This is a genomic window from Psychromonas arctica (genome assembly GCF_036697365.1).
In the GTDB taxonomy this organism is placed as follows: Bacteria; Pseudomonadota; Gammaproteobacteria; order Enterobacterales; family Psychromonadaceae; genus Psychromonas; species Psychromonas arctica_A.
Genome location: NZ_JBAHZA010000011.1, coordinates 1 through 115,343, shown reverse-complemented (window position 1 = coordinate 115,343; position 115,343 = coordinate 1). Strand labels below are relative to the sequence as shown.

The 115,343-nt window shown below is 37.6% G+C and carries 96 protein-coding genes, 2 rRNA genes and 1 pseudogene; 36 read left to right on the top strand and 63 right to left on the bottom strand.

All coding sequences use genetic code 11. The features are described from left to right. The first annotated feature begins 19 nt into the window (after positions 1-19). The gene (gene nfuA, locus V5290_RS13000) at positions 20-601 is read left to right on the top strand and encodes a Fe-S biogenesis protein NfuA (RefSeq protein WP_333386476.1); all 582 of its coding nucleotides are present in this window, start codon (positions 20-22) and stop codon (positions 599-601) included. Between the two features lie 5 nt (positions 602-606). Here the strand turns inward: nfuA and yjeH are convergent, their stop codons facing one another. After that, positions 607-1,878, bottom strand: a complete 1,272-nt coding sequence (yjeH, locus tag V5290_RS12995; RefSeq protein WP_333386473.1) for an L-methionine/branched-chain amino acid transporter — start codon at positions 1,876-1,878, stop codon at positions 607-609. Positions 1,879-2,283: 405 nt separating this feature from the next. On the opposite strand from yjeH, the gene V5290_RS12990 reads away from it, so the two are divergent. After that, positions 2,284-4,005 carry a DEAD/DEAH box helicase gene (locus V5290_RS12990; RefSeq protein ID WP_333386471.1) on the top strand — a complete coding sequence of 574 codons (1,722 nt, stop codon included), beginning with the start codon at positions 2,284-2,286 and terminating at the stop codon, positions 4,003-4,005. Positions 4,006-4,124: 119 nt separating this feature from the next. Here the strand turns inward: V5290_RS12990 and V5290_RS12985 are convergent, their stop codons facing one another. The 12 genes from V5290_RS12985 to V5290_RS12930 form a co-directional block, all read right to left on the bottom strand. Continuing rightward, the gene (locus V5290_RS12985) at positions 4,125-5,405 is read right to left on the bottom strand and encodes a TRAP transporter large permease (RefSeq protein WP_333386468.1); all 1,281 of its coding nucleotides are present in this window, start codon (positions 5,403-5,405) and stop codon (positions 4,125-4,127) included. Then, the gene (locus tag V5290_RS12980) at positions 5,402-5,914 is read right to left on the bottom strand and encodes a TRAP transporter small permease (RefSeq protein WP_333386465.1); all 513 of its coding nucleotides are present in this window, start codon (positions 5,912-5,914) and stop codon (positions 5,402-5,404) included. The genes V5290_RS12985 and V5290_RS12980 overlap by 4 nt, the downstream gene beginning before the upstream one ends. Positions 5,915-6,037: 123 nt before the next feature. Beyond that, complete coding sequence (locus tag V5290_RS12975) at positions 6,038-7,069, bottom strand: TRAP transporter substrate-binding protein (protein WP_333386462.1); 1,032 nt, start codon at positions 7,067-7,069, stop codon at positions 6,038-6,040. An 81-nt stretch (positions 7,070-7,150) separates the two neighbouring features. Beyond that, positions 7,151-9,343: an ethanolamine ammonia-lyase subunit EutB gene (gene eutB, locus V5290_RS12970; RefSeq protein WP_333386459.1), complete on the bottom strand. Its 2,193-nt coding sequence runs from the start codon at positions 9,341-9,343 to the stop codon at positions 7,151-7,153. A 17-nt stretch (positions 9,344-9,360) separates the two neighbouring features. Next, positions 9,361-10,800, bottom strand: a complete 1,440-nt coding sequence (locus V5290_RS12965; RefSeq protein ID WP_333386457.1) for an ethanolamine ammonia-lyase reactivating factor EutA — start codon at positions 10,798-10,800, stop codon at positions 9,361-9,363. A gap of 543 nt (positions 10,801-11,343) precedes the next feature. Next, positions 11,344-12,705: a bifunctional UDP-N-acetylglucosamine diphosphorylase/glucosamine-1-phosphate N-acetyltransferase GlmU gene (glmU, locus tag V5290_RS12960; RefSeq protein WP_333386454.1), complete on the bottom strand. Its 1,362-nt coding sequence runs from the start codon at positions 12,703-12,705 to the stop codon at positions 11,344-11,346. Positions 12,706-12,836: 131 nt separating this feature from the next. After that, positions 12,837-13,688 carry a dimethylarginine dimethylaminohydrolase family protein gene (locus tag V5290_RS12955; protein WP_333386451.1) on the bottom strand — a complete coding sequence of 284 codons (852 nt, stop codon included), beginning with the start codon at positions 13,686-13,688 and terminating at the stop codon, positions 12,837-12,839. A gap of 22 nt (positions 13,689-13,710) precedes the next feature. Then, a complete protein-coding gene (ctlX, locus tag V5290_RS12950) occupies positions 13,711-14,643 on the bottom strand; it encodes a citrulline utilization hydrolase CtlX (RefSeq protein ID WP_333386448.1) in 933 nt (310 codons plus the stop codon). 35 nt (positions 14,644-14,678) lie between these two features. After that, positions 14,679-15,407 (bottom strand): amino acid ABC transporter ATP-binding protein, encoded by a 729-nt coding sequence (locus V5290_RS12945; RefSeq protein ID WP_333386506.1) that lies wholly within the window; start codon positions 15,405-15,407, stop codon positions 14,679-14,681. Positions 15,408-15,426: 19 nt separating this feature from the next. Further along, positions 15,427-16,371: an amino acid ABC transporter permease gene (locus V5290_RS12940; RefSeq protein ID WP_333386445.1), complete on the bottom strand. Its 945-nt coding sequence runs from the start codon at positions 16,369-16,371 to the stop codon at positions 15,427-15,429. A gap of 150 nt (positions 16,372-16,521) precedes the next feature. Then, positions 16,522-17,319: a transporter substrate-binding domain-containing protein gene (locus tag V5290_RS12935; protein ID WP_333386442.1), complete on the bottom strand. Its 798-nt coding sequence runs from the start codon at positions 17,317-17,319 to the stop codon at positions 16,522-16,524. A gap of 406 nt (positions 17,320-17,725) precedes the next feature. After that, complete coding sequence (locus tag V5290_RS12930) at positions 17,726-18,751, bottom strand: ornithine cyclodeaminase (RefSeq protein ID WP_333386440.1); 1,026 nt, start codon at positions 18,749-18,751, stop codon at positions 17,726-17,728. Positions 18,752-18,908: 157 nt separating this feature from the next. Here V5290_RS12930 and V5290_RS12925 point away from each other — a divergent pair, with 157 nt between their 5' ends. From V5290_RS12925 to asd, 3 genes are all read left to right on the top strand, one after another. Beyond that, complete coding sequence (locus V5290_RS12925) at positions 18,909-19,337, top strand: Lrp/AsnC family transcriptional regulator (protein WP_333386437.1); 429 nt, start codon at positions 18,909-18,911, stop codon at positions 19,335-19,337. Between the two features lie 147 nt (positions 19,338-19,484). Further along, a complete protein-coding gene (gene nadE / locus V5290_RS12920; protein ID WP_333386434.1) occupies positions 19,485-20,315 on the top strand; it encodes an ammonia-dependent NAD(+) synthetase in 831 nt (276 codons plus the stop codon). Positions 20,316-20,538: 223 nt separating this feature from the next. Continuing rightward, the gene (gene asd / locus V5290_RS12915; RefSeq protein ID WP_333386431.1) at positions 20,539-21,651 is read left to right on the top strand and encodes an aspartate-semialdehyde dehydrogenase; all 1,113 of its coding nucleotides are present in this window, start codon (positions 20,539-20,541) and stop codon (positions 21,649-21,651) included. Between the two features lie 91 nt (positions 21,652-21,742). Here the strand turns inward: asd and gpsA are convergent, their stop codons facing one another. The 4 genes from gpsA to V5290_RS12895 are packed head-to-tail and all read right to left on the bottom strand — an operon-like array spanning position 21,743 to position 23,968. Continuing rightward, on the bottom strand, positions 21,743-22,747 hold the full coding sequence (gene gpsA / locus V5290_RS12910; RefSeq protein WP_333386429.1) for an NAD(P)H-dependent glycerol-3-phosphate dehydrogenase: 1,005 nt from the start codon (positions 22,745-22,747) through the stop codon (positions 21,743-21,745). A 33-nt stretch (positions 22,748-22,780) separates the two neighbouring features. After that, a complete protein-coding gene (gene secB / locus V5290_RS12905; protein ID WP_333386425.1) occupies positions 22,781-23,242 on the bottom strand; it encodes a protein-export chaperone SecB in 462 nt (153 codons plus the stop codon). A gap of 40 nt (positions 23,243-23,282) precedes the next feature. Beyond that, positions 23,283-23,531 carry a glutaredoxin 3 gene (gene grxC / locus V5290_RS12900; RefSeq protein ID WP_333386422.1) on the bottom strand — a complete coding sequence of 83 codons (249 nt, stop codon included), beginning with the start codon at positions 23,529-23,531 and terminating at the stop codon, positions 23,283-23,285. Between the two features lie 8 nt (positions 23,532-23,539). Continuing rightward, complete coding sequence (locus V5290_RS12895; protein WP_333386420.1) at positions 23,540-23,968, bottom strand: rhodanese-like domain-containing protein; 429 nt, start codon at positions 23,966-23,968, stop codon at positions 23,540-23,542. 227 nt (positions 23,969-24,195) lie between these two features. Between V5290_RS12895 and gpmM the strand changes: the two genes are divergently transcribed. The 4 genes from gpmM (at position 24,196) to panM (ending at position 28,496) form a co-directional block, all read left to right on the top strand. Then, the gene (gpmM, locus tag V5290_RS12890) at positions 24,196-25,725 is read left to right on the top strand and encodes a 2,3-bisphosphoglycerate-independent phosphoglycerate mutase (protein ID WP_333386417.1); all 1,530 of its coding nucleotides are present in this window, start codon (positions 24,196-24,198) and stop codon (positions 25,723-25,725) included. Between the two features lie 225 nt (positions 25,726-25,950). Continuing rightward, on the top strand, positions 25,951-27,228 hold the full coding sequence (locus tag V5290_RS12885) for a murein hydrolase activator EnvC family protein (protein ID WP_333386503.1): 1,278 nt from the start codon (positions 25,951-25,953) through the stop codon (positions 27,226-27,228). 4 nt (positions 27,229-27,232) lie between these two features. Further along, a complete protein-coding gene (locus tag V5290_RS12880; RefSeq protein WP_333386414.1) occupies positions 27,233-28,051 on the top strand; it encodes a divergent polysaccharide deacetylase family protein in 819 nt (272 codons plus the stop codon). A gap of 19 nt (positions 28,052-28,070) precedes the next feature. Further along, positions 28,071-28,496 carry an aspartate 1-decarboxylase autocleavage activator PanM gene (panM, locus tag V5290_RS12875; protein ID WP_333386412.1) on the top strand — a complete coding sequence of 142 codons (426 nt, stop codon included), beginning with the start codon at positions 28,071-28,073 and terminating at the stop codon, positions 28,494-28,496. Between the two features lie 75 nt (positions 28,497-28,571). Here panM and V5290_RS12870 read toward each other — a convergent pair whose 3' ends face one another. Next, positions 28,572-29,162 carry a DUF4136 domain-containing protein gene (locus V5290_RS12870; protein WP_333386409.1) on the bottom strand — a complete coding sequence of 197 codons (591 nt, stop codon included), beginning with the start codon at positions 29,160-29,162 and terminating at the stop codon, positions 28,572-28,574. Positions 29,163-29,171: 9 nt separating this feature from the next. Then, the gene (gene dusA, locus V5290_RS12865) at positions 29,172-30,146 is read right to left on the bottom strand and encodes a tRNA dihydrouridine(20/20a) synthase DusA (RefSeq protein WP_333386406.1); all 975 of its coding nucleotides are present in this window, start codon (positions 30,144-30,146) and stop codon (positions 29,172-29,174) included. A gap of 485 nt (positions 30,147-30,631) precedes the next feature. On the opposite strand from dusA, the gene V5290_RS12860 reads away from it, so the two are divergent. The 4 genes from V5290_RS12860 (at position 30,632) to V5290_RS12845 (ending at position 32,914) form a co-directional block, all read left to right on the top strand. Then, a complete protein-coding gene (locus tag V5290_RS12860) occupies positions 30,632-30,946 on the top strand; it encodes a hypothetical protein (protein ID WP_333386402.1) in 315 nt (104 codons plus the stop codon). A 24-nt stretch (positions 30,947-30,970) separates the two neighbouring features. Then, entirely contained in the window at positions 30,971-31,183 is a 213-nt protein-coding gene (locus V5290_RS12855; protein ID WP_333386399.1) for a hypothetical protein, read from the top strand. A gap of 332 nt (positions 31,184-31,515) precedes the next feature. Next, positions 31,516-32,427, top strand: coding sequence for a hypothetical protein (locus V5290_RS12850; RefSeq protein ID WP_333386396.1), 912 nt, complete (start codon positions 31,516-31,518; stop codon positions 32,425-32,427). A gap of 1 nt (position 32,428) precedes the next feature. Beyond that, positions 32,429-32,914, top strand: a complete 486-nt coding sequence (locus V5290_RS12845) for a hypothetical protein (RefSeq protein WP_333386393.1) — start codon at positions 32,429-32,431, stop codon at positions 32,912-32,914. Between the two features lie 137 nt (positions 32,915-33,051). On the opposite strand, the gene V5290_RS12840 is transcribed toward V5290_RS12845, so the two are convergent. From V5290_RS12840 to V5290_RS12830, 3 genes are all read right to left on the bottom strand, one after another. Next, complete coding sequence (locus tag V5290_RS12840; protein WP_333386390.1) at positions 33,052-33,336, bottom strand: zf-HC2 domain-containing protein; 285 nt, start codon at positions 33,334-33,336, stop codon at positions 33,052-33,054. A 6-nt stretch (positions 33,337-33,342) separates the two neighbouring features. Then, positions 33,343-33,921: an RNA polymerase sigma factor gene (locus tag V5290_RS12835; RefSeq protein ID WP_333386387.1), complete on the bottom strand. Its 579-nt coding sequence runs from the start codon at positions 33,919-33,921 to the stop codon at positions 33,343-33,345. Positions 33,922-34,244: 323 nt separating this feature from the next. Further along, a complete protein-coding gene (locus V5290_RS12830; RefSeq protein ID WP_333386383.1) occupies positions 34,245-34,646 on the bottom strand; it encodes a DM13 domain-containing protein in 402 nt (133 codons plus the stop codon). Positions 34,647-35,445: 799 nt separating this feature from the next. Here V5290_RS12830 and V5290_RS12825 point away from each other — a divergent pair. Next, the gene (locus V5290_RS12825) at positions 35,446-36,699 is read left to right on the top strand and encodes a polysaccharide lyase family 7 protein (protein ID WP_333386380.1); all 1,254 of its coding nucleotides are present in this window, start codon (positions 35,446-35,448) and stop codon (positions 36,697-36,699) included. Positions 36,700-36,805: 106 nt separating this feature from the next. Here the strand turns inward: V5290_RS12825 and V5290_RS12820 are convergent, their stop codons facing one another. From V5290_RS12820 to V5290_RS12805, 4 genes are all read right to left on the bottom strand, one after another. Further along, the gene (locus V5290_RS12820) at positions 36,806-38,392 is read right to left on the bottom strand and encodes a BCCT family transporter (protein WP_333386377.1); all 1,587 of its coding nucleotides are present in this window, start codon (positions 38,390-38,392) and stop codon (positions 36,806-36,808) included. A 263-nt stretch (positions 38,393-38,655) separates the two neighbouring features. Next, entirely contained in the window at positions 38,656-39,399 is a 744-nt protein-coding gene (locus V5290_RS12815; RefSeq protein WP_333386374.1) for an acetoacetate decarboxylase, read from the bottom strand. A 165-nt stretch (positions 39,400-39,564) separates the two neighbouring features. Beyond that, the gene (locus V5290_RS12810; RefSeq protein WP_333386371.1) at positions 39,565-42,402 is read right to left on the bottom strand and encodes a TRAP transporter permease; all 2,838 of its coding nucleotides are present in this window, start codon (positions 42,400-42,402) and stop codon (positions 39,565-39,567) included. A gap of 262 nt (positions 42,403-42,664) precedes the next feature. Then, positions 42,665-43,630, bottom strand: a complete 966-nt coding sequence (locus V5290_RS12805) for a TAXI family TRAP transporter solute-binding subunit (protein ID WP_333386368.1) — start codon at positions 43,628-43,630, stop codon at positions 42,665-42,667. Positions 43,631-44,022: 392 nt separating this feature from the next. Between V5290_RS12805 and V5290_RS12800 the strand changes: the two genes are divergently transcribed. Continuing rightward, positions 44,023-44,928: a LysR substrate-binding domain-containing protein gene (locus tag V5290_RS12800; RefSeq protein WP_333386365.1), complete on the top strand. Its 906-nt coding sequence runs from the start codon at positions 44,023-44,025 to the stop codon at positions 44,926-44,928. 13 nt (positions 44,929-44,941) lie between these two features. Here the strand turns inward: V5290_RS12800 and V5290_RS12795 are convergent, their stop codons facing one another. Further along, positions 44,942-45,778: a 3-keto-5-aminohexanoate cleavage protein gene (locus tag V5290_RS12795; RefSeq protein WP_333386363.1), complete on the bottom strand. Its 837-nt coding sequence runs from the start codon at positions 45,776-45,778 to the stop codon at positions 44,942-44,944. Next, a complete protein-coding gene (locus V5290_RS12790; RefSeq protein ID WP_333386361.1) occupies positions 45,775-47,109 on the bottom strand; it encodes an aspartate aminotransferase family protein in 1,335 nt (444 codons plus the stop codon). The genes V5290_RS12795 and V5290_RS12790 overlap by 4 nt, the downstream gene beginning before the upstream one ends. A 518-nt stretch (positions 47,110-47,627) precedes the next feature. Between V5290_RS12790 and V5290_RS12785 the strand changes: the two genes are divergently transcribed. After that, on the top strand, positions 47,628-49,694 hold the full coding sequence (locus V5290_RS12785; protein ID WP_333386358.1) for a bifunctional metallophosphatase/5'-nucleotidase: 2,067 nt from the start codon (positions 47,628-47,630) through the stop codon (positions 49,692-49,694). A 63-nt stretch (positions 49,695-49,757) separates the two neighbouring features. Here V5290_RS12785 and V5290_RS12780 read toward each other — a convergent pair whose 3' ends face one another. Beyond that, complete coding sequence (locus tag V5290_RS12780; RefSeq protein WP_333386355.1) at positions 49,758-51,089, bottom strand: D-serine ammonia-lyase; 1,332 nt, start codon at positions 51,087-51,089, stop codon at positions 49,758-49,760. A gap of 241 nt (positions 51,090-51,330) precedes the next feature. On the opposite strand from V5290_RS12780, the gene ushA reads away from it, so the two are divergent. Continuing rightward, entirely contained in the window at positions 51,331-53,061 is a 1,731-nt protein-coding gene (gene ushA, locus V5290_RS12775; RefSeq protein WP_333386352.1) for a bifunctional UDP-sugar hydrolase/5'-nucleotidase UshA, read from the top strand. 83 nt (positions 53,062-53,144) lie between these two features. Here the strand turns inward: ushA and V5290_RS12770 are convergent, their stop codons facing one another. The 5 genes from V5290_RS12770 to V5290_RS12750 all read right to left on the bottom strand — a co-directional run bounded on the left by V5290_RS12770 (position 53,145) and on the right by V5290_RS12750 (position 59,147). After that, positions 53,145-53,678, bottom strand: coding sequence for a DUF6436 domain-containing protein (locus V5290_RS12770; protein ID WP_333386349.1), 534 nt, complete (start codon positions 53,676-53,678; stop codon positions 53,145-53,147). Next, on the bottom strand, positions 53,662-55,137 hold the full coding sequence (locus V5290_RS12765; RefSeq protein ID WP_333386346.1) for a methyl-accepting chemotaxis protein: 1,476 nt from the start codon (positions 55,135-55,137) through the stop codon (positions 53,662-53,664). Before V5290_RS12765 ends, V5290_RS12770 begins: the two co-directional genes overlap by 17 nt. Before the next feature lie 299 nt (positions 55,138-55,436). Then, entirely contained in the window at positions 55,437-56,828 is a 1,392-nt protein-coding gene (eat, locus tag V5290_RS12760; protein WP_333386343.1) for an ethanolamine permease, read from the bottom strand. A 70-nt stretch (positions 56,829-56,898) separates the two neighbouring features. After that, positions 56,899-57,750, bottom strand: coding sequence for an ethanolamine ammonia-lyase subunit EutC (gene eutC, locus V5290_RS12755; RefSeq protein WP_333386340.1), 852 nt, complete (start codon positions 57,748-57,750; stop codon positions 56,899-56,901). Further along, a complete protein-coding gene (locus tag V5290_RS12750) occupies positions 57,747-59,147 on the bottom strand; it encodes an ethanolamine ammonia-lyase subunit EutB (RefSeq protein WP_333386337.1) in 1,401 nt (466 codons plus the stop codon). Before V5290_RS12750 ends, eutC begins: the two co-directional genes overlap by 4 nt. Before the next feature lie 172 nt (positions 59,148-59,319). Between V5290_RS12750 and V5290_RS12745 the strand changes: the two genes are divergently transcribed. Both V5290_RS12745 and V5290_RS12740 read left to right on the top strand, forming a co-directional pair. Next, the gene (locus V5290_RS12745; protein ID WP_333386334.1) at positions 59,320-60,369 is read left to right on the top strand and encodes a helix-turn-helix domain-containing protein; all 1,050 of its coding nucleotides are present in this window, start codon (positions 59,320-59,322) and stop codon (positions 60,367-60,369) included. A 110-nt stretch (positions 60,370-60,479) separates the two neighbouring features. After that, positions 60,480-60,911, top strand: coding sequence for a transcriptional repressor (locus V5290_RS12740; RefSeq protein WP_333386331.1), 432 nt, complete (start codon positions 60,480-60,482; stop codon positions 60,909-60,911). A 131-nt stretch (positions 60,912-61,042) separates the two neighbouring features. On the opposite strand, the gene polA is transcribed toward V5290_RS12740, so the two are convergent. The 6 genes from polA to trxA all read right to left on the bottom strand — a co-directional run bounded on the left by polA (position 61,043) and on the right by trxA (position 70,067). Further along, positions 61,043-63,841, bottom strand: coding sequence for a DNA polymerase I (gene polA, locus V5290_RS12735; protein ID WP_333386329.1), 2,799 nt, complete (start codon positions 63,839-63,841; stop codon positions 61,043-61,045). A 662-nt stretch (positions 63,842-64,503) separates the two neighbouring features. Further along, positions 64,504-65,613, bottom strand: coding sequence for a 1-acyl-sn-glycerol-3-phosphate acyltransferase (locus tag V5290_RS12730; RefSeq protein WP_333386327.1), 1,110 nt, complete (start codon positions 65,611-65,613; stop codon positions 64,504-64,506). Between the two features lie 211 nt (positions 65,614-65,824). Beyond that, a complete protein-coding gene (gene fre, locus V5290_RS12725) occupies positions 65,825-66,520 on the bottom strand; it encodes an NAD(P)H-flavin reductase (protein ID WP_333386324.1) in 696 nt (231 codons plus the stop codon). A gap of 62 nt (positions 66,521-66,582) precedes the next feature. Further along, complete coding sequence (gene ubiD, locus V5290_RS12720; protein ID WP_333386321.1) at positions 66,583-68,052, bottom strand: 4-hydroxy-3-polyprenylbenzoate decarboxylase; 1,470 nt, start codon at positions 68,050-68,052, stop codon at positions 66,583-66,585. 250 nt (positions 68,053-68,302) lie between these two features. Then, complete coding sequence (gene rho, locus V5290_RS12715; protein ID WP_333386318.1) at positions 68,303-69,571, bottom strand: transcription termination factor Rho; 1,269 nt, start codon at positions 69,569-69,571, stop codon at positions 68,303-68,305. A gap of 169 nt (positions 69,572-69,740) precedes the next feature. After that, a complete protein-coding gene (gene trxA, locus V5290_RS12710; RefSeq protein ID WP_333386316.1) occupies positions 69,741-70,067 on the bottom strand; it encodes a thioredoxin TrxA in 327 nt (108 codons plus the stop codon). A 125-nt stretch (positions 70,068-70,192) separates the two neighbouring features. On the opposite strand from trxA, the gene rhlB reads away from it, so the two are divergent. The 6 genes from rhlB to V5290_RS12680 all read left to right on the top strand — a co-directional run bounded on the left by rhlB (position 70,193) and on the right by V5290_RS12680 (position 77,082). Then, entirely contained in the window at positions 70,193-71,452 is a 1,260-nt protein-coding gene (gene rhlB, locus V5290_RS12705) for an ATP-dependent RNA helicase RhlB (RefSeq protein WP_333386313.1), read from the top strand. A 1-nt stretch (position 71,453) separates the two neighbouring features. Next, entirely contained in the window at positions 71,454-72,371 is a 918-nt protein-coding gene (locus V5290_RS12700; protein ID WP_333386310.1) for a guanosine pentaphosphatase, read from the top strand. A gap of 69 nt (positions 72,372-72,440) precedes the next feature. After that, complete coding sequence (locus V5290_RS12695; RefSeq protein ID WP_333386307.1) at positions 72,441-73,061, top strand: DUF4136 domain-containing protein; 621 nt, start codon at positions 72,441-72,443, stop codon at positions 73,059-73,061. Between the two features lie 631 nt (positions 73,062-73,692). Next, positions 73,693-74,511: an MIP/aquaporin family protein gene (locus tag V5290_RS12690; protein WP_333386305.1), complete on the top strand. Its 819-nt coding sequence runs from the start codon at positions 73,693-73,695 to the stop codon at positions 74,509-74,511. A 66-nt stretch (positions 74,512-74,577) separates the two neighbouring features. Next, positions 74,578-76,110: a glycerol kinase GlpK gene (glpK, locus tag V5290_RS12685; protein ID WP_333386302.1), complete on the top strand. Its 1,533-nt coding sequence runs from the start codon at positions 74,578-74,580 to the stop codon at positions 76,108-76,110. A gap of 183 nt (positions 76,111-76,293) precedes the next feature. Further along, positions 76,294-77,082, top strand: coding sequence for a DeoR/GlpR family transcriptional regulator (locus tag V5290_RS12680; protein ID WP_333386299.1), 789 nt, complete (start codon positions 76,294-76,296; stop codon positions 77,080-77,082). Positions 77,083-77,331: 249 nt separating this feature from the next. Here V5290_RS12680 and V5290_RS12675 read toward each other — a convergent pair whose 3' ends face one another. From V5290_RS12675 to V5290_RS12645, 7 genes are all read right to left on the bottom strand, one after another. After that, positions 77,332-77,856 (bottom strand): DUF6795 domain-containing protein, encoded by a 525-nt coding sequence (locus V5290_RS12675; RefSeq protein WP_333386297.1) that lies wholly within the window; start codon positions 77,854-77,856, stop codon positions 77,332-77,334. Positions 77,857-78,067: 211 nt separating this feature from the next. Further along, complete coding sequence (locus tag V5290_RS12670) at positions 78,068-79,240, bottom strand: divalent metal cation transporter (RefSeq protein ID WP_333386500.1); 1,173 nt, start codon at positions 79,238-79,240, stop codon at positions 78,068-78,070. Between the two features lie 233 nt (positions 79,241-79,473). Next, positions 79,474-80,493: a LacI family DNA-binding transcriptional regulator gene (locus tag V5290_RS12665; RefSeq protein ID WP_333386294.1), complete on the bottom strand. Its 1,020-nt coding sequence runs from the start codon at positions 80,491-80,493 to the stop codon at positions 79,474-79,476. Positions 80,494-80,506: 13 nt separating this feature from the next. After that, a complete protein-coding gene (locus V5290_RS12660; protein WP_333386292.1) occupies positions 80,507-81,604 on the bottom strand; it encodes a sn-glycerol-3-phosphate ABC transporter ATP-binding protein UgpC in 1,098 nt (365 codons plus the stop codon). Positions 81,605-81,606: 2 nt separating this feature from the next. After that, complete coding sequence (locus tag V5290_RS12655) at positions 81,607-82,569, bottom strand: carbohydrate ABC transporter permease (RefSeq protein ID WP_333386289.1); 963 nt, start codon at positions 82,567-82,569, stop codon at positions 81,607-81,609. Positions 82,570-82,574: 5 nt separating this feature from the next. After that, positions 82,575-83,438 (bottom strand): sugar ABC transporter permease, encoded by an 864-nt coding sequence (locus V5290_RS12650; RefSeq protein ID WP_333386286.1) that lies wholly within the window; start codon positions 83,436-83,438, stop codon positions 82,575-82,577. A gap of 82 nt (positions 83,439-83,520) precedes the next feature. Further along, entirely contained in the window at positions 83,521-84,870 is a 1,350-nt protein-coding gene (locus V5290_RS12645; RefSeq protein WP_333386283.1) for an ABC transporter substrate-binding protein, read from the bottom strand. 450 nt (positions 84,871-85,320) lie between these two features. Here V5290_RS12645 and V5290_RS17560 point away from each other — a divergent pair, with 450 nt between their 5' ends. Then, complete coding sequence (locus V5290_RS17560) at positions 85,321-85,713, top strand: GGDEF domain-containing protein (RefSeq protein ID WP_416351617.1); 393 nt, start codon at positions 85,321-85,323, stop codon at positions 85,711-85,713. 96 nt (positions 85,714-85,809) lie between these two features. Here the strand turns inward: V5290_RS17560 and V5290_RS12640 are convergent, their stop codons facing one another. The 7 genes from V5290_RS12640 to V5290_RS12610 form a co-directional block, all read right to left on the bottom strand. Next, positions 85,810-87,171 carry an MDR family MFS transporter gene (locus tag V5290_RS12640; RefSeq protein WP_333386497.1) on the bottom strand — a complete coding sequence of 454 codons (1,362 nt, stop codon included), beginning with the start codon at positions 87,169-87,171 and terminating at the stop codon, positions 85,810-85,812. Between the two features lie 287 nt (positions 87,172-87,458). Next, positions 87,459-88,535, bottom strand: coding sequence for a glycerophosphodiester phosphodiesterase (gene glpQ / locus V5290_RS12635; protein ID WP_333386279.1), 1,077 nt, complete (start codon positions 88,533-88,535; stop codon positions 87,459-87,461). 135 nt (positions 88,536-88,670) lie between these two features. Beyond that, positions 88,671-90,041, bottom strand: a complete 1,371-nt coding sequence (glpT, locus tag V5290_RS12630; protein ID WP_333386276.1) for a glycerol-3-phosphate transporter — start codon at positions 90,039-90,041, stop codon at positions 88,671-88,673. Positions 90,042-90,458: 417 nt separating this feature from the next. Then, the gene (locus V5290_RS12625; RefSeq protein ID WP_333386273.1) at positions 90,459-91,253 is read right to left on the bottom strand and encodes an HAD-IIB family hydrolase; all 795 of its coding nucleotides are present in this window, start codon (positions 91,251-91,253) and stop codon (positions 90,459-90,461) included. A 72-nt stretch (positions 91,254-91,325) separates the two neighbouring features. After that, positions 91,326-92,609 carry a TRAP transporter large permease gene (locus V5290_RS12620; RefSeq protein ID WP_333386269.1) on the bottom strand — a complete coding sequence of 428 codons (1,284 nt, stop codon included), beginning with the start codon at positions 92,607-92,609 and terminating at the stop codon, positions 91,326-91,328. Positions 92,610-92,617: 8 nt separating this feature from the next. After that, complete coding sequence (locus tag V5290_RS12615; protein WP_333386267.1) at positions 92,618-93,094, bottom strand: TRAP transporter small permease; 477 nt, start codon at positions 93,092-93,094, stop codon at positions 92,618-92,620. A 248-nt stretch (positions 93,095-93,342) separates the two neighbouring features. Then, the gene (locus tag V5290_RS12610; RefSeq protein ID WP_333386264.1) at positions 93,343-94,371 is read right to left on the bottom strand and encodes a C4-dicarboxylate TRAP transporter substrate-binding protein; all 1,029 of its coding nucleotides are present in this window, start codon (positions 94,369-94,371) and stop codon (positions 93,343-93,345) included. Between the two features lie 312 nt (positions 94,372-94,683). On the opposite strand from V5290_RS12610, the gene V5290_RS12605 reads away from it, so the two are divergent. After that, positions 94,684-95,397, top strand: coding sequence for a glycerophosphodiester phosphodiesterase family protein (locus V5290_RS12605; RefSeq protein ID WP_333386261.1), 714 nt, complete (start codon positions 94,684-94,686; stop codon positions 95,395-95,397). Continuing rightward, on the top strand, positions 95,394-96,128 hold the full coding sequence (locus V5290_RS12600; protein ID WP_333386258.1) for a DeoR/GlpR family DNA-binding transcription regulator: 735 nt from the start codon (positions 95,394-95,396) through the stop codon (positions 96,126-96,128). Before V5290_RS12605 ends, V5290_RS12600 begins: the two co-directional genes overlap by 4 nt. 175 nt (positions 96,129-96,303) lie before the next feature. On the opposite strand, the gene V5290_RS12595 is transcribed toward V5290_RS12600, so the two are convergent. Then, entirely contained in the window at positions 96,304-97,902 is a 1,599-nt protein-coding gene (locus V5290_RS12595) for a glycerol-3-phosphate dehydrogenase/oxidase (protein WP_333386255.1), read from the bottom strand. Between the two features lie 573 nt (positions 97,903-98,475). On the opposite strand from V5290_RS12595, the gene betI reads away from it, so the two are divergent. The 5 genes from betI (at position 98,476) to V5290_RS12570 (ending at position 104,500) form a co-directional block, all read left to right on the top strand. Continuing rightward, positions 98,476-99,072: a transcriptional regulator BetI gene (gene betI, locus V5290_RS12590; RefSeq protein WP_333386252.1), complete on the top strand. Its 597-nt coding sequence runs from the start codon at positions 98,476-98,478 to the stop codon at positions 99,070-99,072. Further along, entirely contained in the window at positions 99,072-100,538 is a 1,467-nt protein-coding gene (betB, locus tag V5290_RS12585; protein ID WP_333386249.1) for a betaine-aldehyde dehydrogenase, read from the top strand. Before betI ends, betB begins: the two co-directional genes overlap by 1 nt. An 8-nt stretch (positions 100,539-100,546) precedes the next feature. After that, on the top strand, positions 100,547-102,247 hold the full coding sequence (gene betA, locus V5290_RS12580) for a choline dehydrogenase (RefSeq protein WP_333386246.1): 1,701 nt from the start codon (positions 100,547-100,549) through the stop codon (positions 102,245-102,247). 256 nt (positions 102,248-102,503) lie between these two features. After that, positions 102,504-103,721 carry a BCCT family transporter gene (locus tag V5290_RS12575; protein ID WP_333386243.1) on the top strand — a complete coding sequence of 406 codons (1,218 nt, stop codon included), beginning with the start codon at positions 102,504-102,506 and terminating at the stop codon, positions 103,719-103,721. Between the two features lie 299 nt (positions 103,722-104,020). Next, positions 104,021-104,500: a MarR family winged helix-turn-helix transcriptional regulator gene (locus tag V5290_RS12570; RefSeq protein WP_333386240.1), complete on the top strand. Its 480-nt coding sequence runs from the start codon at positions 104,021-104,023 to the stop codon at positions 104,498-104,500. 634 nt (positions 104,501-105,134) lie between these two features. On the opposite strand, the gene V5290_RS12565 is transcribed toward V5290_RS12570, so the two are convergent. The 3 genes from V5290_RS12565 to V5290_RS12555 all read right to left on the bottom strand — a co-directional run bounded on the left by V5290_RS12565 (position 105,135) and on the right by V5290_RS12555 (position 107,175). Next, on the bottom strand, positions 105,135-105,758 hold the full coding sequence (locus tag V5290_RS12565; protein WP_333386237.1) for an isochorismatase family protein: 624 nt from the start codon (positions 105,756-105,758) through the stop codon (positions 105,135-105,137). A 97-nt stretch (positions 105,759-105,855) separates the two neighbouring features. After that, complete coding sequence (locus V5290_RS12560) at positions 105,856-106,395, bottom strand: NAD(P)H-dependent oxidoreductase (protein ID WP_333386234.1); 540 nt, start codon at positions 106,393-106,395, stop codon at positions 105,856-105,858. A gap of 102 nt (positions 106,396-106,497) precedes the next feature. After that, positions 106,498-107,175 carry a pirin family protein gene (locus tag V5290_RS12555; protein ID WP_333386231.1) on the bottom strand — a complete coding sequence of 226 codons (678 nt, stop codon included), beginning with the start codon at positions 107,173-107,175 and terminating at the stop codon, positions 106,498-106,500. Between the two features lie 160 nt (positions 107,176-107,335). Between V5290_RS12555 and V5290_RS12550 the strand changes: the two genes are divergently transcribed. Beyond that, on the top strand, positions 107,336-108,223 hold the full coding sequence (locus tag V5290_RS12550) for a LysR family transcriptional regulator (RefSeq protein WP_333386228.1): 888 nt from the start codon (positions 107,336-107,338) through the stop codon (positions 108,221-108,223). Positions 108,224-108,319: 96 nt separating this feature from the next. Here V5290_RS12550 and V5290_RS12545 read toward each other — a convergent pair whose 3' ends face one another. Genes V5290_RS12545 through V5290_RS12535 form a run of 3 tightly spaced genes read right to left on the bottom strand, consistent with a single transcriptional unit; the run spans position 108,320 to position 112,367 of the window. Further along, positions 108,320-109,363: an HlyD family secretion protein gene (locus V5290_RS12545; protein WP_333386225.1), complete on the bottom strand. Its 1,044-nt coding sequence runs from the start codon at positions 109,361-109,363 to the stop codon at positions 108,320-108,322. A 5-nt stretch (positions 109,364-109,368) separates the two neighbouring features. Then, on the bottom strand, positions 109,369-110,913 hold the full coding sequence (locus V5290_RS12540) for an MFS transporter (RefSeq protein WP_333386222.1): 1,545 nt from the start codon (positions 110,911-110,913) through the stop codon (positions 109,369-109,371). Further along, entirely contained in the window at positions 110,910-112,367 is a 1,458-nt protein-coding gene (locus V5290_RS12535) for an efflux transporter outer membrane subunit (protein ID WP_333386219.1), read from the bottom strand. The genes V5290_RS12540 and V5290_RS12535 overlap by 4 nt, the downstream gene beginning before the upstream one ends. Positions 112,368-112,562: 195 nt before the next feature. Here V5290_RS12535 and V5290_RS12530 point away from each other — a divergent pair, with 195 nt between their 5' ends. Beyond that, positions 112,563-113,207, top strand: coding sequence for a TetR/AcrR family transcriptional regulator (locus tag V5290_RS12530; RefSeq protein ID WP_333386216.1), 645 nt, complete (start codon positions 112,563-112,565; stop codon positions 113,205-113,207). A 498-nt stretch (positions 113,208-113,705) separates the two neighbouring features. Beyond that, positions 113,706-114,676, top strand: a pseudogene (locus V5290_RS12525) (IS630 family transposase). A gap of 277 nt (positions 114,677-114,953) precedes the next feature. Here V5290_RS12525 and rrf read toward each other — a convergent pair. Then, a 5S ribosomal RNA gene (rrf, locus tag V5290_RS12520) occupies positions 114,954-115,069 on the bottom strand. A gap of 148 nt (positions 115,070-115,217) precedes the next feature. After that, positions 115,218-115,343, bottom strand: a 23S ribosomal RNA gene (locus tag V5290_RS12515); the annotation flags it as partial.

Sequence of the window (115,343 nt, the reverse complement as noted above, 5' to 3'; positions counted from 1 at the left end):
TCAAGCATAAAGGTTTAACATGATCGAAATTACTCCAGTTGCACAAGCACATTTTGCAAAATTACTAGCGCCGCAAAAAGAAGGCACTAACATCCGCGTGTTTGTTATCAACCCGGGCACACCAAAAGCAGAATGTGGTGTTTCTTACTGCCCACCAGAAGCGGTTGAAGAGAGCGATACACGTTTAAGCTTTGAAGGTTTCGATGCTTTAGTCGACGAAGTAAGCCTACCTTTCTTAGAAGAGGCCTTTGTTGATCTAGTAGAAGAAGATACGGGTACACAATTAACGTTAAAAGCGCCAAATGCTAAAATGCGTAAAGTAAATGATGATGCGCCATTGATTGAGCGTGTTGAATACGTTATCCAGGTGCAAATCAACCCACAACTTGCTAGTCATGGTGGCTTCATTAAATTAATTGAAGTCACTGAAGATCAAGTTGCTGTGATTGAGTTTGGTGGCGGTTGTAATGGTTGTTCACAAGTTGATTTAACACTAAAAGAAGGTATCGAAAAAGAGCTATTAGAAGAGTTCTCGGGTGAGTTAAATGCAGTACGTGATGTAACTGAACATGCTCAAGGCGATCACTCTTTCTATAAATAGTCTGATTAGCTAATCTTAATACGGTTATCTGCAGAATAGATAGCCGTATAATAGACACTCAGCACAGCCACCAACAATACTGCAAATAACATCTCCTTCCCCAATGCAACAAATAATACTAAACACGTCACACTCGCTACAAATGCTAAATACTTAGCTTTACCTGTTAATAACTTTACACCAGCAATACCAGCCGCTAAATAAATTAAAATAAATAAACCATTCGCATAAGCAATTAAATTATCTATCGCTAATTGTATTGAATCTGCCACCAGTAACATACCTAGGCAAAGTAAAACGGCAAAACTTAATCCCCAATAAGCGACATTGTGCGAGTTGATACGTTGAAATGAGCCGTGAATCTGCTGCTGGATAGACATACTCTGTAATAACCGAGAAAACCCTACAAAATATAAACTAATTGAAATAAAGCAGGTGCAAAACCCTACTAAGTTAACTAACAGATATCCTTTACTGCCCAAACTAGCTTCAACGAGATGAACAACTGAATTTAGGTTTTTTTCTTGATCCCCATAAAACCCCATTTTCAATAAACTGATACTAATCAAGGCATACACCACTAACGCAATAGTAATGCCGATAAAAATCGTCAATGGGAAGTCGCGTTCAGGATGCCTAAAGTCATCAGCAATATGTGTGATTGCTTCTATCCCTAAAAAGCACCAAAGAATAAAGGTAGCTGTTAGTGCGACTTTACTTACACTAAATTCAGAAGTAGGTAAGGGTAAGTTTTGTTGTAACTGCACATCTACCGATGCAAATAATAAAGTACTAACAATCACCACACTTAATACGGATTGAATAATCGCAGCGGTCTTTAAGCCTAATAAATTAATTACAAATACTAAGCATAAAATACCAATCGCAATCATTAAGCGGTAATCAACAATCTCACTCAGTAATTTCATTTCAACTAAGGCATTTTGTAAGAAGTTTGCAGCGGTAATAGTAATGACAGGTGTACCTAATGCAACCACCCAGATAAACAACCAACTCACGAGTCGACCACTTCGCTCCCCAAAAGCTTGCTGTACATAATAAGCCGTTCCACCTGCATGTGGATAAAACTTACCAAGCTGTGCAAAGGTAAAAACAATAGGCGCGATTAATACCCCCATGATTGCCCAAGCTAATAACGACCAACTCCCTGATACTTGTGCAGCAATGGCAGGAATAATAAAAACACCAGATCCCAATAAAGCAGACACCAACATAGCAACACCTTGCATTACCGATAACTTTTCTGTTTTTGCCATTCTTTACTCATCTTGGTTGATCATTTAATTTTGCGCACCGTTATAACCTAAGTGATAGAAAAGTTAAATGAATAAAATATCAAAACATAAAGCACCTAACATCTGAGATAACAAAAAACCTGTGTACTTTCTTACGCCTAACACAATAAATTTTTAAAAAATGTGCTGTTTGTCAAAATAAAGCGAGCATTTAATGCACAAATACAGTAGAATGCGCCTCCCTCGCAAACTGATCCATCTAAAGCGAAGCAAAATATTCAGAGTAACACCTACTACGCGATTGATTTCGCGAAAAGTTAATGGACCACGTTTAACAATTTTAGTTGTTAGGCTGATGTAGGTATAGGCTGAATTTAACGCACATTCGAGTAATGTGCAGCATTTTATAAACTCAAGAGGCCACTTATGTCAGAGTCAGAAAACCAAGTAGCAGGACCAACTTTCCAAGATCTAAACTTACCAGAAGCACTCGTAAAAGTTGTTACTGAAATGGGTTACGAATCACCATCTCCAATTCAAGCGCAAACTATCCCGCACCTTTTAAATGGTGAAGACGTATTAGGTCTTGCACAAACAGGTACAGGTAAAACGGCTGCATTTGCATTACCACTATTAGCTAATATCGACGTATCTAAAAACCATCCACAAGTATTGGTGTTAGCACCAACACGTGAATTGGCAATCCAAGTAGCAGAAGCATTCCAGTCGTACTCACGTCATTTACGTGGTTTCCATGTAATGCCAATCTACGGCGGTCAAAGCTACAATATCCAGTTCAAACAATTAGCTCGTGGACCACAAGTAGTTGTGGGTACGCCTGGTCGTATCATGGACCACTTGAAACGTAAAACATTAGACCTTTCAAACCTGCAAGCATTAGTATTAGATGAAGCAGATGAAATGTTACGTATGGGTTTCATTGATGACGTTGAAACGATCATGAAAGAGATGCCAGAAAAACGTCAAACAGCGCTTTTCTCAGCAACCATGCCTGATCAAATTAAACGCATTACTAAGCGTTACATGAACAACCCAACAGAAGTTAAGATCAAAGCAAAAACATCAACGGTTTCAAACATTGAACAAAAATGTTGGATCGTACGTGGTGTAAACAAGCTAGATGCATTAACACGTATGTTAGAAACTGAAGAGTTTGATGGTGTCATCATCTTTGCTCGTACTAAAACAGCAACCGTTGAATTAGCAGAGCGTTTAGAAGCACGCGGTTACCGCAGTGCTGCACTAAACGGTGATATGAACCAACAAACACGTGAACGCGCAATTGCACGTCTTAAATCAGGTAGCCTAGACATTCTAGTAGCAACTGATGTTGCAGCACGTGGTCTAGACGTTGAGCGTATCAGCCTAGTAGTAAACTACGATATCCCAACAGATACTGAATCTTACGTTCACCGTATTGGTCGTACTGGTCGTGCTGGCCGTACAGGTAAAGCAATCTTATTTGCTGCACCACGTGAGCGTCGTTTATTACAAGCAATTGAACGTGCAACTCGCCAACCAATTACTATTATGGACTTACCAACACGTGATGAAGTAACACAAACACGTATTGATAACTTCCAAAAGCAATTGTTCTCTGTATGTGAAAGTGAAGACTTAACGTTCTTCCGTACATTATTCGAACAAATTCAAAATAACACTGAAATCGATGATTTAGATTTAGCTGCTGCATTATTATTAATGGCACAAAAAGAAAAACCATTACAACCAGTAGAAGAAAAATTTGTTGAGCCACGTAGCAATGACCGTGAATTCTCTCGTGGTGATCGCCCTCGTCGTGACCGTAATGATCGTTCACGTGGTGATCGTCCAGATCGCAACGACCGTTCTCGCAACGAAGACAAGCCACGTGGTCGTGGTCGTCCAACTGACGTTGAGCTAGAAATGTTCCGTTTAGATGTAGGTCGTGAGCACGGTGTTCAAGTTAAAAACATCGTAGGTGCTATCGCAAACGAAGCTAATATCAACAGCCGCTTCATTGGTGATATCCGTCTAAACAACGATCACTCTACAATTGAATTACCAAAAGGTATGCCAGCTGAAACACTAACGCATTTAAAAAATGTACAAGTGTGTAAACGCCCACTAAACCTTAAAAAATGCTAATTTAATATAGATTATATAATCTGCTGTTAGCGCTTTTAAAAACCGATGTAAATATATTTACATCGGTTTTTTTATATCTTTAAAATAAGGTAAGCTATTGATTATGATTAGTATTCTTACTAGCCCAATAACGATGGTAAGAATAACGTAATCCAAGGTACATAAGTTATTAACAACACTATAATCACATTCGCTAAAATAAACGGTAGTATTGCTTTACTTATTTTTTCCATTGATTCACCAGAAATAATTGAAGACGCAAATAAACAACAACCTACTGGTGGGGTTGCTAAACCCGTAATCAAGTTCACACACATAAAGATTCCTGCATGCAACGGGTCAATACCTAGCATATCAAAGACAGGTAACAATACAGGTGTCACAATCATCAATGCTGGAATAGAATCCATAAACATACCTAAGAAAAATAAAAGCACATTAATTAATAATAAAATTAACCAAGTAGCTTCGATATTTTCCACTAAATACTCAGCAAATATCATGGGTAACTGTTCGTTTGATAAAGCCCAACCAAAAATCCCAGCTGCAGCAATAATAATAGAGACACTACCAGTTTCGACCGTAGACTCACGAATCGCTCCCATTAACCTTTTCCAAGTTAAAGAACGATAAACAAAAATAGCAACAAAGATAGCGTAAAAAACAGCAATAACAGCGGCTTCTGTCGGGCTAACTACTCCCATTAAAATGCCACCTAAAATAATGACAGGTAACAACATCGCATAGAAAGCATTACCTACAATATTAAAACCTTCTTTACGGCTAATTTTTTCTTCTCTTCTAGGGAGATCATTTTTCTTCCCATAAAGCCAAACAACTAAAATTTGTGCAACACCTACCATTACGCCAGGTATTGCTCCTGCTAAAAACATATCTTTAATAGAAACTTGTGCAATAGAGCCATAAAGAATAAACATTAAACTAGGAGGGATAATTGGGCCCATTGTTGATGATGCAGCAGTTACCGCAGCACTAAAACTCTTCTTATAACCAGCTTTAGTCATTGCTGGAATCATGACCGAGCCAATCGCAGTCGTATCTGAAATAGCAGTTCCAGTAATACCTCCAAAAAACATACTGACGACAATATTAACGTAAGCCAAGTTACCCTTTACTCGACCTACTATCAAATCAGCCAATCGAATAATACGATCGCTAATACCTGACTCTGCCATCACTTTTCCAGCTAAAATAAAGAATGGGATAGCTAATAAAACAAAGGAATCGAAGGAGCGGAATAACCTAACCACCATAATGCTTAATGGAATATCAGCGCCAATAAAGTAAACGAATGTTGATGCAAGTAAGGCAAAAGGAATAGGAACACGAATAGCCATTAGTACAATAAAGCATAGAATCATTAAAAAAATAAAAGTCATGAAACACTCCGCTTATTAAAAATCGATATTATTTTGCTTAATAGATAAAAGAAAATAAGTAATGAAAAGACCGGAATAGCAAGGTATATGCTACCTACAGGAAGCCAAGGAATAATAGGGGGATTAACTGGCCACATGGTTGCCACATGCTCACCACCAACCACAAAGAAAATAATACAAAGTGCCATCATGATCACGCAATGTATAAGATCAAACACCTTACGAGTTGTGGGACCAACACGGTTATAAAGAATATCAATGCGGGCATGGCCTTGTTGAGTGTAAGCAATCGCACTTCCCACTAAAGCAATAATAATATAGATATATCTTGATATGGTATTAGACCAAGCAATAGGAGAATCAAAGAGATACCTTAGAAATATATTCACGCCAAGTAAGATGATTAAAAAACACATGGAAACTAATAAAATACGACCACATAAGTTACTCATTTTATTAGTTATCAATTCAATTTTATTATCTGATACAGCCTCTTTTATATTAGGCATCTTATTTACCTCACTGTTTATACAATACTGTTAACAGTGCAGTCTCACCATAAAGACTGCACCATTTAGTATTCGTTACATAAAACAGATGCTTAATACATAACGGATACAAAACTTATACGGTTATTTAAAGGCTTTAGGCAAACGAGCATTTGGATCAAGGTATTGAATTTCCTCATACCATTTTTTCCATTGCGGCTCTTTTGCAAACCATTTCGTATAAACAGACTCAGAGGCTGTTTTAAATTCATCAGTATCAGGATAAGTGATCGTTTGTTCTTTATCTTTTTTCACTTGTTCAATGAATTTTGCTTCACGAGCATATTGCCAAGCATCTGTAAGCTCAATTGCTTCATCAGCAATATCCGTTACAATAACTTTTTGCTCATCAGTTAATTTGTCCCATACTTTTGGCGACATAAATAAGATTTTCTGTGTCCACATTTGATTTAAAATTGCATAGCTATCAACCACTTCACTCATTTTAAATATGTCATTACAATAAACTCCTAAATCATCAGCCTCTACCATTCCAGTTTGTAAAGAAGTGTATAATTCCCCCCAATCTGTCGGAGTTACAGTGAAACCAAAGGCTTCATAAATATCTATAAACAGAGGATTTTGCATTGCGCGTAACTTAACGCCTTTTGCATCAGATAAACTATTGATTGGTTCCTTACTGGCAATTGCAAAGCCATTACAATCAGAATATACCCCTAAAGCTTTCATTCCTGTTGCTTTACTTGCTCCAGCCAAAATTTCTTTTACGACACTAGAACTTCTCGCCACTTTATAGTGCTCTAAGCTTTTAAATAAATAAGGTAATTGTAAAAATTGAATATCTTCGTAATAGCCAGCAATATGTCCAGCACTCGTTGCAGCCAAAGCAACAGTACCAGCCTTAGCAAATTCCAACGCTTCCTCTTCAGAGCCAGTTAGCGTTCCAGGATAGATTGAAATTTTTAAATCTCCACCGGTCTTTTCCTCTAATAACGTTTTAAAGGTTTCAGCTAATAACTGATCCGCATCATAAACGTTATTTTGATGGGCAAACTTAAGTCGCATAGAATCAGCCTGAACAACCGGCGATAGCAATAACATAACGCAAGTGGTTGCTAACGTTACTTTTTTAATCACTTTCTTTTTCAATCTCATTATTTATATCCTTATTTAATGTATGTAGATGCATGTTAAATATTCATAAAATATTATTGGCCATTACTTTGTTAAATTGGGTTATGCGATTTTGGCTTTCAGTAAATCCTCTAGTCGGTTACCTGCAGCTTGATTCTCAAGAATTTCCATTACTTTTTCTGCAACAACACTTCCTCCTTCAATAGGCGGTAAACCTCCTTCATAAATATTGGTAATTAATGTGTATTCATAACGAATTTTTTCATGTTCACTGTAAATAGCAGCGGCTTGTCTTGCAGTTTCATCTTTTAACTTTAAAACGAGATAAGCAGACATACTTTTTGAAGAAAGAGCGTCTCCACCAGGTCGCTCACCAGCTAATAAAATAGCGACATTACAATCCAATACATCCGCAATACATTCCGCTAACTTAACGCGCCCAAAATGCGTAACAATCGGTTTCCCTAAAGAGTAATTTCGACTGGCTAATCCATCCATTAAAACAGGAATCATATCTGGGACATTGTGATGAACAGCTTCAGCAGATAAACCATCAGTAATAATAATTTGAACGTCATTGCCTTCAGCAGATAAAGTATCTAAATCAGATTGCGGGAGCTTGGCCCCCACTTCAGGGTTTTTAAGATGTTCGGCATGGTCTTTTGCGGTAGAAACAAATTCTCTAAAATCAAAACCAGTAAATAACTCAGGTTTAAGATGAGAGTGAACGGCTTCTCGTCCTACGGATTGGTTAATTCGAATGACTTCTTGCACTTTATGTGCAGGACGAGGACCAGCATTTTCAAAACCAGGAGCATTAGGAGTTGCTTCATGAAGGCGTTGAAACTCTAAATCACTGCTAATGAACAATCTTGGATTACCCCAGTTAGGGCCTCGTTCAACACTACCATTAGTGTGTTGTATATAAATGCCTTTTTCCACAGCCCACTGTAAGAATTCAGGAGCTGGATTACGGTGGTAAACTTCTCTTAATGTTTGATCATCATGACCTGAATTAACAAAGTGAGCCAACATGCGATCAGTACCTAAATAAATATCCATAAAGAAGTTAGCACCTGCTGCTGTGGCTAATTGAACAGCCATTTGCTGACCTTCTAAATGTGAATTTGAATGCAGGGTATAACTAGGACTAATACCCATTGGTAAGCCCAACAGTTTCCCCATAAAATGATCTTGAAGTGTTGATACCATCAACTCAAAATCATTAAGATGAGTTTCTGGACCAATAAAACCTGTGGCGTTATTGACCATAAAGGGATCATATCTTCTGCATAATCCGTAACACAGAGCCTCACAAGTCGCCATATCCATTCCGTTATGTTTACGGTATGTCATTTCACTACCTTGACCAGTTTCAAAATACATAAACTGTTCTGCAATCTCTTTTAAAGGCCCTTCTTTTTTCATCGTTTCAACAGCTTGGTCTAGAAACTCAACGGTGACATCAAATTCACCCGTTAATGTTTCATCAGTTCCAGCGAAACTTTGGAATAGTATTTCTACTGGTGCACCTTGTTTTAAGGCGGTTAACTGACTCTTAATATGGCCAAGCACACAAATTTGGGTCGGCGCCCCTGTCTCTCGACGTAATTTATCAATGTGCCATAACATGGCAGCTATGTTATCCACAGAACCATCAGAAGGGTTAACCCCAATCAAACAGTCCCCCATTCCCATCGCTAAATCGTTATAAACCATCATTGAAATAGCATCTAAGTTATCTTTAGGGTGGTTAGGCTGCAATCGAAAAGAAAGTGTTTTTGGTGTTCCAATTAAGGTTCTTGCTTTAGTAGGGCGAAATATTTTACCAGGTAGATAAACAAGCTCATGAACGTCCATTAATTTAGTGAGGGCGGAGGCCATAACAGGGGTTAGTGCTAAACCCACAGCGGCTACTCGAGTACCATTACTAGCTAATAAATGATCTTTTAACTCACCTAAAGTCATGCCAGCGATACTTTGAAATAACTCTATATCAATTTCATAACCCGCTCTCATTACTGAATCAACATGGCCATCATCTGTAGTCAGTGGATTATCGTAAATATGCTGTAATGTTAATGATGCGAGGATAGCGCGTGCAGCCTCTCTATCCATGGCATTTTTAGGTGCGAGATTAGTCGTTCGATCACCAGCTTTACTAATATCTGCAGCGCCTAATAGACCTTTAAGACCTTGAAAATAAAAGACTTCATTTAATATTTTAAAAGAATACACTTCCTCAGGGCCTGGAACAGGCACATGGATATCTTTAAGTGGAATAATTTTTTTCATTCAATCAACCTTCAGCGCTAATAAATACCATAAAAAGAAACCGGCACGACACCACGATAGGGACTGCCAATGTTGACAAATTGAGCATTACGATCTGGAATTTCATCAATGATCATGAGTTTTGCAGAGGAGTTCCCCCAATCTGTCGCGTAATTACCTAAAGCCTTGCCAAAATTACCTGGGACAAGAATAACGAGTGGTAAATCAATCGTTAAAGTGGATAAGGTTTGATGTATCTTTTGACCTAGCTCTTTGATTTGCATTAGTGTTGCCGCGATAACTAAATCGTCTTCATCTACAATGGGCAGCATTTGAATACACGCCTTACCACTGCGTTGTGCAACGACCGAAATGGCATTGATTAACTCATCTAAATCACAAGTAATATCAAGACGTGCAACAATGGGCACATCATTTAACGGTAATGCAGATGTATCAGGCAAAAACAAAGTTGCTCCCGATATTTCTGTATTATGTAAAGTAAGTCCATAGACAGTAGCTCTGCCCATATTTTCAGGGCGAACATTAGAGATGTGTTTTGAAAAGTAAGGATCAGCAATGATTTTTTTAGCCAAATCAATACCTAAGTCACCGTAAAAAGTGGTATCAGGCACAGGCTCTTTTTCAGCTAACTTATAAATCAATTCACCAACGCCACCAGAGAAGGTCACTAGCGGCGTTTGAACATCGGAAGAAAACGAGAATGGCGTCTGGCATAAACATTGACCAATGCTAGTTTCAAAAAAATCAGTCTCGCCTAATGTGAGGGCTTTTAATCCCTGTAAATAGAAATTGAGTATTTGATCGAGTAATGCGATTGGTAGAACATCACCAATTTCAATACTCGCATTCAAGTATTTTAATATTGCATAACCATATTCTGAAATGCCAGCTACTTGGTAAGTCCCTGGAATAAATTGAAAATGCCTTGCACCAATATAAAAGCACCCAGTACTTTTAACCTGCCCATTTTGGCCTGCAGCGGGATTAGTTGTGCCTCCTCCAATATCAAGATTAATTAAGGTCTCATGTTTATAGTGGCGAGACAGTAAAGCAACACACCCCATAAAGGCCAACCATGATTCAAGATTAGGATCATCAACCGTTGCTATAACAGCTTGCCCGATACGGGCTTTAATCAACTTAGCAATATGCTCAGCATTATTGCGTAATGCCGCAAGCCCAGTAATAATAACGCCACCGGAAAAAATGTTTTCTCCAGCCTCTAACCAAGTATCTAACAACTTAGCAATCGCATCAGTATCAATTTCAGTCCCTTTGAAAGGGGTAAATTCTACTTTAGAACGATAAATAATCTCAGGCGCAGAAAATGCCATACGCCCCGTTACTGAATTCATTCCTACGCCGGCCACTGCGATCATGGCACTACTCGTCGTAGATCCAAAATCCAAACCGATCATTTTTACTTGTTCTTCTTCACCTTGAACGTTTCCCATTGGTTTATCACCTTGAACAACTTTTGTGCAACTACAATCAAAAGAGATATTCAAAACATTAGCATTAACTATACCAACTAAAAGAAAAGTAATTTACTGGCTCACGGATGGGGAGCTCACAAAGTAGATTAATAATCAATTTTAAAAATATAATAATCAGCAGGTAAACTCGTTTTAAGTTCAGTGCTTTACAGGCGAAAACACCCATTAATGCTGGACTTTGATGAAGTATATGGAAATGAAAAATGCTATTGATTGCGGTGTTAAAACTAATATAAACAGTGGATATAATGGCTTAAATAACGTATTAAAATAACCATGAAAATTGCGTAAAAATGATCAATTAACTATAAAAGTAATCAAACAAAATGGGATAAGCTTATTGAAAAATTGTAAAGAAATGCACTTTAAATGTTCGAAAAAGCACCTTTTTAGGTCGAACTAAAACATAATACTAAATAAAAGACAGGCAAATAGAGTGTAAAAATACAAACAGATCGATAATTTGCGTTATCAACCTGTTCATAACAGTCCCTGCATAAACTACTTATGTTTAACAGGACGTTTCCAGCCGTTAATGTTTCGTTGCTTAGTGCGTGAAATACATAGTGCATTATCAGGTACATTATTTACCACTGTCGTACCGGCTCCAGTAGTTGCACCGTTACCAATAGTCACTGGAGCAACAAGCTGACAATCACTGCCGACAAATACATCGTTACCGATAATGGTTTGATGCTTATTCGCACCGTCATAATTACAAGTGATCACACCAGCACCTACATTAACACCACTGCCTACTTGGCTATCCCCAATGTAACTTAGATGTCCGCACTTAGTGCCTTCGCCTAATGACGACTTCTTCACCTCAACAAAGTTACCAATATGTACTTCGTTTGCTATCTCTGTATCAGGACGAATTCGAGCAAATGGGCCAATTGATGCGTTTTCACCAATTGTTGCGCCTTCAATAATAGAGTTAGCTTTAATCTCTGTATTATCGGCAATGGTGCAGTTAGTTAAGATACAACCTGCACCAATTTTAACGCCATAACCTAGGTTTACTTTACCTTCGATAATAACGTTGATATCAATATCTACATCTTGACCGCAGGTTAACTCACCACGTAAATCAAAACGGCTTGGGTCACGCAGCATTACACCACTCAACAGTAGTTGATTTGCTTTGTCAGCTTGATATGCACGCTCCAGGTTAGCTAGCTGTAAACGGTTATTCACCCCTTCCACTTCAAATGCATTTTCAGGTTGAACCGTTTCAATAGACAAACCTTCTTGATAAGCCATCTGAATAATATCTGTTAAGTAAAACTCACCTGCCGCATTGTCATTTGATAATGCAGGTAACCAGCGATTCAGCGCATCGGCATCGGCAACTAAAATACCTGTGTTAACTTCATTAATCGCCAATTGCTCAGGGTTGGCATCTTTTTGTTCAACAATACCAACAACTTGGCCATTATTGCGCTCGATACGACCGTAACCAGTTGGATCATCCATTTTAATCGTTAATAAACCAATACCGCCAGTAGGCTGTACATCGACTAATTTTGCTAAGGTCGTTTCTGATAATAACGGGACATCACCATAAACAATCAGGATTTTCTCACCTGATTTAAAATGTGGTTGTGCCATTTGCATTGCGTGACCCGTTCCTAACTGCTCAGTTTGTTCAATCCAATTTAAGCGTGCATCTTGAATATTTTGTTTCATGATGTCGCCACCATGCCCATATATTAAGTGAATATTATCCGCACCAATTCCTTTTACTGTATCAATAACATGTTGCACCATCGGCTTGTCAGCAATTTTATGAAGTACTTTAGGTAGGAGAGAGCACATACGAGTGCCTTTGCCAGCAGCAAGAATAACAACACTTAATGACATAATAGAAACCTTAATATCTGAGTAATAAAAGTTTATTTTAACGGAGTTTTGGATAAGAACGTATAAGAAAAGTAGATGAATAAGAGATTAGCCTCAGACAGAGGCTAATTTAAGAAAATTAAGAATAAAAATTAAGTACGTTTAACCGGAAAAGTCATGCAATGAGGTCCACCACCCGTTTTCAAAATTTCTGTGGAATTTAATTCAAATACAGTGAAACCTCTGTCTCTCAGTGCTTGGTTAACCTTGATATTAGTGGCTAATGAAATCACCTTTTTATTACCTAATGCCTGCAGGTTACAAAAGTGCTTAAATACGCCAGCTTCTTCAATCTTAATTAAATCGTAACCTGCATTATCCAAATACTCCTGAAAAGCTGTTGGCAAACCTTCGTAATAAGTGACTGCGGTTTTTTCACCAATAATATTAAAGATCATATCTAAATGCAGATATTCTGGCTTTGATTCTACCGATAGTACGCGGTAACCCAATGGTGCTAATTGTGCTCTAATATTTTCAATACCGACTTCATCGGAACGCTGTAGCACGCCTATCGCTAAGGTTTTATCGTCTAATTGCCAAAAGTCACCACCTTCAACAACACCTTCCTCACACGTCGCAATCACAGGTACGCCCAACTCTCGCATTTTAGCTGCGTATTTTTGTGATTCTTCTTGTCTTACTTTTTCTTTAAAACGACCTAATACATAACCTTCTTTCAGGTTAAAGCCAAAATCACGTGCGAATACTTGGCTGTCTAGGGCTTTAGTTGCTTCTAGCAACTCTACTTTAACACCATTACTTTCATAAATTGATATAAGCTGCTGATGCTCTGCAGCACATTTTTCAAGGTCAATTGCTTGTCCTTGGTCTAGCCAATCTTCGGCTATTTTATTAATAGGGTTCAGGTCAAGATGGGTAGGCGGGCATAATAACACCTGCTTCAATACACCAGTTGCCGATCTAACATAATGTTGAGTCATATAAACTCCCCTTAATCTAACATTAGTCGCGAGTGCGTCGTTTTAAATGAATACCTGCTAACATACAACGTACTGATCCACCAGCGAGTTCAATGGTGGGAATAGAGATTGGCAGTAGTGTTGCTGATTTTTCGATAGTCGCCATTTGCTCTGCTGTTAATACGTCATAAGCTTTTTGTGATAAAGCGAGAACAGATTTACCATCACGATTAGTTAGCTCAAGCGCATTACCTGCAAATTGATCAATTTGCTCAAAACTTAAATCAATGACCTCTCTCCCACTCTCCTCTAGACGTAACTTGATTTCTGCTCGGCGATCTAGATCAACGATCATATTCAAACAAACCATCGCATAATCAGTGCCAATCGCCATCATTACGTTGGTATGGTAAATCGGCGTACCATTTTTATCGGCGCTTTCAAAAGCCATTGGCTCATAGCCAAACGTAGTACAAAACCTTTCTAAACAAATGTCATTTGCACGGTTAGACTTCGCTGTATAAGCAACACGTTCAATATGATCTAAGACCATTGCACCTGTACCTTCCAAGAAAATGTCATCGTACTCTAACCCTGAAAAATCAATTACTGACTGAACGCGATATTCACTTTTTAATAGCTCAATCACATCGTTACGACGCTCTCTTCTTCTACTTGGAGAGTACATAGAATGAATCGCAATATTCCCGCCCGAATGAGTTGAAAGCCAGTTATTTGGAAATACACTATCAGGCGTTTCCTTTTCTCCATAATCGTTAAAAACGTGTACTCTAACTCCATTAGACTCTAGCTTATCCACCATAGAGTCGAACTCTTTTTTAGCTAAACCGCTAATATCCTTATCATCATTATTAGTGATATTTTGGAACGCATTATCACGAGAAGTTTCAGGGTTTGAATAAAAATTCCAAGGGCAGATCATCACTACCGCATTAGGAGATTGAACTAATGACATTATTTACCTCATAAAATACAACAACACCTACAGAGTTATAGAATGTTGGATAGAAATTTTTGTAACCTAGGATGATTAGCCACTTCACCAAAGATATTCTCTGGAATATCGTCAACGAGCAGAGAACCCTCCTCCATAAATAACACACGATCAGCTACCTCATTAGCGAAGCCCATTTCATGTGTTACGACAATCATAGTCATCCCCTCTGCGGCTAACGACTTCATGACATCCAACACTTCTCCAACCATTTCTGGATCAAGTGCTGACGTGGGTTCATCAAATAACATCATGTCAGGCTTCATTGCTAATGCTCTAGCAATCGCAACACGTTGCTGTTGACCGCCTGATAGGTGTGCAGGATAAACATCCATTTTTTCTGCTAAGCCAACCCGTTTTAATAACGCTTGTGCTTCAGTATCTACTTCGCTTTTAGGCAAGTTAGACACTTTAAGTGGCGCTAACATGACATTTTCTTTAACCGTCAAGTGAGGAAAGAGGTTAAAAGATTGGAATACCATGCCGACATTTTCACGTAACTTATTAATATTGGTTCGCTCATCGTACATGTTCACACCATCGACGATGATATCGCCATCGGTAATAGTTTCTAGCTGATTTAGGGTTCTTAGGAAGGTCGATTTACCTGAGCCAGATGGCCCAATAATAACCACTACTTCACCACGCTTGATATTAGTGGTCACTTTTTTCAAAGCATGACAATTATTCGGATAGATTTTGTCGACATTGGCAGTAACCACCATGTCATTACCTTTATATTTCTTAACCATTATTCGCTAACCTCTTTTCAATACGTTGAATAGCCCAAGATAAAGTAGATGTTAGCAATAGATATAAAGCTGCTACCGTAAACCACACTTCAAAAGTAGCAAAACTCCCACTCACAACTTCACGCCCTGCTTTAGTTAAATCAGTAATTGAAATTACCGACACCAATGAAGAATCTTTAATTAAATTAATTAGTTGGCTAGCCATTGGAGGCAATGTACGTTTAAAAGCTTGCGGCAATATGACGTACAACATAGCCTTTGGATAAGTCATACCTAAAGAGCGTGCTGCTTCCATTTGTCCGGGTGAAATAGATTGAATACCAGAGCGTAAAATCTCAGCAACATAAGCACCCGTGAATACTGACAATGCCACAATCCCAGCAGTAAAACGCTCTAAATCAAATACCGTACCGAGGAAGAAATAAACAATAAAAATCTGTACTAATAACGGTGTCCCACGAATTACTTCAACATATAACAGAGAGAAATTTTTACTAAAAGGATTATTAGAAATACGCATTAACGCTGCTACTAATCCAATAAAGAGAGCGAAAAACAGTGAAATAACAGATATTTCAAGGGTAACTAATAAACCTTCAATTAATATCCCCATTCTGACGCTTTCTTGACGAGCTAAAAGGTCACCTTCAAAAACAATATCTCCGTCAGAGACTAAAATTGTATCCGCATTACTGATAACTCGCTCTGGGTTACCATTATCATAAACAATAGTTAGGCTATTGTTATTAATGCTAGCGCTACCATCACCTTGGGCAAGGATATCGACAGGAGAAGTATCAACAATATAGGGTAATACACGATTCCACTGCCAATTATAATTAATCGTTTGCGATGCTGAATAAATACCAGCAGCGATAGCCAAAATAGTAATCACAAACAATATATGCCATTTAAGTCTGTGTGGTTGTTCTTTCATAAAATCACCTAGAAAAGGGAAGGAAAACCAACACTGGTAGTGTTGATTTTTTATCAAATACGTACTGAGAGTCTTATTAACAATGAGATCTAATGTTGCTTAACAAATCGTGTTGTCTAACAAATAGACCTCATTAAAATGCAATAACAGTTATTTAACTTGGCTTAACCAAGCATCACTGTTAAACCATTTATCATAAATGCGTTGGTAAGAACCATCACCTTTAGTTTGTTTTAAGAAGTTATTTAAAAAGTTCAACATATCAGGATCCCCTTGCTTCACAGCCCAACCTAATGGTTCATAAGTGAACGGTTCAAGGATTGCTGCTGTTTTTCCTTTAGTTTGTGCAGCATAGATAGAGATGAAAGGCATATCGTAAACCATCGCATCTGCTTTACCATTCACAACTTCTAAAGCGGCATCTGTTTCTGTTTCAAAGGCATTGTATTTTGCATTGCGTAGCAACTTTTTCACTGATTCTTCACCAGAAGTACCCAATTTACTTGCCACTGTATAATCAGCACTGTTTAAGTCTTTATAACTTAAGATCTTGCCTTCATGTTTTGGATTTAACAGAATTGCTTGACCAACAGTGATATAAGGGTCTGCAAAGTTAACACGCATATTACGCTGAGCAGTGATTGTCATTCCCGCCATAATTACATGGCACTTATTAGTTAACAAAGCAGGAATAATCCCGTCCCATGCGGTATTAACAGGCACATATTTAACGCCCATTTGTTTAGCCATTAATTTACCTAGATCGACATCAAAGCCAATGTAGTTGCCATTTTTTGCTTTCATTTCAAACGGCATATAACCGGCGTCAAAGCAGGCTCTTAACTCCCCAGACTCGCTAATATCATCTAATGTGTTGGCATTAGCAGCCCCCATTGATAAGGCTAATAATGATGCTGCAGAAGCTAACTTGATCAGTTTATTTTTCATGCTTGTAATTCCCTCTATATTTCAACATTGATAAGTAAAATAGGCAGACTGCCTTTGTTGTACTGCTAAACAGATACTAAGTAACAGCAACAAGCGCGCCAAAAAAACAAAAAATAAAAATAGTTATATAATCAACAAAACTTAACCAAAAGTGGTCCTTCACAGCTAAATTTAATGACTAAAGGCGAATTAAAAAGCACATAATTTGAAAATAATTCTATTCAATAAAATACTATTATTTTTTTGTTTTTTAGACCGCCCGATAATGTAGCAAGTGCACTTTCAAAGTGCGTGATACTGTTTATATAAAGACACTGCTATAATTTTTTTGGTTTTATAACAGTGCTAACGAAGAGAAAAATCCAACCTTGGATGCAGATGAGAGTCCCTCTCTTACTTACTTTTATTACTTACTACGTTCGAGCATTAGGCCAAACAGATCTTTAGGATTTTTCATCTCAGGTACTAAGTCAATTTTTTCACCTATTTTTAATTGCAAAGCCTGATCGTAGAGATAACGCAATACAGAAAGATCCTCTAAGGCAAAGCCTACTGAATCAAAGATGGTGATTTGCTGATCGTCTTCACGCCCTTGCTCCTCACCTTTAATTACTTTCCATAAAGGGTTCACTGAATAGTCAGAAGGTAATTGTTGAATGTCGCCTTCTACACGTGTTTGTGGCTCATGCTCTATAAAAATTTTACCAGCCTTTAAAACATCGATATGCAGTTCGGTTTTACCTGGGCAATCACCACCAACACCATTAATGTGCATACCAGGTTCAATCATATCTGGTGTTAAAATAGTTGCGTAGGCTTTATCCGCAGTAACAGTTGTAACAATATCAGCGCCTTTAACACATGCTTTAACTGAAACCGCTTTAATAACCTTTAGTTCCGAGTAAGCGCTTAAATGAGCAACAACTTGATCAACTGCATCAGCATCGATATCAAACAACCTAACTTCTTTAATGCCTACTAAACGATGTAACGCAATCGCTTGAAAAGCACTTTGAGCGCCACAACCAATTAAAGCTAAAGTACTCGAGTCAGATCTTGCTAATGCTTTTGTTGCCATCGCCGATGCTACCGCGGTACGCAATGCAGTAGAAATAGTTAACTCACTAAGTAAACGTGGAAAACCTGTCGCCACATCAGATAATGCGCCAAATGCCATAACAGTAGATAAACCTTGAAGAGGATTACTAGGGTGCCCATTTACATACTTAAATCCATAGTTAACCTGGTCAGCAACTGGCATTAATTCAATAACACCAACATCACTATGAGCTGCTGTTCTTGCTGATTTATCAAACTCCGGCCAACGACAAAAGTCACTTTCCATATACTCTAATAATCCAGACATAAACTGGCTAACACCTAATGTAGCCACTAATTTACTTGCTGCATTTACATCCAAAAATAACGTCATTTTTACTTCCTCTTATGTCTCTACTGCTCACTACATATTTAATGTAAAAAAGTTTAGCAAGCTGTTAAGCCAACAAAAAGACAGAAAAACGTACTAATTTGCATTAAAAAGTAGCAATATGAACATATAAACTAGCAATATGTAAGGTTTAACCTCGATGAATAAATTAGACAATACAGATAAAAAACTATTGGCGCTGTTACGCAAAGATGCACGTATGCCTGTAGTGAACTTAAGCAAAGCATTGCATGTTTCCCGTGCGACAGTACAAAATCGACTAAATAAGCTAGAACGAGAAGGAGTAATTCTTGGTTACACGGTTAAATTAAAACAAGAAGCGCAACAAGATGCAGTAAGAGTCTTAATGAGCCTTCTAGTAGAAGCAAAAGAGGAAGAACAAATCATAGACTCATTACGTACATTTCCAGAAATCATTTCTGTTTATCACACAAATGGCCAATGGGATTTAATTGCAGATATTCAAGTTGATAGTATCTCTGTATTGGGTGGGTTATTAGGAGATATTCGAGCAGTAACAGGTATTATACAAACAGAGACCAGTTTGCTTTTAGGCTCAGTCATTTAATAGATACTGTTTAGCAGACTTTTAATAGAGTATTTTGATATCTAATAAAGAAGCCACTATAAAAATAATTATTACTGTAAAAGACATCTACTTTTTTGCATAATCATTGAGACCAATGCATTCACCTTCAAACTAATGGACAACCTCATGAAACAAACAATATTAAAAGAGATGTGTGTTGTAGCAGACATCGATGTAGAAAATGAAATTGAACGTCGCGTTAACTTTATTAAAAGCACTTTAAAGAAAGCCTATTGCAAAACACTTGTTTTAGGTATCAGTGGTGGTGTTGACTCAAGCACTGCAGGACGTTTATGCCAAGTGTCCGTTGACCAGTTAAACCAAGAAGAAAGCACAACTGACTATCAATTTGTTGCCGTGCGCTTACCTTACGCAGTCCAAAAAGATGAAGATGAAGCACAACTTGCAGTGAGCTTTATTCAACCAACTAGCTGTGTCACTGTTAATGTTCAATCCGGTGCAGACGGTATCCATGAAACCACAGTCGCCGCTTTACAAAATAGCCAAGTAAAACTAACAGACAATGCTAATTTTGACTTTGTTAAAGGTAATGTAAAAGCGCGTATGCGTATGATTGCTCAATATGAGATTGCAGGTTTAACTGGCGGTTTAGTCGTTGGTACAGACCATAGTGCAGAAAATATTACAGGCTTTTACACCAAGCATGGTGACGGCGCTTGTGATTTAGCACCGTTATTTGGGTTAAGTAAACGCCAAGTTCGTGCACTAGCAAGACACTTAGGCGCACCAAGCTTATTAGTTGAAAAAGCACCAACAGCTGACCTTGAAGAAGACCAACCGCAACTTGAAGATGAAATTGCACTAGGTATGACTTACGATCAAATTGATGATTTCTTAGAGGGTAAAGATGTTTCACCTGAAATCGAAGAGAAATTAATCGCAATTTACCTTCGTACACAACACAAACGTCAGCCTATCCCAACAATTTACGACTAAGCACCACCTTTTTAGCATTACACACTAAAACTACTATTTCCAAGTAACAACGACTTACCTTGACGGTTTAATAAAAATTAAGCAATCAAGGTAAGTTTCTCGCTTTTTTTTCCAGCAAACCATCAAATCACTAGCCTTGATAATGCCTCTAATGATAGATTCAGTATTCGATTAATGATTAATCGTTTTATTTGAAACTATTAAATTTAAGGAAATATAGACCATGAAAAAAGTGGGTTTAGTTGGTTGGCGCGGTATGGTTGGATCTGTTCTTATGCAAAGAATGCGTGAAGAGAATGATTTTGCAACGATTGAGCCTGTATTTTTCACCACCTCACAAGTTGGTCTAGCATCTCCTGAGGTTGGTAAACCAACCGACACTTTAAAAGATGCGTCTTCGATTGAAGCACTATCTGAAATGGATATCATCATTACCTGTCAAGGTGGTGATTACACTAACTCTGTTTATCCTGCATTGCGTGAAAGTGGTTGGGATGGTTATTGGATCGATGCAGCTTCATCATTACGTATGAAAGATGACAGCATCATCGTATTAGACCCTGTAAACAAAGATGTGATTCAACAGGGATTAACTAACGGCATCAAAACTTACGTCGGTGGTAACTGTACCGTTTCGCTAATGTTAATGGCATTAGGTGGTTTATTTGAAGCAGACTTAATTGACTGGGTTGCACCACAAACTTACCAAGCAGCATCAGGTGCTGGTGCACGTAACATGCGTGAACTAATCAGCCAAATGGGTGCGATTGAAGCATCTGTTGCAGATAAACTTGAAGATCCAGCTTCTGCTATTTTAGAAATCGACCAACAAGTTGCTGATTTCATTCGTAGTGATGCATTACCAACTGAACAGTTTGGCGCACCATTAGCAGGTAGTTTAATCCCTTGGATTGACGTACCTATGCCTTCTGGTCAATCGAAAGAAGAGTGGAAAGCACAAGTTGAAGCCAACAAAATTTTAGGCACTAGCGATAAGCAAACACCAATTGATGGTTTATGTGTACGTATCGGTGCAATGCGTTGCCATAGCCAAGCAATGACTATCAAACTGAAAAAAGATGTTTCAGTTGAAGAGATTGAAAAAATCTTAGCGTCTCATAATGAATGGGTTAAAGTGATTCCAAATGAACGTGAAGCTACGGTTTCTGAACTATCTCCAGCGAAAGTAACAGGTACACTAAGTATTCCTGTTGGCCGTATCCGTAAACTTGCGATGGGTCCTGAATACATCAGTGCATTCACTGTAGGTGACCAACTACTATGGGGTGCAGCTGAGCCACTTCGTCGTATGTTAAACATCTTACAAGAAGCTTAATCTAAGCTTACTTAACTAGTTATTAAGTAATAAAAAAGGCCTCAATTGAGGCCTTTTCTGTATCTGCTTTAAATCAGCTTAAAGCTGAAAATTACTCACCTCGTTTACTTCGAGATAGTAAATCCATCGCAGCCACATTCACTGCTTTACCTTGGTATAAAACGTAATAGATTTGCTCACAGATTGGCATTTCAATATTTACGCGTTTTGCTAGGTTATAGACTTCTTCAGTATTACGGTAACCTTCAACTACTTGACCAATTTCAACCTGCGCTTCATCAATCCCTTTACCTTTGCCTAATGCTAAGCCAAAGCGACGATTGCGCGATTGATTATCGGTACAAGTAAGCACTAAGTCACCTAATCCAGCCATTCCCATAAAAGAAGACTCGGAAGCGCCTAACGCCACACCTAAACGTGTTAACTCGGCTAAACCACGGGTAATTAAGGCAGTACGAGCATTTGCACCAAATCCTAAACCATCGGCTAAACCTGCACCAATTGCAATTACATTCTTAACTGCACCACCAAGTTGTACTGCAACAAAGTCTTCAGAAACATAAGTTCTAAAATTACTAATATTATGAAATAAATCAGCAACATGCTGTGTAAAATCACGGTCAGAACCAGCTACCGCAACAGCAGTAGGTAAACCTTTAGCCACTTCCATCGCAAAAGTAGGGCCTGAAATAACAGCTAACGGATAATCATCACCGACGATATCTCGAGCGACTTCTTGCAATAAACGACCTGTTTCAGCTTCTAGCCCTTTGGTGGCCCAAGCAATGCGATGCTCAGGTCGAAGCAAGGGTTTAACCTGTGACAAAACTGAACCAAACACATGGCTAGGTACTACTAATAAAATAGTGCCTGTGGCAGCAATACACTTTGCTAAGTCACTTTCAGGATGAAGCCTACTAGGAAAGGTAACGCTAGGCAGAAATGCCTTATTTTCACGATCTGTCTGTAAACGTTCAATATGCTCACTATTATGACCCCAAATTAAAGTGTCATGCCCATTACGAGCCAGTGATAAAGCTAATGCAGTACCGTAAGATCCTGCACCTAATACCGAAATAGTCGCTTTTTCAGCCATTAATTACCTACCTAGAGTGTTCAGCAGTGTGTATTAAGAGTTTAATGTATCTACTTCTGCTTGCTTACTTGCCATTGCTTGCTGAAATAAAGCATCGAAATTAACTGGTGCTAAGTTCAATTGTGGGAAAGTACCACGAGTAACCATGCTTGATACTGCTTCACGCGCATATGGGAATAAAATATTTGGGCAGAATGCATTTAGACAATGTGCTAGTTGCGCACCTTCAAGGTCAGATACAGAGAAAATACCTGCTTGCTGTACTTCACATAAGAACGCAACGTCATCTTCAACTTTAGCTGTCGCAGTTAGCGATAATGTTACTTCGTAAACACCTTCTTCTAGTTTCTGAGCTTGAGTATCGATATCCATTTTAACTTCTGGCGCCCACTCTTTTTTGAAGATTTCTGGTGAATTTGGGCATTCAAATGAGATGTCTTTAACGTAAACACGTTGGATATTGAATTCTACTTGCTTGTCTTCTTGTTCTGGCATGATCTTCCCTTAATCTTTAATTAAATTATATTGTTATTGTTTAAGCTAATAATGCATCAAGCTTTTCAGCACGCTCTAATGCGTACAATTCATCACATCCACCGATTGGGTTACCATCAATAATGATTTGTGGCACAGTCGTTCCACCGGTGATTTTAGTCATCTCTGGGCGTAAAGAGCGATCCGATACGTCAATCTCTTGATATTCAGCTTGTTTACTATCCAGTAATTGCTTTGCACGTTGGCAGTATGGGCAATATGGTGTTGTGTACATTGTAATAGTAGCCATAAGTTCTGTTACCTTTTAGTTGTTGGTAAATTTGCAGCTGTCCAGCCACTCATTCCTGAAAATAGGTTATTTACTTGTTCAAAACCAGCTTTCGCTAGCTTGTCGCCGGCACCAGAAGAACGTGTTCCCGTTGCACATACAACTATAATGGGGGTCTGTTTGTTATTTTCAATAGCAGCAAACTTTCCTTCATTAATTTGTGACACAGTTATGTTTTTAGCATTTACAATATGCCCTTTCTTAAACTCGTCTGCATTACGCACGTCTACTACAATTGCGTCTTGCTTATTGATTAATAAAGTCGCTTGTTGTGGATTAACATTGTTAATCTTGCTTAATTTACTTTTAACTAAGCTATGAACTAACATAACAGCAATAACTACCCATGCTGCGGATAACATCGGGTTATTACTAATAAAATCAATATACTCTTGCATAAGTTGTTTCTTCTTCTCTGTGGATAAATTCGCATCTGAGTATACCCTGTGAAAAACAGAATATCAGCCTTGAGATTTAGAATAATAAATGAAAACCACTTTTTTAAGGCTATTTTGACTTGCTTTGATCTCACGTCGGGCTTTTTCAGTGACAAGACGCACAAATGTTGTAAAATCAAAGTGGAGATAATTTGGACATTATGCCAGGACATTAAAAGAGGTTTAAAATGACAATGACTAAAAAACCACTAGTTTTATTAATTCTAGATGGCTGGGGAAATCGCCCGGACACACCTGATAACGCAGTATCTAATGCTAAAACACCAGTACTAGACCAACTATGTAAAGACTACGCAAATGGTCTTATTTCTGCGTCAGGTATGGATGTAGGTCTACCAGAAGGTCAAATGGGTAACTCAGAAGTTGGCCATACAAACATCGGTGCAGGTCGTACGGTTTACCAAAGCTTAACTAAAGTAACTAAAGCAATTCAAGATGGCGACTTCTATGAGAACGCAGTTTTTGTAGAAGCAATTGATAAAGCCGTAGCGGCTGACAAAGCAGTACACATCATGGGTCTAGCTTCACCAGGTGGTGTTCACTCACACGATGAGCATATCCTAGCGGCAATCGAGCTAGCTGCAAAACGTGGCGCAACTAAGATTTTTGTTCACGCATTCTTAGACGGCCGTGATACGCCACCACGTAGCGCAGAAGAAACACTGACAAAATACGAAGAAAAATACAAAGAACTAGGTGTAGGTCGTACTGTTTCTTTAGTAGGTCGTTACTTTGCAATGGATCGTGACAATCGTTGGGATCGTGTTGAAGAAGCATACAACGTATTAACAGCAGCAAAAGGCGCATACACAGCAGATAGCGCACTAGCAGGTCTGGAAGCAGCTTACGCACGTGATGAAAACGATGAGTTCGTAAAAGCGACTGTAATCGGTGAAGCAGCACCAATGAACGAAGGTGATGCAGTATTATTCTTAAACTTCCGTGCTGACCGTGCACGTGAGTTAACATACACATTCACAGATGAAAACTTTAGTGGCTTTGAGCGCGCAGTTGTTCCAAACATCCACTTTGCAACATTGACTGAATACGCTGCAGATATTAAAGCACCTGCTGCTTACCCAAGTGAATCACTAACTAATACACTGGGTGAATGGTTATCGAAGAAAGATAAAACACAACTACGTATTTCTGAAACAGAAAAATACGCACACGTAACTTTCTTCTTTAACGGTGGTGTTGAAGATGAATTTGAAGGTGAAAAACGTTCATTAATCAGCTCTCCTGCAGTAGCAACCTATGATCTACAACCAGAAATGAGCTCAGCTGAACTAACTGAAAAACTAGTTGGCGCAATTAAGAGCGATGAATACGATGTAATCATTTGTAACTATCCAAATGGTGACATGGTAGGTCACACAGGTGTATTTGAAGCCGCAGTTAAAGCATGTGAAGCTGTTGATACCTGTATTGGTGAAGTAGTCAGCGCACTACAAGAAGTAGGTGGTGAATGTCTAATCACAGCCGACCACGGTAATGCAGAGCAAATGGTTGACCCTGATACAGGTGGCATCCACACAGCTCATACTAACTTACCAGTGCCGTTTATCTACATGGGCCGTGAAGCGACTATCGCTGAAGGCGGACGTCTATGTGATATCGCACCAACTATGTTATCGCTAATGGGAATGGAAATTCCAACAGAGATGACAGGCCAACCAATCATTACTGTTAAGTAACCTTGGTTTATGGATACCCTGCCTTTAGGTAGGGTATCCAACTCTCCTTTCTAATAATATCTGTATTTAATTTCATCTAATATCTATAAATAAATTTTGATTCGCATACAATAAGCCGCCATCTCAATTATTTTTATCTAACTTTATTAACATTTGTAAGTCGTATTCATAATTGATATTTTTAAGAAGTCCCCTATTCCAGTTATAAGGCCTAAAATCACAGTGATGTTTAACTTATCTAACGACAGAAAACTAAGTTGCTTAGCCTTCATCGCTCTTTTGATCACTGTACTATTTAGCCAAACGGTTACTGCGGCTAACTTAAATACTATCCAACAACAAATTAAAGAAAACAAACAAACTAAAGCCCAACAACAAAAACAACAAAAACAGTTAGAAAGTGAATTAGAGAAAAGTGAAAAAGCCGTTGCTAGCGTCGCATTAACAGCCAACCAGACTAAAACAGACATAGAGCAACAACGTAATGCATTGGTAAATTTACAAAAAGAAACCAGACAGCTCAACGAAGATAAAGCTATTCAGCAGTCATTATTACAACAACAGCTGGTCAGCGCATACATGACTGGTGAAAATGACCTAGTAAAACTAATTTTGAATCAAGAAGACTTAAGTAAAGTCGTCCGAGCTAGAAGCTACTACAAGTATTTAAATGATGCGCGTTTGGAAAGTATTGAATCACTGCACGAAACAGAACAAAAACTACTTAAAAACCAAGAATCTCAAACAAAAACATTAGCCTCATTAGAAAAGCTTTACGAGCAACAAAAACAGAGACAAGCGAACCTAACAACAGAAAAAAGTAAGCGAGACAAAGCTTTACAAGCATTAAGAAAAGACATTAATTACCAAAATAACAAGATAGCAAAACTCAATAATTCAGAGAAAGCACTCCGGGCTCGTCTTAAAAAAGCAGCAGAAGAACGTAAGAGACAACAAGTAGCAGCAGCTAAAATTGCGGCAGCACAAGCGATTAAAAATAAAAATATAGCTAAGGCGAAAGCACAAGCTGAGGCTAAAGCGGCAGCTCAGACAACAGCTAATAGCCAAGCAAATAATCAAGCAAACAGACAAACAAAAACCAATTCAAAACTAGCTAGCTTAAAAGGCAAACTAAAATGGCCAATTGAAGGCAGAGTACTACACAGTTTTGGCAGCTCACGCAGTAGTCAAGTGAAATGGAAAGGCATTGCCATCGCGACTAACGAAGGTGAAAAAGTACGTGCTGTAGCAACAGGTAGAGTATTATTCGCTGGTTATTTTAAAGGCTATGGAATGGTGATCGCATTAGATCATAGCGATAATTACATTACTTTATATGGTTACAACCAAACACTTCTATACAAAGCCGGCGACGTCGTATTAGAAGGTGATGCCATTGCATTAGCAGGGCACAGTGGTGGTCAAGAGAGAAACACATTGTATTTTGAATTAAGCCATAAAGGCACAGCGGAAGACCCATTACGTTGGTTATCGAGAAGATGATCACGTGCTAACTCGATTAAAAAAACTAATATTATGGATTGGCCTGCTCACCTGCTCTGCTAATACCTTAGCGAATACTGTTGGTAAAATAGCTATCATCATCGATGACATTGGCTATAACCGCCATAATCAAGCATTCTTGAAGCTGCCAAAAGCAATCACGTTTGCAATTCTACCCTATACACCTTATTCAACTAAAATTGCTAATCTCGCTCATCAACAAGATCGAGAAGTACTGCTGCATATTCCAATGCAAGCACATAGCCACAATCACTTACTAGGTGAAGGTGCGCTAATGGAACAAATGACCAAACACGGCTTTCAACACAAATTAAGTGGTGCGTTAGACAATATTCCCTATGCCATCGGTGTAAACAACCATATGGGCAGCAAATTGACTGAAGAAGTTATTCCAATGCAATGGACGATGGACCTATTATCACAGCATGGTTTATTCTTTGTAGACAGCCTAACTAGCGCTAAAAGCGTCGCCTCACAAACGGCCATAAAAGCCGGATTACCCGCGTTAAAAAGGCATATTTTCTTAGATAATGTACGCACGGCAAAGGCAATGGAAAAGCAGTTTGAGCAAGCTGTTCAACATAGCCTAAGCGAGCCCTACACCATACTAATTGGTCACCCTTATCCAGAAACCCTAAACTACTTATCACAACGCTTAAGTGGGCCTAATAGAGATTTCCAGCTGGTGAAACTCAGCCAACTGATACCTAAAGAACAACGTATGATGTTAGACCAGAAAAAAGTACAATACGATCACCAACACTTGCTTTACCCTGAAGTAAGCTTCCTGAAAATAAAATAAATATAATAGTGAGCACAGTATGCGATTATCCGTTTTTATTGCTGATACTTTATCAACGCAACTAGTCATCGATTTGCAAAAAATTTATGGCGATTACCTGCCAGCCTCCTCGTTAACCACTGACGCCATCGCCGAGCAATTAAATGATTCACAGTCTCGTTTATATCTAACGATGTTTAATGAACGTCATATCGGTGCCGTTAAAGTACAAATAACAGAAGCCTCAGCCACTCTATCTCAATTACAAATTAGAGACTTAACTCGTCGCCGTGGTGTGGGTAAAAATCTATTAAAACAAGTTGAAAAGCAGCTAAAAGCAGAAGGCGTAACACAGATTAAATACGCATTAACAGAAGTTGATCAATCAGCATTATTAGCAACGCAAGCATTCTTAGTAAACAGTGATTACCGAATCAATGATGACATGGCAATAAAAGCACTCTAGGCCTAATTAACACAGTTCAAATACAAAAAAACACACCGAGGTGTGTTTTTTTGTAGCAAAATTAAAGACGTATCTTTATCGTCCAGCTTCAGGAAAATCCCCTAGCATCATGCTTAAAATATATTGCATTTGAGCACCTTTATTGATCGCTTTATCGCGCTCTAATTGCGTAAAACCTTTCAGTGCAGATCTCCAATAGATTTTTTTTCCTCTATTATCCAAAGCGCTTAGCATAAATGCACCTTTCTTATAGCGAGGGTCAGAGCCCTTTTCTCGGACAGTACCAGGCACCAGTCCAAAACGTTGCTCTACTTGGTTATTAGCAATCACATCATCAGCTGCAAATAAAAAACCAATCACCATTTCTGCTTGATCTGGGTTATCAACTAATTGATAGCCTTTAGTACGCATATACTGTTCTATCTGCTGACGTATGTAAGGTGTTAGCACCAACATAGTGGCTTCTTCTTTCGCTAACACAAAATTATAATCATCATCCCAGCTGTAAGTCGTAAAAGAAGGTAACACTTTACTCGGTTTACCACTGCTCACCAACGTTAAAGGCTCAGGCTCGCTAATAGGATCTTCTTTAACCACAGGTGTACTGGTACATCCCATCAACACTAATTGCACAACTACTAACAGAAATAATAAATGCTTCTTCATCTCCCCCCCTTACTCTTCGTGAACAAATGATGCCGCTTTTTGCATCACTTCAATACCAGAACCTGGAATATGCCCATTTTCACTTAAATGGCGTCGCCACGCACGTGCACCAGGTAAGCCTTGGAATAATCCTAACATATGTCGAGCAACACGATTCAAATGAACACCTTGCGCTAACTGTGCTTCAATATAGGGATACATTTTTTCTAATACTTCAAAACGTGTTAAAGGCACTTTATCACAACCAAATAACTGCTGGTCAACCTTACTTAAAATATAGGGGTTAGCATAAACCTCACGCCCTAACATAACACCATCAACATGTTGTAAATGGGTTTGACAGTCTTCTAAAGTTTTAATTCCGCCATTAATCGCAATAGTTAACTCAGGAAAATCACGTTTTAATTGATAAACACGCTCATAATCTAACGGTGGCACGTCACGATTTTGTTTTGGACTTAAACCACTCAACCAAGCTTTGCGCGCATGAACAATAAAAGTATCACAACCTTGTGCTTTAACTTTTTCAACAAAGTCACATAAAAACTCGTAAGAATCTAAATCATCAATACCAATACGTGTTTTTACTGTCACAGGTAAATCACATGCATCACGCATCGCTTTAACCGCATCACCAACTAATGCACCTTCAGCCATTAAACAAGCACCAAAGCGGCCATTTTGTACACGATCAGAAGGACAACCCACATTTAAATTAATCTCATCAAAACCGCGTTCTGCCCCAGCTTTAGCAGCTTGTGCTAAATCTAATGGCGCAGAACCACCTAATTGTAACGCTACTGGGTGTTCCGCAGCATCTCTTTGTAAGTAATCGCCCTTACCATATAAAATAGCCCCTGTGGTCACCATTTCAGTGTATAGAAGTGTGTTTTTACTCATTAAACGATGGAAGTAACGACAGTATTGATCAGTCCAATCCAACATCGGAGCAATAGAAAAGCGGTTTGTAGGGAAATTTTGCATAAAACACCAAGATTAAATAAGAGACGATCAATAAGCCAAATCAGACTGTTAACCAAGTCACATTAAAAATGTAACAATGATTAATCTTAAACTGGCATTTTAAAAGGGTAATTATAACAGAAAATGATCACTTAAAAACGCCATTTAATCCTTTTGTAAAGATGAAAGTTTGATGATTGAAACCCCGATGACATCCCATCAATAATACTTTATCAGTCCGTTAAAATGAAATATGAGAACCAACAATCACACTTTAAATTCTCCAAAAATATTTAAATGGCGCTTTATTATACGAATATGTGGTGAGTCAGCATTTGAAATCAACGTAATAAGATTTAATTGCCTAAAGGTTATTTATAAGCTAATTAATCATTACGCGGCTTTCACCCCATAATGCCTCACAAAAGCAGAACATAGTGGGATCTTTAATTGTATGAACTAAATTTAACACCATTTGGGAACTGTAAATAAACAAATTTACAATATTGAAGCTAGGTGATGATATTGATTTTAAATTAAATAATAATGAAATAAATGAATTGACTACTCAAGGGTATAAAATTGTAGCTTCAATAGAAGCTTCTTATGTTGGTGAAGCTCGTAATGAATTTGAATTAAATAAGAATAATGCTACTCATAAAGATAAAGAGAATGAATTTTCTAATCTAATTGAATATTTTAAATTTACCTCAAATTTGTTTTTATTTGTCATTGTAGGGGCTTTCATTCTTATTATTACTGGATTTAGTCTTAGTGTTTTTTACTCTACAGAAGAATTATCTTTTTATTTTTTGAAGTAAATAAAAGTATTTTTTGGAATAGATGTGAAAACTAAAATTTTATTGATTTCTTTGGTTGTTTTACATGGCTGTATTGCATACGACACTAATACCCCTGCTATAGAAAATAAAAGTGCTACTGAATATAAATATTCAGTTTGTGGAGGTACTGGTTGGGTTCTTAGTCAAGGGACTGAATACAGTAAGTGCTTAGATAAAGCCTTAGCTAAATGGTATTTTCATCATGCTGAAGATTAATAAAAAAACCGTCAGTTTACTCATTTATTTACTATAAAACCCATTTTACGCATAAATTCGGGGCTCCCCGAAATAGTGGCTTTTTTATCTAGCGGTAAACTTTCTATGATGCTTTGTGCCCCGAAACGAGATACTGATGTAACTAATTACTCCCTCAAAAATACGTTTATAAAGCTAAACAATATAAGATGCATGAAATCTGTAGCATATTGTTTTCACAAAAAACCGTCATTAAAAAGTAAAAAAATAACTATAAAAATATAATGTTATTTTTGCTGTGTACATGGTACATATGACATAATTATTAAACATGGATGAGTTGAAGAGGTTTTATGATTGACCAAGTTTTAGATTATTATGTCAATAATTATTCGGCAGAATCAACGTTATCTTTACTACAAACTTTATCTCATCCTTCTCAAGGCGGGTTAGGTTATAAACTACAAACATTCAACCCATATATTGACTTAGATGGATGGGAAGTTGATCACACCTCTAAAACTATTAAACTGGATACTAGCTCTCTTTTTTCTAACTACACCATTCAAGATATCGCTATTAATTTAAAAGAAGCAATTGAAACAGATATTACGAAGCAACGATCTTCAATGATTTCTCGTATTGGATGGGGTACTGGAAAAGTTGTCGTTGGAGTAATTGAAACTGTAGTAGGGACAATTGGGATTATAGTTCCAGAGCCAGGTACAACTCTTGCTGGCGTTGGTATGGTAACCCTTGGGGTAAATAGTTTAACGGACGGAGTTACTCAACTTTCTGGTGCGAATCAGGGGCATGGTTACAACTTGTTGGGATCAGCATTTGGAAAAGTTGGTTCTGTTTCAGCAGAGTTGGCTGGATATGATTCTGTTGTTGGTGATAAAATTGGTCGTGGTGTTTTTATGGTTTCTTCTCTTGCCTTTGGATCAATAGGAACAGTAAAAATCCTTAATGTTAAAAGTTTATCAGCTATCCGTTTTGGAGTGGCGGGGCAACCTGGTGGAGTGGAAGTTGGTAGGATTGCGATGGCCTATCCTAGTAATCGAGCAATGGATGGAATGACAATTATTAATATCAGTAATAATTCTGGTCAGTTTATTCTTAGATTCGTTACTCATAATGGTAAATTAGTCGTTAATGGCCGGATAGTAGGGGTTAGTAAGATCTTAAAACATGAAGGAAATTGGAAAGTTGTAGTTAAAGGATTATTAAAACTTCTTGCACACGGTGCTAAACAGGGTATGTAAAATGGCAGATTTACCGCAAATAGAATGGCAGGAACAAAGTAATAGCGATGATAATTTAAAAACAAAAGAGTCAATCATTGAGTTGTTGAAATTGCACGTAAAATACAAGCTAATAGAAAATGAATATTTCTATTTTATAGCACCAGATCCAGCTAGAAATGTTTTATTACTTACAAAAAAAATTGAAGCTTTAGCGTTGCTTAATATTAATACTAATGGGATTAAAATCGTTAATTATGGGCATAAGAACAGAGGATGGGGAGTTATTTTTCAAGAAGCAGAGTTGCTTGAATCATTAATTCCATTATTCTTTGAACACGGACCTGAACACTTAGCTATTACTGCTATTAAAAATTCACTCTTAGATAATCATAAAAAACTACCATTAATACTTAGCAGTATTATTTTTGGTGGAAATAATACTGTAGCTAAAAATGAGTATGCAGGGCTATATTTTGAATGTGATCGCTTGACTGAATTGTTGTAAACAAGGATTTTTTTCCAAACGTCTTAATTCAAGAAAACTTCATATTTTAGTATTTTTAATATCCTGAGTTGATTACTTTATAGTTGGTTTTTTACTGATTACCCAGCATTTTTCCAGTGTGACCCGCAAATATTACGTTAATCTATTTGTTTTTTAGCCGCTAAAATAGCATCCACTAATTGGTTTGGAATATTTGGCGTATCAGTATCATTGGCGAAGATAGATTTGCTTAATTGAATACGATACTCATAATTTTTTAAATATATTTCACAAGCAGGACATTCTTTCAAGTGCTGTATAAAAATGCGTTTTTGATTACCTTCTAAATTACCGTCTATGTAATCAACTATAAATGATTCAAAAGTTTCACAACTAATCGAATCACTTGTTGATGGGTAACTTGATTTATTTTCTATATTCATAACAACTCAACGTAATTGGTGTTCAATTTTTTTCTTCAATAACAGTCTCGCACGATGTAAACCCGTTTTAACTGAAGGCAAAGAAATATCTAAAAGTTCGGCTATTTCTTTTGTGCTATAACCTTCAATATCCTTTAATAGCAGCAGGTTTTTCGCCATTTGAGGGAGCTGATGTATTTGAGCTTTAATGTGCTCTCTTTGACTATCATTAGCTATTAATTTTTCTAATGATAATGTAATTTCTGTCTCTGTTTCAATCCGCTTACCATTAGTATCAAAAAAGGATGAATTATCATCGATTAATTCGACAGGTCTACGTTTATTTGAACGTATTTTCATAAGAGATTTATTAATAACTATTCTGTGTAACCAACTTTTTAAACTAGCGCGCCCTTCAAAAGTTGCAATGGCACTAAATGCATGTAAATAAGTATCTTGTACTGCATCCTCTGCATCGGTTTCATTTAATAGGTATCGCTTTGCAATGATTAATAAGTAGCCGCCATACTCTCTTACAATAAACTCAAAACTGTCAACATTACCCTTTTTTAATTGAGCAATTAATTGTTCTTCACTTAAAGGCATATTAATTTTCTTAGACAAATCCATTTGTTTACATAGCCAATTTTAATAATAGAAAAGTTTGAAGTTATTATGGCACACAAAAACTTTAATGATGAATTCGATTGTTACTGTAGCAAGCACTTAACGGTCTATTTATAATAATATTAAGGCATACAAACATAATTTTTACACTAAAGCTTATAAAAGAAAGCATGATATAGACTGAGATTGGGGATCTTATAACCATACGGTTTAACTTTCGTAAATAACATTAAGTTATATTTCAAGGAAACGAATAAAAAAAGAAAGCTAAGCCTTTGTTAAAAAGGCTTAGCTTAATAACTTTATTTAATTTTAGCTGAGCCTAAAGAAACACTAAACTGCTCACACCAGATATAAACTTCGTTAAAGTTATTAACATTAATAGATGCAGGAATTAGGTAAGTTGATTGACCGTTGTTAGACACTAATTTTCCTAATAATGTGTTTGAATCAAACTTACCATTTTTACCTAAACCAACTTTAGGATCTGGAGCGCCATCAAGTGAAAAATCAGAACCTAACACAACAGCATAACCTTCATCAGTTTGCACAATGCTTACTTGACCAGTAGTGATATGGTCGTTAGCGCCGCTAAACTCACCTGTTTTTACAGTTTGAGCTGCATTACCCATTAAAGAGAATGTAGCTAAAGATAGTGCAACTAAAAAGCCAGCAATAGTTTTAATTTTTAATAATGATTTCATTAATAACTCCAAAATAATAAATAGTAAATAATTAGCAACTCAAGTGTTGTTATATATTAGATGCCGCTCATTCATATTTGGTTACAAGTAATTAGGGTTTATTTTTAAATAATAGAAAAAACATTTCTAGGCCTTTATAATTATGTGGTCAAATTTATTGTGCCACTACAGATATCGGAACGGCTATTGAACGTGTGTAGTTCAATAATTTAAAGTAGAAATCCATATAAATAGCGGTAATGACTCGCTTTTCTTATCCAGTATTGAGGTTAAATAGCAACTAAGACTCAGCAAGTTACCCTCTTCTAACTCAGTTATTTCCATTCGAAAAAGTATTCAGATTACACATCATTATACAAACTCCGATAAATAGCTTGCGTATTTTCCTTGTGAAAACAGCCCATTTCCTCGTTGTAACTTTCGTAAAAATAATTATTAAAAAATTAACATATCTAATGTAATCGATATTAGTCAGCTTAATTCTTAATCAAGCGGTGAGTGTTAGTAACTAAAAATATAAGCGACAGCTCGAACTTTCTAAAACGTAAAATACCTTAGTTAATATTTCTTTCAGTTAAGTAATTAGGCTTCCGCTTAATGATCGGATTAGATGATGAGCATAAAAAAATATTTTTTTATTATTTTGAAATGAAGAGCCATGCCTTTTTCAAAGGGGGCTGGAACTCATGTTTTTTGTATTTTTAAATCACAAAATATATAAAAACAAATTTAAATAGGAACTATAAGTCAATTAAAGATACTAATAAAATCCACAACAACGATATATATGGAAATTATAATGCAATTAAAGACACAATTTAAATATTCAGCACTATTTGCAGCAGTAACTTTTTCAATCGCTTCTCATGCCGCAACAGTAAATATCAATAATCCAGGCTTTGAAGATAGTTTCGATAGTTGGGAAACTAAAGATCCTTCAGCTATTTCTAGTGATGAACGTTCAGGTTCAAAAGCTGCAAAAATCACAGGTCAAGGCGGTAAGTTTGTACAAGACGTTAGCGTTGAAAAAAATACTGACTATGAACTATCTGCTTACATTGATGGTGATGGTAAAATTGGCGTTACAATCGATGGTGAGCGTACTCGACTTACAGGTGGTGGCGATGATGAATATGAAAAAGTAACTGTTTCTTTTAACTCTGGTGATGAATCAACCATTTCTATCTGGGGTGAATATAATGATGGAACTGCTCGTTTTGATGATTTTACATTAACAAGCACAGAAGCAGATACTGTTGATGAAACAGATTCAAATGAAGATACTGCAAATGATGATTCAGCAGTAGAACCAGGTACAGCGACTTACCCATCAGACCTATTCAATTATGAGCAATGGAAAATCACCTACCCTGATGGTGAAGAAGTTAAACAACTTTACCAAGAAGAGAATGAATATTTTTACGTAAACGATGATCAAAATGGCATCGTATTCTTTGCTCCTATCAGAAGCGATAACGGTACAACTGAAAATTCTGATAATATCCGTTCTGAACTTCGTGAGCGTACAGCAGATGGTGATTCAGATATTTACTGGACTACTGACGGTACTCACGTTATTTATGTAAAACAAGCAATTACACACCTACCTATCGTAAATCCATATCTTGTTGCAACTCAAATCCATGGTGATAAAGAAGATGGTATTGATGATGCGATGGTCTTACGTCTTGAAGAAAAACACCTATTCTTGAGCTTCAATGGCGGTAAGTTACATGACGACGTAACCGTTAAAACTGATTATGAATTAGGCACGGTTCACGAAGTTATCTTTGAAGTGATTGATGGTAAGCATTATGTTTATTACAGTGAAGATGGACAATTAGAGAGTGCTTATAATGCAGGTAATGCAAGTAAATACTTAGTTAAAGATGGCTCTAATGACTACGTAATGGATCTTGATTACGATAAATCCTATTTCAAAGCAGGTAACTACACGCAAAGTAATGCTGATAAAGAAGGCGATGAAACAGATAATCCTGATAACTATGGAGAGGTTGTTTTATATGATGTATGGGTTGATCATGATGAATAAAGTAAGTAATTAGTTTTACTTATAGCCATAAAAAAACGCTCTTGTACTAAGTACAAGAGCGTTCTAATAAAGTTTTATTTACACTATAAACAATTAAACAAACTAATTATTTAGCTGGTTTTTCCACTTCAGTTAACATGCCTTTCATTAAGCTCACACAACCAACCAGTAAGATAACTGTAAAAGGTAGTGCTGCAATGATAGTGATAGATTGCAGGGCTTGGATAGATTGCGTCCCACCAATCCATAACATCACCATCGCAATTAAGCCTGAAATAACAGCCCATACGATTTTTTGTTTCATTGGTACTTCTAATTTACCGCCTGCTGTCATGCTATCGATAACAATAGAACCTGAGTCTAGCGTGGTTACGAAGAATACGACGATCAATACAACAGCTATAACAGATAAGATGTCACCAATTGGGTAAGCATCTAACATGTAAAATAAGCTTAACGATACATCTGTAATACCTTGCTCTGCACCTAGTAAACCCACTTTATCAATGATTTGGTCGATAGCAACACCACCAAATACTGACATCCATAAAGTCGTAACGACTGTTGGGATCACAAGTACGCAAACTAAAAACTCACGAATAGTACGCCCTTTAGAAATACGTGCTACGAACATACCAAAGAATGGCGCATACGCTACCCACCATGCCCAGTAAAACACAGTCCAACCATGCAACCATGACGTATCTTCACGACCTGATGCTTGACTTAATGGCACAATATTTTTCACATAACCCACTACAGCTGTTACTAACGAATCAAGTACAGTAGTGAAGTTTAATACTGCAATTAAGCCAAGGAATACAAATGCAATTACCATGTTAATGTTGCTTAACAGCTTAACACCACCGTCCATCCCACGAGTTACCGATAAAATTGCTAAGCCCATGATCAATACAATAATAAATTGTTGTAGGTATAAGCTGTTTTCAAAACCAAATACATGGCTAATGCCACTTGCGGCTTGTGAACCACCTAAACCTAATGATGTTGCTAGACCAAACAAAGTTACTAACACAGTTAATACATCAATAACATCACCTACTCTACCCCACACTCTATCGCCTAGAATTGGATAAAACACAGAGCGCATCGATAATGGTAAGCCTTTGTTATATACAAAATACGCAAGGCATAATGCCGTCATACCGTAAATTGCCCAGGCATGTAGGCCCCAATGGAATGCCGTTGCTCCCAGTGCAAGTTCACGACCTTCTGGTGTGAAAGGTGCTGCATTTAACGGAGTACCATACCAATCTGTGTAGAAAGCTGTTGGTTCCGCTACGCCCCAGAAAATCAAACCAATCCCCATACCAGCAGCAAATAACATTGCAATCCAAGAAGTGGTTGAATAGTCTGTTGTCGCTTCATCACCACCTAAACGAATTTTCCCTAAAGGAGAGAATGCGATACCTACAGCAAATAATAATAAGATGTTGGCCCCCCACATAAAAAGGAAATCGAAGTTAGATAAAACTGCACCTTTAATAGAGTCAATAGCAGCTTTTGCATCTGCTGGCTCTAACATTAATAAGGTAACGATAAAAAGAATGGATAAGGCGACTGAAGCAGTAAAAACAGTGTTGTGGACATCAAAGCCCCACTTATTAATATTATCTTGACCTACTTGATAGTCAGTAGATTCTATACTGTATTTTTTAGATTTAAATTTCATAACTTCTGACGTTTAACTACTCGCATTAGCAAATAGAAACATCAGCTCCATATTAAATGAATACTCAATTAGTTATCTCACACCATAAAAAATGGTATTCAATCACTGTCGTTTTTATTTTTAGACTTAATAATAAGCGTAATATTCTAACATACAAAAAAATTCAGAAATCCATTACCATAAAACGCTAATTTATATAGATAAATAAGGTTTTTATATGCGTCAATATTTTCATTATGTTTATAAAATAAAACATAATTAATTTAATAATCGGTTTGGTAATCAACCACTACTTCACCCCAGCTTAATGTTAGATCAGCAATGATATGCTGTGCGCTGAGCACCTTCTTTACGGGTAACTCTGCCATTGGTGCTAAAGCGTGATTAAACAGCTCTAATGCGCCAGGTCCTGACCAAGCCTCTTTCACTACCACATCTTGCATATGATATTTAACCAGCTGTGTAATCAATGGTGTGTTATCCGCATTAGGAATGATTTTTAATAGGTAACCCGGCTCAGTTTCCATGGTCTGTTTTACTTGTTCAAGGTCCATAGCATGCCATTTGTAAGGCATAGTTGCTCTAGCGATTTCACATTGACCAAAGAAGACTCGACCTAAAACACAGTCTGAATCGTACAATAATTCTGGTTGTGCATACTTCTTAGGAAAGCCCCAAATTTCACGGCCCGCAGCAATAGCCGGAAAGTTATTTAAATACATTTGATGAACATACTGCCCTGCTTGACCATCTAACGTCACAGGAATTACTTGCCCAGACTCAATGAATGAACCCAATCCTCTGAAGTCCTCCATCTTAATCACTTCAAACTTAACGATTGGTTGGTCGAACTGTAATGGCTCAGGGACAACCGCTTTTAAAGCTTCTCTATCCGTTTCATAAGTTACAATAAAGAATTCTCTATCAATGCATCGCACTTTGTTCGGTCCTACTGTAGGTGCCGTCGCTGGCATCGAGGTAAGTTGTTTAATCTGCTCAATATTCATGGTGTATCGGTCTGTATTAGTCTCTAAATAAAGGTCTATTGTTATGCGTTTAATCTAGGCTGACAAAGGAATTAAAAGATAGGGGTATGACTTTATGGAATGCAAAAAAATACCGCGTTTACAAAGTAAACGCGGTATTAAATTAATAACAGTTAAGCTTAAAGGTTAAGTATTCACTGTTTGTGTGTTATCTGACTGCGCTTCAGCAGCATCATTAAGGTCACGACGTTTACGTTGTAATCTAATGATAATAAACAGTAATAGTAACGCAGGGATATAGAACCACTGTTTAGCAGGACGCACTACTGGAACACCTACATCGACAATGATTTGGTCGAAGTCAAAACCAACTTTTTCAGCTGTGCTATCAAAGCCAATCCCATCAACCATGATTGAACCATCTTCCTGTGGCAATAATTCTAAACCATAGTTTTCAACACGTTCTTGGCCTGTTTCACCTTCGCCCACAACCATTAACATAGTTAATGTTACTGGATCACCTACATCGTTTTGACCATTTACTAGAACACGTAGCTCTGTACCTGGTTCAACCTCTTCCATTACATTCACTAACTCAGTACCAGCACGCTCATCGTAAGGTGGGATCACATAATCCATCCAGAAACCCGGGCGGAACAATGTAAATGCAATAATTAATAGTGCAAACGATTCCCATAGCTTTGATTTAGCGATGAAGTAGCCTTGGGTACCCGCGGTAAATATCAACATCGCCATGGTGGCGGTAATAAATATCGCTATCCCTTCTAAGAAGGTCACATCCATTAACAGTAAATCAGTGTTAAAGATGAATAGGAATGGTAATAAAGCAGTACGTAATGAATAGAAGAAGGCCACAAAACCAGTCTTAATTGGGTCGCCTCCCGATACCGCTGCGGCGGCAAAGGATGCTAAGCCTACTGGAGGCGTCACATCAGCCATGATGCCGAAGTAGAACACAAACATGTGTACTGCAATCAGTGGCACGATTAATCCATTTTGTTGGCCTAAACTAACAATAACAGGTGCTAGTAAAGACGATACAACGATATAGTTTGCGGTTGTTGGTAAGCCCATACCTAGAATAAGACTGAGGATACCTGTCCAGACCAAGATCAACATGATCTGTCCCATGGACAAGAACTCAACCAAGGCAGCCAGTTTTAAACCAATACCCGTTTGCGATACGGCACCAACAATAATACCAGCAGCTGCCGTTGCGATGGCAATACCGATCATATTTCTTGCACCGGTGATCATGCCATCAACCAACTCATTAAAGCCTTGTTTAACCATGCCCGATGTTGATTTCTTACGGAAGAAAGCAAATAGGTGACGCTGAGTTAACAGGATCACAATCATCAAAGTTGTTGCATAGAATGCAGATAAACCCGGTGATTTACGTTCGATCATCAAACACCAAATTAGTACCACCACTGGTAGTAAGAAGTGTAATCCAGACTTAACCGTTGGACCTGTTTCAGGCAAACTAAGTACAGGAGAGTTTGGATCATCCATCACTAAATCAGGGTAAGCAGAGCTGATTTTAACTAATACAACATAAGTGGCTGCAACCAATGCAGCAACTACCCAGAATAGTAAATCCGGAGCAACAAAGGATTTCAGTAAGCTAACCACAAAGAATAATCCAAAGGCACCAATCACTAAATTACCTAGTACTATCGCACCAGTAGAAATAGTTTTCGCGAGCTTATCTTCACTAGCTTTTGCCTTGAACTTTTTAAACACTAAATATTGAATCGCAATAACTGCTAATACTAAGCCTAAACGAGCTTCAGTGGTTGCTAATACCGCATACAACTCAGATAAGTAAAATGCCCCGCCCGCTAACGCGATAATTGGTAACAGTGTCATTGCCCAAGAGATTAATACATCTTTAGCCGTTTTCACTTCGCCTTCGCGTGTTAAGCCTTTCATGTTTAGCTTCATCGCTTCTAAATGCACGATATAAACCAATGCAATGTAAGAGATGATTGCAGGTAAAAAGGCATGTTTAACCACGTCAAAATAAGGAATATTCACATATTCCACCATTAAGAAAGCCGCGGCACCCATTACTGGTGGCATGATTTGACCATTAACCGATGAAGCCACTTCTACAGCACCAGCCTTTTCAGAAGAGAAACCAACACGTTTCATCATCGGAATAGTAAAGGTACCAGTGGTTACTACGTTAGCAATCGATGAACCTGAAATCAGTCCAGTCATACCCGATGCAACCACCGCTGCTTTTGCAGGACCACCACGTAAATGCCCCATTAACGAGAAAGCTACTTTAATAAAGTAGTTACCTGCTCCTGCGCGATCTAACAATGCGCCAAATAATACAAATAGGAATACTAGATCTGTTGATACACCTAAAGCGATACCAAACACACCTTCTGAAAATAGCCATTGATGGTCCATAACACCACCAAATGTGGATCCTTTCCAAGCGATCAACTCAGGTGCATAAGGCCCTAAGAAGGTATAACCCAAGAAGATCATAGCAACCACCATCAATGGTGGGCCTAAGGCACGCCTAGTAGCTTCAAGTAACGTTAGCATACCGACAATGGCAACACCGATATCCACTGGATTAGGCGCACTTGGTCGGTCACTTAAACGAATACCAAAAATACTGTCCACTAACATGGAGTCAGCAATAAACGGATACAAAGCACAAAGGCTGGCAATGATTGCTAACCCCCAATCAGCCATTGGTACTTTGCTACGTGAAGAGGCTTTAAAAGCTGGATAAGCAAGAAAGGCTAAGAAAATAGCAAAGCCCAAATGGATTGATCTTGCTTCTCCACTTGAGAAGACCCCCCAACCAAATAAGAAAGGTAGTGGAGAGGCTATCCAAACTTGGAATATAGACCAAGTTAACGCCACACCCGCCATCAATTTAACTATCTTTTGATTGGTTGGATTTCTTCCTCCGGTATCGGTGGAAGCGACGAGATCTTGTAGCTCCTCATCATTCATTAGTGTTTTTTCAGTCATCAGAAAATTTCCTATTGATACGCATGACAATGCGATCTTGTGTTACGAGAGATCATTCTAAAAATGCGTAGTTGATGCTTTAGATTATCTATATTGATATCCATCATAATCGGTAAAATGACACCAATTAACAATGAGATATACCGAAATTACTTATTGGATTGCAATCGTTTTTTAGGTAAGTAGTTTTGGTATATCTGCTTTTTTAAAAGCAAAAAAGCGGAAGTATAACTACTCCCGCTCTATTTAGCTAAGGGTTAGATTACATCCAACCTTTTTCTTTGTAGTAACGAATCGCGCCTTCATGAAGTGGAGCAGATAGATTTTTAGTGATCATATCGCTTTCTTTTAGGTTAGCAAATGCAGGGTGCATCTTCTTGAAACGTTTAAAGTTTTCAAATACCGCTTTCACCATTTGGTAAACAGTTTCTGAATCTGTTTTAGTTGAACTAACAAACGTAGCAGCTACACCAAATGTTGCTGTATCAGTATCAGTACCTTTGTACATACCAGCTGGAATACTTGTCATTGCGTAGTATGGGTTATCTGACGCTAGTTTTTGAGCCACATCATTATCAACAGGTACTAATACTGCATCACAAGATGTTGTCGCTTCTTTGATTGAACCATTTGGGTGACCAGCAACGAATACGATTGCATCTACTTTTCCGTCACATAGTGCAGCAGCTTGCTCTGAAGATTTAAGTTCAGACGCAACAGCGAAATCACTCATTTCCCAGCCCATTTTGCCCATTAGCACTTCCATCGTACCGCGTTGACCCGAACCTGGGTTACCTACGTTTACTTTTTTACCTTTTAAATCGTCAAAGCTTTTAATGCCAGCATCAGCACGAGCGACAACAGTGAACGGTTCAGCATAAACAGAGAATACAGAACGTAGTTCTTTAAATGCACCTGCTGGGAATTGTTCTGGGGCTGTACCGTTGTATGCGTGGAACTGCCAATCTGATTGAGCAACGCCCATATCAAGGTCGCCAGATTTTAAACCGTTAATGTTAGTTACTGAACCACCTGTTTTATGAGTACAGTTAATTTCGTGCTCAGCAGTACCGCGGTTTACTAGGCGACAAATAGCACCACCCACTTGATAATAAACACCAGTTTGACCACCAGTACCAATTACCACATGTTTAGTTTCTGCAATTGCAGAGCTTGCCATGAATGTTGCGCCTACAGCAGCTGCCATTGCTAATTTTTTTAAAAACATATTTAACTTCCTTTTTAGATTTTATTCGTCGGTACTTTCCTACATAGACAAGCAAGAATCAAGCCTGTGATGGAAAATATGTGGACTCTCAAACGCTTACAAAAACCAGTGTATTAATTTCAAACACACTGCTTATTAAACAAACACTTGAGTGTTCTATTTTGGTGCAACTCATTCTAATTTGCATCAATTTAGAGCGGTCTATTGCTTGTTTTTATTTCCATTTTGCGATGCACCAATCATGTTTGTTAATACTCGTATCAAATTGATGATTATATATTGTGCTAATTGACTTAAATTCATACAGCTATGATTAATACTCGCTACAAATAACTTGCTTAAACAGTATTGAAAAGATTAACTATCAACTCAACTAATTTAGGAGAAACTCCGTGCTGAACGAAACCACTTTACCCTCAATAAAAGCATTACGTACTTTTGTAGCAGTGGCCGATAACATGAGTTTTTCAAAAGCAGCCCAGGCACTTTTTATTAGCCAAAGTGCAGTGAGTAAAAACATATCGTCCCTAGAAAAACAACTTGGACAACCGTTATTCAACCGTCGTTTAAACGGAATTGAATTAACCAGTGCGGGCGAACAATACCTACCTAAAATTATTGAAGCATTAGAAATCATCCAATATACGACTGAAAGCTTAGTTTTGATCGATCAAGTAGAAGAAGTTTTATCATTAAATGTGACTCCTTCCTTTGCTAGCTTATGGTTGATTCCGCATATTCAGCAATTTTATGATTTAAATAAAAATATTCGCGTCAGAATTAAAACTGGTGATGGCATTCTTAAAAAAACCAATGGAGAAAGTGATATCGCCGTTCGCTGTTTATCGGTATCGACTCACTATGAAAATGCCACGCTATTGAAAAAAGAAAAGCTAGTGTTGGTCGCCTCACCTCAATTGCTGGCTAGTAACCCCATTAATACAATACAAGATGTGCAGCACTTTGATGCTATTTTCCACATCACTCGTCCCCGTTTATGGGAGCAATTCAAGAAGCAAAATCAGTTAACCTTTAGCAGTAATTATAGTTGTACTGGTTTTGAGCATTTTTACATGTCACTAGAAGCGGCAAAAGGCGGATTAGGGTTAGCACTTTTGCCTGACTTTATGGTGCATAATTCTTTAGCTAGCGGTGAACTTGTAAACCCTTTGAATATCAGTATGGATACAGATTATGCATACTATGTTTTCGTACCAAGCTATCGCCTCTCTTCTCGAAAGATTTATGAGTTTAAACAATGGATAACAAGCCATTTAGGTGAAAGTATCGATTTATAATCCCATTAACTTATTATTGAGGGCACAAAACTTGACGAAAACTGTCAGCGTTATGCAAATCAATATTTAATAAGCTACTCACTGCTTTAATATCGATAATTTGTTGTGCATTACTGTCAGCGATCTCACCTTTACTATTGAAATGATTATTTTCAAAACCAATACGAATGTCACCACCCATCAACATAGCACTGATCAAACACTGCTGCTCTTGAGGGCCAAATGCACAAGTTGCCCAAGGCGTTTTTGTGGTTAACAGTTGTTCGCTAAGAAAAGGAGCGAGATCAGTGACAGAAGAGCGTAATTGCTTATGATAACGCCCTAACACTAATAAAATATGATGATTTTTACTCGGTAAAATCCCTTGTTTAATCAATGAGAAGTAACGTTGTACATCTTCCACCGAATACAGGATATATTGCGCAATGATCCCACTTTCAACAACCCAATGAAAAAATTGCTGTGCAACCGGTAAATATGAATCATCAGGAATTAACTCTTTCAAAGCAAAAGAAGCTGCTTCTGGCATCGTCTCTTTAATTAGCAACATCTGTTGATCTGGTTGATATTGACCAACGGCTTCTGTAGTTAGTTGCACAATAATTGACTCACCTACCGCTTGCTTAACTGCTGCTAATGTCGCTAGGTTATCGTCGATCTCTAAAGAGTGTAAGCCATTTTTATCACGAGCATGCAGATGAACCATGGCTGCGCCAGCATCACGACAAGCAATCACGTCATCCACAATTTGCTCAATAGTAACAGGGACTGCAGGGTGATCTTGGCGTGTTTTTCGTGCACCATTGGGCGCAACAATAATCGCAGCTTTATGTTTTTGTTCATTAATCATAATGCCCAACCTTGCGCAGCTTCAACTAATGCAGTTTTTAATTTACTTACTAACTCATCAAGCTGTTTATCATTGATAATAAACGGGGGCGCTAATAAAATATGGTGCCCTGCACGGCCGTTAATGGTACCCGCCATTGGGTAACACATTAACCCGTGTTTCATGGCTAGCTGTTTCACGACTTTATTGGCTTCTGTTGAAGTTGGTAACGGGGTTTTTGTTTGTTTATCAGCCACCAGCTCAATACCAATAAATAGCCCTCGCCCTCTTATGTCGCCAACATAAGATAAAGGCAGCAAAGATTCTTTTAACTTAGTGCGTAGTTTTTTACCTTGCTCCTGTACTTTATCTAACAGGCTTTCCGACACTATTGTCTGTACGGTTGCTAATGCAGCGGCACAAGCAACCGGATGTGCCATAAACGTATGCCCATGCTGAAAAAAACCACTACCATGGGCAATGGCATCATAAATTTTGTCACTGATCACCACACCACCAATAGGTTGATAACCAGCGCCCAGACCTTTAGCAATAGTCACTAAATCAGGAACGATTTGATCCTGTTCAAAAGCATAAAAAGTACCTGTTCGACCAATACCACACATCACTTCATCAAGAATAAGCAGTACATCATATTTATCACAAATTTCACGGATACGCTTAAAGTAACCTTTTGTTGCAGGTAAAGCCCCCGCTGTCGCACCTACTACAGGTTCAGCCACAAAGGCCATTACATTTTCAGCACCAAGGGCTAATATTTCAGTTTCTAACTCATTAGCGACACGGAGTGAATAATCTAACTCAGATTCATTGTCTTGTTGATCACGATACGCATAACAAGGTGAAATATGCGTTACTTCTGAAAGTAACGGTGTGAATTTTTCTCTTCGCCATTCATTTCCACCTACCGCTAACGCACCTAAGGTATTGCCATGATAACTTTGACGTCTAGCAATAAATTGAGTTTTACTTGGCTTACCAATTTCCACAAAATACTGACGCGCCATTTTTAACGCTGACTCTACTGCTTCCGAGCCACCACTCACAAAGTAAACATGGTTTAATGGCTCTGGTGCTAAGTCGGTTAACAGTGTTGCTAACTCCTCACTTGCTTGGTTAGTAAAGAATCCAGTATGCGCAAAAGGAATAGACTCAATTTGCTCAATCATCGCTTTCTTTACTGCTGTATGGCTATGCCCTAGATTTGAAACAGCAGCGCCGCCACAACCATCTAAATATTGTTTACCCTGTTGGTCGAATAAGTAAATCCCGTCACCACATGTAACGGTTGGCAGTTGAGAATGGCAATGGCGATGCAAAATGTGCGTCATGAAGTTAACCTTCTATAAAATATCTATTGAGAAAGTCTGATAATTATATTTTTTAAGCGGGTTTTCAAAGGAATTAAAATATAGGGGTATGAAAAATAGGAATAATGGCTAAATAATTCTAATGCCAGCCCACATCAGTAGCCAATAATATGTGTTTTACGTTCTAGACATAAAAATATGATAAAACTGCAATAAAACTACAACAATCCCTTGCAATCATACTTCCCAATATTTTTCGTTTTCAATCTGGTTAATTTAAATAACCCCCTACTGAGTTAAAGAATCAATGCAATAGTCAAATTTTAAAAAATGTTATTTAAAGCTTCAGTTCGATTAAGAATTAAACAAAAACCAGGTCAATAAATAATCATTTAGAGTTAAAAATATACATTTTTTTAAAAAAATTGATGCATATTTCACAAAGTGGAGGTAATTTAAATAACAAGTTGACTGGATGGTCAACCGAATGGAATGAATATTAATAATATACTTACATTAATTTTACTAGGGAAAGAGCAATGCAACAGCCATATTTTAAGAAACGTTACCTATCACAAATTGTCACCTCTGTTTTAATCGCCGCATCACTCACAGCTTGTAATACCGATAGTGATGATAATGACACGCCTGACAACTCAAATTATACGTTACAACTATTACATATGGCCGACATGGATGGCTCAAATGCAACGGCACTGGAAAATGCAGGTAACTTTGCAAGTAACGTGGATGCGCTACGTAACCAATACCCAGATAACACACTATTTTTAAGCTCGGGCGATAACTACATCCCAGGTGTACGTTATGCTGCTGCTGACGATGATTCAATGGCCGATGTTGAAGGAATAAACGTACCAGGTGTTGGCCGCGCTGATATTGCAATGGTAAATGCCATGGGCCTACAGGCTTCAGCAGTGGGTAACCACGATCTCGACGGTGGTACCGAAGAGTTTGCATCAATTATTGATACTGATGACACTTACCCAGGCGCACAATTTCCATACCTAAGCTCAAATATGATTTTTGCTGACGATGAAAACACTGCGCCATTAGTGGTTGAAGACGGTTTAATCGCAAGTGAAATCCCAAACAGCTTAGCGTCATACACGATCATTGAAGTAGATGGCGAGCAAATTGGTATTGTTGGTGCAACAACACCAACTAATGACATCATTACTGATACAGGTGATATTACGGTACTTCCTGCCAGTGATGCTACCTCTGATCTTGCAGTCATTATCCAAGAGAAAGTTGATGAGCTAACCGCACTTGGTATTAATAAAGTTATCCTACTAGCACATATGCAAAGTATCTCTATCGAAGAAGAACTAGCAACGCTACTCACTGACGTTGATATCATTGTCGCAGGTGGTTCAAATACACTACTTGCTGATAGCACAGACGATTTATGGGATGGTGATGTAGCGGAAGGAGAATACCCAGAGCTGTTTGAAGATGCCGACGGTAACGATGTCGCTTTAGTGAATGTTGATGGTGATTACAAATACCTAGGCCGTTTAGTGGTTGAGTTTGATGATAACGGCAACATTGTAGTTGATTCAATCGATGATGAAGAGAGCGGTTCATACATCAGTAATGATGATATGGTCGCGTCATTATCTGGCGAAGCAAATACCGCTGTTGATGCGATTGTTACCGCTATCGAAGATGTCGTGCTTGAGTCTGAAGGGAATATTATGGGTCATACTGATGTATTCATAAACGGACTTCGTGCTTCAGTGCGTTCAGAAGAAACCAACCTAGGTAACCTTACAGCAGAAGCAAACCTTTGGTACGCAAACCTGATTGATGGCATTGATACACAAATCTCTATCAAGAATGGTGGTGGTATCCGTGCAGAGATTGGTTACGCAGCTTACCCAGCAGGCTCTACAGATGCTGATGATATAGAGTATTACCCACCAGCAGCTTATCCTAATGCAAATAAAGAAGAAGGTGACATTTCACAGTACGATATTCAAACCGCTTTATCATTCAACAATGAGTTAACAGTGCTAGACCTAACGGCTGAACAGTTAAAAGAGATTGCTGAACATGCTGTATCTGATGTTACTGGTGGTCGTTTCCCACAAATCTCTGGTATGTCATTAACCTATGATGAAACACAAACTGCACGTGAGTTTGAGACGGTAGAAGATGCTGATGGTAATACGACTTTAACTCAAACTGTTGAAGGTCAACGTATTCAAGAGCTAAGCGTTGATACTAACGGTGATGGTGAGTATGACTACACAGTTGTATCGGGTGGTGAGTTAGTCGATGAAGACAGTATGACATTCTCTGTTACTACACTGACTTATACTGCAGAAGGTGGTGATGGTTACCCATTCCCATGTACAGCAGCAGGTGCAGACTGTAGTGAATTGAATACAGACTTAACTGAAATCATGACAACTGAAGACCCAGGTAACTCAGACTTTGCAAGCACAGGTACAGAGCAAGATGCTTTAGCTGAATACTTACAATCAGAATTCACTGATGCTGATAACGCTTATAACTCTGCTGATAGTATTGCAGATGAAACAGTGGTTGATGAACGTATTATTCGTAGTGAATCTCTATAAGTAATAAAGATTAAACACTCTTTATAAACCGCCTCCATAGGCGGTTTTTTTATGCCCTAAATACTAATCAACACTCTTCGCGAGATAATCTTGCATCTCTTGTTCAGGCACCATGCTACCGCCAGTAGCCCATATTAAATGCGTGGCATTAGCCATTTTATATTGATCTAACTTTAATCGCTGTAAATACTCACTGTTTGCAGACACTATCATCGGGCCAATTACTCCCGCAACTGCTGACGGCTCTAATTGTAAACTTTCTAAACGATCCATCTTTTGCAAATAGTTGTACATAGTTTGGTCGGACAAAGTGTAATAACCATCTATCAGCCCCTGCATAGAACGCCCAACAAAACCAGATGCGCGCCCTACCGCTAAACCATCGGCTGCAGTCACATTATCAATACCGATATCTTGCACCGATATTTGGTCATGTAAGCCAGTATGCACACCTAATAACATACAAGGAGAATGAGTTGGCTCTGCAAAAATACAATGTACATGATCACCGAAAACAGCCTTTAATCCAAATGCAACACCGCCCGGACCACCACCTACGCCACAAGGCAGATAAACAAATAAAGGATGGTCTTGATCAACCTTAATACCTAACTCGTTAAACTGCTGTGATAAACGTTGGCCTGCAACTGAGTAACCTAGAAATAGTATTTGTGAATTTTCATCATCGATAAAGAAACAGTTAGCATCACCCTCTGCTTCTTTTCGCCCTTGCGCTACCGCAACGCCATAATCTTGTTCATATTCAACTACATTGACACCATGGGTGCGCAATTTATCTTTCTTCCATTGTCGCGCATCAGCAGACATATGAACAGAAACAGAAAAGCCTAACTTAGCACTGATAATACCGATGGATAGCCCTAAATTACCAGTGGAACCAACCGCAATACTGTATTGGCTAAAGAACTGCCTAAACGATTCAGAACACAATTTCCCGTAATCATCACTCTCTTCTAACAACCCTGCTTGCATCGCTAATTTTTCAGCATGCGTTAAAACTTCATAAATTCCGCCACGCGCTTTAATAGACCCTGCTATGGGTAGATGACTATCTTTCTTTAACATTAAGCGACCAGTCAAAGGCTTTCCATAATCAAGCTGTAATTGCTTCTTCATTTCAGCAATATCTATTACTTCAGATTCGATAATACCGTTATTTTTTGTTGTTTCAGGGAAAGCTTTTGTCAAATAAGCAGCAAATCTATTTAATCGTTCGCTTGCTTGCTGTATCTCCTGTTGACCTAACCCAACCAGCTTCATTCCCTCTTCAACAGAGGTAATATTCGGATTAAACCAACTCGTTGGTTGTAGTGCTATTAATGTTTTTAACAGAGGAAACTTACTAAGTAGGGTATCCATATTTAATCTATTCACTATGCAGCCTTAATCGAAGTTTATTTATATTAATGCTCAAAAAACTAATCACTTATAGTTAAAAATACACCTTTTTTTAAAAAATGATGGATATTTTAAATAGTGAAGGTAATTTAAGTAATAGTTTGACTGAAAGGTCAACTAAAAATAAAACGTATCATTTTAATTTATCAGTAATTTTGAAGATTAATTCAACCTCAATAGTAAAACATAACCTCAGGGTAAGAGAAAAGGGAACAAAATGTTAAACAAAAAAGTAAATGGTATTACTTGTGCCTTGTTAGCAGCAGGCATTATATCTGGATGTAATAGTGATAACACAGATGACAATGGAAGTGTCACAGAGTCAGTATCATTTACCATTCTTCACACTAATGATAACCATGGTCGCTTCTGGCAAAACGATGATGGTGAATACGGAATGGCAGCTCGTAAAACTTTAATTGATACTATTCGAGCAGAAGTAGAAGATGAAGGTGGTGTAACACTTGTACTATCAGGCGGTGATGTTAACACTGGTGTACCGGAGTCAGATCTTCAAAATGCAATTCCTGATTTTGTAGGAATGAACGCTATCGAATACGATGCGATGGCTGTAGGTAACCATGAATTTGACAACCCATTAGACGTTCTAGAAGAGCAAAGAGACCTTGCTACTTTCCCAATGCTTTCAGCCAATATTTATAATGCTGACGGTGTTCGCTACTTTGATGCTTATAAAACCTTTGATATTAACGGCGTTAGCTTAGCCTTAATTGGTTTCACCACAGATGATACTGCGAAATTATCTAACCCAGAATATATCGGCGATTTAGATTTTACAGACCCACAAGATGAAGCGACGACTGTATTATCAGAAATTGAAGCTGCAGGTGGTGCTGATATTGTAATGGCAGTAACGCATATGGGTCACTATGCCAATGGAGCAAGTGGTAGTAATGCCCCTGGTGACGTAGCTTTAGCTCGCTCTTTAGAAGAAGGCCAATTAGATGCCATTATTGGCGGTCATTCACAAAATCCAGTATGTATGGAACCGGGTGACAATACTTCTTACGCAGACTTTGAACCAGGTGATGATTGTACTCCAGATCAGCAAAATGGTACTTACATCATGCAAGCACATGAATGGGGTAAATATGTCGGTCGTGCTGATTTTACATACTCGAATGGTGAGTTAACACTTGATAGCTATAAACTAATTCCTGTTAACTTAAAGGAAGAAGTGACGATAGTTGACGAAAATGGTGATGCAGTATTGGATGAAGACGGTGAAGAAACAACTGAATTAGTGTTTATTCAAGATGAAATCGCTGCTGATCCCGACCTATTATCTGTACTGCAGGAGTACCAAACAGCTGGTGAAGCTGGTTTAGACGAAAAATTAGCAGAAACAGATGCTAAGCTTGAAGGCGACCGCGACATCGTTCGCTCACAACAGACTAACCTAGGCCGTTTAATTGCTTTTGCACAAAGTGATAGTGTTAATGCAGACTTTGGAGTAATGAACTCAGGTGGTGTACGAGACTCTATTCCTGAAGGTGATATTACTTACCGAGATGTATTAACCGTGCAACCATTTGGTAATACTGTTGTTGTAGCAACAATGACTGGTGCAGAAGTAAATGATTACTTAGATACACTAGCAACATTTACTCAAGGTGCCGGTGCTTACGCTCAGATTACTGATGTTGAAATGACCGTTGATTGTACTGCAGGTAGTGTTGCAATTAGCACTATCGGCGGAGAAGCATTTGATGAAAATGCAGAGTACACATTTTCAGTTCCAAGTTTTAATGCAGCTGGCGGCGACGATTACCCTATTATCGATTATATCGATTCAGGTTTAGTCGATGCAGATGCATTACAAGCTTTTTTTGCAGAGCAAGAAACCATTGTTGCAGCTGATTATGACCCAGTTGGTGATATTGTTTACATCAACTCAACTAGTACAGAAGGTTGTGCAGCACAATAATAGCAATTACGTTATTACTCTAAAATGCACCAGAAAGACTGATTAATATAAAGCTTCAATCTAATGAAAGATTGAAGCTTTTTTTAAACGTGGCAATAACAACCGTTGGTGTCATTAACCACTAAACTTGAGCTGTAACCTTTCGCATAATTACCTAATACCGTTTCCACGTAACCATTAGAGGCACTGCACGCTAAGCCCGCAGAGTAAGGACCAAAATAAAGCAATTTTTGCTGTTGATTAGTAATCAAAATAGCCGGAGTCGAAGGTACTAACGCTGCTAATTTTTCTGATACAACAACGTTAATAACCTTAAAGCCTTCTACACCTGCTCGTTGGTTAATTTCACCTTTGTGGTTGTCGCTATATTGGGTACATGAGCAATTTTGACTAGTGAAATGCACAATAGTATCACTTAAATTTTGGCCTTTTAGCTGGTCTATTTCACTAATGCTTTGCATCAATGAAATTGGATCTACCCCAGTCAACCTCTGCTCAGGATCAAAGTCAGCTAATCGCCCTTGAATAAAGTATATAGCTGCGACAATAGTAAGGACTAACCACACTCCACATATAACATAGTGAGTCGGCGTAACTTTATTATTTAAAGCGTGCAATGTTAGACTCTAAAAGTAAGACTGAATCTGATATTTTTTCTGCTTCTTGTGAAAGTACTTCTACTTTTTCAGTATCACCTCTACTTAATATACTGACTCTTTCAGTACTTTTTGCAATATCATTAGTAGCTACTGACTGTTCTTCTAATGCAGCTGCGACTGAATCCGAAATTTCACTGGATAAACTAGCTAAGCTGGTAGCATGTGCTACTTCTGAGTTCGCTTTACCTGCCACTTCAATTACAACACCAACAGCATCAATACATTGGGTCATTGCAGCAGTAGATGACTGAGAATGGCTGATCAATTTAGCTAATGTTTCATTTACTTTTTCAGTACTTTGTTTAGTACGATTTGCTAAAGCCCGTACCTCATCAGCAACAACAGCAAAACCTCTACCTTGATCCCCAGCCCTTGCCGCTTCAATTGCTGCATTTAACGCTAATAAATTCGTTTGATCTGCAATACCAGTTATTTCTGAAAGCACTGTCGCAATCAAATCACTTGAGCTAGCTAATGCATTTATTTCAATACTGGTTTTGTTTAAAGAAACGGTTAACTCGTTATTTTTCACATTAATATTTTCGATATGCTGATTTGCGATTTTAGATGAAGAGGCCACCTCTTTCATTTGTGAGCTTAGTTTTTCGGTATCCTCTGCGATTGAAGCAACGGTTACAGCCATCTCTTCTACTGAAGAAGCGATATTCTCCGTTTCAGCTTGTCGGTTGGTAGCTGATATTTCTAACTCGGTCTTCGCAGAAGTTAAGTTTTCTGAATTAATAATAAATTCATTAGCTTGAGTTTTTACGCCGCCTACTACATTATCTAATACTGATAACAGGTCGTTAAATCCAGCTAAAATACTATTACCTTTGCTATCTGTTCGGACTTTTAAATCAAGCGATTGATCATCCTGCGTTAGCAATTGCGTGACTCTAGATAACTCTTCTCCTACTCGACTATCGTCGTATAAGACTTTAGCAATATAACCTGCAATAATCGCTTCGATAACAGCATAAGCCGCATGAATTATCACTGTTGAAAAGAATAATCTATCTTCGTCAAATATAAATATATTAGCGCCATTAACTTGCATAAAATAAAATGATAAATGATGCACTGCAACCAGTAGTGTTGCTGAAATAAATACCTTCCAATCACTGAAAATAATCAGTATTGCCATTAAGATAAAAATTTCAAAATGTACTTCAATCAAACCATTCATTTGATGGATATGTAAACAAGCAAAGATCATCGCGGCTAATGCAGAAACATGCTTAGTTAATGCAGCATCAGGAATGCTTTTATATAACCACAATGGTACTAGCATTGCTGGTAAACCAATTAGAATTGCTTCTAGATAAGTCCCGTATACAAAAGCCATTGCAATGGACTCAACGAATAATAATATCAAAATCCGTGAAAAAACTTGGTTTACCCTATTTATTTTGTTCATTGCTCTACCTTCGCTCATGCTAGTCTATTTTGTATTATTTATTATGGTAAAAATAAGGAGAATCATACGCCAAGAAATGAGAGGCAGATCATCTAAGTATAAAAAATCACCTTATTTTGATGAAACTTACCACAAATAATTACCTATTTATAATTATTTCATAAAGAGGAAGAGCATATATAATAGATAGGATCAGAGAAAGGTCAAAATAAAAACCCACCATAGTAAGGTGGGTTTTAGAATATAAATATCGCTATTACTATTAAATAATAGGCATTATATTAAAAAGCTAATAATAATTAATTGGCAGTTAACTCACTTTCAGCTTGTGATAATAGCGTAAATTCCTCCTCTGCTGATTTAGCAACTAAATTGTTACGACCAATGAATGCGTAGTAAAGCATTCCGATAACAAATAGCACTAGCGTGAAGTAGAAAGCTCTTACGTCGTAAGCATAAACACCGGTTAATGCTACTAGTGATAATACAAACGAAATACCTGACGTTACTACGCCACCCGGCGTTTTATATGGGCGCGCTAAACCTGGTTGATTAATGCGTAATAAAATATGACTACCAGACATCATTGCATATGACACTGTTGCACCAACAACCGCCATTGATAACATTAAATCACCCTCACCCGTTAACGATAATAAAAACCCTAAAATTCCAGGGAAAATAAGTGAACGAACAGGCACTTTACGTTTACTCGTTAACGATAGTTTTTGTGGTAAGTAACCTGCGCGAGAAAGTGCAAATACTAAACGACTATACCCATAGATAATTGAGAAGAATGAAGCAATTAAACCAGCTAAACCTAATACATTCACCATAGTCGCTACATTTGGGTTACCAGTCATGTTTAACGCATCAACTAACGGCACCGCACTACCTGCAGTCACTTGTGCACCGGCAGCACCAGCAACTAATACAACAACTAAAATAGCAGTACATAATAGAAAGATCATTGCTGCAATAATGCCTTTCGGTACGTCTTTTGCTGGATCTTTTGCTTCTTCTGCTGCAAGTGGCACACCTTCTACAGCTAAAAATAACCACATAGCAAAAGGTAATGCAGCCCATACTCCGTAATAACCCATAGGTAAGAAGTCTGTCCCACCGATTAATGGCTCAATATCAAATAAGTTATCAATATTAAATGCAGGTAATAAAACAACACCTGTTGCAATAATAGCTAATACTGCTAATGCACTGATCACCATCATTACTTTCAACGCTTCACCAGCACCAAAAATATGAATGCCAATAAATACTAAATAGAATAGGGCATATACAATTGGCCCATCAAAACCGAGTAATTCATTCACAGACGATCCAATAAAAATAACAATCGCCGCAGGTGCGAGTGTGTATTCAATCAATACCGCTAATCCGGTGAGATAACCACCAGCAGGGCCCATTGCTTGGCGAGCAAAACTGTAGCCGCCACCTGCTGCTGGTATTGCAGCTGACATTTCAGCTAAAGATAATACTAGTGTTAAGTACATCACGCCCATTAATACAGCGGCGATAACAAAACCACCCCACCCAGCTTGGGCGATACCAAAGTTCCATCCTGCAAAATCACCAGAGATAACGTATGAAACCCCCAAGCCTGCAAGCAAGATCCATCCAGCCGCTCCTTTTTTTAATTGCCTTTGGGCAAGATATTCTTGGTTAGTAGACATAGTAGTACTTCCTTTTTTATTGTAGTTAAATTGTTATAGTTAAAAATTTATAAGTGTTTTTATGGTTGTCTCATGACAGCTTAGTGAGGCTAAACTGTTGGGTTTGATCTGTTTCTAATAATGAATCTTCAGATCTATCTTTTAGATTCACTCCAGTTAAAGACAGACGACGTGATTCATTAAGTAAATACATACTTTTATGTACGGCAGCCTGATACTTTAATCCTTCAGGCCTGATATTAGAGATGCAATTGCGCATCGAATCTTCCATACCGCGTTGTGCGGCCCAGGTTAAATATAACCCCATGCTATCTGGTGAACTCAATCCAGGTCTTTCGCCAATCAGCAGCACAACTTGTTTAGCATTCAAGGCTTCACAAACATCATCGCCAACTGCAACGCGCCCCTGCTGGACAACACAAATAGGTGCTATTTTTAATGGTTTAGTAGATTCTTCTTGTAAGCGGCTGATAAATAATTCAACAAAGTTTTTTGCGTGATGACTAATAGCATAAGAAGATAATCCATCAGCTAAGACAAAAACTAAGTCATAGGCTTCATCACCTAATGCTTGTAACAGTTCTGTTGAACGCTTATCTAGCTGGCGGCCTAAGTCAGGACGCTGCAAATACTCCATACGATCTGTTGCTTTGCTGTGTAAACGCTGTATTGGTAAATAAGGAGAAAGTGTTGATGATTGTTCAAACTCCTCAGACAACTTATCTACATCTAGCGGAACATGTACGGCATCGATGGCCTGAGCATGAGAAAGCTGGAAGCGTAATAACTCAGAAGTAGGTAAGCTAGTCCCTGCGCGACCTAAGCCGATACGAGCATCAGTGAACTGACGTAATTTTTCCCATGGGTCTTGGTGCACTGTATCTTGTTGTTTTAATTGTTCTGTTGTTTTAGATTTACTCATGACAACTCCTTAATTAAATTAAGTGGTTTAGCAAAGCTATCTGGTAAGGTGTTACTTAATTGGGTCGCATTGTTATCTGGCGATATCTGCATTTTTTTAAGCCACTGGTCAAACTCAGGAGCAGGACGTAAACCCAATGCTTGGCGAGCATATAAAGCATCGTGAAAAGAAGTCGTTTGATAATTCAACATAATATCGTCAGAGCCTGGAATCCCCATGATAAAAGAACACTCCGCAACACCCAGTAGGGTCAGCAAGTTATCCATATCATTTTGATCCGCATAGGCATGGTTGGTATAGCAGATGTCGCAGCCCATTGGTAAGCCTAGTAACTTCCCACAGAAATGATCCTCTAACCCTGCACGGATAATCTGTTTTCCATCGAATAAATATTCAGGCCCAATAAAACCAACCACTGTATTAACCAATAAAGGTTTAAATTTACGTGCTACTGCATAAGCGCGTGTTTCACAGGTTTGCTGGTCAACTCCATGATGACCATTGGCAGATAAAGCACTGCCTTGACCTGTTTCAAAATACATTACATTATCACCAACAGTGCCACGTTTAAGCTCAAGTGCTGCTTGATGCGCTTCATCTAATACATTTAGGTTAACGCCAAAGCCTTGGTTAGTCGCTTCAGTACCACCAATAGATTGGAAAACCAGATCAACAGGTGCGCCAAGTTCAATTGCTTCGATAGTGTTAGTAACGTGGGTTAGTACACAAGATTGTGTTGGAATGTCGTAATGTTGAATCACGTCATCCATTAACTTCATGAGTTTGACTGCCTGTGAAACACTATCTGTTGCAGGGTTAATACCTAAAACGGCATCGCCATTGCCATACATCAATCCATCAAAAATAGTTGCAGCAATACCACTTACATCGTCAGTGGGATGGTTAGGCTGCAAACGGGTCGATAAATGACCTGGTAAACCAATTGTATTTCTAAATTTAGTGATGATATTGCATTTTTTTGCGACTAAAATAAGGTCTTGGTTACGCATAATTTTACTAACAGCAGCAACCATTTCTGGCGTTAAGCCTGCGCGGACACGAGCAAAGTCAGCTTCTGTTATCGTCTCTTGTAATAACCAATTACGAAAGTCTCCAACGGTAAGGTGGGATATTTCAGAAAAAGCAACAGCATCATGTTCATCGATAATCAGTCTAGTGATTTCATCTTTTTCATAAGGAATAAGCGTTTCCTGAAGAAACGTTTTCAATGGCAACTCCGCCAATAGCATTTGTGCGACCGCACGTTGCTCTGAAGAAAGTGCAGCTACCCCTGCCAATTGGTCACCGGATCGCATTGGTGAAGCTTTAGCCATTAGATCAGCTAAATCTGCAAATTGATAAAGGTGATTACCAAGCTGATAGCGATAATTGGACATTTCTGATACCTCAAAATAAAATTAGGTGTAAACTTTATACTTAATAGAAAGAAGTAACTGCGAAGAGTGTTCCAATTAAATAACGCAATTGCGCAACAATAAAAAACCTTTAAAAACAAACAATTAAAATATTAATGCATCAAGTTAATGCACCAAAACAGGAGGCGGTAAAATGGCATTTTTAAAGCAGCACCAAGTTAATACTGCCCCTGCACTAGAGCGGTGCAAATCCTTTACTTTTGATGTTAACCAGCAAGCAGAAAGTTTAAGACAATGGGAACAACGCTATAACCAACATAGCAATGGTACCTTTAGCGGTTATCTAGATGAGTTGACACTAGGAGGCGTGCACTTTTTTGAAGAGTTTACTAACCGCACCCTACAACAGCAGTGTTGTGTTAAACATGATAATTTGTGGTTAGGCTTTTCTCTGCAAACCCAACGCCCTAAGATCAACAATAATATTGTAGCGGCAGGGCAAATTATGACACGCCCTTCAGGTATTGAATTTGAGTTGATTACTCCCCCTGATTTTCATATTTATGGGTTAGTTATTAACAAACATAGTTTAGATTCTGAAATGATTGGTGCCGATTATGATCTTTGGCAAAATACAAGCTCCCACTTGCAAATGTCAAAGCCTTCATCTTACGTAAGCTACGAACTGGCTAAGCTAATTAGTCTTTTATTAGGTAATAGCAATTCTCCCATCGGCAGCACACAATTACTGAAAGATGCAGCACCAGAAAGGCTCGCTAGCTTAACCCCTTTAATCACATCAAAGGTAGCAGATCTCTTAATGCAGACGGAATATCAGCAACACGATATTAGCATTTCCCAACAAACTACCAGGAGGGTAATCACAGAGATAACTAAGCACATTGAAGATACAGGTGAGTATCCACTCACTATCACTGAGCTATGTAAAATTGCTAATATTAGCCGCAGAGCATTACAATATTGTTTTGAGCAAGGCTTTGGTGTTTCACCGATTCAATATATAAGAGGTTGCCGTTTAAACGAAATAAGACGGATTTTATTAAAAGAAGGAAATCAAAATAGTATTGCAGATCTTGCTTTGAATTTCGGGTTTTTCCATATTAGTACTTTTAATGCGCACTACAAAGAGCTATTTGGAGAGACTCCAACGCAAACTATTCAACGTGCTGACCATTATCATCACCCTTTAATTAGCCAACCTTCATTGAGCATATCTAAATAAAATATATTTATACCTGAGTTAAATAGGTTAATTAACATCCGAATTGAGTACTTTAATCTATTAACCCTATGTTATTATGGTGGCTAATTTTATTGATAGAAGTAGTTATTATGCCTCACCCTTTGCTCGCTCGTGCCATCGAAATTTGTAAATCAAATAACGTACGTTTCACTCCTGTTCGCCAACAAGTATTTACTTTAATGGCAGAACATCAAGGGGCAATTAGTGCTTATGAGTTATTAGAACAACTACAAAAAACTGACAGTAAAGCAAAGCCGCCAACTATCTATCGCGCATTAGAGTTTTTACTAGAGAATCATTTTATTCATCGTATTGAATCTTTAAATGCTTATTTGATGTGTTGCCACCTAGGTTGTGAACATCCAATGCAACTACTGATTTGTGATAAATGTAAGTGTGTTATTGAGTTGAGTGACCCTATTATCGATGATGCTTTTTCTACAAAAGCCTCACAATTTGGGTTTAATATCACGAATAAAGTACTAGAAGCACACGGTGTTTGCGAGAGCTGCGTTTCATAAGCAAAAAAAAACCTCAATACACGGATACATATTGAGGGAAACAGGGAAGACGTTATGAAATGACTATCTTCATTAATTAGTCATAACAATTTATAATTAGTTCATAAATTATGCAAAGCTAATTTGTTTATTTAATGAGCTTCATCCCAATTATCACCAACATCAGCATCGGCAATAAGTGGTACGTCTAACTTAGCAGCATCAGCCATTATTGCTTGAATCTCTTTTGTATAAGATTCCACAGACTCTTCTTTAATCGCAAACACTAGTTCATCGTGTACTTGCATTAGAATTTGTACGCTACCTTGTGGCTTCTGTTTTACCCATTGCGCCATGTCGATCATCGCTTTTTTAATGATATCGGCAGCCGTTCCTTGCATTGGCGCATTAATCGCAGCACGTTCTGCCGCTTTCTTTAGCATACCGTTTTTAGCATTGATGTTAGGTAACTGTAGTCGACGACCAAAAATAGTTTCTACATAGGCTTTTTCATTAGCCAATAAACGCGTGTCTTCCATGTAAGTTAATACTGCCGGGTAACGACTGAAGTAACGGTCCATATAAGTTTGCGCTTCTTGACGTCCAATATTTAGCTGCTTGGCTAAACCAAAGGCACTCATACCATAAATTAAACCAAAGTTAATCGCTTTAGCACTGCGACGCTGATCAACAGTGACATCATCAAGTGAAACCGAGAAAACTTCAGCTGCCGTTGCTTTATGAATATCTTTACCTGTTGAGAATGCTGTTAACAAGCCTTCATCCTGCGACAAATGAGCCATTATGCGTAATTCAATTTGGCTATAATCGGCTGCCACAATTTTATAACCAGGTTGTGCAATAAAAGCTTGGCGAATACGACGCCCTTCACTACTACGAATTGGAATATTTTGTAGGTTTGGATCGCTTGATGATAAACGACCAGTGACAGTCACCGCTTGATGGTATGAAGTATGAAGACGACCTGTCTCTTCATTGACCATTAATGGTAACTTATCTGTATATGTCGATTTTAATTTACTTAACCCACGGTGCTCAATAATTAACTTAGGAAGAGGGTAAGTAAGCGCTAACTCTTGCAATACTTCTTCTGCTGTTGAAGGTGCACCCTTAGGTGTTTTCTTGATAACTGGAATGTTTAACTCTTCAAACAAAATAGTTTGCAGCTGTTTTGGCGAGCTTAAGTTAAATGGCTTACCAGCTTCTTCGTATGCCAGCTCTTCTAATTCCAATAAACGCTTAGCAATTTCAGTACTCTGTACTTTTAAAAGCTCACTATCGATTTCAACACCACCTCTTTCAATATCTGAAAGTACAGTTAATAGCGGCATCTCAATTTCATTTAATACCGTCAATAATTCAGGTGTTTCCTGTAGACGACTTTGTAACTCAAGGTGGAGACGTAATGTGATATCAGCATCTTCAGCCGCATAAGGAGCAGCTTCTTTAATTGCTATTTGATTAAAGGTAAGTTGCTTTTTGCCTTTGCCGGCAATATCTTCAAAGCTAATACATTTATGACCTAAATATTTTAGCGCCAAAGTATCCATATCATGCTTACCAGTGCTATCTAGCACATAAGATTCAAGCATAGTATCAAAGGCAATACCGCCTAGCGTAATACCGTGATTCAGTAATACACTGCGGTCATATTTTAGGTTTTGACCTACTTTTTTATATTCATCAGAAGATAAAATAGGCTCTAATAAGGCGAGTGTTTCAGTTAGATCTAACTGCGCAGGTGCATCAATATAATCATGCGTTAATGGTAAGTATGCTGCTTCGATGATTGGATCAGCTTCTTCACCAACATTAGTCTGGATAGCAAAGGATAAACCAACAATCTTAGCTTGCATGTAATCTAAGCTGGTTGTTTCAGTATCAAAGGCAAAAATATCAGCTTGTTTTAATTTCTTAATCCACTGCAGTAATTGACCTTTGGTGTAGATAGTTTTGTAACTATCACGGTCAACCATCGATTTTGCAGCAACAAACGCAGGGTTAGCTTGGCTTTCTTGGCCTGCAGAAGCTTTAGCAACAAGATTGTCACCAGATAAAAGTGCTGCCAACCAACGTTTAAACTCCAATTTCCCGAATAATTTAATCAGTTCGTCAGTATCTTGTGGAGTAGGTTTGAAGTCGTCATAACCAACTTCTAATTCAACATCCAACTTAATCGTCGCTAGTTGATATGAAAGACGCGCCATTGCTTCGTTTTCTTGCATCTTTTTAGCCATGGTTTTACTACCACGGAAACCTAATGGAGCCAGTTTATCTAAGTTTTCATAGATACTATCCATGTTGCCTAAGCCTTGTAACATTGCTAAAGCAGTTTTTTCACCAACGCCAGGCACACCAGGTATATTATCGACTTTATCACCCATTAACGCTAAGAAGTCGATGATCATTTCCGGTGGAATACCAAATTTTTCATTAACACCTGGTACATCAAGTACAGTATTGGTCATGGTGTTAATCAAATAAGTATTCTCATCGACTAACTGAGCCATATCTTTATCACCAGTACTGATTAAGGTTTTAATGCCCTTTTTACTCGCTTGTAACGCCAAAGTACCAATAACATCATCTGCTTCTACGCCTGGAACCGTTAAAATAGGCAGTCCCATTGCCTTAATCACAGCATGTAAAGGCTCTATTTGACTGCGTAAATCATCTGGCATGCTAGGTCTGTTAGCTTTGTACTCAACATACATATCATCACGGAAGGTTTTTCCTTTTGCATCGAATACCACCACAATATGTGTAGGACTAAATTGCTTTAACAAACTTTGCAGCATGTTAACTACGCCATATACAGCACCGGTAGCTTCACCAGCTGAATTGGTTAAGTGTGGAGGAGAGAAAAATGCACGATATAAATACGAGGAGCCGTCAACCAGCACAAAAGGATTTTCAGGAACTACAGCCATAGATAACTACCAATCAAATAAAACGGGTAGATAGTATACCTATCACGCTTCAAAATAGTGACCTCGTTTTGTATATTCTTCAATTATAAGTGTATGAGTTAAAATCTATACAGGAAAAATAACTCAATTTATATCAAGCTCAGCCATTTCAACAAAACCCACACTAATAATATTAAATATATTAGCTAAACCTTACGCTTAAAAAACAGTTCAAATCGAGACCTTAATTAACGTAAAAAACTGCTCTATTTACTAGATTTACAACAATGAAGTTAGCTGTTTAACAAGAAAAATAGATAAGTTATTTATTACGGTTGATTTTAAAGTCTAAGAATGAATTTTAGTTAAGGAAGCGAAGCTGAAAATGGATGATATTGACACGAAATAATAAAAACAGATTTATCACTAAATATAAAAAATAAGTAGCAGTCTAGGAGGTGCCTGAAAGGTAAGTGGACATTCACTTTCGTTGTACAAACATCTGTGGATAACTCTGTTAATTATTTTATTTAAAATTTGACGTACAACAACAAACAATTATTAACACTTATATTTCAAATAGATAAAATCATCAGGCGCGAAAAACCTGCACATTTAACGTTTTTATAAATGTGCATAACAAAAAGAATATCTACCTAATTCAGTTTAATTTATTGGCTCTTTTAGCCAGTAAAATGACCAACAGGATTAGCATACATCTTCAATACTGTTTCCTGTAATTCCGGTGGAATTGCTTGAATACGCGCTTTAAAAGCGGCGATATCTTGCGCAGATAGATTATCGACGTCTTGTTGTGCTGCAATTAAATTAGATGGGTGTAAAAAGTAATTTCGATAGATTTGAGCATCAATCTCTTCAGCGACCTGCTCAGCATTTTCAAAGCCACCACTTAATGGCTTACCAAAGGCTACATGAACATGGCCTTTCTGGCCTATAATTCCGCTAACAATACTTTCAATATCTTCAAACTGGCTTTTATTATACTGTCCAGATTCCGAAAGCTCATACAGCTCACGTGCTTTTTGTTGATCACATGGATCTAATTCATAAGACACAGCAACCGGCACAATATTTAATGATTTAATGTATTCATCAAAAGGAATTTTTTGTTTTTTACCATTAACGTAAAACATTTTAATAATCGCAGGATCGGTTTTATCAAAGCCATCCTTTGCTCTTCCCTCTTTCTGTGCAATCCAAATACTGCTGTCAGACTTCAAAGAAGTACAAATAAAATCAGACAATGTCGATAATGACTTCATCATTTCACGAACACCTGTTACCGAACGTCTTACGATAAAGCTTTTATTCATTCGCATTAGGTCAGAAACAAAAGGTTTACTTAATAAGTTGTCGCCAATCGCGATACGTACAGTATGAAAATTTTCTGAGAAAAGAGCCCAGTTCACAAAAGACGGGTCCATTGCGATATCACGATGGTTAGAAACAAATAAATAATTTTGCTCAGGATCTAGTTTATCCAGACCAGAATAAGTAAATTTAGTAGTAGTAGAGTCAATCATGTGTTGCATATAAACACCGACCACTTTTTGCATTTTGTCAATGCTATCTATACTTCCCCATTTATATAAAAAGTAACGGCGCAACAACGGCTTAAGTGCAAAACCTAGATATTTTGATAACTTAGGAAAACGGAAGCTTAAAATCGCATCCATAAATTCTTCACTATTGATGACACGTTTGATAGCTGGTTGTATCTCTTGGTCATTGTAGGGACGAATATCACTAAATTTATCAATGTTAGTTGGCATATGTTGATTCTCTAGAAAATGGATGGCGTATTTTACATGTTTTTAAGTATAACAGCGAGGATATTTAAATGAATACGGGGGTATTCTGTCTGTTTTATAACCTAGATCAGGCTTATTGTAATCAGTAGAAAACTCATTTTAGATATAAAGACTTGTAGTATCAGGTAATTACCCTACCTACTTTCTATTAGGTAGGGATAATGAGCAAGCATTAGATAAAAGCGAATGCATCACCATAGATATTATCAATCACAGCACCGCGTTTAATAAAATCTTCACGCGCCACTTTAGCCATTTCAAAACGCCCTACGATATAGATATCAAATTCAGATAAGTCTTCAAATTCATCTAATACGGCTTGGTGTACATAACCATGTTTACCTAACCAATCTTCTTCAGGCAGTTCTACTACAGGATGGAAATGGATATTATTGTGCTCTTCTGACCAACTTTTAGCTTGGTCTTCAAAATAGAAGTGCGAGTACTCTTTAACACCCCAATACAAGTAAACTGGGTTTTCTAAATTTGACTCTACGATTTGCTCTAGAATTGATTTCACATAAGAGAAACCTGTTCCACCCGCCATTAAAATAATAGGTCGAGTAGACTCCTCTCGTAAATAGGCAGCACCATTGGCGATTTCAACTTCTAAAGCTTCGCCTGATTGCATTTTTTCTACAACTTGCATCGCATAGTTGTTATCAGGTGTCGCACCAATATGTAATTCAATTAATTCACTTGATGGTGTATTAGCAATGGAGAAATGACGTTTATCACCTTCTCCCATGATCACTGATACATATTGTCCCGCTTTAAAAGAGACAGCTTTCGTAGGGGCTAAAAATATACGATATAAAAACGCATTTAACTTCTCGATAGAAGCAACATTACAGGTAACTTGTGACATTCTTTTCTCTTTTATAATTGGCTAACAATATCTAACAGGTCGATGGCTTTATTAAGCTCACATTATGACAAAATATCTAAGTCATTCCAAAGACCATCTATTTTTTCTTTAACGTCTTTATTCATCACGATAGGAACACCCCATTCGCGAGTAGTTTCACCTGGCCATTTATTCGTAGCATCTAAGCCCATTTTTGAACCTAATCCAGATACAGGAGAAGCAAAATCTAAGTAGTCGATTGGTGTATTATCCACTAAGGTAGTATCACGGCTTGGATCCATACGGGTAGTAATCGCCCAAATTACGTCGTTCCAATCGCGGACATTAACATCATCGTCACACACTATAATAAATTTGGTATACATAAACTGACGCAAGAAGGACCAAATACCCAACATGACACGTTTTGCGTGGCCTGGGTAACTCTTCTTCATAGACACGACTGCCATTCGATACGAACAACCTTCAGGAGGTAAATAAAAATCTACAATCTCAGGAAACTGTTTTTTAATAATCGGTACGAATACTTCATTTAATGCAACACCTAAAATAGCAGGCTCATCAGGTGGGCGGCCTGTATAAGTACTATGATAAATAGGATCTTTTCTCGTCGTCACATGGGTAACTGTCATCACTTGGAAATCATCAACTTCATTGTAATAACCAGTGTGATCACCGTAAGGACCTTCGGGTGCTTCTTCACCCGGCATTAAGTAGCCTTCTAAGATGATCTCAGCAGTCGCAGGTACATCCAAATCATTACTTAATCCAGTTGCGACTTTAGTTCTTGAACCACGTAATAAACCAGCAAATGCATATTCAGATAAAGTATCTGGAACCGGTGTCACAGCCCCTAATATAGTCGCAGGGTCTGCTCCCAACGCAACGCTCACAGGAAATGGCTTACCAGGATTTGCTTCTTGCCACTCGTGATAATCGATAGCACCACCACGATGTGATAACCAACGCATAATAATTTTATTTTTAGAGATTAGCTGCTGACGATATATACCAAGGTTTTGGCGCTTTTTATAAGGACCACGAGTAATAGTTAAACCCCATGTAATCAGCGGTGCTACATCTCCAGGCCAACACTTCATTATCGGTAGTTTGGTTAAATCAACGTCATCACCTTCCATTACCACTTCCTGACAAGCAGGTGATTTAACACGTTTAGTAGGCATATTGAGAACTTGCTTGAAGATAGGCAACTTTTCCCACATTGCCTTCATGCCTTTAGGTGGCTCAGGTTCTTTTAAATAAGCTAACCATTCACCAACTTCACGTAATTCGCTCACCTTTTCTTTACCCATTGCCAGAGCAACGCGTTCAGGTGTTCCAAATAAATTGGTTAATACTGGAGTATCATGGCCTTTAGGATTTTCAAATAATAAAGCAGGGCCACCAGCGCGTAATGTACGATCAGAGATTTCAGTCATCTCTAAATTAGGATCGATTTCTTGGCTAATACGTTTTAATAGCCCTTTTTCTTCTAACTGATTTAAAAAATCACGTAAATCATCAAACTTCATTTTTACCTACTTAGCCTTCACTCTGGATAATGAAAGAATATTTATACTTAAAATCATAAAGTTATATTATTTTTACAGAACTGAGATTACTTATACCAGCAAGTCTGATTAAGTATTTAATTTTATGAATAACTTATCTGAGTACTAAAATACTCCTCTTATTACGCTGAGAAAAATACTTTAGTTCAATTATTTAAGATAAAAAAAACGCTACCTAAGTAGCGTTGTTGTTTTATTTTATAGCATAAAACTATTTAGCTTTTTGATTCTTCATTGCTTCGAAGAAGTCATCATTAGTTTTGCTTAGACCAAGTTTATCAATCATGAACTCAGTTGCGCCGATTTCGCCCATTGGGTGAACAATCTTACGTAAAATCCACATACGTTGTAGTTCATCAGCTTTCGTCAATAGCTCTTCACGACGTGTACCTGAACGAGTAATATCAATCGCAGGGTAAACACGTTTTTCAGCTAATTTACGGTTTAAGTGAATCTCAGAGTTACCAGTGCCTTTAAATTCTTCATAGATAACTTCATCCATTTTAGAACCAGTATCAATAAGCGCGGTTGCTAGGATTGTTAAACTACCACCTTCTTCAACATTACGTGCAGCACCAAAGAAACGCTTAGGACGATGTAATGCATTCGCATCTACACCACCAGTTAATACTTTACCTGAACTTGGAATAACAGTGTTGTAAGCACGCGCTAAACGAGTAATAGAATCCAATAAGATGATGACATCTTTTTTGTGCTCAACTAAACGTTTTGCTTTCTCAATAACCATTTCCGCTACTTGAACGTGACGGTTAGCAGGCTCATCAAAAGTAGAGGCAACCACTTCACCGCGTACCAGACGACGCATTTCTGTTACTTCTTCAGGACGCTCATCGATTAATAATACGATAAGTTCAGCATCAGGGTGGTTAATTGAAATACTTTGCGCAATGTTTTGTAACAACATTGTTTTACCGGCTTTTGGTGGTGCAACGATTAGACCACGCTGACCTTTACCGATTGGAGAGACTAAATCAAGAATACGCGCTGTAATATCTTCAGTACTACCACTACCGTTTTCTAAACGTAAACGCTCATCAGGATGAATTGGCGTTAAGTTTTCAAATAATATTTTATTACGAGAGTTTTCAGGTTTGTTGAAGTTTACTTGCATGATTTTTAATAATGCAAAATAACGTTCGCCTTCTTTAGGTGGTCTGATTTTACCTTCTACACTATCACCAGTTCGCAAATTAAAACGACGAATTTGACTAGGTGAAATGTAAATATCATCAGGGCCAGCCAAGTAAGAGCTGTCTGAGCTACGCAAAAAGCCAAAACCATCTTGTAGAATCTCTAAAACACCAGCACCGAAAATATCAGCACCACTTTTAGCATGGGCTTTCAATATTGCGAAGATAATATCTTGTTTTCTTAGACGGGCTAAATTTTCAAGCCCCATGGTACTTCCAAGCTCAACAAGCTCAGATACGGGAGTATTTTTTAATTCGGTTAGATTCATAATTGTTTTTGATGTTTTTTAAATTTGGGATAAAGGGTAGATAACGTGTTTGGATAGCGTAAATTCTGAATTGCTCATAATTTGAGCGTAACGGTAACATTAATATTTGAAGCTGTCCAGAATGAAAATCAAGTGTTCTGCACTTAATCTTCATTCTGATAATGAATAATTAAACGTTAGCGTCTAAAAACTCAGTAAGTTGTGATTTTGAAAGCGCGCCCACTTTAGTCGCAGCAACTTTACCATCTTTGAATAGTAATAAAGTTGGAATACCACGAATACCAAATTTTGGTGGTGTATCACTGTTTTGGTCAATGTTTAGTTTACCAACAGTTACTTTACCTGCGTATTCAACCGCTACTTCACTTAGGATAGGTGCGATCATTTTACAAGGTCCACACCATTCAGCCCAAAAGTCGACTAATACAGGACCAGACGCATTAATCACGTCAGCATCAAAACTTGCATCACTTAAGGTTACGATATTTTCGCTCATTTTTCTCTCCAGAAAGGAATTTATTAATAGAAAGCTACTATAGCATGCTCACCATTAAAATATATTTTTTGATATTTGAATCGATCTCAATATTTATTGCAAGTATAAACTGCTATGCTCTGCAAATGAATAAAACACATCTAACTCAAACAAAATTTTCAGACTTGCCTTTAGAGCCAAGTCTACTTTCAGGTTTAACCGCTAAAGGGTTCGAATACTGTACACCTATTCAGGCGTTGTCACTGCCAATTACTTTACAAGGTAAAGATATTGCAGGACAAGCTCAAACAGGTACCGGTAAAACCTTGGCGTTTTTACCTGCCGTATTCCATCACCTATTGGTTAACAAAGCACCTGAAAACCGCCGTAAGAACCAACCTAGGGCTATTATTTTAGCACCTACTCGAGAGCTTGCGATTCAAATCCATAAAGATGCAATGTCATTAGCTGACTCAACATCTTTGCGCCTTGGTTTAGCTTATGGGGGCGAGAAAGTTGAAATTCAACAGAATAAACTAGAAAAAGGCGTTGATATTTTAATTGGTACTTGTGGTCGCATTATTGATTTCGCAAAACAAGGCGTTATCAACCTAGAGTCGATCCAAGCTGTTGTACTGGATGAGGCTGATCGCATGTTCGATTTAGGCTTTATCAAAGACATACGTTACCTATTCCGTCGTATGCCAGCGGCAGACCAACGACTTAATCTATTATTCTCAGCTACCTTATCTCATAAAGTACAAGAGCTTGCTTTTGAACATATGAACAGTCCTGAACATGTGCAAATTGAACCTGAAGTAATGACTTCAGCCAATATCACAGAAGAACTTTTTTACCCATCAAACGAAGATAAGATGTTGCTATTACTTAGTTTGATGGAAGATGAATGGCCAGAAAAAGCAATTGTATTTGCTAACACTAAACATGCTTGTGAAAAAGTATGGGGTTATCTTGCTGGTGACGGTCACCGCGCAGGGTTATTGACTGGTGATGTGCCGCAGAAGAAACGTGAACAAATATTGAAGCAATTTACAGAAGGTCAAATCGATATTTTAATTGCTACTGATGTTGCTGCACGTGGATTGCATATTCCAAAAGTGTCTCATGTATTCAATTTTGATCTACCTGATGACTGTGAAGATTATGTTCACCGTATTGGTCGAACAGGCCGAGCAGGCGAAAAAGGATTAGCGATTAGCTTAGCTTGTGAAAAATATGTGTTTAATTTGCCTTCTATTGAAGAATATATTAAACATACTATTCCAGTGAGCGAATACGACAAAGACTCTTTATTAGACTCTTTACCTGTTATGAAAGTCACTAAGTATAAAGTACACGCTAATAACAGCCGTAAAGATAACTATCACAGGTCGCATAAAAGATAATATGACAGAAGCACGTTACACCATTATTGACTTAGGCTCTAACAGCTTCCATATGCTTACAGTCAGTAAGCAAGGAAATGGTTTTAACGTTGTTTCAAAACATAAACAAAAAGTACGCCTAGCTGCTGGTTTAAATGGCGACAAACAACTTGATCAAACAACAATGCAAAGAGGATGGGCTTGCCTAGAAAACTTTAGATTGTTGTTAGACCAAATCAAGCCAGTTACTGTACTGATCACCGCGACTGCAGCTTTAAGAATTGCCGTTAATAGCCAAGAATTTATTGATGTAGCTGAAAAGATTCTTGGTTACCCAATAAATCTAATCTCTGGCGTGCAAGAAGCTAAAACAATTTTTAGAGGTGTTTCCTACACTGAACAAACCGATAAAAAACTATTAGTAATAGATATTGGCGGCGCAAGTACAGAGTTAGTAGTAGGACAAGGCAATCAAGTTCATATCGCTAATAGCTTGAATATTGGTTGTGTAACCTGGTTAAGCCATTATTTTGCCGACCAGCAACTTAGTGAATACAACTTCAATAACGCAATCAATGCCGCTAGACAAGTTATCTCTACAGTTAAAACTCAATACAGTGCATTTGATTGGCAACTAACCTTAGGTGCATCAGGTACGATTCAGGCTGTTAATGAAGTAAATCAAGTACAACAACTCAGTAATTCATTATCTTTTGAGTTATTACAACAAATTAAACAACAATGTATCGCTTGTAACACCATAGAACAACTTAATATAGCAGGTTTAAAAGCCTCTAGAATGCCTGTTTTTGCCAGTGGATTAGCGATTTTAATAGCACTTTTCGAATCTTTGAACATCCAACAAATGCAGTTGTCTAATGGTGCATTGAGAGAAGGTTTAATTAGCATGATGTTTAATGGACAAAGTAAATTTAGTTAATCTAAACAACACCTTTTCAATACCAAAACAGATCAAAACTGAAACGTTGTATTATGTAAGGGTATGTAGATGAAAAAAATCAAGTTCACCACTTTATTAACACTTATTATACTTGTTAGCGCATGTAGTACTTATAGCGTTGACACCACTCGTACTACTTTTTATCAACAGCAATTAACCACCTCTGGCAATATCTACCTTACTGCAGCTCAAGGCCTTCCTAAAAATTCTTTAGAACTTGCTAGTTATAAGCAAAAAATAACGAATAAATTGAATAATACCGGTTATAACGTCGTCACAGATAAAGCACAGGCAGAATACATTGCCACTTTTGATTATGACATTGATGAAGGTGACACCTACCTTGTTACCGCTCCAGTTATTCGTACACACTCAAGATTAATACACCGAGGAAAATTTGCTCGTTTACATCACAGGGATCGCCATAAGAAAATAAATCAGGTAACGAGCAATCTTGTCACCACTTATAATCGCTTACTAGCATTAGATATCAGTAATGCTCAAACAGATAAAAGAATATATGAAGCACAAGTAACCAGCATAGGTGAATGTGAAATTATGGCTGGAGTATTTGACCAGCTATTAGATGCTATGTTTGTTGATTTTCCTGGTGTAAATGGTCAAATAAAAAAGGCTGAGATACCTTATCAAGGTCAATGTAATGAATAAGCTCTATTGGCTATTCACAATAGCTGAGTCTTAACGTTAGACAATGAAGAGTGTTGGTGCATCAATCAAGATGAAACTCAGCAGTATGACACATATGTAAAAGTCGCTACTTCTTAAAACCGAAATACATAATTAAGTCTTTCCCCAATCACTTTAGATAAGCTACCTAAACTCTAATTAGAAAAAATGGCTTAATTTAACGCACAAACGAGTAAGTGAACCTTTTAAAATTAACCTTCTTAATCGCCCTTTTTAAAGTTAATCGAAGGATGCTGGTTGATACGATCACTATAGTTAATAACGAAAGTAAAACTTTCTTTAATGAAAAGTTAATAAACAGCATGAACATCAACCCTCCCTATCGATTAGTCATACAATACCACTACATAACTTGTACCCTTTTGATTTTTAAGAAATAGTATTAAAGAATCTATGATAAAAAATATTATCTACATTATTTAACTTAGTAAAAATATGATCAAACCAACTAAAAAAAGCTCGATTTAAAACAAAATGCGAGCGAACGCTCATAATAAATTTATTAATGTAGTAAAAATGTTAATGATAAGTATCTTTGTGCTCAACAAAATGAAAAGTATAAATAATCTAATTAAAGTAAAAGGAGTGCAAGATGAGTAAACAACATTCATTAATGGGTCAGTGTATTGCTGAATTCATTGGTACAGCAATATTAATCTTTTTTGGTGTCGGTTGTGTTGCAGCATTAGTATTAACTGGTGCAAACTTTGGCCAATGGGAAATTAGTATTATGTGGGGAATGGGTGTTGCAATTGCCATCTATTGTACTGCAGGTGTATCTGGTGCACATATTAACCCTGCTGTTACCATTGCACTTGCTCTATTTCACGGGTTTAACAAAGAAAAAGTATTGCCTTACATTGTATCGCAACTATTAGGCGCATTCTGCTCTGCGGCTTTAGTTTACGCTCTATATAGTAACTTATTCAGTGATTATGAAATCGCTCATCACTTTGTAAGAAGCAGCCAAGAAGCATTATCAACGGCAGGTATTTTCTCTACTTACCCACACCCATCAATTTCTTTAGTGACAGCATTTTTTGTTGAGTTTGTTATTACAACAGTTCTTATTTTCGCGATTTTAGCATTGGGTGATGAAAATAACGGAGCTCCTCGTGGCCCGTTAAACCCAGTACTAATCGGTGTATTAATTGCTGTGATTGGTGGCTCATTAGGTCCACTAACAGGTTTTGCAATGAATCCAGCTCGAGATTTTGGTCCTAAGTTATTTGCTTATTTAGCTGGTTGGGACTTTGCACTAACAGGAGCAAAAGAAATTCCATACTTCATCGTACCCATTGTTGCACCTATCTTAGGCGCCTGCTTTGGGGCATGGATTTACCCAAAAGTTATTTCACCATACCTACCAGAAGAAGGTTTCGGTTGCACTATTCCTAATGAGTGTGATTAAAAAATACAAATATGCCGATTTCAATAACGGCACTTATTCAGATTAAATAGTAAAAAGGAAAATATAATGACAGATAAACAATATATCGTTGCTTTAGACCAAGGCACTACCAGTTCTCGTGCAGTAATTCTTGATCACGAAGCTAATATCATTAGTGTTTCTCAACGTGAATTCACACAAATTTATCCACATTCTGGCTGGGTTGAACACGACCCAATGGAAATTTATGCAACACAAAGCTCTGTCTTAACTGAGTCTTTAGCGAAAGCGAGCATTCGTAGTGATCAAGTAGCTGCTATCGGCATTACTAATCAACGCGAAACCACCATTGTTTGGAATAAAGAGACGGGTAAACCCGTTTATAACGCAATTGTTTGGCAGTGTCGTCGCACAGCTGCTATTTGTGAAGAATTAAAAGAGCGTGATGGATTAGAAGATTATGTCCGTGAAAATACAGGTTTAATGTTAGACCCATACTTCTCAGGCACTAAAGTAAAATGGATCTTAGATAACGTTGAAGGCGCGCGTGAAGATGCAGAAGCTGGTAAATTATTATTTGGTACTGTAGATACTTGGTTGATCTGGAAAATGACACAAGGGCGCGTACATGTAACAGATTACACTAACGCTTCTCGTACCATGCTATTTAATATCAATACATTACAATGGGATGAAAAACTACTTGCAGAACTAGGTATTCCAGCATCAATGATGGCTGAAGTAAAAAGTTCTTCTGAAGTTTACGGCAAAACTAATATCGGTGGTGTTGGTGGTACGCGTATTCCTATTGCAGGTATAGCAGGTGATCAACAAGCGGCATTATACGGCCATATGTGTGTAGAAAAAGGTCAAGCTAAAAACACCTATGGTACAGGTTGTTTCTTATTAATGAATACAGGTAAAGAGAAAATAGCCTCGAATCACGGTCTACTCACGACTTTGGCTTGTGGTCCAACTGGTGAAGCAACTTACGCCTTGGAAGGTGCAGTATTCATGGGAGGAGCATCAGTTCAATGGTTACGCGATGAAATGAAAATACTTTCAGATGCTAAAGACTCTGAATACTTTGCAACTAAAGTAGGCTCGTCAAACGGAGTATATGTTGTTCCAGCCTTTACCGGTTTAGGTGCACCTTATTGGAACCCTTATGCACGCGGTACCATTGTTGGTTTAACACGTGGGACTAGCGCAAATCATATTATTCGAGCAACGTTAGAGAGTATCGCTTATCAAACTCGCGATGTATTAGATGCGATGCAAGCAGATGCAAATATGCAATTGGCTTCACTGCGTGTTGATGGCGGAGCAGTAGCTAATAATTTCCTAATGCAATTCCAATCAGATGTATTGAATACAACAGTGCAGCGCCCTGCTGTTACGGAAGTAACAGCTTTAGGAGCAGCATATTTAGCAGGTATTGCAGTAGGCTATTGGAAAAGCCTGGATGAGTTACAGAATAAAGCAGTTATCGAACACTCTTTTGAACCTGTTGCCGTACAAGAAAAACGTGAGCAACGTTACAATGGTTGGAAGCGCGCAGTAAAATGTGCAACGATATGGGCAGATCTTCATAATGAAGATAACGAAGATACGCCTTAAGTAATTCAAATCATAACTTCCATTAAAGAGCGCCTCGAGCGCTCTTTTGTTATCGATACTTTAAAATTATTGTATATTTGTCTCTCATTCGAACCTAAAACACTCATTAAACTTGCTATTCATAATGCGCACACAGTAAACTGTTTTTAATAAATATCGCCATGAGCACCGGAGTGAGGGTCAATGAAACAGACAACAAGACATCAAGAGATCGTTAATTTAGTACAAAAAAATGGCTACGTAAGTACTGAAAGCCTTGTTGAACACTTTAATGTCAGCCCACAAACTATCCGCCGCGATCTCAATGAACTTGCCGATGAAAATAAAATCCGCAGACACCATGGCGGGGCAACAACGCAACAAAGCTCAGTCAATACGTCTTACAATGACCGAAAAGAACGTCAATCACATGTGAAAGATGCAATTGCGCAAGCATTAGTTAAATACATTCCAGATGGCGCAACCCTATTTATAGATATTGGAACAACTCCTGAATACATTGCTAAAGAACTGGTAAAAAATCATAAAGGTTTACGTATTGTTACTAATAACATCAACGTAGCGAGTATTTTAATGGCAAACGATGATTTTAAAGTCATTCTAGCAGGGGGCGAAGTTCGTAATAGAGACGGTGGTATTGTCGGTGAAGCAACCTTAGACTTTATTAAACAGTTCCGTTTAGATTTTGGCATTATCGGTATCAGTGGTATTGATTATGATGGTTCATTATTAGATTTTGATTATCATGAAGTGCGTGTAAAACAAGCGATTATTGAAAATAGTCGCAGTGTGTTTCTCGCAGTTGATCATACGAAGTTCGGGCGTAATGCCATGGTTAATCTAGGCAATATCAGCGAGTTAGACATGTTAATCACAGACTTAACGCCACCTAATGAAATTGTCAGCATACTTAAAGAACATAACATTCCGTTAGAAGTGATTAATAGTCAAACCACTGAAAAATCTGACTAATGATAATAATGTAAATAACCATCATATTTAAAAGGTTTACTAATATCTCCCCTTGGTGCAGATAAAATTAAAGAATGCTTATCTGCATATACAAGCCGTATAAACAAACTCAATCTTAGGGCCAATCCCGATTACATAACCTCAGCTTTGGTTAATCGAAGCGTATTTTTATATAAAATAGGCAATACTGCTAGTTGTTCATAATTTAAGGCAGAAATCCGTATGAATAGCACTGTTGACTCGCTTTTGTCATCCAGCATTGAGGTTACATAGCGTGTGAACAACTATATTGTGGTCAGGATTTTCTTGTACAGGCACATCATAAGTCTGTGCATTATTTGCTATATCGCACTCTAATTTGATTAATTGCTCTTTTAAGGTGAATGAGTCTTGATCCCCCTCGTAAAATAATTTAGCTAACCACAACGTAAACTCATTTCCATCAGCCTTCCTAAAATAGATGTGTTGCATCAATGAGTCATTACCAAACATACTGGTCGGTGTTGAGGTGCGGATACTAGAAGCAGGAAAAGTGAATCTACCTTGTTGGTCAGTTACCGTTTGATCTAAATGTCGGCCATCGTAATATAGCTCTCTATAAATGGTTTTACCTACTACAGCTTTACCAGACTCTAATAATTGGCCCTGTACCGGAGGTGATAATAAAAAGCTTTCCCGATTAAAAAAACCAAATATACCTGCGTTAACAGAAAAGCTATAAAGCAATAATAAAATGCTAACAATAATGAATAAACTCTGTTTTATTAAAGCCATGATATTTACTCTTTATTAAATAAATACTCTAAATTTTACGCTGTAATAACCGTTCATCTCGAGCATAAATCATTATTTAATTTACGAAAAAACAACTAAGAAGTGAGCTATTTATTGTGATTGGTATTAAATCAAAAAAATGAGGTTTAACTTATAAAAAATGCCGCATAATGCGGCATTTTTTAGTCTTTAAAGGTCTAAAACAAGATGTTTAAAAAAACTTCCAAATCAAAAAGGCCAAAGCAAATCCTACTAAATAAAGCATGCCTAACCAAGTCAGACCTTGTAAAAACTTACCATGCTGAATACTAGGTTCAGACTTCACTAATCTAAAGTTAAGCCAAGCAAATACAGGTGTCGTAATAAAGGCTAAAGTCATCGCAAAGGTTAACATAGGTGCCAGTGCTGATTTAAAGAATAAAACAATAATCATACCAGCTAGAGATTGCACTAATAACCAGATATTTAAGCTATGCTTAGACTGTTTAAACCCTAATAATTTATGTGATTCATTTAAAGTACGTGAATAACCATCTAATACAGTAATAGTCGTACCAAATAGACACAAGAAAGCAATCATCGATACCAATGGACGAGACCACTCACCAATAGTTAATGCATACATATCAATTAGTCGCTGCGCAAAGGCAACACCGCCAAGTACTGTTCCGCTCGTTTGGCCATATTGCACTAATACACCTAAGCCAAAAAACACTAATGCTAATACTGCCGTTAACCAATAACCAACATTAAAATCTAACAGGCCTTGCTTCTTAGTGATCACCTGTTGTTTTTGTTTTGCTTTTAACCAAAGAGAGCTTAATGCAGAAACTTCAATCGGAGCTGGCATCCACCCCATCAAAGCAACCATAAAGCCTAACATAGCTAATTTATAAGGCGATGGACCTTCATAATCAGCAGGCGTCATTGGTCCATTATTAAAGGCAACGATAAAAGCGGCGACCGTTGTAATAGTTAATACCACCATGATCACTTTGGCTACATTATCTAAAGCTTTAAAATGACCAAATAATAAAATCATTAAGCAAACACCTAATATTAACCAACATAATAAGGTCACTGACACATTCACCGGTAAGGCATAATGCAAAAGGCTAGCCGTTAATAACAAAACGCCTGCTGTACTCACTACTGCAGCCAATACATTTAATGCGGTAAAACAATAGAAATACCAAGGCCCTTTAATTTTATAACCTTCGATTAAGTTATTACCCGTCGCCAAAGTATACTCAACGCCAAAACGGAAAAAAGGATACTTTAGTACATTAACAGCAACCACTAACCATAGTAATTGCCATCCAAAAATAGCACCAGCTTGTGTAGAAGCAACAAGGTGTGAACCGCCAATAGAAGCGGTTGCCATTAATATTCCGGGGCCAAACGCATTTAAGCGTGATTTTAAATTTGGTACGACATCATTCATTTATTTTAACTCGAATTAGGATATTTTTATGGTCGGTTAACATACATAATTAATGGTTAATAAAAAAGCAAAAAAGACTGACTTTCTAAGGATTAATAGATTTTTAGCCGTCAAATCACTATTTCTTTGAAAAAAGATATATCTCAAAGGCAAAATGGATTCACACAGGATAATTAAGCGTTAAATTTTTCTTCGAAAAGATCAGACTCACGAATGATAATCGAGGCCTTATGCCAGTTTTGCGTAGCAAATGTTTGTCCTTCTAATTGATTTAAAATCAACTGACTCATTTGTTCACCAACAGCATGAGTATCATAATCCAGTGTGGTAATTGATGGTTTGTTGTATTGGCTGTGTTCATAGTTACCATAGCCAGCAATAGCAATATCCACACCCGGTTGATAGCCTAACTTTTCACAGGCAACGATAGCGCCTAACGCCATCGCGTCATCAGCACATAATATACAAGTCGGGGGAACAGCTAGCGCCATTAACTGTTTAGTCATTTCAATAGCATCACGCTCTGTTAACTCTCCATATAATAAATAGTTTTTATCAACCTTTAATGTGGCTTCTCGCATTGCTTGTAAATAACCTTGCTCTCGAGCCATCGCCAACGTAAGTTGCACAGGCCCATTAAGAAAAGCAATACGCTGATGTCGAGCATTAATTTGACGTTGTGTTAATTGATAAAAGGCATGCTGGTTATCTACATCAACAAATCTATCCTCTTGATAACCGGACTCATAACCTAAACAAACATAGGGAAAGTTATGTACCTTTAATAAGGTGATACGCGGATCGTTATGGCGAGTTCTTACAATAAACAAACCATCAACTAAACCGCTACTAATAAAATCCATATAGACTTTCTGTTCGTCTTGCAGCGATGAAATGGTGGTCACAATCAATTGATAACCATGTTCTATCAATAACTCAGAGGCGCTAGCCAATACCTTAGAAAAAGCAGAAGACACAAACATTCGATCATTTGCAGGTAAAATAATACCAATATTTTTAGAGCGCCCAGAGGCTAGCCTTTGCGCGGTTGGGTTAGCTTTATACCTAAGAATCTTAGCAGCTTCTAATACCTTTAAACGCGTATCAGAATTAACGTCGCTATAACCATTTAATGCTCTTGATACCGTTGACTTAGAAAGTCCTAAATACTCAGCTAATTGTTTAATAGACATCACTTATCCCTATTTATAAGCGTAAGTCAGTTTCATTATCAAATAATAAAACACGGGATAAATCGACAATTAAATCAACGCGCTCACCACGTTTAAACTCTGACCGTAAATCTAATCGAGCTTTCACCGACCCACCAGCTAAATTAAATAAGATCTCCTTATCGAATCCCATAGGCTCTATTAAATCAATTTGTAACTGGTTAAAGTTAAAGGTGTTATCAGTTTCAGGAAATAGTCGGCTATCGTTAAAGAAATCAGGTCGAATACCTACTTTTACCGGAAGGCCTTGTTCATTAATGGTCGTTTGCAAAGCAACATTAGACAACTGTTGTCTGGGCAAGCGGTAATTACCCACCTGTAAATAATCATTAAATAACCTGCCCTCTATAATGTTCATCGAAGGAGAGCCAATAAATTGAGCAACAAACACATTAGCAGGATTTAAATAAACCTCCATCGGTGTACCAGCTTGCGCAATATAACCATCATGCAATACCACCACCTTATCAGCTAAAGTCATCGCCTCTACTTGATCGTGAGTGACATAAACACTAGTCCGACCAAACTTATTATGAATTTTGCCTATTTCGGTACGCATATGGCTACGAAGTTTGGAATCTAAATTCGATAAAGGCTCATCAAACAAAAACAGATCTGCTTCACGAATAATCGCGCGCCCCATAGCAACGCGTTGTCGTTGCCCACCTGACAAATCAGCAGGCTTACGATCCAGTAATGCTTCTAGTTGCAACATTTCAGATACTTCTGTTAAACGGCGTTCAATATCCTGGTTATCCACCTTTTGTCTGCGCAGTGCAAAAATAATATTTTCTTTCACTGATTTATGTGGATATAACGCATAGTTTTGAAAAACCATCGCTATATTGCGATGCTGCGGTTCAATATCGTTGACTACCCGATCACCAATCACAATATCACCTGAAGTGGCTTGTTCTAATCCAGCAATCATCCTTAGTGTGGTAGACTTACCACACCCTGATGGCCCAACAAGAACCACAAATTCACCATCTTCGATATTTAAATCTATGCCTTTAACTACAGCAGTATCACCGAAGCTTTTTACGATATTTTTTAATTCAATTGCCGCCATAATTACCCTTTAACCCCACCGTCCGTTTTACCGCCTTTCATAAAGCGAGATGCAAATAGAAAACAAATTACAATCGGAGCAAGTGTCAGCATAGAAGCTGCCATAATACGATCCCAAATTGCATTTTTTGATACGAATAGCTCTTGTAGAGCCAATGGTAAAGTGTGAAATTCTGGATATTGCTTTAAAAATACTGAAGCAAATAAATACTCATTCCAGCCGATGATAAAGCAATAAATAAATACCGTCGCCAACATAGGTAAGGATAACGGCAGTACCACCTTAATAATTGCTTCTTTTCGAGAGCAACCGTCCATCATAGCCGCCTCTTCAAGTGCAAATGGAATACCACGGAAATAGTTACCCAACATATACATGCCCACAGGTAATGTTTGTACAATGTAAATAAGGAACAAACAAAAAGCACTTCCCCATAAAGAAGAAGCTAACCCAACATTCATTGCCATCTGATAAAGTGGCACCATCAACAATACACCGCCAACCATATACACAAACAATACCGAGCGCTGTATCACCACTTGTCCTTTGAAGCGTAATCGGCTGATTGAATAAGCCCCCATAACAGAGAAAACTAAAGAGAAGCTTGCTGCTCCAACGGAAAAAATAACGCTATTTAGCATGTACTTTCCAAAGGGGAATAAATTATCGTTAGCCGTGTATTTAGCAGCTATTGCCTGCTTTTTATCTTCTGATAACTTAGGGTTATTGAGTATTTTTTGAATCGCAGCAGGTATCTCGACCTGTTCAGGTTCGGTTACCCCTAATAACTCTTTATAAGCATCTAAATTAATGCTTTGTGGGATCAACGATGGGTTTCCCCAGTCATATTGATGCTTTAATGAGGTCGACAAAATTTGTGCAAAAGGTAATAAGCTAAAGCTGACTAACAAAACGATAGCTAAAGCAAATCCAATACGTCCTTTAATAGTTTTTTTTCCCAACATAATTGTTACCACTTCATGATTTTTTTAATATAGAACCAAATAAAGATGGACAGTACACCTAATTGAATAACAGATGTCGCTGCGGCTAACCCTTGATCAATAACGCCAGTAAAAGCTTGGTAATAGGTAAAGATAGGTAAGGTTTCTACATTCGGAGCCAATAGATAAACGTCTTCAAAACGGTTCAAATTCCAAATTAAACGCAGTAACACTACCGTTGCTAAAACAAAGTAAAGTTCAGGTAGGGTTACATGAAAAAAGCGCCCTATTGGACCGTAACCATCAATAGCTGCAGCTTCATATTGATCTCGTGAAATGGATACCAATTTGGATAAAATAAGTAAGTAAGCTATCGGAGCATGTTTCCAAATATCAAATAACACGACCACCCATAATGCTGAATCAGGATCCCCAATTAAATTACTGCGTTCACTCCACAAACCTAACAAATCAACAAATAGATAATTTACTACGCCAGAAATAGGATCAAACAAAAACTGCCAACCAAATACTACTGAAATAACAGGAGCAACATAAGGCAACATGATCGCTGCATTCACTAAGCCTCTGCCCATAAAAGGGTCACGTAGAAGTAATGCCATCGCTAACCCAAGTAATGTAGTGCCAACCACTGTCCCAAACAAATACAAACTAGTAGTAGCAATAGCGCTGTAATAATCAGTGTTAGATAACAGCTTTATATAATTTTCCAAACCAACAAAGATTTTAGATCCATTTAATTGCACATCGAAAAAGCTCAAATACACGTTGTACATCAGCGGGTACAATATAAGTAAGCCTAAGATAACAATCGTTGGAGCAACTAATTTCCAACCAAATCTGGCTTCAGCGCGTTCTAATGGTGTCATCATCTCTCCTTAACCGCACAATTAGATATCGAGTGATGACTATGAGCAGCCATCACTCGATAAATAAATTAAATGCTTATTGTTATTCAGTGATCACCGTTTGCATCTGTTTTTCTGCCCAGTCTAAGGCAGTTTGTGTTGGCTCTTTTTCTATTGCAGCACGATAAATCATGCGAGGAATAATCTGTTTTGCAAAGATTTCACCAGATTTAGGAAAGGTCTTACCATCAACTACTGAAAAGTTTTTAATGCTATCAAAACCAGCCACAATCTCTTTGATAGACTCTTTGCCGTACTGGGCAAAAATGCCTTTTGGATCATTCAAAAATTCATCGGTCTCAGCGATATCGCGTAACATAGGTAAATGTCCACCTACCGCCATATGTGAGTAAGCAACGACTTGATCTTTTTCATTCATATATTGAATAAAAGCTTTAGTTGCTTGTACCTCTTCTTTATTGTCATTTTTCATCATGGTAAACCCAACTAAAGTACCAAATGAAGACGGTGATTTATTCGTGATAGTGGTTGCTAAACGAGTATTCTTGGCTAAATCAGGATCAAAAGCCGCACCTTTTAAATCTTTAAAATTCTCAGAACTCAATGAGCTCGCTGCCGCTTCCGCTAGGGCAATATCATCTAAAATATAAGAAGAATAGAAGAACATTGCTAACTTACCTTGTAGATAATAATCACGCGCTCGCCAGCTTTGTGGACCAGGGGGATTGTATTGCGCTAAATTTGTATAAAAGTCTAATACCTCTTTTTGTGCCGAAGAATTAAAAATAAGCTCGCCATCACTATTGAACTGACCAGCATCATTAGACAAAGCAAATTGTGTGTAGCATTGCTCAGCGTAATTATCTGCCTTGGTGCCAACTAAAATACCGTATTGATTTTCACTGGGTTTATAAAAGTATTTTGCAGCCGCTTCAATTGCTTCCCAAGTTGTCGGGGGAGCAAGTCCAGCCTCTTTAAACCAATCAGCACGATACCATATACCTTGCACCCAACCACTGTAAGGTACTGACACATATTCATTCAGCGCGGCACTTTCGACTAATTTCAGCGCTCCTGCATAAAAACGATCCTTTCCTAATGCTTGAATTAACTCGGTGCTCGACTTAGCATCTACGATACCCTCTTCCGCAAATGCTAAAGACAAATCAGAGCCGACCTCAATCATATCTGGCAAGGTATCTGCTGCTGCAGCGGCGGCAATTTGTTTAGGCATATCATTTTCATCAACAGCGATCACTTTCACATCGATACCAGGATTTAATGCTTCAAAGACATCAGCCATTATTTCAATAGTTTGAAGGCGATCTGATTGTGTTTGTGTAGTCCAATATTCAACGGTTGTAGCATTAACTAAACTTGAAAAAGGTAAACTTGCCGCAACAAGCCCGATACTGAATCTATTGATTTTCATTGTCATTTCCTCATTTGATATTAGCGCTATAAGCTGTTTAATCGCGTCGGAGTCAACTCACAAAATCACCTTTATTTGAGTAATTTTATTTATTTAATTCAGTCTACCTTAAATGTGATTGGTTATTATTTGACCTAGGTCTCGTTGTCTAACATGTTCAAAACCGGTTTTGATCATTGTGGGATTGGTCACTATTTATGCAAAAACAATGTAAGGTTAGGATATCAGATAGGAAAAAAGTAAAGTTGGACATATAGACGCTTAAATAAACTACAATTTACTGCATGAAAATTTGAAAAAATCACCACCAAAATTCAATGAAAATATTATTAAATACATGCACATAGGATAGATTTTTTAATCCCGCATTAAAGATATTAATATTTTGATAGAAAGCTATAACGAAATGCTTACCCAATTAAATGAGCAAATAGCAGAAAATAAAGAGTTATCCTATATCGATGCTTTAACAGGAATAAAAATAGAAAAGCCTACGATGAAAAAGTCCAAGAGCTTATTTCTCTTTATCAAAGATATGATACTGTTTTTTCTATTGCTTTACTTGATGTCGATGGCTTTAAAAAAATCAACGACATTTATGGTCATAGTGCCGGTGATCTTGTATTAAAAGATATCGCAGAAACATTACAGTCTACAACAAGAAAAGAAGACCAGATGTTCAGAATAGGCGGAGAAGAATTCATTGTTATTCTACCGAATACCAAACTGTTCGACAGTCACAAAGTAATTAATAAAATCACCTCAAAGGTCAATCTTAACAATCAAGAAAACACTAAAATCACCATGAGTATTGGTTTAACAGAGGTTAAAAAAACAAGATAATAAAGACACGCTGTTTAAACGTGTCGATAGCTTCTTATATATATCCCAAAAACGCGGTAAAAACTAAGTTACTCATGACAACAACAATCCTAATAATTAATCATTACTGAGTGTAATGAGTGGTGCTCGTGCGGCATTTAACGCAGCAAAAGCAGCAATGACAGCTGCAATATAAAAGCAAGTTTGAAAAGCGTTCACCACGGGTTCACGAGGGCCATTTCGTAAAGCTTCAATACTGGTATTATGATCAAAATCAGGCAACAGCCCATATAACAAGACACCAAATAAAGCTGTCCCCGTTGCAGCACCTAAATTACGGCTTAGAGAAGCTAAAGCAGTTACTGTCCCAACATTACTCTTACCAGCCACAGTTTGAATGACTAGCTGTGTTGTTGGCATCACAGTGCCAAAACCAATACCGCAAAGCATCCCAAGGAAACCAATTAAAACTGGTTCTGGTGGCAAACTTCCCAATGCAATAAAACCGAATGAAGACAATGACATACCAATAACAGGGATCCATTTAGGCACGCCAGTTCTCGACATTATACGGCCACTACATAAGGCTCCAAATATCTGTCCACCAGTTAATGGCAATAATAATAAACCAGAAGTTGCAGCATTAGTTTTCAGCCCTAATTGCAAATAAATAGGCAGAAAAAAGATCAGAGCAAACATACAAGATGCAAATAGTAATGAGGTTAGTAAAGGGATATAGATCGCTCTATCCACCAGCAGGTGATTAGGTAAAAAAGGGGTTTTATGGCGGCATTGATTACGGTAAAAAATCACTCCCAACACAATAAATAACAGCCAGTAAGCAGCACTAGTCAGAGATAACCATTGGAAGTCTTGCCCCCCTACTGAGGCCCAATATAAGAATAACGTACACAATGCAGGAAAAACCATTAAACCAACCCAATCAATTGGTTTATCTCTATGTTCTAGTATTGTTTTAGGCGTCAAACAAAGTAAACGCCAAGCAGCAATCATTGCCAAAGGAATGTTAGCCCAAAATAACCAATGCCAAGTATAGTGAGTGACCACTAAGCCGCCAATAACAGGTCCACCAATACTGGCACAGGCAAACATAGAGGCAAAATAGCCTTGGTATTTCGCTCGTTGCCTCGGAGGGATAAGTTCTGCAATTAAAGCTTGCGATAAACTCATTAATCCACCGCCACCAAGGCCTTGAATAACTCTCCCCATAATTAACTCAGTCATATTGGTTGCTAATGCCCCCACTACTGAACCAATACAGAAAATACCTAATGCCCAAACTAATACATTACGACGACCATATCTGTCGCCTAACCAACCGTAAATGGGCACAGTCGCAACCGTTGCTAATAAATAGCCTATTGCGATCCACGATGATAGGTGTAATTGACCAAGGTCAGCAACAATACTCGGTGTAGCCGTTGCAAGAATTGTCTGATCAACAGCCGCCAAAAACATTGGCAAAAAAACAGCCGAAAAAAAGATTAAAAAAGCCTGACGAGTAAGCGCAGTACTCATGTATTAATGAATAAAGAAGAGAAAGAAAGAGGAAACACGTTAATTACTCGTTATTGATAAAACAATAAGTAAATGATGGCAGAATATCAAAACACATCAACCTATTTATTTTTCATATTGAAAATTTTGGGGTAACTTGAATTTATTTACTTTGTAGTTAAGTCGTTAAGTCGTTAAGTAAAGATAGCAATGCTCTACAAGAGCATTGCTAATTGAGTATGATAAATTTACTCTTTAGTTGCCTTTAAAAAATTAACAGCACGATCAGGGAAATCAGTAAATACACCATCTACATCCGCTTTATAGAAAAAGATATTTAAAAAATCTTCAAAATCTTTTGCGTATTCAGGTACATGACCTTCATCTATTCTGAATGTATAAGGGTGTACTTTCATGCCCGCTTCATGTGCATTTTCAACTAAAGGAGTAAAAATAAGATCTCCTTGTGTTGAATCAGGAGAAACCACCATTGGGTACCAAGGTCCTACACCATCAGCATATTCAGCAATCAATTTCATGCCACCAGGTTGATACATCCAATCGTAATTATAGTCTTGAGCTTTACCATCAATATATTCTTTGGTTTCGCCCCAACTTGTTTCTGCCATTAGCTGAATAAGTTTAATATCCATATTTCGTTGAGGTAATAAATCATTTTTAATACGCTTCAATTCATTAACGTCGAAAGACTGCAAATAAGCTAAATCAGATTTTTTAATGTAGCCATATTGCTTAAACACATCTAACACAGCACCACTGATGTCCTTTCCTTCGTGACGATGAAACCAAGGCGCTTTAACTTCAACATAAATACCCACATCGTGCCCAGTACTAGTGTTGAGCCCTTGAATCATTTCAATTTCATCTTGTAGCGTGTGTACTTTGAAATGCGACTGCCAAAGTGGGAAACGTTTTGGATAAATAGCTGTTTTCTTGCCTTCTTTAATAGTAAAAGCTTCAGTCATATCCAATTGTTTGATTTCAGCTAAAGTAAAGTCGATCGCATAGTAGCGTCCATCTTCACGCTTACGATTAGGGAAAATATCAGCAACATTAGTGACTCGATCTAAATAATGGTCATGTAATACCACCAGTGCATTATCTTTCGTCATAACAACGTCTTGCTCAATATAATCTGCACCCATAGCGTAAGCCATTGACTTAGCTGACATGGAATGCTCAGGCAAATAGCCACTTGCCCCTCGGTGAGCTACAACTATTTTTTCTGCATATGCACTATTAGCTAAGGGTATTGCAATTAAAGCCGTTACTAACCATTTTTTTAAGTTTGGTAATTGAATCATGATGTTGTTGTTCCTTGTCTTAAAACCAATAAAAAATAAACCCGTATTACATTAACAATGTAAAACGGGTTTACGTTACCTAACAGAAGTACTAATCAGACTTATCACTTAATGAAAGAGTTCAACTCGGTTCATTTAAGCATTTGCACTTTCTTGATCAAGTTGGCGTTGTTTATGAATTTTATTTTCCCCGATCATCGCCAAAATAAGGAAAAATATAGAGAATGCACAAGCTAGAGTGATCACTAAGAAGCCACCATCCCAACCAAAATGGTCAACGGTATATCCTAATAATGCATTAGCAGCTACCGCCCCACCAAGGTATCCGAATAAACCTGTTAAACCTGCAGCAGTACCCGCCGCTTTTTTAGGTGCAAGTTCCAATGCATATAAGCCAATTAACATAACCGGCCCATAAATTAAGAAGCCAATCGCAACCAATGCAATCATATCAACCGTTGGATTACCTGCAGGGTTAAACCAGTACACAAAGACCGCAATACTCACCAGTACCATAAATAAAATACCAGCAGGCGCACGACGACCCTTGAATAATTTATCAGAAATCACACCACATAATAAAGTGCCTGGGATACCTGCCCACTCATACAAGAAATAAGCCCAAGAGGATTTATCTACAGAGAACTCTTTTACTTCACTTAAATACACTGGCGCCCAGTCCAAAACACCATATCGAATTAAATACACAAAGGCATTTGCAATAGCGATAAACCATAATAATTTATTGTTAAATACGTATTTGAAAAAGATCTCTTTCGCTGTCATTTCTTTTTCAAAAGAATCATCATAATTATCTGGGTAATCATTTTTATATTCTTCGATTGCAGGCAAACCGCAAGATTGAGGAGTGTCTTTCATCATCAAGAAAGTAAAGAAAGCAACTAACAAAGCAAAGAAAGCAGGCACATAAAAAGCAGCTTTCCAGTCATCATTAAATGCCCATAACCCCAACAAGAATAGAGGACCAATTAATCCTCCACCAACATTATGTGCGACATTCCAAACAGATACGATACCGCCACGCTCTTTGTGCGACCACCAATGCACCATGGTTCTACCACAAGCAGGCCAACCCATTCCTTGAAACCAACCATTTAGAAAAAGCAGTATAAACATTGCTGTAATACTACCTGTTGCCCATGGCATAAAACCAAAACACAACATTACTAGGGCAGACATGACCAAACCGGCAGTCATGAAATAGCGAGGGTTAGAACGATCGGAAATATTCCCCATCAAAAACTTTGACAAGCCATAAGCAATAGATACGGAAGCAAGCACAACCCCAAGATCACCACGACTATAACCATATTCTTCAATTAAAAACGGCATTGCTAAACTAAAGTTTTTACGTACTAAGTAATAACCAGCATAGCCAATAAAAATACTTAAAAATAATTGCCAGCGTAAGCGTTTATATAGAGGGTCAATTTCATTTTGAGGTAGTTTCTCTATATGAGCTAATGGCCGAAAGAGGTTGAACATAAATAATTCCTTGGGTTAATAGCAAGAATCATGCTTGCTAGCTTTAGTTATTTACGCCTAAACATGACAATTTTATTGCAGTCAGACATTCGAGAGCATATTCGCTCAAACGAACAACAATTTCCGATAAACAGATCACAAACGAACAAGTGAATGATCTAAATCAATGAAATTTTCATTAAAAAGAACCAAAAGGAACATAAAAGAATAAATAAAAACATTATCGCTCAAGAAATACTCGAAAGAGCAACACTGTTAATATTAAAAAAGCAGAAGATGATAGGGAGGCGGTGGAAAAGTACTAAAGAAGCAAACAACATTAATAGCAATGAGAAAATATTAAAGACAGAATAAGCTGAGAAGTAAGTGGCCATATTTACTTCTCAGTACTTTGAAGCAGTTATATCTTTTTTAGTCTTAACTATTGTCTTTAACAGCCAACAACAGTTTGGAGAATTCAGCAAAACCATAACCACCAGGCTCAGACATTACAACCTGCGGGTGATGTTTAAGCTTATTCCAATAATTCTGAATATTAGCGACTCCTACACTTTTAGGTAAGTTAGCAAACATTAATTCATCGTTTAATGAATCACCAATATAACAAGCTTGCTCTATGATCTGCGCTTCAGATAACCCCTTTTCTTGTAAAAAACTGAATGAAGTAGCTTTTTTAGAGTGCTCTCCATACCAACTATTAATATGAATTGAGCTTGCAGTAGCATTTGCGCCTAAAGCATTTATTTTCGACATGACTTCAGCAATAATATCTGGGGAAACTGGCTTTCGATTTTGTCCAATATCAATGGCAACCTCACATAGACGATAAGATTGATCTAAGGTTAAATTTAACTCTGGATAATCAATCAAAATTTCTATTATTTGTTGTTTTAATATGGATTGCTTTTCAACAATAGTAGACATTAATTCGCCGGAGCTTACGGTTAAGAAACCGTTTTTCTTTTCCATTATAAATGCGCCGTTCTCACCAATTACCGCATCAACAGGCCAAAGCTGTGCAATATGATCACACCAACCGGCACATGCTCCGGTTACGGCAACCACTTTCAAACCAGCTCGTTGCAATGCAGATAAAGCGATTAATGTTTCTGCTGGTAACTGACCATGCCAAGTTAATGTATCGTCAACATCAGTCAGCACCCATTGCACGTCTTTCCATTCATTAGTTAAAGTCTTTTTTGGTAGTTTCATTATATCTCTTAATATCTATGGGACTTATCTGTTTGTATTTAATGATTAAGTAAATACAAACAGATGATCAACTTATAGCAAGTTAGGTAAAAACATCACTAAACCTTCTGAATAAGTTAACAGCATTAATACAACTAATAATGCGAATAGAAGTGGCAACACCTCTCGAACAAAATCCAACAGTTTTACTTTCAGTATCGAACAAACCGTAAACATCATCGAACCGAACGGGGGGGTTACTCCGCCAATCATAATATTAACAATCACGATAATGCCGAAGTGAACTGGATTAACTCCAAGGTTCAGTACAGCAGGTAACAGTAATGGCGTTAAGATAATCATTGCCGCCCCACCTTCAATGAACATACCAACAATTAATAACAATAAATTGATTAGCATTAATAGAACGAGCTTGTTGTCAGTCACTAAAATTAGTGCAGAAGCTACATTCTGTGGGATCTGCTCCAAAGTCATGTAGTAGCCAAAAATCATCGCTCCGATGATAATAAACATGACACTACTGGTACCTTGAATTGTCTCTTTGAAAATGGCAGGGACGTGGCTAATTTTTAATTCACGATAAACAAATAACCCAATAATGGCACACAATAAAACAGCAATCGCACCCGCTTCTGTTGGTGTAAATAACCCAAAACGCATCCCTAAAATAATGCCAAATGGGATTAATAAAGCAGGAACAGCTTTACCTAAATAATGCAGACGTTCTTTAGCGGGTGCCGCTTCAGTTCTTGATGGTGCGTAGTTACGTCTCCTAGCAATGATTGCAATCGTCACCATTAAAGATAATGCCATCATAAATGCGGGTACATAACCAGCAATAAACATTTCATGTACCGAAACATTAGCTAATAACGCGTAAATAATAAGATTAATACCCGGTGGGATCACAGGGCTAATACTTGATGAAGCTGCAGTTATTGCAGCCGTGAACGGTAAGTCATAGCCACGTTTAGTCATTTCAGGAGCAAGTATTTTAGATTGCATTGCAGCATCTGCATTAGCTGAACCAGAAATTCCGCCCATTAACGTACTTAATGCAACGTTCACATGCGCAAGTCCACCAGTTTTATGGCCAATTAATGAATCTGCAAATGATAGTAAACTTCGACTTATCCCTGAATAATTCATGACAGAGCCCACCATAATAAAGAAGGGTATCGCCAATAATGGAAAAGATGAGGCAGACGAAATAAAGCGCTGCATAACTAAGCTAACTGGGATCGAGGTATTAATAAATAAAAAATAAACCAACGAAGAAGCGATTAATGAAAATGCGATGGGTACGTTTAATAAAAACAAAACGAACAACATAATAATTGGAAGATAGATTTCCACGGTGTCACCTATATAGTATTGGGTTGCTTTTTGAACAGCTGTTTTAAATCACTTCGGATGAAGTTTACGGTATGAATCGTCATCAAAGAGAAACACAGAAACAACACACCATTAATCGTAAAGTAAGACATGCCCATCACAGGGGACACTTTATTTGATAGCATCATATAATCGTAACTTAAGTAAGCCAGAACCAAATTAATAGCTAATAAGAATGATAAAACCACAAGGTTGAATGGTACTTTTGCTTTTGCAGGTAATAATGCAACGACAACATCAACTCCCATATGTAGCTTATGTTTGTAACACGAGCTAATACCAAAATAGACTGACCAAATAAAACAGATAACGGCCAGTTCTTCGCTCCATGGCACAACAAAGCCAAACCCATAACGAAGGAATACATTAATAATTACCATCAAAATGGTAATAGATATTGCAATGGATGCGAATATCTCTTCAAAATTTTTAACTAAGAAGCCCATGACTTCTCCTACTTATTAACTAATTAATATAATCATTGTTCTACCAGACACACTGCCTCAGTACAAAAGGCAATAAAATAGCCAACTTATACCTTCAAAATACGACAGTTAAAGACTTATTATTGAAGCAATCGTGAATGGTGTGGTGAAATTTTAGTCATATTTATTTAACGTTAAAAAAATAACTGCTTTATTGAAATCACAATAAAGCAGTTACCTAATAGTACTTTTTATAACTGATAAATTACTTACTCAGCAGCACGGATTTTTTCAAGTTCCGCACCAATTCGGCTACGAATATCATCACTCCATGCTGGGAATTGGTTATAAACATCAGCAGTCAATTTACTGAATTCAGCGCTATCTACTTCGTTAAATTTAACGCCTAGATCTTGTAGCTTTTGAGTGTATTCAGTATCTAACTTAACTAATTCAGCGGTATTTGAAGTTGCACCTGCTGCTAGCTCTTCATTAATGATTTGCTGTTGTTCAGGCGTAAATTTATCCCAAACTTTAGGTGAGATATATAGGCCGACAGTACCTAAGAAATGTTTAGTTAATGACATGTTTTTAGCAACTTCATACATTTTAGTTGAGTACATAGTCAAAATTGAACCTTCAAGACCATCAACAACACCTTGTTGAACACCTGCATAAGTTTCAGGGAAAGGTAATGATGCTGGCGCAGCACCCATTGACGTTAATGTACTAATAAATAATTGGCTACCAGGAACTCGAATACGCATGCCTTTCATATCAGCAGAGTTTTTAATCTCTTTGTTCGTGATCATATGACGGAAACCAAACATGTAATCAGCGTTTAAAACTTTAATGCCTTTCTTTTCAACTTCAGCTGTTAAATCAGCAACTAACTGAGTATCCATCATTGCTAAGTATTCGTCGTAAGAGTTATATAGCATCGGACCAGCTAATGCAGCAAAGTCAGGAACATAATCACCAAGGTAACTTAAATCTTCAACAGCAATCCAATCAGCACCGTTAACAACCTGTTCAAGGTTATCTTTATAGACTGGTAATTGCCCACCAGGATAAACTTTGATGTTTACGCCGCCATCGGTACGTTCACGAATTTTATCAGCCACTTTAATCAGCTCTTGCGTCAATAATTCATTTTGAGTAAATACCAAGCTCATATTGATATCGATTGGCTCAACTGTTTTAGCACCTTCTGCACCTTTCGTTGTTTCAGCAGGTTTTTCGCCACAACCAACAAGCAATGCAACAGCGGTTAATACGGTTCCGATGACCTTTATCATAAATAGTACCTTCGTTTGTAAAGTTAGTTTTAATAAATAGGTTCATTCATTAAAACAAAAAAATAGTGAATTAAGCTGTATGTGCTTTTTATTAAGCCATACAAAATTATTCATATGAACATTTGTAGAATCATATGAAAATCATTATCGTGCAAATAGTTGGTTACAAAAATGTAGACCAGAACGTACAAATAGCATTGAATTGTTAAGTTTATATGACAATCTGTTATATTTTTAAGCCTTTTATATTTTCTAAAATACATTATCATTAACAAAAACATTAACGTTCAAATGAACATTACAGGTAGATATATGATTGCAGGTCATCGTGGTGCAGCTTCATTAGCCCCAGAAAATACATTATCAGGTTTTAAAAAAGCACTGCAATCAGGTGCTAAATGGATTGAGTTAGACACACAACTTAGCGCAGATAAAACGCCAGTTATCTTCCATGATGAAACAGTAGATCGTTGTACAAACGGTGAAGGTTTAGTGGCTGATTTAACATTGAGCCAATTGCAATCATTGGATGCCGGGAGTTGGTTTTCAGAAGCATTTATCGGTGAGCAAATTATATCGCTTGAACATACTTTGTTATTCTTCATGGAGAATGACTTGAGTATGAACCTGGAGATTAAAATTCACCACTCACACCAAGCTGAGCCACTGGTAGATGAGATTGCAAAAGTTTTAGCTAAAGTAAACTTTCCGAATGAAAAACTTATTTTGTCTAGCTTTTCTGAATTAGCGCTCACACACTGCCATCAAGTTATGCCAGAAATTCGTTTAGGTTACATTACCGAGCATGATCCATTGGTTACATTGGAAAAACTAAAACCACTGAACCTATATAGCGTACACCTTGATCATAAAATATTAGAACAAACGATGGCAAAGAAAATCACAGACCAAGGGCTTAAACTCATTATTTGGACGCTTAATGATGTAACACAAGCTGATAAATTTAGGTCTTGGGGCGTAGAGATTATCATCACTGATAAGCCAGATGTATTTATTAACGCATGATAAAACTTAATGCTCGCCAACAGAATATTCTGTTACGTTTACGCAAAAAGGAAGATGTTCAGATAGAAACACTGTCTGAGCATTTTCAAGTGACCACGCAAACTATCCGCAGAGATGTAAATCAACTTTGTAAAGCTGGATATGCTCGTCGTATCCATGGTGGTGTAGGGTTACCAGCACAATTAACCAATAGCAGTTATCAATATCGCAGTGATATACAGTTTGATGTAAAAGATAAAATAGCCAAAAAAGTAGCTCATGCTATTCCTGATGGTTCAACCATTATGATGGGAATAGGTACAACAGTGACACGTATTGCGTATTATTTAAAAACCAAACACAGAGTGATCACTAATAACCTACAGGTTGTTCGAATTCTTGAGATGAACCCAGATATTGAAGTGTACATTGCAGGCGGGTTATTTAGATCGCAACAACAAGATGTTGTTGGCAATAATGTCACTGAGTTCTTCAATAATTTTGAAGCTGATATTGGCATATTAGGCTGTGCAGGAATAACCGCTAGCCATGCAGCAATGGAGCATGAAACCGCTGAAGCAGAAATCTCAAGATGTATTGTAAAAAACTCACGCCAAACATGGTTAGTAGCCGATGCAACTAAATGGACAATTTCTGCTTCAGTAAAAGTCGCTGCATTATCAGAATTTGATCAGGTTTACAGTAACTACAATAACCTACCTTCAGAACTTCCATTAGTATCTATAAAATAAAGCGGTCTATTTAGCGTAGAAAAATTTCAATTAAAGGTTTAAATAACTGTTGCCTTTAACGAAATTGACAACGAGGAGGCTGCTTTAAAAAGTAAAATAAGTAAGCTTGTTGTTGGTCTAGACACTGCTTATCTCATGCTGTTTTAAGTATAAGCAGTGTTAAGTTTGAAATAGCTTAGCTACGGAACTCAGCTACTTTCTGTTGAGCATTTTCACCAAACAGACGTTCGCTTACAGCTTCCAACCCTTCAGCATTATCTAAAAGCTCTTTATGAATAACTAAAGTTGCTTTTGAGCGTCGACGAAGTAAATCATCAAGATTAACAATCATTTCATTCTCGGCAACCCAATCAATTTCTGCCCATGTAAACTCAGTATGTTCCAGTGCAAGGTTAGCTTTAGCAGGGTTTTGTTTAATCGCTTCAAGCAAAATAAACGCATCTTCACCATAACGACGCCAGAAGCGAGTAGACAATGGCTCAAGTGCACCTTTTGGCGTTAGCTTATCAATATTGAACTGTTTCATCTCATTCATAAATTTAGCTTTAACTTGCTCAGCAGGCTCCCCGTACCAAAGCGCATTAGATCTGTTCATAGGAATATCTAAATCTTCGACGATATCTGAAATTTCATCACCAACATTAATACAATCAGTTAATTTACCACCAAAAATACTGATGTGTTTATCTGCCTTGTTAACATCAATGGCATGTTTACGTGATAACGCAACCCAATCAGCAACACCCTCTTCAGCTTCAATAGCTAATGGTCTAACACCACATCGTTCAGCAATAATGTCATCTTTAGTTAATGGTTTGTCTAAATCTAATAAGTTATTAGCATTATTAAGAATGAACTGACGATCTTCATCAGTAACATGTGTTTGGTGGCTTTCAACTTGATTATCCGTTGTACCAATACACGTTTTAGAGCCCATCGGTAACACAAAGAATAAACGTCCATCACTAGCAAAAAATGCCAATACCCGATGCTCTTTCGAAATACGATCAACCGTTAAATGCACGCCTTTAGAAAATAAGTGATGGTGAGATGTTTTCTGTTTAGTACTTTTATTAACTTGATCAACTAGTGGACCACAAGCATTTATCAGAGTTTTAGCCTTGATAGTAAATGCTTGATCATTGGTTGTATCTTTTGCTTGTATTACCCATTGGTCATTTTCACGTACCGCATTCACTGACTCTACATAGTTTGCAACGATGGCAGACTGCTTAGCAGCAGCAGTAATAAAGTTAAATACAAAGCGCGAATCATTATCTTTTAAAAAGGCATCTGAATATTCGAAACCAGCCTGTGCACCAGTAACCTTAATACTTGGCTCAAGCTCTTTAATTTTATTACGTGTTAGATACTTAGGAGCCATAGTGAACAAACGGCCAAATAACCAATAAGCCAGTGTCCCCATGAATACAAACCAAACAGGGAATCGAAAACCTTTTTGAATAGTCGTTAAAAAACGAACCTCGGTCACTGATGACGGGTAATGCTTCATTAAATTATTACGGCTCTTACAAAGTTTATTAACTAAACGATATTCATGGCTTTCTAAGTATTTAATACCACCCCATGCAAGGTTCGAAGAGTTAGAGCTTGTTGCTCCAGCAAAATCACCTTTATCGATTAGTCCAACTTTAACGCCTTTAGCAGCCAGAGAGGCAGCAGCAACGGCACCATTGATACCACCACCTAAAATGAGGACATCTAACTCTTCTTCGGCTAGTTGTTTAATATTGTTCGTTCTATTGAGGCTCATTTCGTAATCCTTTGAAAAATGTTCGATAACGCACTTTAATGTTCAGATTAGAGCATAAATATCTTCTAATTAACACTGCATTTAACAATTTAATCTCTCTATTGAGCATTTATGAATAAAAAATAGATTTAAGTTCAATAATTAACATTTGATAGAATATATCCGAGTACTAAGCTGCACATTCACGATGTAAACTCAGAGAAAAGGCCTTCAATGGAAAACAGTCATATTAAATATAGTTGACATAACCAGTCATTCTTATCATCAAAAATAATTCAGTAATTATTCATTTCCACTCAAACTATTACTTAAAATAGTTATCAACTAAACTAATTTAATTTACCGGCTTTTGGTTACATTTCATTTACAACCATCTCTTCATACCCCAACAAATACAACACTTCCGGCTTTATTTTGTTAATTATTTAATTTTTCCTACTTTATATTGAGCAACTAATGATTTTGTCATGCTTTAAATTATGACTTGATAGTTAGTGCTCTAATCATTAGTATATTAATTGATTGTTCAATCAATCTATTTTTTTGAGATTTGCATTAAAAAGGATTTAAGTAATGGCAAGGCCTCCAATGAAAGAAGTTCGACAACAAGAGCTTATTGATGCCACATTAATTTCAGTTGAACGTTATGGGTTACAACACACAACGATCAATACAATTAGCGCTATTGCAGGTATGTCTTCAGGCATCATCAGCCATTACTTTGGCGGGAAACAAGGGTTAATCGAAGCCACTCTTAGGTATTTAATCGATCAATTAAAACAAGCTTTATTAGCTAAGATAGATAATCAACCCTTATCAGCTGAAACCCGTTTACAGGTTGTTGTTGACGCAAACTTTACAGAATTACAACGCTCTAACGCAGCAACTAAAACTTGGTTGAGCTTTTGGTCACAAGCAATGCACGACCCAGGCTTAGCTAGGCTACAACATATCAACAGCAAGCGTTTATACAGTAACTTGCTTTACCCTTTTAAAAAATTATTGCCCAAAAGCGCAGCAATTGATGCAGCAAAACAAACTGCGGCAATTATTGATGGCTTTTGGTTGCGAAGCGCATTAAGTGCTTCTCCAGAAGAAAAATTCAAACAAGCCCAAATTTTATCTAAAGCCTTTATACATACTGTGCTTAAACAGTACGGAGAGAAATAATGTCATCATTAAACGTTTATCAAAATTATATTCATGGTCAATACATTGCTAACGACAGCGGTGAAACCTTTGAAGTAATTAACCCAGCAACTGGCGAAGTCAGTTACCTTGTTGAAACTGCCACTGAAGCAGTACAAAAAGCGGCAATTGAAAGTGCTAAGAAAGGTTTCGCCGTTTGGTCAGCAATGACACCAATGGAACGTAGCCGCATTTTGCTTAAAGCGGTTGCTTTATTACGTGAACGTAATGATGAGCTAGCTGAAGGTGAAGTACTAGATACAGGTAAACCATGGCAAGAAGCATCTGAGGTTGACGTTGTCACAGGTGCAGATTCAATTGAATTTTTTGCCGGGCTTGCCCCAAGTATTGAAGGTAACCAACAACCTGTTGGTGATGACTTTTACTATACCCGTCGTGAACCACTTGGTATTTGTGCGGGTATTGGTGCTTGGAACTACCCAATACAAATAGCATGTTGGAAAGCTGCACCAGCTTTAGCCTGCGGTAATGCGATGATTTTTAAACCATCAGAAGAAACGCCACGTGGTGCAATGCGTTTAGCTGAAGTTTTCACTGAAGCTGGTGTGCCAGATGGTGTGTTCAATGTTGTTCAAGGCGATGGCCGTGTTGGTGCATGGTTAACTAATGACCCAGATATTGCGAAAGTTTCTTTCACCGGTGAAGTAGGTACTGGTAAGAAAGTGATGAGTTCAGCAGCAACTTCATTAAAAGAAGTGACTATGGAACTAGGTGGTAAATCACCTTTAATCATATTTAATGATGCAGATATCGATAATGCTGTTTCTGCAGCAATGTTGGGTAACTTCTATACCCAAGGTGAAATATGTACTAACGGTACACGTGTTTTCGTTCAAAAAGATATCTACCCAGCGTTTATTGAACGCCTAAAATCTCGCATCGAGAAAAACATTATTTGTGGCGATCCAATGCATCCTGATACTAACTTTGGCGCTTTGATTTCTAAAGATCATCAGCAAAAAGTATTGGATTACATTGAAATAGGTAAAAAAGAGGGAGCAACTTTATTAACTGGTGGGAACGCATTACAACCAAGTAACGCTCCTAATGGTTTTTTTGTTGCACCCACAGTATTCACTGATTGTGATGATCAGATGACGATTGTAAAAGAAGAAATTTTTGGCCCTGTTATGTCGGTATTAACTTTCTCAGAAGAAGAGGAAGTAGTTGAACGTGCCAATGACACACATTTAGGGTTGGCAGCAGCCGTATTCACACAAGACATCACTCGCGCTCATCGTGTAATCCATCAAATACAAGCTGGTATTTGTTGGATTAATGCTTACGGAGCTTCACCTTCTGAAATGCCAGTAGGTGGATACAAAATGTCTGGTATTGGTCGTGAAAATGGCAGTGAAACACTCAAAGCATATACTCAAATTAAAGCTGTCTACGTTGGTATGCAAACATTAGAAAGCCCATTTTAAGGAATATGATGACTTCAAATTTAAATAACAAAGCTGAATACGATTATATTATCGTTGGTGCTGGTAGTGCAGGTTGTGTACTAGCAAACCGTCTCTCAGAAGATACTAACAACAAAGTGTTGTTGTTAGAGACTGGTGGTAGCGATAAAAGTATATTCATTCAAATGCCAACAGCACTGTCCATCCCAATGAATACTAAAAAGTATGCATGGCAATTTGAAACACAACCAGAGCCTTTTTTAAACAACCGTCGTATGCATTGCCCTCGCGGTAAAGTATTAGGTGGATCATCATCAATCAACGGTATGGTTTATGTACGTGGGCATGCCCGTGACTTTGATGAATGGCAACAAGCAGGTGCTAATAATTGGGATTATGCTCATTGTTTGCCTTACTTTAAAAAAGCAGAAACATGGGCATTTGGTGGTAATGAATACCGAGGTAATAATGGTCCTCTTGCTGTTAACAATGGTAACAACATGCAAAACCCTCTATACCAAGCTTTTGTTAATGCGGGTGTTGATGCAGGTTACTTAGCAACTGAAGACTATAATGCAGAGCAGCAAGAAGGCTTTGGCCCTATGCACATGACGGTTAAAAACGGTGTTCGTTGGTCTACTGCAAATGCTTATTTACGTCCAGCTATGAAGCGCAACAATCTAACCGTTGTTACACACGCTTTGGTGCACAAAGTACTGTTAGAAAATAAAAAAGCAGTGGGTGTACGTTATCAAGTTAAAGATAAAGTCATTGATGTTTTATCTAACAAAGAAGTATTACTAAGCGCAGGCTCTATTGGCTCACCTCATTTACTGCAATTATCGGGTATTGGTAAGGCTGAAACGCTTAAAGCAGCGGGTATTGAACAACATCATGAATTACCTGGTGTCGGTGAAAATTTACAGGATCATCTTGAATTTTACTTTCAATTCAAATGTCTCAAGCCAATTTCACTAAACGGTAAACTTGATCCATTGAATAAATTATTGATAGGTACACGATGGATCCTCAATAAGTCTGGATTAGGTGCAACTAACCATTTTGAATCATGTGGATTTATTCGCTCTAAAAAAAGTATAGAGTGGCCAGATCTACAATATCACTTCCTCCCAGCTGCAATGCGTTATGATGGGAAAGAAGCTTTTTCAGGACATGGCTTCCAAGTACATATTGGTCATAACAAACCAAAAAGCCGCGGTTCAGTAAAAATCGTTTCAAATGACCCGATGACCGCCCCTGAAATTCAATTTAATTACTTAGCACACCAAGATGATATTGAAGGCTTCAGAGCTTGTGTTCGATTAACACGTGAAATTATTAATCAACCAGCTTTAGATGAGTATCGAGGTGAAGAAATTCAACCCGGTTTAGCGATACAAACAGACCAAGAGATTGATGAGTTTGTAAGAAGCTCAGTAGAAAGTGCTTACCATCCTTCTTGTTCGTGCAAAATGGGTGAAGATGATATGGCAGTAGTTAACTCAGAAACGAAAGTGCACGGCATTGATGCGCTACGCGTTGTTGATTCATCTATCTTTCCTACCATCCCTAATGGCAACTTAAACTCACCAACTATCATGGTAGCGGAGCGAGCGGCAGATATTATCTTAGGGAAAAAAATGCTGGATCCTAACCTATCAAATGTCGCTATTGCTGAAGATTGGCAAAACACTCAACGCTTTGCTGCACCGAAACGACAAACTAATTAATGACAAGTAGTTGTCATAAGCATAATGGCGCATTGCTCTGAGGAGCTTTGCACCGTTTAAAGTAGGTAATAAGCCAGCCTTATCAACACAAAATGGCTTTATAAACTACGTTATTTTTCAGGGTTTAAATATCGTTTACTACACGATACTTAAGGTTTGAGGGCAAGATTGTCTTAAAAATAATGGCGTAGTGTTTTAAAACATAAAACAAGGAATTATATATGTTTATCAACACCAACCATTGGGAGGCCAAATAATGACTCTTTGGCTATCTACTGGTATTTTATTTGTATTTGCAGCAATTGCTTTTATCCTATATCGCTGGGGTAATATGCAATGTATCGGTGTAACACCAGTACGCAAATTCACTTTCATCGCGATCTTATTTACATCGGGTTTAGATGTTGGTCTGATCATGTTCCCGCTTACCGAGTTTGCTGGTTATGCTGATTTAGCAACGAGCCCTGAATATGGCTTCACCAACCCTTTATCTATTGAATTTGGTTTCTGGGCTTTCTTAATTTGGGCATTTTACTTTGTAACTTGTTTTTACTTTTGTGTCATTGAACCAAGAGTGAAGTTCTTCGAAGTACCGCTGATTAAATTTATCAACAATGTAGTAATTATCGGAACCTGTGCTTTTACAGCTTATTTACTATTGACCAACCTACCTTGGTATTTACCAGGCATAGGTGATGGTGAAACGATTGTCGGTAGTTTCTATTTAATCGTATTCCTAGCAATTGCAACTGCCGTTTATTCAAGTACAAGTATTCGTTACGTTCGAATCTTGAGTTTAGGTAGTAGTTGGTTATTTTTTGCGTTGATTATTATAATGTGGGCTGGCGCATTCTTATCTGATAATTCAAGTGTCGGTGAATTCTTTACGACGTTTGGCTTGTTAGGTGACTATTTTGCAAACTTGCACCATTTTGTATTACCGCTAAATGATTACCATGAGTTTTATCTTTACTGGTGGTTCGCTTGGAGCATCATGATTGGTCAATTCACTTCCCGTTTTGTTAGTGGCATGAAAACATACCAAGTATTAGGTGCGATGATGATCTTCCCATCAATCCCAATCGCCATCTGGTTTACTGTTCTTTACTACTACAGTGCAAATAGTATCCCTACAGCAGGTTTCTACAACCTTGCTATGGTTATTGTTGGCATAACGTTTGTGATTAACTCATTAGATTCACTAGTACGCCTATACACTGATAACTTAAACTTAACGGTACAACGTTTTGGTAAAGTTCCTTATATCATTGGTAACATTGCTTTATTAAGTGGTTTAACATTATTGTTCAAATTAAACTTCTTACAAATTCAATGGGTTGGTGCACTAGCAATCGGCTTAATACTAGGTTGTTTTGGTTACATGCTATTAACTCATTACCGTAAAGTAGCCGATATTAAACGCTCTCCTAAAGAGAATAAAATCGACTTTACTAAAATAGAATTAATGGATTAACGCATTACTTCAGTGAAGCACATGATGTAATACCAATTACGTTAAATAAGTGTTCTAAATTTTGCGCAGAGAAAATGGCTGAGTTCAGGAGTAATTTAAGCTAAATAATTATTCTATTTGCGTAAATTACAACGAAGCAATAAGTTATTTTAACAAGTAAAATAGATCAGTTAATTGTCCTGATTGGTATAATAATAAAAAGCAGAATAACGACACCAGTTATTCTGCTTTTTTTATGATTTTGCGCATGAGTCTTTATTTAATTTTTGTTATGCTACGCAAAAAATTGAGTGAGCATTATGGAAAAGCAAGAGCAGTTATTAATTTCATTACGAAGAGTGATCAGAGCTATCAGTATGCACTCTCGTCAACTAAATAAAGAATCTGGATTAACTGGACCTCAGTTATTAGTGATGCGAAAAATTGATCAGCTTGATGCGCCACTTGCCAAACAAATCGCTCAAGAAATTACACTCAGTGCCGCGACTGTAACGACTATTTTAGATCGACTGGAAAGTCGTGACTTAATCATTAGAACTCGTAGTAAAACCGACAAACGTAAAGTCCATTTGTCACTTAGTGAAGCCGGGAAAGCTGTGTTAAGTTCCTCACCACAACCATTACAAGAGCATTTCCTAAAACGCTATCAAAATTTAGAAGAATGGGAACAAAGCCAATTACTTTCTGCTGTTGAGCGCATTGCGTCGATGATGGATGCAACTGAGTTAGATGCAGCTCCCGTATTATTGGTAGGTAAAATTCAAGGTGATGAATCTTAATTGTTTTATTTTGGCTTTTTTACCGAGTAGAGCGTACCAGCTCAACCTTTAATTTATCTTCACAAAATCTATTTTAAAGTAACAGTCCACTTCTTTTTTACTATTGAACAAGAGGCCTTAGGTACTGCAGAGTCAATTGTAAAGACAAAGCCCAGATTCACGATTTTCCAACTTTCCAAAAGACTAGTTTGAGAAGTTACCAAGCCTTACGCTATGAGACGCTAATTAAAATATCAATACTGTAGCTGCTTTTTTAACGCTTTAATGCGTAAAAGGCTGTTGAAAAATACAATTTCACTAAGCCAAAGTAAGCTAAATAAAAACCGAGTTATTGTTAAGCTATGCTCTTCTCAATATTTTTTTTCAACAAGTATCGATGCTTATTTGATTAGATTAAGTTGAACGGCATAAAACACTGAGTTATAAGAATATAGATTAAATAATATCAATTTTATTTTTATGTATTGGTTAAACAGGTTTTTATAGCGGTTATAAACTTATGCTCTAAATCAAAGCAATATTACAAGTGTAATCTCACCATTTATCTGAAATAAAGCATGGTAAATACCTTTACCCCACCTAATCAAAAATGTGAACTGTCGCTTATAACACAAAGACAGTTCAACAGTATTCGTTACGAACGAAGCGCAATTAAAGTTTGATAGAATGGAATAGCTAAGTCTGCATATAGAGTAGCAAGTGCTTCTCCAGTTGGGTTCTTCCAGTCTCTTTGAAGTTCAGCTGTTACGCCAACGGTTGAATTCATTGTCACACCAGCAGCTGACATACGCGCAATTGAAGTTGCTTGAGCTGCGTTGTTCCATGTCCCAGATGCGTCAATAACAGCATGAACATTATAGCCACGATCAACTGCACTTAATGCAGCAAAGGTTAAGCAAACATCCGTCGATATCCCTGCTATGATAAGGTTTTTACGGCCAGTTGCATGTACTGCATCAGCAAATTCAGCATAATCAAAAGCATCAATTTCGCCAGTACGCTGAATAACTTTTACACTAGGTAATTCATTTGTGACTTGTGGAATTAATGGGCCATTTGGACCATCTTCAGCTGAAGTTGTTAATAAAACAGGCATATCAAACATTTTAGCCGTTCTAGCTAGAGTTGCTGCATTGCGGCGCACCATATCTTGATCTAAATCTTGAACACCAAGCAATAAACCAGTTTGATGATCGACTAATAATATTGCACTATTTTCTGGTGTGAAACGATTTTTTGGATAATGTTGTGTTGTCATGTTCCTTTTTCCTTCATTTAAGTTTTAAGTATTCTTTTTTAAGAGATCAAGAATGAACAGCTAGCTATTTTTAAAGTATGAATAATAGCGATGCTAATTAAAGCGAGTCGATAAACTCAGTTACTGAATTTGTAAGCTCTTTCTCTTTCTCAGTATTTAAAACCCCATCTACAAAATGGTCATAAAAACTCCCCAAGCTGTATGACCCTTTAATATCAGCACCCCACCATGGCATTAACTGCGTTAATGTTTGGAGGTTTGTTGCACCGCCATTAGGGCCTGGAGAAGTACTAAGTAACAATACTGGTTTTTTTGTTGCAAACATTGGGTTCTGTAAGTCTCCTAAACGAGACACCCAATCTATTAAGTTTTTAAATTCTGCAGGCATACCACCATTGTGCTCCGGTGAAGCAATAATGAAGGCATCGTATTCAGAAAATAACGCTCGGATTTTTTTAGCTGCTTCAGGGTGACCTTCACTTTCCTCTTTATCTAAACTAAAAAATGGCATTGGATAATCTCGAATGTCTAACATTGCAACGTTATGCCCTTCAATTTTGCTCGATGCTAACTCTAATAACGTTCTATTGATTGAATTTGCACTGTTACTTGCTGAAATGGTTAGTATTTTTTTCATGTTTTAAATTCCTATATATTAGTGGTGTTAATCACTTAACTGGGACCAACACCTGTCTTATTTAAAGTTGGGTTAAAGGGCTATATCTTGTGACTATTGACGTTATAAAGCTTTATTTAAATAAATGAGGGTTAAGTAGACTTGCTGGGTAGATGCGGTGAAATTTAAATTCACGTCACGTACTAAATCACCGTCTTTTACTTCAACATCATTTAAAATGCCTTTACCGCCTGTGATGTAAGCGATGAATTCACCTTGCTGGGTAATAGTCGTATTTTTGCTGAGCAAACCTACTTCAATAATAGTTTGGCTATCCAAGGTTTCGCTCTGTGATTTATTACCACCGTAAACCCTTATCATTTGTTCTTTTTTGAGATCATAAAACTTGTAGCTTGCAGGCTCACCCGCAGCTTCAGGTAACACCCATAATTGCAACATTCTATTTTCTTTGTTTTCAGGGTTAATTTCATTATGAACAAAACCTTCCCCTCCAGCGCGTTGTGCTTGCACTTGTTCTGCATGCATTGCCTTGCCATTTTCCATAGAGCCTTTATGCTCTATACTTCCTTCAACCATAATTGAAATGACATCTAATTCTTTATGCGGATGCATACCTGTTTGACCATTAGGTAGAAATTGAGCATCGGCTAAGTAAATAAAATTACCAAGCCCATTCCATGTGTTGTTTTGTCCGCCAATTTTGTTATCAACGATTAAGCGAGTTTCTTTTAATCCTGCAAAACCACCTCGGTGTAATGAATCTTTACTTAATAACTGCATCTTCATTTCCTATTTAACGATTAATTGATAATGAAATAGCTTAATATTTCATTTTTTCGAACTATGAAACTATTGTATATTTATATTTGTTAATTAAAATCGAGTTATACTGATAAGTATGTTCGAATAGACTGAACAATTTTATTGATGAGGTGAAGTAGTGAGACTATCTTTAGAAGCTTGTGAAGTATTAGATGCAATAGATAAAAAAGGCAGCTTTGCGGCAGCTGCAGCAGCTTTATATCGTGTTCCTTCAACTGTGACATATACCATACAAAAATTAGAAGAAGATTTAGGTATTATGATCTATCGACGGGAAGGTCGCAGATCTGTGCTAACACCTGCGGGTAAAGTATTACTCGAACAAGGTCGAGAGTTATTAAAAGCCGCTCAAAATATTGTAGAAACGGCAAAGCAAGTGGATAGCGGGTGGGAGTCACAGATCACTATAGCAATCGATACCATTTATGATATCGACAAGTTATACGACGTTGTTGAAGCATTTTATCAATTACAAACAGGTGTGGAAGTTAATATCATAGAAGAGGTATTAGCTGGAAGCTGGGAAGCTATTGTAGAAAATAGAGCTGACTTAGTTATCGGTGGACCTTCCCCAGAAATAAATACTCAAGGTATTGCATTTGAGAAAATTGGGGTAGCTGAATGGCAATTTGTTGTCGCTAAAAACCACCCTTTAAGCCAAATTCAACTTCCCCTGTCAGAAGAAGATACAAAGCCATTCCATTCAATTATGATCAAAGACTCCTCAAAAAAATCACCTTCTATGACACATAGAATATTCGAAAAACAAACCGTATTACGGGTTGCGACAATGGAACAAAAGATTTCAGCTCAAGTGAAAGGCCTAGGGATCGGTTTTTTACCCACACATCGTATCCTTCATCATCTTAAAACAGGCACTTTAATTCCTCTTTCAATCACAAAAGAAGCGGCCTTAACTCCTTTATTTATGGGGTGGAGAAAAAATAATAAAGGTAGAGCAATACGATGGTTCATCGATAAACTTCGTGATTATAGGCAAGAGTAACTGATCAACTATGACTACTTTCATAGTAGCCATATACATATACGGCAATGAATTATCTAATAGCACATTATGCTATTAGATGGATGCATATTAAGATTATTGTTCGACGTTAATATCAGTCGTTACTGACATCCCAACTCTTAATTTCTTAGTCAATGGTTGATCTGCTGATAATTGAATACGAATAGGTAATCTCTGCACAATTTTTGTAAAGTTTCCTGTTGCATTATGAGGGCCAACAGCCGCATAACTTACGCCGCTCGCAGGAGCAAGGCTGTCAACGTATCCGTTTAAGAATTCACCTGGAAAGGCGTCAATTTCAATCTTCACAGGATTGCCGGGTGTTACTTTAGCCAACTGTGTTTCGCGATAGTTAGCAGTAATATAAATCTTATCTATTGGAACAATTGCAAATAAAGGCGTGTTAGACGTGATATAGGCACCTTCTCTTGCTGTTTTTTTGCCAATAACACCATCTCTCGTTGCGACTATCTGAGTATATGAAAGCGTTGATTCAGCTAAAGCTAACGAAGACTCTGCTAGCTTAAGCTGGGCATCCGCTTTATCAATTTCACTAATAAGCACATCAAGCTCTAACTTTGCTTCATCTAATAACAATTTATTTTTCTCATTAATTGCTTTTTTTACATTCAATTGTTTTCGTGCATATTGCAACTTCTGAATACTCGAGGCACCATCTTTAGCTAAATTTTCATATCGAGTGAAATCATCCTTAGCAAACTTAACATCAGCTTTACTGATATCAAGTAGCACGTCCGCAGTCTTAATCACATTTTTCTGTTTTATCAGCATTGCTTTCAATACGGCTACGTTAGCTTTCGCAGTATTCACTTTCGATGTTTCCATATCGACTGCTAATGTAAAGTCTCGGCCATCAATCGTCGCCAATAATTCGCCAGCTTTCACTGTTTGATTATCCTTAACCATTATCTTATTCAAAGTGCCTGATATCTGAGATGAAACAAATGTAATATCCGCCTGTACATAAGCATCATCTGTTGTTTGATGCGCAGCTTTAGACTCTGGCTGATTAAAGTAAATAATAATACCGACTGCAATAATCAGTAATAAGGCGATCAACATTATTTTTAATAATGTAGGTTTATTTGTTTTAGTCATGATAATTATCCGTGTAAAGGTTTAGATTGTAAGTTATTAGCAGTAGGCTCAATTTGGGGGGATGGCGCAGGTATATAAAGCATTCGCCAAACAAGAAAAATAACACCAATGGCGAAACAACCTAATAGACGATAGGTATCTGCAACCGATAATATGTGGGCTTGCTCGGCAATAATATGATCTATATTGATAACTTGAATAGCCTGTAAATTTTCATTTTGCATCGCTTTATCAAGCAACATTTGAGAGTGATAATGTCCTCGTGCTACTAATATTTGCCCAACAACGGCACTTCCAAATAATGTGCCTAAAACGCGTAAAGCATTAATAGTGCCTGAAAAGTAAGGTCCTTCCATCGGCTCAACGACGCTAGTCATTAAAAAGAGTAACGGAACCACTGTCATTGACTGGCCAAGTGCTTGTAGTAGTGTGGCAGTAATAAACTGCTGAACATGCCATTGGCCAGTTAATTGTGCACTTAAAAAACAGGCTACAGCAATTAAGGTAAGCCCCAAGCATAATACAACTCTAGCATCGACCCATTTTTGATAGAGAAAAATAGCAACAACTGACCCTAGTATTAATTGTGGTAAAGCAATATAAAGTCCAATGGGGGCAATTTGCTGTGCTTTAAACCCTTGAATCATGCCAAGATAACTAGAAGGCAATAAACTGCCAGACAATAAAATAGTGAGCAAAGCCATAAAGATAATAGAGCCTACCCACAGATTACGCCGAGAAAGTAATTGTAGTTTTATAAAAGGCGTTGGGTGATACCATTCACTTATTAAGTACACACCAAGAAAAGCAAAGCCACTTCCTAACGAAATACAAATAAGGGGAGAGTTAAACCAATCCAATCGCACACCTTGAGAAAGACTAATCCCAATGAGTATTAAAGACGACATTCCAAAGCCCATACCAAACCAATTCCCTTGTTTAAATCGCGCAGTTATAATTTTCTCTTTAGGTAAAGTCATTCCCACTAAAATAAGCGAGATAAGACACATAGGAATAATCTGCCAATAAATTAAACGCCAGTCATGCAAACTATCTGTCCAATATCCTGTGAGCCATATTGCAAGATTAGGAGCAAATGTGGCGGTTAGTGCATATAAAGCTAATCCGTGAAGACGAATACTAGGTGGTAGTGTTTTTAATGCCATCATCATTAAAATAGGGATCAAAGCCCCGCTGCTCACACCTTGGATAAACCGCAATGCGATCATAAGGTTAAGGTCTTGAATAAAAGGAAGCAGCAGAGCAATCGCGGCACTACACATCACCATGTAAAAATGAAAACGACGTACTGATAGTGTGATAGCAAACCAAGTTGCAAAAGGCATTGCGATCAACTCACCAACAGTATAAGAAGTAGAAAGCCATGATGCAGCATCCATCGCGAGACCCCATGTACCGCGTACTTCAGCTAACCCTAGACTACCCACTCGGCTATTTAATCCAGACATAATCGCCGAAATTAAAATACCAAGTAATGCTACAAGTAAATTTAATGGCATTTTTGCAGGTTGATTTTTTTGTAGATTCAATTCCAACCTCCACCTAATGCTTTATATAAATTGACTAAGCTAAGTGTTGATTGTGTTTTATTAATATTGAGTTTGGTTTCACTCACCAATACATTTCTTTGTGCCGTCAGTACTTGTAGGTAATCTGCAACACCTTCTTGGAAGTTACGCTCAGCTACATTAAATGCTTCTTTATTTTGCTCATAAGCGACAACTAACTCTGTATTTTTCTGTACCTGAGCGGCGGTGTAGGTCAACGCGTTATCGACTTCATGCCATGCCTTTAAAACAGTTTGACGGTAGAGAATTGCTGCACTTTTTTGTTTTATTTCAGTTAGTTTCAATTTTTTAGTTAGCGCTCCACCTTGAAATATAGGTAGATATACCGTCGGTCCAATAGAGAAGAATCGAGAACTCCAACTAGATAAATCTTGATACTCAAAAGCATCGACACCTATTTGTCCATTGATAGCAATACGAGGATAAAAATTAGCTTTAGCCACACCAATATCAGCAGTAGCCGCATGAAGCTCTGCCTCAGATTTTAAAATATCAGGTCTACGATGTGCTAACTCTGAAGGAACGCCTACTGGAATTTCTTTTGGCAAAGACGGTAATGGTATAGCGCCTTTCAATCTATCATCAAGTGCATGTGGTTTTTCTCCAAGCAACAAAGCAAGTGCATTCATTAACTTATTACGACGTTGTTGTAGCTGTGGCAACATCGCTTTAATTGAAGCTAATTGTGCTTTAGATGTTGATGTTTCAAAACGCGTACCAACGCCGTTACGTTCGCGGCTTTCAGTCAGTACGAGGGTATGTTTGGCAATATCTCTATTATTTCTTGTTAGCTCAAGCTCTGCTTGTACACCTCTTAGTTGTAAATAAGTTCGTGCTAGTTCAGCACTAATAGCAACATAAACGCCACGTTGCCCATACTGCGATGCAATTAACTGTGCCATTGCACTTTCATTTTCTCGGTCAAATTTCCCCCACAAATCCAACTCCCAACTCGCATCAAAACCAACTTGCCAAAAATTGTTAGCTCGAGTAGGTGCGCCTAATGCAGCAAATTTTCCATTTTCACTTAGACCATAACGAGAGTAACTGCCCCCTACACTTAATTCGGGTGATAGGTTTGACTCTGTGACCCCAAGTATTGCTCTACTTTCTGCAATACGGCTCATGGCTAATTGTAAATCTAAGTTTTTTTTCTCTAACTCTTTCTCCAATAACGTTAATAAAGGATCTTCAAATAACGTCCACCAATCGGATTTTATTGGTGTTGATACAATTAATAAGTCTTCTGCTTGTTGCAGAGAGCTCGTAGACCACTTTGATATTTTTACTTCATTATCAGGCTCAGAATAATCAGGGCCTACGCTACAACCACTAAGTAATAATAGAGCAACACTGAATAAAACCATTTTTCCTGTGAGCTGTAGTACCTGTTTTATAAGGTGATAAAAGGACATAAATTTACCTGTAAAGAATATTATAACCAAAACCACCAACTGTACCGAACCGACCGGTACAGCTGGTGGTTAAAAAAATGGACTAACCTCATTAACTGAAATTAAATCCAAATGTATTTCAATGCTTGATTTCGAACCGAACGGTACGGTACACTAATTAAACTAAAATTGTCAACTTTCTAATCAAGGATATCTATGTCAGCCTCAAATACTATTCAAACTCCAACTTACAATACAAGGTCAAAAGCAGATATTGTATTAGATGCAGCAAGAACAGTATTTCTCAGCTACGGATTTAGTGATGCGACCACCGATATGATTCAAAAGAAAGCAGGAGTATCTAAATCAACTGTGTACGCTCACTACAAAAATAAGGAAGCCCTCTTTATCGCCGTGATTGAATCTGAATGCAAGAATTACGCAAAACAAATTAGAAAAATTCAATTTAGTCCGGGAAAATTAAAAGAGACCCTAACAGCAATGGCACATGAGTATTTAAATGTTGTGCTGTCACCGACAGCATTATCACTACACAAAATTATTATTTCAGAAGGGACTCGTTTTCCGTCTTTAGCCAATACTTTTTATAATGAAGGGCCACAGGCTATTATTTCAATCGTTTCAGAGATATTAAGTAATGCCAAGAAAAGACAAGAATTAACCTTGACCGATACAACACTAAGTGAAGCAGCAAAAGTATTTATTCATCTAGTGAGGAGTGAACCGCAACTATCTAATTTAATGCACCCTAATACGCCCCCAACAAAAGACGAGATAAATCGTTGGGTAGTTGTTAGCGTTAACTCTTTTTTATTAGCTTTTGAAAAAAATAATGCATAAAAATAATAAAAATGTTGTACTAGATGGTCAATCCACCACATCATTATTTCTACTCGCTGATTTAGGTTGGTTGAATGATTATAAGATTGGCTTACTAAGCTCCCGACCTTGTGCCATAAACACGCTTCAGAAGGTTCATATGCTAAACCTTGGTCGCTAAGTGCCATCCTAGACAAACCACGTAACCAGTGCGCTGTTTACTTACCTTGATAATCCATACGCTTTAAAGTCATATTCGCACTTGATCTATTAGCATGAAATGTTGAGTCTCGAGCCGCTGGAAAGATGTAAGGTGAAAAAGCTGCAATTAGTTTACAGTCATGTAGAAGCGATAGTATTTGTTTTGTTATACCAATTACATTAAATAATGTGATCTAATACGAATCTAAGTAAAAATATGATCTAATTGAGTTATCTATTGCGATTAAAGTGACTCAAGATGGAGCATACAAAAAGACAGATTTTAAAGTACTTGCTCGTAAACAAACTTCATTACAAATGAAAATACGTTTACTGGCTTTAGCCCATTTTCAAGATGGACATTCACGCACCCAAATTGCTCAGTTCCTTAAAGTGAGTCGAACTAGCGTTAATAAATGGGTGAGTATCTATCTAAGCGAAGGCCTCGAAGGGTTAAAAGAAAAGCCTCGTACTGGTCGTCCAGCATTTCTATCCGCTAAGCAAAAAATACAGCTTACTGAATTTATTAAAGAAAAAGCTGAAACCGATGACGGCGGAAGACTGATTGATGCTGATATACACGCTTACATTGAGCGTGAATTTAATAAAACATCTCCGATTATATTTATTACCTACTGAACAAATTAAGGTTTTCTTGGATAACCTCTCGCTCTAAACACCCTAAGCAGGATAAAGATGCTCAACAGCATTTTAAAAAATTCCAAATAAAAACGATCTTTAAGATCCCAAGGCATATTGCGTTAGTGTCTGTTGATATATGGCTTCAAGATGAAGCGAGATTTAACCAACAAAATACAACAACACGATTATGGGCAGAAAAAGGCAGTCGGCCAAGGGCAGTAAAGCAGCAAAAATTTGAGTATGCATACCTATTTGGTTCAGTCTGTGTAACGAATGGTGCTAGTGAGTCGATGGTTGTTCCATTTATTAATAAACAGATAATGAAAACACATTTGTTACCGATATCCAAAGCCTCTGTCAGTAATAGTCATGCCGTTGTTATTATGGATGGTGGAGGTTGGCATGTTGATAATATTGATGCACGCTTGGATAACGTTTCAATAATAAAACTGCCACCATACTCACCGGAACTAAATCCAATAGAGCAAGTGTAGAGCTGGTTAAGGCAACATCACCTAGCTAACCGAAGTTTTAAAGGCTATGACAATATTGTTGATGAAGTATGTAAAGCGTGGAATGACTTTATCAGTAATAGTCAAAGAGTAATAAAAATGTGTACTAGAGATTGGATGAGTTTGATCAGCTAATTATACGAAATGGTATTATGAGCGGAAGAGCTCTGCGATTCATTTTTTCAGCCTGCAGATTTTTGTGTTGGCTTTTAATTTTTATATCGTTTTTTATAAAGCAATAAACCAAAATAAAAATAAAGTTCAAAACATAACTCACTGCAGGCTGAAGCCAGCGCCCCTTAAAAGATGTTTCGTCACTGGAAGGGTAAATATAGCTAGGTTCAGATGTCGTCGAATTCCAGAAATAAAAAAACCCTGTCGACGTAAGTCAACAGGGTTCGTTTAATGAGGCGCTTGGCGATGACCTACTTTCACATGGGGAGACCCCACACTATCATCGGCGCAGCTGCGTTTCACTTCTGAGTTCGGCATGGGATCAGGTGGTACCACAGCGCTATGGCCGCCAAGCATAAATTGTAATTAGGAAAGTGACATTCTAATGTTCTTTTTCGTTGTTCTATTCAATCAGAAATATGTAAATACGCTATCACAAGCGTTTATATTTTAACGTCTTCTTTGACAATCTTGGTAAACACCAACACTACTTAGGTGTTGTATGGTTAAGCCTCACGGGTAATTAGTACAAGTTAGCTCAATACGTTACCGCACTTACACACCTTGCCTATCAACGTTGTAGTCTCCAACGGCCCTTTAGGGAACTTAAAGTTCCAGTGAGAACTCA

Coding starts and splice junctions, on each gene's coding strand:
- V5290_RS12935 (WP_333386442.1), bottom strand. CDS start 17,319: ATGAAAAATAAACTGATCAAGTTAGCTTCTGCAGCATCATTATTAGCC.
- V5290_RS12740 (WP_333386331.1), top strand. CDS start 60,480: ATGCCTCACCCTTTGCTCGCTCGTGCCATCGAAATTTGTAAATCAAAT.
- V5290_RS12655 (WP_333386289.1), bottom strand. CDS start 82,569: ATGTTGGGAAAAAAAACTATTAAAGGACGTATTGGATTTGCTTTAGCT.
- yjeH (WP_333386473.1), bottom strand. CDS start 1,878: ATGGCAAAAACAGAAAAGTTATCGGTAATGCAAGGTGTTGCTATGTTG.
- ushA (WP_333386352.1), top strand. CDS start 51,331: ATGTTAAACAAAAAAGTAAATGGTATTACTTGTGCCTTGTTAGCAGCA.
- V5290_RS12665 (WP_333386294.1), bottom strand. CDS start 80,493: ATGTCTATTAAACAATTAGCTGAGTATTTAGGACTTTCTAAGTCAACG.
- V5290_RS12885 (WP_333386503.1), top strand. CDS start 25,951: ATGTTTAACTTATCTAACGACAGAAAACTAAGTTGCTTAGCCTTCATC.
- V5290_RS12810 (WP_333386371.1), bottom strand. CDS start 42,402: ATGACTGAAAAAACACTAATGAATGATGAGGAGCTACAAGATCTCGTC.
- V5290_RS12555 (WP_333386231.1), bottom strand. CDS start 107,175: ATGCAGTTATTAAGTAAAGATTCATTACACCGAGGTGGTTTTGCAGGA.
- gpmM (WP_333386417.1), top strand. CDS start 24,196: ATGACAATGACTAAAAAACCACTAGTTTTATTAATTCTAGATGGCTGG.
- glpK (WP_333386302.1), top strand. CDS start 74,578: ATGACAGATAAACAATATATCGTTGCTTTAGACCAAGGCACTACCAGT.
- V5290_RS12610 (WP_333386264.1), bottom strand. CDS start 94,371: ATGATAAAGGTCATCGGAACCGTATTAACCGCTGTTGCATTGCTTGTT.
- asd (WP_333386431.1), top strand. CDS start 20,539: ATGAAAAAAGTGGGTTTAGTTGGTTGGCGCGGTATGGTTGGATCTGTT.
- V5290_RS12645 (WP_333386283.1), bottom strand. CDS start 84,870: ATGAAAATCAATAGATTCAGTATCGGGCTTGTTGCGGCAAGTTTACCT.
- V5290_RS12975 (WP_333386462.1), bottom strand. CDS start 7,069: ATGAGATTGAAAAAGAAAGTGATTAAAAAAGTAACGTTAGCAACCACT.
- V5290_RS12545 (WP_333386225.1), bottom strand. CDS start 109,363: ATGACTAAAACAAATAAACCTACATTATTAAAAATAATGTTGATCGCC.
- polA (WP_333386329.1), bottom strand. CDS start 63,841: ATGGCTGTAGTTCCTGAAAATCCTTTTGTGCTGGTTGACGGCTCCTCG.
- eutC (WP_333386340.1), bottom strand. CDS start 57,750: ATGAGTAAATCTAAAACAACAGAACAATTAAAACAACAAGATACAGTG.
- V5290_RS12680 (WP_333386299.1), top strand. CDS start 76,294: ATGAAACAGACAACAAGACATCAAGAGATCGTTAATTTAGTACAAAAA.
- fre (WP_333386324.1), bottom strand. CDS start 66,520: ATGTCACAAGTTACCTGTAATGTTGCTTCTATCGAGAAGTTAAATGCG.
- V5290_RS12560 (WP_333386234.1), bottom strand. CDS start 106,395: ATGAAAAAAATACTAACCATTTCAGCAAGTAACAGTGCAAATTCAATC.
- trxA (WP_333386316.1), bottom strand. CDS start 70,067: ATGAGCGAAAATATCGTAACCTTAAGTGATGCAAGTTTTGATGCTGAC.
- V5290_RS12530 (WP_333386216.1), top strand. CDS start 112,563: ATGTCAGCCTCAAATACTATTCAAACTCCAACTTACAATACAAGGTCA.
- V5290_RS12945 (WP_333386506.1), bottom strand. CDS start 15,407: ATGGTGGTTACTGCCAATGTCGACAAAATCTATCCGAATAATTGTCAT.
- dusA (WP_333386406.1), bottom strand. CDS start 30,146: ATGCAAAATTTCCCTACAAACCGCTTTTCTATTGCTCCGATGTTGGAT.
- V5290_RS12570 (WP_333386240.1), top strand. CDS start 104,021: ATGGAAAAGCAAGAGCAGTTATTAATTTCATTACGAAGAGTGATCAGA.
- V5290_RS12700 (WP_333386310.1), top strand. CDS start 71,454: ATGACAGAAGCACGTTACACCATTATTGACTTAGGCTCTAACAGCTTC.
- V5290_RS12595 (WP_333386255.1), bottom strand. CDS start 97,902: ATGAGCCTCAATAGAACGAACAATATTAAACAACTAGCCGAAGAAGAG.
- V5290_RS12840 (WP_333386390.1), bottom strand. CDS start 33,336: ATGAATATAGAAAATAAATCAAGTTACCCATCAACAAGTGATTCGATT.
- V5290_RS12605 (WP_333386261.1), top strand. CDS start 94,684: ATGATTGCAGGTCATCGTGGTGCAGCTTCATTAGCCCCAGAAAATACA.
- V5290_RS12615 (WP_333386267.1), bottom strand. CDS start 93,094: ATGGGCTTCTTAGTTAAAAATTTTGAAGAGATATTCGCATCCATTGCA.
- V5290_RS12600 (WP_333386258.1), top strand. CDS start 95,394: ATGATAAAACTTAATGCTCGCCAACAGAATATTCTGTTACGTTTACGC.
- V5290_RS12750 (WP_333386337.1), bottom strand. CDS start 59,147: ATGTCCAATTATCGCTATCAGCTTGGTAATCACCTTTATCAATTTGCA.
- V5290_RS12660 (WP_333386292.1), bottom strand. CDS start 81,604: ATGGCGGCAATTGAATTAAAAAATATCGTAAAAAGCTTCGGTGATACT.
- ubiD (WP_333386321.1), bottom strand. CDS start 68,052: ATGAAGTTTGATGATTTACGTGATTTTTTAAATCAGTTAGAAGAAAAA.
- V5290_RS12795 (WP_333386363.1), bottom strand. CDS start 45,778: ATGATTAATGAACAAAAACATAAAGCTGCGATTATTGTTGCGCCCAAT.
- grxC (WP_333386422.1), bottom strand. CDS start 23,531: ATGGCTACTATTACAATGTACACAACACCATATTGCCCATACTGCCAA.
- V5290_RS12790 (WP_333386361.1), bottom strand. CDS start 47,109: ATGACGCACATTTTGCATCGCCATTGCCATTCTCAACTGCCAACCGTT.
- glpQ (WP_333386279.1), bottom strand. CDS start 88,535: ATGATTCAATTACCAAACTTAAAAAAATGGTTAGTAACGGCTTTAATT.
- V5290_RS12765 (WP_333386346.1), bottom strand. CDS start 55,137: ATGAACAAAATAAATAGGGTAAACCAAGTTTTTTCACGGATTTTGATA.
- rhlB (WP_333386313.1), top strand. CDS start 70,193: ATGAATAAAACACATCTAACTCAAACAAAATTTTCAGACTTGCCTTTA.
- V5290_RS12625 (WP_333386273.1), bottom strand. CDS start 91,253: ATGAAACTACCAAAAAAGACTTTAACTAATGAATGGAAAGACGTGCAA.
- betA (WP_333386246.1), top strand. CDS start 100,547: ATGACTTCAAATTTAAATAACAAAGCTGAATACGATTATATTATCGTT.
- V5290_RS12575 (WP_333386243.1), top strand. CDS start 102,504: ATGACTCTTTGGCTATCTACTGGTATTTTATTTGTATTTGCAGCAATT.
- ctlX (WP_333386448.1), bottom strand. CDS start 14,643: ATGTCATTAGTTCAATCTCCTAATGCGGTAGTGATGATCTGCCCTTGG.
- V5290_RS12820 (WP_333386377.1), bottom strand. CDS start 38,392: ATGAAATTTAAATCTAAAAAATACAGTATAGAATCTACTGACTATCAA.
- gpsA (WP_333386429.1), bottom strand. CDS start 22,747: ATGGCTGAAAAAGCGACTATTTCGGTATTAGGTGCAGGATCTTACGGT.
- V5290_RS12990 (WP_333386471.1), top strand. CDS start 2,284: ATGTCAGAGTCAGAAAACCAAGTAGCAGGACCAACTTTCCAAGATCTA.
- V5290_RS12835 (WP_333386387.1), bottom strand. CDS start 33,921: ATGCCTTTAAGTGAAGAACAATTAATTGCTCAATTAAAAAAGGGTAAT.
- glmU (WP_333386454.1), bottom strand. CDS start 12,705: ATGTCATTAAGTGTTGTTATTCTTGCTGCTGGCAAAGGCACTCGTATG.
- V5290_RS12785 (WP_333386358.1), top strand. CDS start 47,628: ATGCAACAGCCATATTTTAAGAAACGTTACCTATCACAAATTGTCACC.
- glpT (WP_333386276.1), bottom strand. CDS start 90,041: ATGTTCAACCTCTTTCGGCCATTAGCTCATATAGAGAAACTACCTCAA.
- V5290_RS12675 (WP_333386297.1), bottom strand. CDS start 77,856: ATGGCTTTAATAAAACAGAGTTTATTCATTATTGTTAGCATTTTATTA.
- V5290_RS12565 (WP_333386237.1), bottom strand. CDS start 105,758: ATGACAACACAACATTATCCAAAAAATCGTTTCACACCAGAAAATAGT.
- V5290_RS12930 (WP_333386440.1), bottom strand. CDS start 18,751: ATGACGTTATTTTTGGATGTAAATGCAGCAAGTAAATTAGTGGCTACA.
- V5290_RS12640 (WP_333386497.1), bottom strand. CDS start 87,171: ATGTTTTTGGCGGCTGTTGATCAGACAATTCTTGCAACGGCTACACCG.
- V5290_RS12670 (WP_333386500.1), bottom strand. CDS start 79,240: ATGGCAACCGCTTCTATTGGCGGTTCACACCTTGTTGCTTCTACACAA.
- V5290_RS12850 (WP_333386396.1), top strand. CDS start 31,516: ATGATTGACCAAGTTTTAGATTATTATGTCAATAATTATTCGGCAGAA.
- eat (WP_333386343.1), bottom strand. CDS start 56,828: ATGTCTACTAACCAAGAATATCTTGCCCAAAGGCAATTAAAAAAAGGA.
- V5290_RS12845 (WP_333386393.1), top strand. CDS start 32,429: ATGGCAGATTTACCGCAAATAGAATGGCAGGAACAAAGTAATAGCGAT.
- V5290_RS12650 (WP_333386286.1), bottom strand. CDS start 83,438: ATGACACCATTAGAACGCGCTGAAGCCAGATTTGGTTGGAAATTAGTT.
- V5290_RS12535 (WP_333386219.1), bottom strand. CDS start 112,367: ATGTCCTTTTATCACCTTATAAAACAGGTACTACAGCTCACAGGAAAA.
- V5290_RS12730 (WP_333386327.1), bottom strand. CDS start 65,613: ATGCCAACTAACATTGATAAATTTAGTGATATTCGTCCCTACAATGAC.
- nfuA (WP_333386476.1), top strand. CDS start 20: ATGATCGAAATTACTCCAGTTGCACAAGCACATTTTGCAAAATTACTA.
- V5290_RS12955 (WP_333386451.1), bottom strand. CDS start 13,688: ATGACTCAACATTATGTTAGATCGGCAACTGGTGTATTGAAGCAGGTG.
- panM (WP_333386412.1), top strand. CDS start 28,071: ATGCGATTATCCGTTTTTATTGCTGATACTTTATCAACGCAACTAGTC.
- V5290_RS12805 (WP_333386368.1), bottom strand. CDS start 43,630: ATGTTTTTAAAAAAATTAGCAATGGCAGCTGCTGTAGGCGCAACATTC.
- V5290_RS12965 (WP_333386457.1), bottom strand. CDS start 10,800: ATGGGAAACGTTCAAGGTGAAGAAGAACAAGTAAAAATGATCGGTTTG.
- V5290_RS12925 (WP_333386437.1), top strand. CDS start 18,909: ATGAATAAATTAGACAATACAGATAAAAAACTATTGGCGCTGTTACGC.
- V5290_RS12895 (WP_333386420.1), bottom strand. CDS start 23,968: ATGCAAGAGTATATTGATTTTATTAGTAATAACCCGATGTTATCCGCA.
- V5290_RS12695 (WP_333386307.1), top strand. CDS start 72,441: ATGAAAAAAATCAAGTTCACCACTTTATTAACACTTATTATACTTGTT.
- betI (WP_333386252.1), top strand. CDS start 98,476: ATGGCAAGGCCTCCAATGAAAGAAGTTCGACAACAAGAGCTTATTGAT.
- nadE (WP_333386434.1), top strand. CDS start 19,485: ATGAAACAAACAATATTAAAAGAGATGTGTGTTGTAGCAGACATCGAT.
- V5290_RS12940 (WP_333386445.1), bottom strand. CDS start 16,371: ATGAAAGAACAACCACACAGACTTAAATGGCATATATTGTTTGTGATT.
- eutB (WP_333386459.1), bottom strand. CDS start 9,343: ATGAAAAAAATTATTCCACTTAAAGATATCCATGTGCCTGTTCCAGGC.
- V5290_RS12815 (WP_333386374.1), bottom strand. CDS start 39,399: ATGAATATTGAGCAGATTAAACAACTTACCTCGATGCCAGCGACGGCA.
- V5290_RS12980 (WP_333386465.1), bottom strand. CDS start 5,914: ATGCCTAATATAAAAGAGGCTGTATCAGATAATAAAATTGAATTGATA.
- V5290_RS12745 (WP_333386334.1), top strand. CDS start 59,320: ATGGCATTTTTAAAGCAGCACCAAGTTAATACTGCCCCTGCACTAGAG.
- secB (WP_333386425.1), bottom strand. CDS start 23,242: ATGCCAGAACAAGAAGACAAGCAAGTAGAATTCAATATCCAACGTGTT.
- V5290_RS12985 (WP_333386468.1), bottom strand. CDS start 5,405: ATGACTTTTATTTTTTTAATGATTCTATGCTTTATTGTACTAATGGCT.
- V5290_RS12825 (WP_333386380.1), top strand. CDS start 35,446: ATGCAATTAAAGACACAATTTAAATATTCAGCACTATTTGCAGCAGTA.
- rho (WP_333386318.1), bottom strand. CDS start 69,571: ATGAATCTAACCGAATTAAAAAATACTCCCGTATCTGAGCTTGTTGAG.
- betB (WP_333386249.1), top strand. CDS start 99,072: ATGTCATCATTAAACGTTTATCAAAATTATATTCATGGTCAATACATT.
- V5290_RS12690 (WP_333386305.1), top strand. CDS start 73,693: ATGAGTAAACAACATTCATTAATGGGTCAGTGTATTGCTGAATTCATT.
- V5290_RS12870 (WP_333386409.1), bottom strand. CDS start 29,162: ATGAAGAAGCATTTATTATTTCTGTTAGTAGTTGTGCAATTAGTGTTG.
- V5290_RS12830 (WP_333386383.1), bottom strand. CDS start 34,646: ATGAAATCATTATTAAAAATTAAAACTATTGCTGGCTTTTTAGTTGCA.